At 71.7% G+C, this 111,409-nt stretch carries 107 protein-coding genes (1 of these 107 only partly in view); 49 read left to right on the plus strand and 58 right to left on the minus strand.

What is annotated here, in order from left to right; all coding sequences use genetic code 11:
- Nucleotides 1–245 precede the first annotated feature (245 nt).
- Complete coding sequence (locus tag ACIBK6_RS20980; protein ID WP_399052793.1) at nt 246–1,061, minus strand: hypothetical protein; 816 nt, start codon at nt 1,059–1,061, stop codon at nt 246–248.
- A 140-nt stretch (nt 1,062–1,201) separates the two neighbouring features.
- Here ACIBK6_RS20980 and ACIBK6_RS20985 point away from each other — a divergent pair, with 140 nt between their 5' ends.
- The 7 genes from ACIBK6_RS20985 (at nt 1,202) to ACIBK6_RS21015 (ending at nt 7,805) form a co-directional block, all read left to right on the plus strand.
- A complete protein-coding gene (locus ACIBK6_RS20985) occupies nt 1,202–1,828 on the plus strand; it encodes a phosphatase PAP2 family protein (RefSeq protein WP_399052794.1) in 627 nt (208 codons plus the stop codon).
- Between the two features lie 85 nt (nt 1,829–1,913).
- Nucleotides 1,914–2,813 (plus strand): A/G-specific adenine glycosylase, encoded by a 900-nt coding sequence (locus ACIBK6_RS20990; RefSeq protein WP_399053047.1) that lies wholly within the window; start codon nt 1,914–1,916, stop codon nt 2,811–2,813.
- A gap of 219 nt (nt 2,814–3,032) precedes the next feature.
- The gene (locus ACIBK6_RS20995; protein ID WP_329463728.1) at nt 3,033–3,590 is read left to right on the plus strand and encodes a SigE family RNA polymerase sigma factor; all 558 of its coding nucleotides are present in this window, start codon (nt 3,033–3,035) and stop codon (nt 3,588–3,590) included.
- A gap of 14 nt (nt 3,591–3,604) precedes the next feature.
- Nucleotides 3,605–4,234: a hypothetical protein gene (locus ACIBK6_RS21000; RefSeq protein WP_399052795.1), complete on the plus strand. Its 630-nt coding sequence runs from the start codon at nt 3,605–3,607 to the stop codon at nt 4,232–4,234.
- A 121-nt stretch (nt 4,235–4,355) separates the two neighbouring features.
- Nucleotides 4,356–5,060, plus strand: a complete 705-nt coding sequence (cseB, locus tag ACIBK6_RS21005; RefSeq protein ID WP_399052796.1) for a two-component system response regulator CseB — start codon at nt 4,356–4,358, stop codon at nt 5,058–5,060.
- Nucleotides 5,061–5,153: 93 nt separating this feature from the next.
- Nucleotides 5,154–6,479 carry a two-component system sensor histidine kinase CseC gene (cseC, locus tag ACIBK6_RS21010; protein WP_399052797.1) on the plus strand — a complete coding sequence of 442 codons (1,326 nt, stop codon included), beginning with the start codon at nt 5,154–5,156 and terminating at the stop codon, nt 6,477–6,479.
- A gap of 69 nt (nt 6,480–6,548) precedes the next feature.
- Nucleotides 6,549–7,805: a low temperature requirement protein A gene (locus ACIBK6_RS21015; protein ID WP_399052798.1), complete on the plus strand. Its 1,257-nt coding sequence runs from the start codon at nt 6,549–6,551 to the stop codon at nt 7,803–7,805.
- A gap of 353 nt (nt 7,806–8,158) precedes the next feature.
- Here ACIBK6_RS21015 and ACIBK6_RS21020 read toward each other — a convergent pair whose 3' ends face one another.
- The 3 genes from ACIBK6_RS21020 to ACIBK6_RS21030 form a co-directional block, all read right to left on the minus strand.
- Nucleotides 8,159–8,569, minus strand: a complete 411-nt coding sequence (locus ACIBK6_RS21020) for a VOC family protein (RefSeq protein ID WP_399052799.1) — start codon at nt 8,567–8,569, stop codon at nt 8,159–8,161.
- 10 nt (nt 8,570–8,579) lie between these two features.
- On the minus strand, nt 8,580–9,020 hold the full coding sequence (locus ACIBK6_RS21025; RefSeq protein WP_399052800.1) for a helix-turn-helix transcriptional regulator: 441 nt from the start codon (nt 9,018–9,020) through the stop codon (nt 8,580–8,582).
- Nucleotides 9,021–9,673: 653 nt separating this feature from the next.
- Nucleotides 9,674–11,281, minus strand: a complete 1,608-nt coding sequence (locus ACIBK6_RS21030) for an MDR family MFS transporter (protein ID WP_399052801.1) — start codon at nt 11,279–11,281, stop codon at nt 9,674–9,676.
- A gap of 179 nt (nt 11,282–11,460) precedes the next feature.
- On the opposite strand from ACIBK6_RS21030, the gene ACIBK6_RS21035 reads away from it, so the two are divergent.
- The gene (locus ACIBK6_RS21035; protein ID WP_399052802.1) at nt 11,461–12,024 is read left to right on the plus strand and encodes a TetR/AcrR family transcriptional regulator; all 564 of its coding nucleotides are present in this window, start codon (nt 11,461–11,463) and stop codon (nt 12,022–12,024) included.
- Between the two features lie 16 nt (nt 12,025–12,040).
- On the opposite strand, the gene ACIBK6_RS21040 is transcribed toward ACIBK6_RS21035, so the two are convergent.
- Complete coding sequence (locus tag ACIBK6_RS21040) at nt 12,041–12,706, minus strand: M23 family metallopeptidase (protein WP_399052803.1); 666 nt, start codon at nt 12,704–12,706, stop codon at nt 12,041–12,043.
- 343 nt (nt 12,707–13,049) lie between these two features.
- Here ACIBK6_RS21040 and ACIBK6_RS21045 point away from each other — a divergent pair, with 343 nt between their 5' ends.
- From ACIBK6_RS21045 to ACIBK6_RS21055, 3 genes are all read left to right on the plus strand, one after another.
- Entirely contained in the window at nt 13,050–16,337 is a 3,288-nt protein-coding gene (locus tag ACIBK6_RS21045; RefSeq protein WP_399052804.1) for an NACHT domain-containing protein, read from the plus strand.
- Nucleotides 16,338–16,406: 69 nt separating this feature from the next.
- Nucleotides 16,407–16,748 carry a trypco2 family protein gene (locus ACIBK6_RS21050; protein ID WP_399052805.1) on the plus strand — a complete coding sequence of 114 codons (342 nt, stop codon included), beginning with the start codon at nt 16,407–16,409 and terminating at the stop codon, nt 16,746–16,748.
- A complete protein-coding gene (locus tag ACIBK6_RS21055) occupies nt 16,745–19,978 on the plus strand; it encodes an NACHT domain-containing protein (protein ID WP_399052806.1) in 3,234 nt (1,077 codons plus the stop codon). Before ACIBK6_RS21050 ends, ACIBK6_RS21055 begins: the two co-directional genes overlap by 4 nt.
- A gap of 97 nt (nt 19,979–20,075) precedes the next feature.
- Here the strand turns inward: ACIBK6_RS21055 and ACIBK6_RS21060 are convergent, their stop codons facing one another.
- A complete protein-coding gene (locus ACIBK6_RS21060; protein WP_399052807.1) occupies nt 20,076–22,604 on the minus strand; it encodes an ATP-dependent Clp protease ATP-binding subunit in 2,529 nt (842 codons plus the stop codon).
- Between the two features lie 430 nt (nt 22,605–23,034).
- On the opposite strand from ACIBK6_RS21060, the gene ACIBK6_RS21065 reads away from it, so the two are divergent.
- A complete protein-coding gene (locus ACIBK6_RS21065; protein WP_399052808.1) occupies nt 23,035–23,715 on the plus strand; it encodes an SCO3374 family protein in 681 nt (226 codons plus the stop codon).
- Here the strand turns inward: ACIBK6_RS21065 and ACIBK6_RS21070 are convergent.
- The 10 genes from ACIBK6_RS21070 to ACIBK6_RS21115 all read right to left on the minus strand — a co-directional run bounded on the left by ACIBK6_RS21070 (nt 23,694) and on the right by ACIBK6_RS21115 (nt 31,783).
- A complete protein-coding gene (locus tag ACIBK6_RS21070; RefSeq protein ID WP_399052809.1) occupies nt 23,694–24,035 on the minus strand; it encodes an Lsr2 family protein in 342 nt (113 codons plus the stop codon). The genes ACIBK6_RS21065 and ACIBK6_RS21070 overlap by 22 nt on opposite strands.
- 153 nt (nt 24,036–24,188) lie before the next feature.
- Nucleotides 24,189–24,719 (minus strand): amino-acid N-acetyltransferase, encoded by a 531-nt coding sequence (locus ACIBK6_RS21075; protein ID WP_399052810.1) that lies wholly within the window; start codon nt 24,717–24,719, stop codon nt 24,189–24,191.
- Nucleotides 24,720–24,728: 9 nt separating this feature from the next.
- Nucleotides 24,729–25,187 (minus strand): BlaI/MecI/CopY family transcriptional regulator, encoded by a 459-nt coding sequence (locus ACIBK6_RS21080; protein ID WP_399052811.1) that lies wholly within the window; start codon nt 25,185–25,187, stop codon nt 24,729–24,731.
- 131 nt (nt 25,188–25,318) lie between these two features.
- Nucleotides 25,319–25,489: a hypothetical protein gene (locus tag ACIBK6_RS21085; protein WP_399052812.1), complete on the minus strand. Its 171-nt coding sequence runs from the start codon at nt 25,487–25,489 to the stop codon at nt 25,319–25,321.
- 13 nt (nt 25,490–25,502) lie between these two features.
- Entirely contained in the window at nt 25,503–26,096 is a 594-nt protein-coding gene (locus ACIBK6_RS21090) for a hypothetical protein (protein ID WP_399053048.1), read from the minus strand.
- A 207-nt stretch (nt 26,097–26,303) separates the two neighbouring features.
- Nucleotides 26,304–27,110, minus strand: coding sequence for a type III pantothenate kinase (locus ACIBK6_RS21095; protein ID WP_399052813.1), 807 nt, complete (start codon nt 27,108–27,110; stop codon nt 26,304–26,306).
- Complete coding sequence (gene nadC, locus ACIBK6_RS21100) at nt 27,110–28,135, minus strand: carboxylating nicotinate-nucleotide diphosphorylase (RefSeq protein WP_399052814.1); 1,026 nt, start codon at nt 28,133–28,135, stop codon at nt 27,110–27,112. Before nadC ends, ACIBK6_RS21095 begins: the two co-directional genes overlap by 1 nt.
- A 2-nt stretch (nt 28,136–28,137) precedes the next feature.
- The gene (locus ACIBK6_RS21105) at nt 28,138–29,862 is read right to left on the minus strand and encodes an L-aspartate oxidase (protein ID WP_399052815.1); all 1,725 of its coding nucleotides are present in this window, start codon (nt 29,860–29,862) and stop codon (nt 28,138–28,140) included.
- Nucleotides 29,859–30,863: a pantoate--beta-alanine ligase gene (gene panC, locus ACIBK6_RS21110; RefSeq protein ID WP_399052817.1), complete on the minus strand. Its 1,005-nt coding sequence runs from the start codon at nt 30,861–30,863 to the stop codon at nt 29,859–29,861. The genes ACIBK6_RS21105 and panC overlap by 4 nt, the downstream gene beginning before the upstream one ends.
- A complete protein-coding gene (locus ACIBK6_RS21115; protein WP_399052818.1) occupies nt 30,860–31,783 on the minus strand; it encodes a Rossmann-like and DUF2520 domain-containing protein in 924 nt (307 codons plus the stop codon). The genes panC and ACIBK6_RS21115 overlap by 4 nt, the downstream gene beginning before the upstream one ends.
- Before the next feature lie 131 nt (nt 31,784–31,914).
- On the opposite strand from ACIBK6_RS21115, the gene ACIBK6_RS21120 reads away from it, so the two are divergent.
- Entirely contained in the window at nt 31,915–33,117 is a 1,203-nt protein-coding gene (locus tag ACIBK6_RS21120) for a threonine aldolase family protein (protein ID WP_399052819.1), read from the plus strand.
- Between the two features lie 25 nt (nt 33,118–33,142).
- On the opposite strand, the gene ACIBK6_RS21125 is transcribed toward ACIBK6_RS21120, so the two are convergent.
- Entirely contained in the window at nt 33,143–33,373 is a 231-nt protein-coding gene (locus tag ACIBK6_RS21125; RefSeq protein WP_399052820.1) for a hypothetical protein, read from the minus strand.
- Nucleotides 33,374–33,548: 175 nt separating this feature from the next.
- Here ACIBK6_RS21125 and ACIBK6_RS21130 point away from each other — a divergent pair, with 175 nt between their 5' ends.
- The gene (locus ACIBK6_RS21130) at nt 33,549–34,661 is read left to right on the plus strand and encodes a DUF5937 family protein (RefSeq protein WP_399053049.1); all 1,113 of its coding nucleotides are present in this window, start codon (nt 33,549–33,551) and stop codon (nt 34,659–34,661) included.
- 107 nt (nt 34,662–34,768) lie between these two features.
- Here the strand turns inward: ACIBK6_RS21130 and ACIBK6_RS21135 are convergent, their stop codons facing one another.
- From ACIBK6_RS21135 to ACIBK6_RS21145, 3 genes are all read right to left on the minus strand, one after another.
- On the minus strand, nt 34,769–35,746 hold the full coding sequence (locus ACIBK6_RS21135; protein WP_399052821.1) for a zinc-binding alcohol dehydrogenase family protein: 978 nt from the start codon (nt 35,744–35,746) through the stop codon (nt 34,769–34,771).
- A 338-nt stretch (nt 35,747–36,084) separates the two neighbouring features.
- A complete protein-coding gene (locus ACIBK6_RS21140) occupies nt 36,085–36,759 on the minus strand; it encodes a response regulator (RefSeq protein WP_399052822.1) in 675 nt (224 codons plus the stop codon).
- Nucleotides 36,760–36,815: 56 nt separating this feature from the next.
- The gene (locus tag ACIBK6_RS21145) at nt 36,816–38,021 is read right to left on the minus strand and encodes a sensor histidine kinase (protein WP_399052823.1); all 1,206 of its coding nucleotides are present in this window, start codon (nt 38,019–38,021) and stop codon (nt 36,816–36,818) included.
- Nucleotides 38,022–38,117: 96 nt separating this feature from the next.
- Between ACIBK6_RS21145 and ACIBK6_RS21150 the strand changes: the two genes are divergently transcribed.
- Nucleotides 38,118–39,116 carry an SAM-dependent methyltransferase gene (locus tag ACIBK6_RS21150; RefSeq protein WP_399052824.1) on the plus strand — a complete coding sequence of 333 codons (999 nt, stop codon included), beginning with the start codon at nt 38,118–38,120 and terminating at the stop codon, nt 39,114–39,116.
- A gap of 198 nt (nt 39,117–39,314) precedes the next feature.
- Nucleotides 39,315–40,457, plus strand: a complete 1,143-nt coding sequence (locus ACIBK6_RS21155; RefSeq protein WP_399052825.1) for an NADH-quinone oxidoreductase subunit D — start codon at nt 39,315–39,317, stop codon at nt 40,455–40,457.
- 50 nt (nt 40,458–40,507) lie between these two features.
- Here the strand turns inward: ACIBK6_RS21155 and ACIBK6_RS21160 are convergent, their stop codons facing one another.
- The 5 genes from ACIBK6_RS21160 to ACIBK6_RS21180 all read right to left on the minus strand — a co-directional run bounded on the left by ACIBK6_RS21160 (nt 40,508) and on the right by ACIBK6_RS21180 (nt 45,361).
- Nucleotides 40,508–41,527, minus strand: a complete 1,020-nt coding sequence (locus ACIBK6_RS21160; protein WP_399052826.1) for a PhlD — start codon at nt 41,525–41,527, stop codon at nt 40,508–40,510.
- 268 nt (nt 41,528–41,795) lie between these two features.
- Nucleotides 41,796–42,851, minus strand: a complete 1,056-nt coding sequence (locus ACIBK6_RS21165; RefSeq protein WP_399052827.1) for a hypothetical protein — start codon at nt 42,849–42,851, stop codon at nt 41,796–41,798.
- Between the two features lie 86 nt (nt 42,852–42,937).
- Nucleotides 42,938–43,924: an ABC transporter substrate-binding protein gene (locus ACIBK6_RS21170; RefSeq protein WP_399052828.1), complete on the minus strand. Its 987-nt coding sequence runs from the start codon at nt 43,922–43,924 to the stop codon at nt 42,938–42,940.
- An 84-nt stretch (nt 43,925–44,008) separates the two neighbouring features.
- A complete protein-coding gene (locus ACIBK6_RS21175; protein WP_399052829.1) occupies nt 44,009–44,677 on the minus strand; it encodes an ABC transporter permease in 669 nt (222 codons plus the stop codon).
- A gap of 3 nt (nt 44,678–44,680) precedes the next feature.
- A complete protein-coding gene (locus tag ACIBK6_RS21180) occupies nt 44,681–45,361 on the minus strand; it encodes an ABC transporter permease (protein WP_399052830.1) in 681 nt (226 codons plus the stop codon).
- A gap of 139 nt (nt 45,362–45,500) precedes the next feature.
- Here ACIBK6_RS21180 and ACIBK6_RS21185 point away from each other — a divergent pair, with 139 nt between their 5' ends.
- A complete protein-coding gene (locus ACIBK6_RS21185; protein WP_399052831.1) occupies nt 45,501–46,646 on the plus strand; it encodes an ABC transporter ATP-binding protein in 1,146 nt (381 codons plus the stop codon).
- Here ACIBK6_RS21185 and ACIBK6_RS21190 read toward each other — a convergent pair.
- Entirely contained in the window at nt 46,633–47,745 is a 1,113-nt protein-coding gene (locus tag ACIBK6_RS21190) for an alpha/beta hydrolase (protein ID WP_399052832.1), read from the minus strand. The two genes, ACIBK6_RS21185 and ACIBK6_RS21190, sit on opposite strands and share 14 nt — an antisense overlap.
- 150 nt (nt 47,746–47,895) lie before the next feature.
- Here ACIBK6_RS21190 and ACIBK6_RS21195 point away from each other — a divergent pair, with 150 nt between their 5' ends.
- Nucleotides 47,896–49,740, plus strand: coding sequence for a phosphatidylglycerol lysyltransferase domain-containing protein (locus ACIBK6_RS21195; RefSeq protein ID WP_399052833.1), 1,845 nt, complete (start codon nt 47,896–47,898; stop codon nt 49,738–49,740).
- Between the two features lie 186 nt (nt 49,741–49,926).
- Here the strand turns inward: ACIBK6_RS21195 and ACIBK6_RS21200 are convergent, their stop codons facing one another.
- Nucleotides 49,927–51,402 (minus strand): MFS transporter, encoded by a 1,476-nt coding sequence (locus tag ACIBK6_RS21200; protein ID WP_399052834.1) that lies wholly within the window; start codon nt 51,400–51,402, stop codon nt 49,927–49,929.
- A 130-nt stretch (nt 51,403–51,532) separates the two neighbouring features.
- On the opposite strand from ACIBK6_RS21200, the gene ACIBK6_RS21205 reads away from it, so the two are divergent.
- From ACIBK6_RS21205 to ACIBK6_RS21230, 6 genes are all read left to right on the plus strand, one after another.
- The gene (locus ACIBK6_RS21205) at nt 51,533–51,991 is read left to right on the plus strand and encodes a MarR family winged helix-turn-helix transcriptional regulator (RefSeq protein WP_399052835.1); all 459 of its coding nucleotides are present in this window, start codon (nt 51,533–51,535) and stop codon (nt 51,989–51,991) included.
- A 16-nt stretch (nt 51,992–52,007) separates the two neighbouring features.
- Entirely contained in the window at nt 52,008–52,868 is an 861-nt protein-coding gene (gene folP / locus ACIBK6_RS21210) for a dihydropteroate synthase (RefSeq protein ID WP_399052836.1), read from the plus strand.
- Nucleotides 52,865–53,326: a nuclear transport factor 2 family protein gene (locus tag ACIBK6_RS21215; RefSeq protein ID WP_399052837.1), complete on the plus strand. Its 462-nt coding sequence runs from the start codon at nt 52,865–52,867 to the stop codon at nt 53,324–53,326. The genes folP and ACIBK6_RS21215 overlap by 4 nt, the downstream gene beginning before the upstream one ends.
- Nucleotides 53,327–53,523: 197 nt before the next feature.
- Nucleotides 53,524–53,883: a dihydroneopterin aldolase gene (folB, locus tag ACIBK6_RS21220; RefSeq protein ID WP_399052839.1), complete on the plus strand. Its 360-nt coding sequence runs from the start codon at nt 53,524–53,526 to the stop codon at nt 53,881–53,883.
- Nucleotides 53,880–54,488, plus strand: a complete 609-nt coding sequence (gene folK, locus ACIBK6_RS21225) for a 2-amino-4-hydroxy-6-hydroxymethyldihydropteridine diphosphokinase (RefSeq protein WP_399052840.1) — start codon at nt 53,880–53,882, stop codon at nt 54,486–54,488. Before folB ends, folK begins: the two co-directional genes overlap by 4 nt.
- A gap of 81 nt (nt 54,489–54,569) precedes the next feature.
- Nucleotides 54,570–55,049, plus strand: coding sequence for a DUF3180 domain-containing protein (locus ACIBK6_RS21230; RefSeq protein WP_399052841.1), 480 nt, complete (start codon nt 54,570–54,572; stop codon nt 55,047–55,049).
- Nucleotides 55,050–55,198: 149 nt separating this feature from the next.
- Here ACIBK6_RS21230 and folE read toward each other — a convergent pair whose 3' ends face one another.
- From folE to dacB, 6 genes are all read right to left on the minus strand, one after another.
- Nucleotides 55,199–55,804 (minus strand): GTP cyclohydrolase I FolE, encoded by a 606-nt coding sequence (gene folE, locus ACIBK6_RS21235; RefSeq protein ID WP_399052842.1) that lies wholly within the window; start codon nt 55,802–55,804, stop codon nt 55,199–55,201.
- Between the two features lie 115 nt (nt 55,805–55,919).
- The gene (gene ftsH / locus ACIBK6_RS21240; protein WP_399052843.1) at nt 55,920–57,944 is read right to left on the minus strand and encodes an ATP-dependent zinc metalloprotease FtsH; all 2,025 of its coding nucleotides are present in this window, start codon (nt 57,942–57,944) and stop codon (nt 55,920–55,922) included.
- Nucleotides 57,945–58,151: 207 nt separating this feature from the next.
- Complete coding sequence (gene hpt / locus ACIBK6_RS21245) at nt 58,152–58,691, minus strand: hypoxanthine phosphoribosyltransferase (protein ID WP_399053050.1); 540 nt, start codon at nt 58,689–58,691, stop codon at nt 58,152–58,154.
- Between the two features lie 75 nt (nt 58,692–58,766).
- Nucleotides 58,767–59,843 (minus strand): tRNA lysidine(34) synthetase TilS, encoded by a 1,077-nt coding sequence (gene tilS / locus ACIBK6_RS21250; RefSeq protein ID WP_399052844.1) that lies wholly within the window; start codon nt 59,841–59,843, stop codon nt 58,767–58,769.
- A 219-nt stretch (nt 59,844–60,062) separates the two neighbouring features.
- The gene (locus ACIBK6_RS21255) at nt 60,063–61,202 is read right to left on the minus strand and encodes a zinc-dependent metalloprotease (protein WP_399052845.1); all 1,140 of its coding nucleotides are present in this window, start codon (nt 61,200–61,202) and stop codon (nt 60,063–60,065) included.
- Nucleotides 61,203–61,251: 49 nt separating this feature from the next.
- Nucleotides 61,252–62,661 (minus strand): D-alanyl-D-alanine carboxypeptidase/D-alanyl-D-alanine-endopeptidase, encoded by a 1,410-nt coding sequence (gene dacB, locus ACIBK6_RS21260; RefSeq protein ID WP_399052846.1) that lies wholly within the window; start codon nt 62,659–62,661, stop codon nt 61,252–61,254.
- A 134-nt stretch (nt 62,662–62,795) separates the two neighbouring features.
- Between dacB and ACIBK6_RS21265 the strand changes: the two genes are divergently transcribed.
- The gene (locus ACIBK6_RS21265) at nt 62,796–63,290 is read left to right on the plus strand and encodes an inorganic diphosphatase (protein WP_399052847.1); all 495 of its coding nucleotides are present in this window, start codon (nt 62,796–62,798) and stop codon (nt 63,288–63,290) included.
- A gap of 129 nt (nt 63,291–63,419) precedes the next feature.
- Nucleotides 63,420–65,069, plus strand: coding sequence for a threonine/serine exporter ThrE family protein (locus ACIBK6_RS21270; RefSeq protein ID WP_399052848.1), 1,650 nt, complete (start codon nt 63,420–63,422; stop codon nt 65,067–65,069).
- A 67-nt stretch (nt 65,070–65,136) separates the two neighbouring features.
- Here the strand turns inward: ACIBK6_RS21270 and ACIBK6_RS21275 are convergent, their stop codons facing one another.
- Entirely contained in the window at nt 65,137–65,826 is a 690-nt protein-coding gene (locus ACIBK6_RS21275; protein ID WP_399052849.1) for a DedA family protein, read from the minus strand.
- Nucleotides 65,827–65,964: 138 nt separating this feature from the next.
- Between ACIBK6_RS21275 and ACIBK6_RS21280 the strand changes: the two genes are divergently transcribed.
- Together ACIBK6_RS21280 and ACIBK6_RS21285 are read left to right on the plus strand one after the other, a co-directional pair.
- Entirely contained in the window at nt 65,965–66,330 is a 366-nt protein-coding gene (locus tag ACIBK6_RS21280) for a YbjQ family protein (protein ID WP_399052850.1), read from the plus strand.
- 92 nt (nt 66,331–66,422) lie between these two features.
- Complete coding sequence (locus ACIBK6_RS21285) at nt 66,423–67,853, plus strand: glutamate decarboxylase (RefSeq protein ID WP_399052851.1); 1,431 nt, start codon at nt 66,423–66,425, stop codon at nt 67,851–67,853.
- Here ACIBK6_RS21285 and ACIBK6_RS21290 read toward each other — a convergent pair.
- The 4 genes from ACIBK6_RS21290 to ACIBK6_RS21305 all read right to left on the minus strand — a co-directional run bounded on the left by ACIBK6_RS21290 (nt 67,850) and on the right by ACIBK6_RS21305 (nt 71,530).
- Entirely contained in the window at nt 67,850–68,461 is a 612-nt protein-coding gene (locus ACIBK6_RS21290) for a PadR family transcriptional regulator (protein ID WP_399052852.1), read from the minus strand. The genes ACIBK6_RS21285 and ACIBK6_RS21290 overlap by 4 nt on opposite strands.
- 17 nt (nt 68,462–68,478) lie before the next feature.
- Nucleotides 68,479–69,015, minus strand: a complete 537-nt coding sequence (locus ACIBK6_RS21295) for a DinB family protein (RefSeq protein ID WP_399052853.1) — start codon at nt 69,013–69,015, stop codon at nt 68,479–68,481.
- A 111-nt stretch (nt 69,016–69,126) separates the two neighbouring features.
- A complete protein-coding gene (locus ACIBK6_RS21300; RefSeq protein WP_399052854.1) occupies nt 69,127–70,584 on the minus strand; it encodes an aldehyde dehydrogenase family protein in 1,458 nt (485 codons plus the stop codon).
- Nucleotides 70,585–70,630: 46 nt separating this feature from the next.
- Nucleotides 70,631–71,530 carry a helix-turn-helix domain-containing protein gene (locus ACIBK6_RS21305; protein ID WP_399052855.1) on the minus strand — a complete coding sequence of 300 codons (900 nt, stop codon included), beginning with the start codon at nt 71,528–71,530 and terminating at the stop codon, nt 70,631–70,633.
- Nucleotides 71,531–71,828: 298 nt separating this feature from the next.
- Here ACIBK6_RS21305 and ACIBK6_RS21310 point away from each other — a divergent pair, with 298 nt between their 5' ends.
- Nucleotides 71,829–72,329 (plus strand): ATP-binding protein, encoded by a 501-nt coding sequence (locus ACIBK6_RS21310; protein ID WP_399052856.1) that lies wholly within the window; start codon nt 71,829–71,831, stop codon nt 72,327–72,329.
- 67 nt (nt 72,330–72,396) lie between these two features.
- Here the strand turns inward: ACIBK6_RS21310 and ACIBK6_RS21315 are convergent, their stop codons facing one another.
- From ACIBK6_RS21315 to rpmG, 5 genes are all read right to left on the minus strand, one after another.
- Complete coding sequence (locus ACIBK6_RS21315; protein WP_399052857.1) at nt 72,397–72,636, minus strand: DUF397 domain-containing protein; 240 nt, start codon at nt 72,634–72,636, stop codon at nt 72,397–72,399.
- A 288-nt stretch (nt 72,637–72,924) separates the two neighbouring features.
- Nucleotides 72,925–73,164: a 30S ribosomal protein S18 gene (gene rpsR, locus ACIBK6_RS21320; RefSeq protein WP_399052858.1), complete on the minus strand. Its 240-nt coding sequence runs from the start codon at nt 73,162–73,164 to the stop codon at nt 72,925–72,927.
- A gap of 3 nt (nt 73,165–73,167) precedes the next feature.
- Nucleotides 73,168–74,310: a CobW family GTP-binding protein gene (locus ACIBK6_RS21325; RefSeq protein WP_399052859.1), complete on the minus strand. Its 1,143-nt coding sequence runs from the start codon at nt 74,308–74,310 to the stop codon at nt 73,168–73,170.
- Nucleotides 74,307–74,558, minus strand: coding sequence for a type B 50S ribosomal protein L31 (locus ACIBK6_RS21330; RefSeq protein WP_399052860.1), 252 nt, complete (start codon nt 74,556–74,558; stop codon nt 74,307–74,309). The genes ACIBK6_RS21325 and ACIBK6_RS21330 overlap by 4 nt, the downstream gene beginning before the upstream one ends.
- Nucleotides 74,559–74,564: 6 nt before the next feature.
- On the minus strand, nt 74,565–74,729 hold the full coding sequence (rpmG, locus tag ACIBK6_RS21335; RefSeq protein ID WP_399052861.1) for a 50S ribosomal protein L33: 165 nt from the start codon (nt 74,727–74,729) through the stop codon (nt 74,565–74,567).
- A gap of 85 nt (nt 74,730–74,814) precedes the next feature.
- Between rpmG and rpmB the strand changes: the two genes are divergently transcribed.
- From rpmB to ACIBK6_RS21350, 3 genes are all read left to right on the plus strand, one after another.
- Nucleotides 74,815–75,051, plus strand: coding sequence for a 50S ribosomal protein L28 (gene rpmB / locus ACIBK6_RS21340; protein WP_399052862.1), 237 nt, complete (start codon nt 74,815–74,817; stop codon nt 75,049–75,051).
- Complete coding sequence (rpsN, locus tag ACIBK6_RS21345; protein ID WP_399052863.1) at nt 75,051–75,356, plus strand: 30S ribosomal protein S14; 306 nt, start codon at nt 75,051–75,053, stop codon at nt 75,354–75,356. The genes rpmB and rpsN overlap by 1 nt, the downstream gene beginning before the upstream one ends.
- A 65-nt stretch (nt 75,357–75,421) precedes the next feature.
- Entirely contained in the window at nt 75,422–75,910 is a 489-nt protein-coding gene (locus ACIBK6_RS21350; RefSeq protein WP_399052864.1) for a hypothetical protein, read from the plus strand.
- Nucleotides 75,911–75,921: 11 nt separating this feature from the next.
- Here the strand turns inward: ACIBK6_RS21350 and ACIBK6_RS21355 are convergent, their stop codons facing one another.
- Nucleotides 75,922–77,976, minus strand: coding sequence for an FUSC family protein (locus ACIBK6_RS21355; protein WP_399052865.1), 2,055 nt, complete (start codon nt 77,974–77,976; stop codon nt 75,922–75,924).
- A gap of 169 nt (nt 77,977–78,145) precedes the next feature.
- The gene (locus ACIBK6_RS21360) at nt 78,146–79,285 is read right to left on the minus strand and encodes a DUF2786 domain-containing protein (protein WP_399052866.1); all 1,140 of its coding nucleotides are present in this window, start codon (nt 79,283–79,285) and stop codon (nt 78,146–78,148) included.
- 430 nt (nt 79,286–79,715) lie between these two features.
- On the opposite strand from ACIBK6_RS21360, the gene ACIBK6_RS21365 reads away from it, so the two are divergent.
- Nucleotides 79,716–80,375: a DUF4232 domain-containing protein gene (locus ACIBK6_RS21365; RefSeq protein WP_399052867.1), complete on the plus strand. Its 660-nt coding sequence runs from the start codon at nt 79,716–79,718 to the stop codon at nt 80,373–80,375.
- 25 nt (nt 80,376–80,400) lie between these two features.
- Here ACIBK6_RS21365 and ACIBK6_RS21370 read toward each other — a convergent pair whose 3' ends face one another.
- A complete protein-coding gene (locus ACIBK6_RS21370) occupies nt 80,401–80,913 on the minus strand; it encodes a carboxymuconolactone decarboxylase family protein (protein WP_399052868.1) in 513 nt (170 codons plus the stop codon).
- A gap of 99 nt (nt 80,914–81,012) precedes the next feature.
- On the opposite strand from ACIBK6_RS21370, the gene ACIBK6_RS21375 reads away from it, so the two are divergent.
- The 3 genes from ACIBK6_RS21375 to ACIBK6_RS21385 all read left to right on the plus strand — a co-directional run bounded on the left by ACIBK6_RS21375 (nt 81,013) and on the right by ACIBK6_RS21385 (nt 83,760).
- Complete coding sequence (locus ACIBK6_RS21375) at nt 81,013–81,603, plus strand: MarR family winged helix-turn-helix transcriptional regulator (protein WP_399052869.1); 591 nt, start codon at nt 81,013–81,015, stop codon at nt 81,601–81,603.
- Between the two features lie 69 nt (nt 81,604–81,672).
- Nucleotides 81,673–82,680: an aldo/keto reductase gene (locus tag ACIBK6_RS21380; RefSeq protein WP_399052870.1), complete on the plus strand. Its 1,008-nt coding sequence runs from the start codon at nt 81,673–81,675 to the stop codon at nt 82,678–82,680.
- 87 nt (nt 82,681–82,767) lie between these two features.
- Nucleotides 82,768–83,760 (plus strand): aldo/keto reductase, encoded by a 993-nt coding sequence (locus ACIBK6_RS21385; RefSeq protein WP_399052871.1) that lies wholly within the window; start codon nt 82,768–82,770, stop codon nt 83,758–83,760.
- A 174-nt stretch (nt 83,761–83,934) separates the two neighbouring features.
- On the opposite strand, the gene thpR is transcribed toward ACIBK6_RS21385, so the two are convergent.
- The 3 genes from thpR to ACIBK6_RS21400 form a co-directional block, all read right to left on the minus strand.
- Nucleotides 83,935–84,504, minus strand: a complete 570-nt coding sequence (gene thpR, locus ACIBK6_RS21390; RefSeq protein WP_399052872.1) for an RNA 2',3'-cyclic phosphodiesterase — start codon at nt 84,502–84,504, stop codon at nt 83,935–83,937.
- A 120-nt stretch (nt 84,505–84,624) separates the two neighbouring features.
- The gene (locus ACIBK6_RS21395) at nt 84,625–85,962 is read right to left on the minus strand and encodes an MFS transporter (RefSeq protein WP_399052873.1); all 1,338 of its coding nucleotides are present in this window, start codon (nt 85,960–85,962) and stop codon (nt 84,625–84,627) included.
- 27 nt (nt 85,963–85,989) lie between these two features.
- Nucleotides 85,990–86,433, minus strand: coding sequence for a MarR family winged helix-turn-helix transcriptional regulator (locus ACIBK6_RS21400; RefSeq protein ID WP_399052874.1), 444 nt, complete (start codon nt 86,431–86,433; stop codon nt 85,990–85,992).
- Between the two features lie 157 nt (nt 86,434–86,590).
- On the opposite strand from ACIBK6_RS21400, the gene ACIBK6_RS21405 reads away from it, so the two are divergent.
- Entirely contained in the window at nt 86,591–86,848 is a 258-nt protein-coding gene (locus tag ACIBK6_RS21405) for a ribbon-helix-helix protein, CopG family (protein WP_399052875.1), read from the plus strand.
- Here the strand turns inward: ACIBK6_RS21405 and ACIBK6_RS21410 are convergent.
- Nucleotides 86,818–88,209 (minus strand): NCS2 family permease, encoded by a 1,392-nt coding sequence (locus tag ACIBK6_RS21410; RefSeq protein WP_399052876.1) that lies wholly within the window; start codon nt 88,207–88,209, stop codon nt 86,818–86,820. The genes ACIBK6_RS21405 and ACIBK6_RS21410 overlap by 31 nt on opposite strands.
- A gap of 205 nt (nt 88,210–88,414) precedes the next feature.
- Between ACIBK6_RS21410 and ACIBK6_RS21415 the strand changes: the two genes are divergently transcribed.
- Together ACIBK6_RS21415 and ACIBK6_RS21420 are read left to right on the plus strand one after the other, a co-directional pair.
- Entirely contained in the window at nt 88,415–88,690 is a 276-nt protein-coding gene (locus tag ACIBK6_RS21415; RefSeq protein WP_399052877.1) for a DUF2530 domain-containing protein, read from the plus strand.
- A gap of 129 nt (nt 88,691–88,819) precedes the next feature.
- Nucleotides 88,820–91,234 (plus strand): cation-translocating P-type ATPase, encoded by a 2,415-nt coding sequence (locus ACIBK6_RS21420; RefSeq protein WP_399052878.1) that lies wholly within the window; start codon nt 88,820–88,822, stop codon nt 91,232–91,234.
- Between the two features lie 141 nt (nt 91,235–91,375).
- Here ACIBK6_RS21420 and ACIBK6_RS21425 read toward each other — a convergent pair whose 3' ends face one another.
- On the minus strand, nt 91,376–94,474 hold the full coding sequence (locus ACIBK6_RS21425; protein WP_399053051.1) for a sacsin N-terminal ATP-binding-like domain-containing protein: 3,099 nt from the start codon (nt 94,472–94,474) through the stop codon (nt 91,376–91,378).
- Between the two features lie 540 nt (nt 94,475–95,014).
- Nucleotides 95,015–95,923, minus strand: coding sequence for a DUF3027 domain-containing protein (locus tag ACIBK6_RS21430; protein WP_399052879.1), 909 nt, complete (start codon nt 95,921–95,923; stop codon nt 95,015–95,017).
- Nucleotides 95,924–96,241: 318 nt separating this feature from the next.
- Between ACIBK6_RS21430 and ACIBK6_RS21435 the strand changes: the two genes are divergently transcribed.
- The 4 genes from ACIBK6_RS21435 to ACIBK6_RS21450 all read left to right on the plus strand — a co-directional run bounded on the left by ACIBK6_RS21435 (nt 96,242) and on the right by ACIBK6_RS21450 (nt 100,074).
- A complete protein-coding gene (locus tag ACIBK6_RS21435; RefSeq protein ID WP_399052880.1) occupies nt 96,242–97,615 on the plus strand; it encodes an MFS transporter in 1,374 nt (457 codons plus the stop codon).
- A gap of 104 nt (nt 97,616–97,719) precedes the next feature.
- Nucleotides 97,720–98,214, plus strand: a complete 495-nt coding sequence (locus tag ACIBK6_RS21440) for a DUF2771 domain-containing protein (RefSeq protein WP_399052881.1) — start codon at nt 97,720–97,722, stop codon at nt 98,212–98,214.
- Between the two features lie 17 nt (nt 98,215–98,231).
- Complete coding sequence (locus ACIBK6_RS21445) at nt 98,232–99,164, plus strand: futalosine hydrolase (protein WP_399052882.1); 933 nt, start codon at nt 98,232–98,234, stop codon at nt 99,162–99,164.
- Entirely contained in the window at nt 99,157–100,074 is a 918-nt protein-coding gene (locus tag ACIBK6_RS21450) for a 1,4-dihydroxy-6-naphthoate synthase (protein ID WP_399052883.1), read from the plus strand. The genes ACIBK6_RS21445 and ACIBK6_RS21450 overlap by 8 nt, the downstream gene beginning before the upstream one ends.
- Nucleotides 100,075–100,131: 57 nt before the next feature.
- Here ACIBK6_RS21450 and ACIBK6_RS21455 read toward each other — a convergent pair whose 3' ends face one another.
- Complete coding sequence (locus ACIBK6_RS21455) at nt 100,132–100,515, minus strand: cold-shock protein (RefSeq protein WP_189965218.1); 384 nt, start codon at nt 100,513–100,515, stop codon at nt 100,132–100,134.
- A 169-nt stretch (nt 100,516–100,684) separates the two neighbouring features.
- On the opposite strand from ACIBK6_RS21455, the gene ACIBK6_RS21460 reads away from it, so the two are divergent.
- Nucleotides 100,685–100,939 (plus strand): hypothetical protein, encoded by a 255-nt coding sequence (locus ACIBK6_RS21460; protein ID WP_399052884.1) that lies wholly within the window; start codon nt 100,685–100,687, stop codon nt 100,937–100,939.
- A 46-nt stretch (nt 100,940–100,985) separates the two neighbouring features.
- On the opposite strand, the gene ACIBK6_RS21465 is transcribed toward ACIBK6_RS21460, so the two are convergent.
- Complete coding sequence (locus ACIBK6_RS21465) at nt 100,986–101,618, minus strand: HAD family hydrolase (RefSeq protein ID WP_399052885.1); 633 nt, start codon at nt 101,616–101,618, stop codon at nt 100,986–100,988.
- 133 nt (nt 101,619–101,751) lie between these two features.
- Between ACIBK6_RS21465 and ACIBK6_RS21470 the strand changes: the two genes are divergently transcribed.
- Genes ACIBK6_RS21470 through ACIBK6_RS21485 form a run of 4 tightly spaced genes read left to right on the plus strand, consistent with a single transcriptional unit; the run spans nt 101,752 to nt 105,683 of the window.
- Nucleotides 101,752–102,762 carry a FecCD family ABC transporter permease gene (locus ACIBK6_RS21470; RefSeq protein WP_399052886.1) on the plus strand — a complete coding sequence of 337 codons (1,011 nt, stop codon included), beginning with the start codon at nt 101,752–101,754 and terminating at the stop codon, nt 102,760–102,762.
- Nucleotides 102,763–102,796: 34 nt separating this feature from the next.
- Entirely contained in the window at nt 102,797–103,870 is a 1,074-nt protein-coding gene (locus ACIBK6_RS21475; RefSeq protein WP_399052887.1) for a FecCD family ABC transporter permease, read from the plus strand.
- Complete coding sequence (locus ACIBK6_RS21480; protein ID WP_399052888.1) at nt 103,867–104,679, plus strand: ABC transporter ATP-binding protein; 813 nt, start codon at nt 103,867–103,869, stop codon at nt 104,677–104,679. The genes ACIBK6_RS21475 and ACIBK6_RS21480 overlap by 4 nt, the downstream gene beginning before the upstream one ends.
- Nucleotides 104,676–105,683, plus strand: coding sequence for an ABC transporter substrate-binding protein (locus ACIBK6_RS21485; RefSeq protein ID WP_399052889.1), 1,008 nt, complete (start codon nt 104,676–104,678; stop codon nt 105,681–105,683). The genes ACIBK6_RS21480 and ACIBK6_RS21485 overlap by 4 nt, the downstream gene beginning before the upstream one ends.
- A 194-nt stretch (nt 105,684–105,877) precedes the next feature.
- Here the strand turns inward: ACIBK6_RS21485 and ACIBK6_RS21490 are convergent, their stop codons facing one another.
- Nucleotides 105,878–106,873 (minus strand): hypothetical protein, encoded by a 996-nt coding sequence (locus ACIBK6_RS21490; protein WP_399052890.1) that lies wholly within the window; start codon nt 106,871–106,873, stop codon nt 105,878–105,880.
- A 187-nt stretch (nt 106,874–107,060) separates the two neighbouring features.
- Here ACIBK6_RS21490 and ACIBK6_RS21495 point away from each other — a divergent pair, with 187 nt between their 5' ends.
- On the plus strand, nt 107,061–109,562 hold the full coding sequence (locus ACIBK6_RS21495) for a helicase-associated domain-containing protein (protein ID WP_399052891.1): 2,502 nt from the start codon (nt 107,061–107,063) through the stop codon (nt 109,560–109,562).
- A 220-nt stretch (nt 109,563–109,782) separates the two neighbouring features.
- Here the strand turns inward: ACIBK6_RS21495 and ACIBK6_RS21500 are convergent, their stop codons facing one another.
- The 3 genes from ACIBK6_RS21500 to ACIBK6_RS21510 all read right to left on the minus strand — a co-directional run.
- A complete protein-coding gene (locus ACIBK6_RS21500) occupies nt 109,783–110,970 on the minus strand; it encodes a flotillin family protein (RefSeq protein WP_399052892.1) in 1,188 nt (395 codons plus the stop codon).
- An 11-nt stretch (nt 110,971–110,981) separates the two neighbouring features.
- The gene (locus ACIBK6_RS21505) at nt 110,982–111,233 is read right to left on the minus strand and encodes a hypothetical protein (protein WP_399052893.1); all 252 of its coding nucleotides are present in this window, start codon (nt 111,231–111,233) and stop codon (nt 110,982–110,984) included.
- Nucleotides 111,234–111,365: 132 nt separating this feature from the next.
- Nucleotides 111,366–111,409, minus strand: partial view of a hypothetical protein gene (locus ACIBK6_RS21510; RefSeq protein WP_399052894.1) — the 3' portion only. Its footprint extends 352 nt past the window's final position; only the last 44 of its 396 coding nucleotides appear in the window; the start codon falls outside the window, past its right edge — the gene reads right to left on this strand; the stop codon is at nt 111,366–111,368.

Below are 111,409 nucleotides of genomic sequence, written 5' to 3' on the forward strand. Positions count from 1 at the left end.
GGGGGCTTACCCCACCCCCGGGGCGCGCGCCGCCCCCCCCCCCGGGGCCCCCCCCCCCCCCCCCCCCCCCCCCCCCGGGGCGGGGGGGTGTTGGGGGGGGGGGGGGGGCCCCCCCCCCCCACCGGGGTTCGAGGGGCGCAGCCCCTCAGCGCGTCTGGGGCGCAGCCCCAGGAACCTCTTTCCTCACCCCCGGAGGCCATGCGGCGGAGCCGCAGAGTGTCACAGCGGGAAGGGGTGGGGTGGGGCTAATCCTTCGTCAGGCCGAACGACGCTCTCGCCACCGGCAGGCCCGGGAGCTTCGCTTCCACCAGGTACGTGCCGGGGCCCACCGAGCCTGTCGGCGGTGTCGCGCACTGCGGCGCGCTCTTGCCGCGGTTCCACTCCACCGTGTGGGTGATCGTGTCCTCCCCCGGCACCTGGAAGAACACGCTGCCGTCCCCGACCGCGCAGTCGTCCGTCGACCACACCCGGTCGTTGCCGGTGGAGGTGACCGTCACAATCGCCCCCTTGGGCCCGAGGTCCGCCTTGCAGGTGGACGCCGAGTTGTTCTTGAGGACGACTTCGAGCCGGGGCTTCTCGCCCAGCGCGTACGAGGTCTTGGTGGTGCGGAGCGTCAAGGTCAGCGAGCCCGGCGCACAGACGGGCAGGCTGGACCCGGCCGGCACCTGACGGCCGGTGTCGCCGCCGGTGCCCGAACTCCCGCCCCCGGAACCGGAGTCGGAGCCGGACGAGGCGCCCGAGCCCGCACTCGTACCGCCGTCACCGGAGTTTCCGCCACCCGAACCGCCCGATCCTCCGGAGCCGCCCGAGCCGCTGGACTCGTCGCGGCCGCCCGGCGCGGTGCTGACGGCAGGTCCGGAGCCGGACGGCCCCGGGGTGATCGAGTGCGTGGGAAACGGGCCCTTGTCGTTGCCGCTGCTCTTGGCGCCGCTGCCACCACCGGACGTGACGACCCATAGGGCGAGGATCGCGAGCAGCGCGATCAAGGACAGCGCGACCGCCCTCCGTCGCCAGTAGATGGAGGAGGGAAGCGGCCCGACCGGATTGCGCAGAGATCCCACGTACCGAACCTTACGAGAGATCGGGGCCAACTCCTGCCCCACCCGCCGCCTCTCGTACCAAGTTTTCCGGATCATCATCCCGGAGCAGGAGGTCGCCGCTCGTGGTCGGCCCCCGGGGATGATCCATACTGTCCGTCACCATGGATAGTGAGCTCTACCGCAACATCACCGACTTCGCCCACGACATGCCGTCCTGGGTGCAGCACATCGTCGAGGCCTGGACGCAGTTCGGCCTGCTCCTGTTCGGGGTGCTGTTCGTCTTCGCCTGGTGGCGGGCCCGCCGCCGCGACACGGCATCGCTGGCGCTCGCCGTGCTGGCGCCGCTGGCGACGGCGGTCGCCTACCTCTGCAGCGAGGTGATCAAGTCGCTGATCGACGAGGAACGGCCCTGCCGGGCAGTGGCGGGCGCGGCGACCTCGCTGATCGCCTGCCCCGTCAATGGCGACTGGTCGTTCCCGTCCAACCACGCCACCATCGCGGGCGCCGCCGCCCTCGCGCTGGCCCTCGCCTGGTCCCGGATCTGGCTGCTCACCGTGCCGATGGCGCTGGCGATGGCCTTCTCGCGGGTCTTCGTCGGGGTGCACTACCCGCACGACGTGGCGGTCGGCCTGGCACTCGGCGTGGTCGTCGCGCTGCTCGTCGTCAAGGCGGGCACCCGGCCCGTGCGGGCGCTGGCCGAAGCGATGCGTACCAGCGACGTCTCGGCGGTCGCCTGGTTCGCGGGAACCGGCGCACCGCTGCACGCCCGGCAGCACGCGCGCCGCTGAGCGCCCTCGCGCGCCCCCTTCGCGGGCCGATCGTGCCAGGATCGGTTCTGCGATGAACACTCTGCCGACGACGCCCACCGTGCCCATGAACGAGACGAACGAGACGAACGAGCCCGCCGTCCTCCACGAATCCGTCATCGGATGGTTCGGCGAGCACGCCCGCGACCTGCCCTGGCGGCGCCCGGAGGCGGGCGCCTGGGGTGTGATGGTCAGCGAGTTCATGCTTCAGCAGACCCCGGTCAGCCGGGTGCTCCCGGTATACGAGCAGTGGCTGGCCCGCTGGCCGCGCCCGGCCGACCTGGCCGCCGAGGCCCCCGGCGAGGCGGTACGCGCCTGGGGCCGGCTCGGCTACCCGCGCCGCGCGCTGCGGCTGCACGGCGCGGCCCTCGCCATAACGGAGCGGCACGGCGGTGACGTACCGGCCGACCACGGGCAGTTGCTCGCGCTGCCCGGCATCGGCGAGTACACGGCGGCCGCGGTCGCCTCGTTCGCGTACGGGCAGCGGCACGCGGTACTGGACACCAATGTGCGCCGGGTCTTCGCCCGGGCGGTGACCGGTGTGCGGTACCCGCCGACCGCCACCACCGCGGCCGAGCGGCGCCTGGCTCGCGCGCTGCTGCCCCAGGACGAGGCCACCGCGGCCCGCTGGGCGGCGGCCTCCATGGAGCTCGGCGCGCTGGTCTGCACGGCGAAGAACGAGACGTGCGTACGCTGCCCGATCGCCGCCCAGTGCGCCTGGCGGCTCGCCGGGAAGCCCGAGCACGAGGGCCCGGCGCGGCGCGGGCAGACCTATGCGGGCACCGACCGCCAGGTGCGCGGCAGGCTGCTCGCGGTGCTGCGCGAGGCCACCGATCCCGTACCGCAGTCGGCGCTCGACGCGGTGTGGCACGAGCCGGTGCAGCGGGCCAGGGCGCTCGACACGCTGGTCGCGGACGGTCTCGTGGAGCCCCTCGCCGACGGTTTCTACCGGCTGCCGCACGCCTGACCCCCGGGCGTGTCCGAGTGTGTCCGTAACGCCCGAAACGGCGGCCTTACCCCTGGAAAACGGCGGTAAACCTCGGCTGTTACACAACCGATGGCTCTCCGTGCGTCTGCCGACGGCTCCTCCGCACAGGCCCGTGACAAGTCCTCCGTAGGTTCATCCGGGTAAGCGACCAGCAGGGCGAGCGGGACCAGCTCACGGGGATGACGGAGGCGGTTGGGTATGGCGCAGGGCGAGGTGCTTGAGTTCGAAGAGTACGTACGCACCCGGCAGGATGCTCTTCTGCGCAGTGCCCGGCGGCTCGTTCCGGACCCGGTGGACGCACAGGACCTGCTGCAGACCGCGCTGGCCCGCACCTACGGCCGCTGGGACGGCATCGCCGACAAGACGCTCGCCGACGCCTATCTGCGCCGGGTCATGATCAACACCCGGACCGAGTGGTGGCGGGCGCGCAAGCTCGAAGAGGTTCCGACCGAGCAGCTGCCCGACGCCCGCGTCGAGGACGGCTCCGAGCAGCGCGCCGACCGCGCCCTGCTGATGGACGTCCTGAAGGTGCTCGCCCCCAAGCAGCGCAGCGTCGTCGTGCTCCGCCACTGGGAGCAGATGAGCACCGAGGAGACCGCCGCGGCGCTCGGCATGTCGGCCGGCACCGTCAAGAGCACGCTGCACCGCGCGCTGGCCCGGCTCCGCCAGGAGCTGGAGAGCCGCGAGCTGGACTTCCGTGCCCTGGAGCACGGCACGGTGCGCGAGGTAAAGGGGCGGGAGCGGTGCGCGGCCTAGCCAGAGGCGGCGGCTTGAACGCTCTGACGGCGGGGACCACGGCACTGGCCGGGCTCTCCGCCCTCGGGCTGCTGATGGCCGGCTGCTCCACCGGCGGCACCGGCACCCGGGACGAGGGCGAGGCTCCCCGCGCCGACAAGGCCGCCCACGCCACGCCGTCGCCGAGCGCGTCGAGCGCGGCCCCGTTCAACAAGGTCGACCCGGTGCAGCTGCTCAAGGCCGACCCGAAGGTCAGCGCCCGGGTCAAGGCCGACCTCAAGCCCTGCACCAAGAACGAGTTCCCGGTCGACGTGACGTACGGGCACCTGACCGGCACGACCGGCCAGGACGTCATCGTGAACGTCATGAACTGCAGCGACGCCGTCGGACTCGGCTCGTACGTGTACCGCGCCTCGGGCTCTTCGTACGACAACGTCTTCACCTCCGAGGAGGCGCCGGTGTACGCCGAGATCGACCGGGGTGAGCTGGTGGTGACCCGGCAGATGTACGCGCCGGGCGACAAGCCGGCCTTCGCGTCCAGCGAGATCGTGACCACCTACCACTGGTCGGGCGGTAAATTCGCCCAGCAGGACGAGGTGGAGAACGACTACAGCAAGGCGGTCGGCGGCAACGAGACCATGCCGCCCGTGCCCGCGTCCCCCTGACCCGGCCGCCGGGTCGGCGACCGGGGGCACGGCCATGCCGCAGACTGGGTACTGCGCCCGGACCCACCGCACGACCACCGGGCGACGGAAACGACCGCCGGAGAACTGAGAGAGCAGCGCGATGGCCGAAACCCATGTTCTGTTCGTCGAGGACGACGACGTCATCCGTGAAGCCACCCAACTCGCCCTGGAGCGCGACGGCTTCACCGTGACCGCCATGCCTGACGGGCTCTCCGGCCTTGAGGCGTTCCGCGCCGACCGGCCGGACATCGCCCTGCTCGACGTGATGCTGCCGGGCCTGGACGGCGTCAGCCTGTGCCGCCGGATCCGCGACGAGTCGACCGTTCCGGTGATCATGCTTTCGGCGCGCGCCGACTCCATCGATGTCGTCCTCGGCCTGGAGGCCGGCGCGGACGACTACGTCACCAAGCCCTTCGACGGCGCCGTCCTGGTCGCCCGGATCCGCGCCGTGCTGCGCCGATTCGGCCATGCCTCGGGCGGGCCCGGCGCCACCGAGGTGCCCGAGGCGGCGCCCGAGCGCGGGGTGCTCGCCTTCGGCGACATCGAGATCGACACCGAGGGCATGGAGGTCCGCAAGGGCGGCGAGACCGTCGCGCTGACCCCGACCGAGATGCGGCTGCTGCTCGAATTCTCCTCGGCTCCCGGCACCGTGCTCTCCCGCGACAAGCTCCTTGAGCGCGTATGGGACTACGGCTGGGGCGGTGACACCCGGGTGGTGGACGTGCATGTGCAGCGGCTGCGCACCAAGATCGGGCAGGACCGGATCGAGACCGTCCGTGGCTTCGGCTACAAGCTGAAGGCATGAGGGACCGATGAGACGCCCCGCCCCGCGGACCGGCGTCCGGCGGCTCCACCCCCTGGGCCCCGGCCCGGCCCGCGCCGAACAGGAGCACGTCGCATGAGGCGCTTCGCCCTGCGGACCGGCATCCGGTGGAAGATCAGCATCGCGATCACGGCGGTCGGCGCCCTGACCGTGATGGCGCTGAGCCTCGTCGTGCACAACGCGGCGCGCGTCTCGATGCTCGACAACGCCCGCGAAGTACAGGTCGAGCGGCTCAACTTCGCGCAGAACTACTACGAGACCAGCAACAAGCGGGTCCGCTTCGGCACCAAGCTCAACGATCCCGCGCTGCCTGCCGCACTGAAGGCCAAGGCCCTCCAGGGGCGCAAGGTCTCCTCCGTACAGGACCACGGCAGCGGCTCGCCCGACATCTGGGCCGCGGTGCCCGTCGGCAACGGCGACGTCCTGTCCCTGCACTCCAGTTTCACCGACCGCAGCTCCAGCGTCATAGCGGACCTCGACCGCGCCCTGGTCATCGGCTCGGTCGCGGTCGTCTTCGGCGGCTGCGCGCTCGGCATCCTCATCGGCGGCCAGATCTCGCGCCGGCTCCGCAAGGCGGCCGACGCGGCGGGCAAGGTCGCCGAGGGCAGCACGGAGGTACGGGTACGGGACGCCATCGGCGGCTTCGTACGCGACGAGACCGACGAGCTCGCCCGCGCCGTCGACGCGCTCACCGACGCGCTCCAGGAGCGCATCGAAGCCGAACGCCGGGTCACCGCGGACATCGCGCACGAGCTGCGCACCCCGGTCACCGGACTGCTCACGGCCGCCGAACTGCTGCCGCCCGGCCGCCCCACCGAGCTCGTGCGCAACCGGGCGCAGGCCATGCGCACGCTGGTCGAGGACGTGCTGGAGGTGGCCCGGCTCGACAGCGCGTCCGAGCGGGCCGAGCTGCAGGAGATCGCGCTCGGCGAGTTCGTCAGCCGCCGGGTCGCCGTGTTCGACCCCGAGGTGAAGGTGCGGGTCGTCCACGAGTCCTCGGTCAGCACCGACCCGCGGCGCCTGGAACGCATTCTGGGCAACCTGCTCGGCAATGCCGCCAAGCACGGCAAGGGGCCGGTCGAGGTCACCGTCGAGGGCCGGGTCGTACGGATCCGCGACCACGGGCCCGGCTTCCCCGAGGCGCTGCTGCGCGACGGGCCGAGCCGGTTCCGCACCGGGTCGAGCGACCGGGCGGGCAACGGGCACGGCCTGGGCCTGACGATCGCCGCGGGCCAGGCCAGGGTGCTCGGAGCCCGGCTCACCTTCCGCAACGCGGCGCCCGAGGGCACACCGAACGCGGAGGGCACCGGCGGCGCGATCGCGGTGCTCTGGCTCCCCGAACACGCCCCGACGAACACGGGCAGCTTCCCGACCCTGCCGCCGGGCGGGCAGCCGCGCTAGCAGCACATCGTCCTGCGCTTATCGGGATCGGGAAGGCCCCAACCGTGGTCAGCGGCAAGACTGTTGACCATGCATGCGGGCGAGAACATGGGCGAGCACACGGGCGAGCGCACTTCCCCTCCTCTTCGCGGACCGGCTCCGGGCCGCCGGAATGACGTGGAACTCCCGGACACGGACGGGGAGTTGGATGGTCCGGAAGCCGAACGGCGGGCCACCTGGTTCGAGTTGTTCTGCGACCTGGTGTTCGTCGCGGCCGTCGGCCAGATCACCCGGCGCATCAGCTCCGAGCCCACCCTCGGCTCGGTCGCCGCGGCGGCCGCCCTGTTCGTACCGCTGTGGTGGACCTGGGTGCTGTACGCGGTCCGGGCCAACCGCGCGGACCGGGACGTCACGTCGCACCGCCTTGTCACCATGGCCGGGCTCGCGGCGGTGTGCGGGCTCGGGGTGTTCGCGGGCAGCGTGGGAACCTCCGACAGCGCGGACACCGGCTTCGCGCTGTCGTACCTGGGCGCACGGCTCGGCGTCGCGGCGCTGTACGCGCTGGAGGCCCGCAGGGAGCGCCGACTGGTCCCGCTGCTCGCTTCCTTCAGTACGGGATCGGCCGTCTCGGCACTGTTCTGGGCGGGCGGGGCGCTGCTCGCGCCGGCCGGGCCGGTGCGGTACGGGATGTGGGCGGGCGGGATGGCGGTCGACCTGGTCACCCCGCTGCTCTCGGGCCGCCGGATCGCGCGGGCCCCGCACCACACCGAGCATCTGCGGGAACGCTTCGGCCTGTTCACCATCATCGTGCTCGGCGAGTCGGTGCTCGGCTTCACCAACGGGCTGGTCGAGGCCCGTAGCGCAGGATCCGCGACGGTGACCGGTGCGGCGGCGTTCGCGCTGTGCGCCTGCCTGTGGTGGTCGTACTTCAGCGCCAGCGGGACCCGGCCGGGCGCGCACGCCGAACTGGCCGGAAATCCGAGGCTGTTGCACACCTACGTCTTCGGCCACCTGCCCGTGCAGCTCGGGCTCGCCGTGGCGGGGGGTGCGGTGGGCACGGCGGTGGTGGGCTCGGCCAGCCGGCTCACCACCGCCCTCGCGCTGTGCATCCTGGGCGGGGTGGCGCTGTTCCTGCTGTCCACGGCGGCGGTACGGTCCGCCTTCACGGGCGTACGGGATCCGGTGGTGCTGCTCCGCGTGGGTACGGCGCTGCTGATCGCGGCGCTGGTCCCTGCGGCGGGGTCGGCCCCGGTGGCCGTGATGCTGGCGGTGCCGGCGGGGCTGCTGGGGGTTTCGGTGGCGGCGGAGGGGCCGAGCCACCGGCGCCGCGTGGCCGAGGCGACCTAGCCCCTGGGATCGCCTCGCCCCCAGCCCCCTGTCGGGGCTCCGCCCCGAACCCCGGGGGTTCGCCCACCCACCCGCCCGTGACGCGGAACCGAAAGCTCACCTCCCGGGGCTCCGCCCCGGACCCCGAGGGGGCTGCCCACCCGCCCACCCGTAGCCCGGAGTTGAAAGGTCACCCCCTCGGGGCTCCGCCCCGAACCCCACGGGGCCTGCGGCCCCTCGACCCCGCCGGGTGCAGCCGACGGACGGGATGCAGGTCAGCGGGGTGCGGCCGACGGCCGGGGGGCCTGCCGGTCAGCGGGGTGCAGCTGACCGGCAGATCCGCGTCAGGCCGGGTGTGGCCGACGGCTAGGGTGTTATGCCTTCGGCGACTGCTGGATACGTACCAGGTTTCCGGACGGGTCGCGGAAGGCGCAGTCGCGCGGGCCCCAGGGCTGGTCGATGGGCTCCTGCAGTACCTCGGCGCCCGATGCCCGTACCTTCTCGAAGGTCGCGTCGAGATCGTCGGTCCTGAAGACCCACATCGGCAGAACGCCCTTGGTGAGCAGTTCCTGCAGCGCGTCTCCGTCGCCCTGGGAGCGGCCGGCGTGCGGTTCCGAGAGCACCATTTCGAGGCCCGGCTGAGTCGTGCTGCCGAGGGTGACCCAGCGGAATCCGCCGGAAGCGACGTCATTGCGCACTTCGAGGCCGAGCGCGTCGCGGTAGAACGCGAGCGACTCGTCGAGGTCGTTGACGGTGATGTGGCAGTACTGGAGTGCGATGGTCATGACGCCAACGCTAGGCGGCGGCGTCGCCGTCCGCTTCTCGAATCCTGCTCGGCGGATTCCTCGTCGGGCGGGTGCGCACCTTCGCCACGCACGCGGGCATCGCGGCCACGGCGGAGTGCTCCCGGATCCGGTACGCGCTCGGCGTCTGGCCCACGACCTCGGTGAACCGCGAGCTGAACGAACCGAGCGAGGTACAGCCGACCGCCATGCACGCGTCGGTCACGCTCATCCCCCCGCGCAGCAGCGCCATCGCACGCTCGATGCGGCGGGTCATGAGATAGCTGTACGGCGTCTCGCCGTAGGCCGCCCGGAACCGTCGCGAGAAGTGCGCCGGCGACATGAGCGCGTGCTGGGCCATGGTCGGCACATCGAGCGGCCGCGCGTACTCCCGGTCGATCAGATCCCGCGCTCGACGCAGGTGCGCGAGGTTGGCGAGGTCTTCGGGAGTCATGAAACGACGCTACCACCGCGTGCGGGAGGTGGGGGGTGGAGCGTCGGGCGCCTCCCTGAGGCACCGCCCCCGACACCGAGCCACCCCACCCGCTCAACGCACTGAAGCCCCCTGCCCCCTGAAGCGCCCACCCATCTGCCGCACAGGGGAGCTCTGTTGGGGGCGCAACCCAGCAACACCTTCCCACCCGGCCGCGCGGGGTGGGCAGGCGGAGAAACCCCCGGGGTCCGGGGCGAAGCCCCCCGAAGGGGGTCTGGGCCGCAGCCCCAAGAACACCTTCCCACCCCACCGCACGGGCGGCCCCGGCGGGCGAGCCCCCCGGGCGCAGGGGGCGAAGCACCCACAGGGGTCTCTGGGGCCGCAGCCCCAAGAACACCTTCCCGCCCCGCCGCACGGGCGGCCCGGCAGGCAAGAAACCCCCTGGGGGTGCAGGGGGCAAAGCCCCCGCAGGGGTCTGGGGCCGCAGCCCCAGGGGGCCCGGCCTTCTCACCCGCTCAACGGGCGGGTGGGTGGGCCGCCCGGGAGGCGAAGCCCCCGAAGGGGTCTGGGCCGCAGCCCCAGGAACACCTTGCCACCCCGCCGCACGGGCGGGCAGGCGGGAGACCCCCCAGGGGCGCAGGGGGCGAAGCCCCCCCGTGCGCGGGGGCACTCGCTCAGGCGATCTGCTCCGAGCGCACCGCATCCGCCTCCACCGAATCCGCCATCGCCTTCGGCGCCTCCGGACCGGAACCCCGCAGCGGCACCTCCTTCACGAACAGCGCCGCCACGAACATCGCCACCGAGATCACCGAGCCGACCAGGAACGTCCCGTGCGTACCGGAGGAGACGGCGTACTGGTACGCCTCACGGACCGGCGCCGGCAGCTTCGCCAGGTGCGTCGCGTCCAGCTGCGCCGAGGCCAGCTTGCCCGCGCCGGCGGAGGCCGCCGAGCCGAGTCGCCGGGTCATCTCGTCGCCCACCCGGTTCGTGAAGATCGCGCCCATGATCGAGACGCCGAAGGAGGAGCCGAGCGTACGGAACAGGGTCGTGGAGGACGAGGCGACGCCCATGTCCTTCATCTCGACGCTGTTCTGCGCGACCAGCATCGTGATCTGCATCAGGAAGCCCATGCCCGCGCCGAGCACCGCCATGTAGACGCCGGACATCAGCCGGGTCGTGGTGGTGTCCATCGTGGACAGCAGGAACAGGCCGACCACGACCAGCGCGCCGCCCAGGATCGGGAAGATCTTGTACTTGCCGCTGTTGGTGGTGACCCGGCCCGCGATCAGCGAGACGACCATCATCGAGAGCAGCATCGGCAGCAGCAGGAGGCCGGAGTTGGTGGCGGAGGCGCCCTGCACACTCTGCTGGTACAGCGGCAGGAACAGCATCGCGCCGAACATCACGAAGCCGGTGAGGAAGCCGATCCCCGACATGAGTGAGAAGTTGCGGTTGCGGAAGATGTGCAGCGGCACGATCGGCTCGGCCGCCTTGGTCTCGACGAACAGGAAGCCGACGATCGCGGCGACGCCGAGGGCGATGAGTTCCATGATGATCGCGGAGCTCCAGGCGTACTGCGAGCCGCCCCAGGTGGTGACCAGCACGATGGAGGTGATGCCGACGGTCAGCAGGACCGTACCGAGGTAGTCGATCCGGCCGCGGGCGCGCTTCTTGGGCAGGTGCAGTACGGCGGTGACCATGGTGAGCGCGACCGCGCCCAGCGGGATGTTGATGTAGAAGGTCCAGCGCCAGCCGAGGTGGTCGGTGATGGCGCCGCCGACCAGCGGGCCGCCGATCATCGCGAGCGCCATGACACCAGCCATCATGCCCTGGTACTTGCCGCGGTCGCGGGGCGGAATCAGGTCGCCGATGATCGCCATGACGCCGACCATGAGGCCGCCCGCGCCGAGGCCCTGCACCGCGCGGAAGCCGATGAGCTGGGTCATGTCCTGCGCCATGCCGCTGAGCGCGGAGCCGAGCAGGAAGATCGCGATAGAGGTGAGGAAGGCGCCCTTGCGCCCGTACATGTCGCCGAGCTTGCCCCAGATCGGCGTGGACGCGGCGGTGGCCAGGGTGTAGGCGGTCACCACCCAGGACAAGTGCTCAAGGCCCCCGAGTTCGCCCACGATCGTCGGCATCGCCGTGTTGACGATCATGTTGTCCAGCATGGCGAGCAGCATCGCGATCATGAGCGCGAGCAGGACGACCCGCACACTGCGCGGCTGCGGCGCTTCGGACACCCCCGCCTCTGTCGCCTTCTCGCCCGATATCCCCGTAGCCATCGTCCCCAACTCCCTGAAACTTCTCGCCTGCCGTCCACCGCGCGGGGCACTTACTTGCCGCCCGGTTAGTTACCACTACACTGGGGAAGGTAGACCCCAACTTGCCGGGCGTCAAGCAAGTTACTGACAAACGGCACGGCCGCCGGGGGACGGCGGCCGTACGCATTCGGGAGAGCGGCATGGCCAGAGGAAACACCCGCCAGCGGATCCAGGACGTTGCCCTGGAGCTCTTCGGTGAGCAGGGGTACGAGAAGACCTCGCTGCGCGAGATCGCCGAGCGGCTCGATGTGACGAAGGCCGCGCTCTACTACCACTTCAAAACCAAGGAAGACATCATCATCAGCCTCTTCCAGGACCTCACCAGGCCCATGGACGAGGTGATCGAGTGGGGGCGGGAGCAGCCGCAGACCCTGGAGACCAAGCTGGAGATCCTGCGCCGCTACAGCGAGGCCCTCGCGGGGGCGGAACCGCTGTTCCGGTTCATGCAGGAGAACCAGGCGGCCATGCGCGAGCTGAGCATCGGCGAGATGTTCAAGGAGCGGATGCACGCGCTGGTCGACCTGCTGAAGGAGCCGGACGCCTCCCTGGCCGACCAGATCCGCTGCTTCACGGCGCTGTTCTCCATGCACGCCGGAATGTTCGTCCTCAAGGAACTGGAGGGCGACCCCGAGGAGAAGCGCAAGAGCATCCTCGAAGTCGCGGGCGACCTGGTCACCCAGGCCCACCACGGCAAGGACGCTTAACGTCGCTTATGCGCGCTCAGACGGCCACGCCCACCGTCCGCAGGAAGGCGACCGGGTTGACGGCCGAGCCGTAGTTCGGCGTCGTACGGATCTCGAAGTGCAGGTGCGGGCCACTGGAGTTGCCGGTGTTGCCGGACAGCGCGATCCGCTGGCCGGTGGTCACGCTCTGGCCGACGCGTACGTCGATCCGCGAGAGGTGGGCGTACTGCGAGTACGTGTTGTCGGCGTGCTTGACGACGATCGCGTTGCCGTACGCCGGGCCGTCACCGGCGCCGCCCGGGCCCGCCTTGACGACGGTGCCGCCGTGCGCGGCCGCGACGCTTGTGCCGCTCGGCACCGCGAAGTCCTGCCCGGAGTGCTTCTGCGACCACATCGAACCGCCCAGGCCGAAGCTCGCGCTCAGCGTGTAGTGATCGACCGGGTGCGCCCACGACGCGGCGTTGGCGGCCGCCGCCCGCTGCACCGCGACGGCCGCCTTGGCCTGTGCCTTGGCCTGGTCGGCGACGGCGGCCGTGACGGCGGCGGTCGCGCCGGGACCGGCGGCGGTCACCTGGTCGGCGGCCGCGGCACCCGTACCGAGGGCCGTCACGGCCCCCATTGCGGCGGCGACGGCGACGACGCCCGCGGCGCGGCGGCGGGACACGGACGGGCGGGCGGGCTGGGCGGTGGCGCGCTGGGGCATGCGGGGGCTCTTCCGTACGGCGACAGGGACCGCCACCGGTCGGGGCCCGGCGGCATGCGCCGACCCGGCACGCACAGGGCGCACCGGGTCGGCCCCACCTTGGTAACCCGCACCCCCATCTCCGCCCAAAACGCCCATCTACTAGCGAAAGGCGTCGAGAGGGGCGTCGAGAGACGTAACGATCAGCGAGGGAATACCCGCAGGACACCCGCATCCCCCGGCCAGCGGCCCCTATCGTGCGTAGTAGGCCCCGAAACCCCTGTGCGCCTTGTCACCGCGACCAGGTCCTAAGTCCTTCCCTTTCAGGACCAACGGCCCTCAACCCTCGCTACGCTGACGCGTCGTGGACCCCGCGCAGATAGGCCTCAAGCTCGCGACGAGCGTCGTCGGCCCCCTCGTGAAGAAGCTCTTCGTGACCGAGGGGCCGGGCGCCGGTCTGGTGGACCGCCCGGTCCGCCTCTCCTCGTACGTCTCCTTCCGCGGCGAGAAACGCACCCTGGCCGAACCCGATCTGCGCAGGCTCGCGGCCGCCCTGGTCAAGGAGGGCCTGCGCACCGGCGAGCGGCCCGTCCCGGCCGACGAGGAGCAGGCCGTCACCGATGCGCTCGCCACGACGCTGTACGCCCTCGGCGAGCTCCGCCTCAGCGATGTCGAGGCGGTCGCGCTCGGCCACGAGGCGCTGGCCCGCGAACTGCGCCGGTCCTGCGACCGCCCCGAGCGCCACCTCTCCGCCGACGCGGCCCACTTCTACGAGCGACTGCTGCTCGCCACCTGTCTGCACATCCTGCACTTCTTCACCCAGCGCACGACGTTCGTCCCCGCCACGGTCGTCCAGCAGAGCCGACGGCAGGGCGAACTCACCGCGAAGGTCGACGAGTTGATCGCCAGGACACCGCGCGCCGACGGCCGGGACGCCGACTTCGAGCGCCACTACCTCGCCCATGTCGCCCGCAAACACGGCAAGTTGACGATCTACGGGCTCGACCTCACCAACTCGCCCGGCACCTGGCCCCTGGACGCCGCCTATCTGAGCCTGGAGGCGACCGCCGCCGGCCCGCGCGCCGAGCTCGCCGACCAGCTGCGCGCCTCCGCCACCCGCTACGAACGGCACCCGGGGCTGCTCGCCTCCCGCTTCCACTCCGACCACCTCCCGCGCCGGCCGGGCCCGGCCGAAGAACCGGTCCCCTTTCTGCCGATGCCCGCCGACCAGGCCCTCGCCGACCGCGAGCGCGTCCTGCTCCGCGGCGAGGCGGGCTCCGGCAAGACCACCCTGGTCCAGTGGCTCGCCGTCTCCGCGGCCCGGCAGGACACGGCGACCCCGGACGGCCGGATGGCGTACCTCCGCGACCGCATCCCCTTCGTGCTGCCCCTGCGCACCCTGACCCGGCACGGCGAACGGCTGCCCGCGCCCAAGGACTTCCTCGCCGCTGTCGGCTCCCCGCTGGCCGGGGAGCAGCCCGCCGGCTGGGAGTCCCGGGTGCTCAGCGCAGGCCGGGGCCTGGTCCTGGTCGACGGCATCGACGAGATCCCGGACGCCGAACGCGCCCGTACCCGAAGCTGGCTCGGCGACCTCATCGGCGCCTTCCCCGGCAACCGCTGGCTGGTCACATCCCGCCCCTCCGCCGTGCGCGAGGACTGGCTCGGCGACGAGGACTTCGCGGAGCTGACCATGTCCGCGATGAGCCCGTCGGGTGTGGCCGCCTTCATCGGCCGCTGGCACACGGCCGCCCGGACCGGGGACGGGGAGCAGGACGCGGTCCTCGCGGCGTACGAGTCCCAGCTCCTCGACTCCGTACGCACCAAGTCCGACCTCGGGCGCCTCGCCACCAACCCGCTGATGTGCGGCCTGATCTGCGCGCTGCACCGCGACCGCCGCGGGTTCCTGCCGTACGGCCGAAAGGACCTGTACGACGCGGCCCTCACCATGCTCCTGACCCGCCGCGACCGCGAGCGCAGCATGGATCTGCCCGAGCTGCGCGAGGAACCCCAGGTCCAGCTCCTGCAGCGCATCGCGTACTGGCTGATCCGCAACGGCCGTACCGAGATGGACCGTTCGCGCGCCGAGCAGATCATCGGCGAGCTGCTCCCGGCGGTCCCCGAGATCGCCCGCATCGGCGACGCGCCCGCCGTCTACACCCATTTCCTGCACCGCAGCGGCCTGCTGCGCGAACCGGGCCCCGGCACCGTCGAGTTCGTCCACCGCACCTTCCAGGACTTCCTGGGCGCGCGGGCCGCGGTGGACGAGGGCGCGTGGGGCGAACTGGTCCGGCACGCCGGGGACGACCAGTGGGAGGACGTCGTACGGATGGCCGTCGCCCACGCCCGCCCGCGTGAACGCCGGGAACTCTTCGGTGAGTTGCTCACCTTCGGGGACGAGCACGAGTCCTCGGCCGTCCGGATGCGGGTGCACATGCTGGCCGCGACCTGCCTGGAGCACGCGGCGGAGCTGGACCCGCGCGTACGGGCCGAGGTCGAGCGGCGCACCGCCGGGCTGATCCCGCCGGTCAGCTCCCGCGCCGCGCGGGCCCTCGCCCAGGCGGGCCCACTGATCCTGGACCTGCTGCCGGGGCCGGAAGGCCTGGACGCGGAGACCGCCGAGCATGTCGTCACGGCCGCATCCCACACCGGCTCCGAGCGCGCGATCCCCTTCATGGCACGGTTCGCCCGCCACCCGGCGGTAGGCGTACGCTCCCAACTCGCCTGGTCCTGGGGCAAGTTCGACACCCAGCAGTACGCCGACGAGATCATCGCCCACCTCGATCCGACCGGCCTGTACTTCTGCGCGATGTCCGAGGAGCAGTTGGCCGCCCTGCGGGCGCTGGGGACTCGCCCGCTCCTGGACGCCCGCAACGACCTGTCGCCCGAGGCGCTGGGCACGTACGCGGCACAGGCCCGGCTGGCCGGACTGAGTCTCCGCGACAACGAAGCGATCCGGAACCTGTCGTTCCTGGAGGGGCAGGACTCGCTGACCGAGCTGGCGATCAACGCGTGCCCACGGCTCACCGACCTCACGCACCTGGCGGGCCTCCCCCTGCGCACTCTGATCCTGGGCGCGGCACTCGGGCTCGACCCGCGTCCGCTCTCCGCCCTGGAGGGCTTGGCCAGCTTCACCCTCAAGGGAGGCGACTGGGCGTGGCGGCTGACCGACCTGCCCGCCGGGCCGGCGCTGACGACGTTGGACCTGTCTTCGGCAAGGAGCCCGGCCGAGGGGCTCGGCGGCGGCATCGACCGCTTCGAGACCCTGGACACCCTCTATCTCGGCCCGAGGAACAGCCCCGTGAACAGCGCCGACTGGGCCGCCGTCGCCCGGCTGCCCCGGCTCCGTCTGCTGGGCGTCTTCGGCCGGTCGGTGGACCTGGCTCCGCCCGCCGCCCACCTCGCCGTCACGGGGGTGCTCCTCGACGGGCACACGCCTCCGTCCGCGCTGGAGCGGATTCCCGCGCTCTTTCCCTGCGTCGAGATGCTGGTCTTCCGCCACACCCAGGCGGAAGTCGACGTCACCCCGCTGGCCTCGGCGCCCCGCCTGAAGAATCTGTACTTGGAGTCCCGGGTCACGACCCTGCACGGCGCGGACACCCTCCCGCCGAACGTCCTCACTGTGGAAGGCCGCCCCTACCCGAGCTCTAGGTGAACCACATCCCACCCCTGTCCCAACTACCGTACACAGAGCCAGAATTGGGGTGAGGCGAGGGGGCGCACCATGACCGACGACACCCATGCGTTCGACGGCATCGAACTGGCCGATGCCATCGAGTCCGTACGCGATCAGCTCACCGAGGCCGCAGCCCGGGCCACCGGGCAGCCGCTGGTCTTCGAACTCGGCGACATCCACATGGAGTTCACGCTCGAACTCCGCAAGGAACTCAAGGGCGGCGCCAGGGTCAGGGCCTGGGTGGTGGACGCGGGCGGCGATGCCGGGCGCAGCACGGGGCGTACGCACAAGGTGTCCTTCACCCTGAAGCCGCGCGCCGCCGACGGCGGAACCGCCTGGAAGGTCGGCAACGACGGCCCGGGCGGGCGCTTCGGGGCCGGGCCGCGGTGAGTACGGGGGCGCCGACGACCGCCGAGCGGGTGGTGGCGGTGCTGTCCGACGGGCGGCAGGGCAGCGGCGTCATCGTCTCGCCCTGGCTGGTGCTGACCTGTGCGCACAACCTGGTGGGCGCCTCCCCCGTCCGGCTCGCCCACCCCGCCATCGGCGAGGTGACCGCTCAAGCCCTGTGGCGGGACGCCGAGTTGGACGCCGCACTGATCTACAGCGACGAGGAGCTGCTGCCCGGCCTGCTGCGGATGGGCACCGTCGACACGGCGCAGTCGCTGCCCGGCTGCGAGATCATCGGCTTCCCCGACATCCAGCGCTACGGCCCCGACCACCACCTCGACTACGACCAGTTCGTCGGTACGGTCCTGCCGGTCGCGGGCAGCCTGCGCGACGACCTGGTCTGCGAACTGCACCGGCCCCCGGCCGCCGAGCGCGCCGACGGCAGCTCGCCGCTCGCGGGCCTCTCGGGCGGGCCGCTCTTCGCGGCCGCGACCCTGCTCGGCCTGGTCAAGGAGATCCCGCGCGGCCGCGGCCACCGCAGGGTGGTGTGCGTGCCACTGCGTACCGTCTTCGAATCGGACGCCTTCCGCGCCGCGTTCGCCACCCTGGCCGCCGTGCCCGGCCTCGAACTGGTCACCGGCGTACCCCCGGAGGACCAGCGCTACGAGCGCGAGTACGCGGAGGCGATCGGCGCCTCGTACCGCAAGACGAAGATCTTCGGCCTGGACGAGCTGAACAAGCGGGACTCCGAGTGGGATTTGGACACCGCCTACCTCAGCCTGGAGGCGAGACCGAAGGCGACGGAGCCGCCGCAGGCGGGCCGGCCGCTGATGGACAGCGCGCCGCGGCGCATCGACGCGCTGCTCGCCTCCCGCCCCCGGGTCCTCATCCGCGGCGAGGCGGGCGCGGGCAAGACCACCCTGGTGTGGTGGCTCGCGGCGCACGCGGCGGCCGGCCGGCTCGGCCCCGGCCTCGCCGACCTCAACGCGCTCGTCCCGTTCGTGGTGCCGCTGCGCACCCTGCGCGCCCAGGGCGCCACCTTCCCGCTGCCCGCCCAACTCCCCACCGCCGCACGGCTCGTGGTGGACGCGGCACCCGAGGGCTGGGCCGGGCGGGTCCTGAAGACCGGGCAGGCGCTGCTCCTGGTGGACGGCCTGGACGAGGTCCCGCAGGAGGACCGCGAGGAGGCGCACCGCTGGCTCGCCGCCCTGCTCGACCGCTATCCGCGGACCCGCTGCGTGGTCACCGTACGGCCGATGGCGGTCGAGCCGGACTGGCTGAAGTACGCGGGCTTCGAGGAGCTCAGGCTGCTCCCGATGAACGACGAGGACATCTCCGCGTTCATCGCCGCCTGGCACCGCGCGGCCCGGCTCGACAGCGGCCCGCACGAGGACCTGGACGAGCTGGAGCGCGACCTGTCCGAGCAGTTCAAGCAGAACAGCGCCCTGCGCGGGCTCGCTCGTACCCCGCTGCTGTGCGCCGTCATCTGCGCCCTGCACCGGCTGCGCCAGGGCTTCCTGCCGGACACCCGCTGGAAGCTGTACGAGGCCGCGCTCCGGATGCTGCTCGGCAACCGGGACCAGCAGCGCAAGGTCGAGGCGCCCGAGGGCATCGAGATCAGCGCCGAGGAGTGCACCGAGCTGCTCCAGCGGATCGCGGTGTGGCTGGTGCGCGAGGGCCAGTCGGAGTTCTCCCGCGACCAGGCGCTGCGCCAGCTGAAGCGGGCCCTGTCCGGCATGGAGAACGTACGCGGCCAGGGCACCCCCGAGGATGTGCTGCGGCATCTGCTCAACCGCAGCGGGCTGCTCCAGGAACGCGCCGACGGCGTCTTCCAGTTCACCCACCGCACCTTCCAGGACTTCCTCGCCGCCAAGGAGTTCGTGGAGGACGGCCACCTGGGCGAGCTGTTGCGGCATGCCTCGGAGGAGCAGCAGTGGCAGGACGTGATACTGCTCGCCGCCGGGCACTGCGGCCGCCGCGACCGGCCCGTCCTGGTCAACGGCCTCATCGACGCGGGCTCCCGGCAGGACAGCCACCAGGACAAGGCGAAGATCCACGTCCTCGCGGCCCGCTGCGCCCAGCACGCCGCCTACCTGGACGAGACGACCGCCCGCCGGGTCCGCGAGCGCGTCGCGGCGCTGCTCCCGCCGCGCGACCTGGAGACCGTCACCCTGCTGGCCCGCCTCGGCCCGTCCGTCCTCGGCCACCTTCCGGACCCCGGGGACACACCCCCCGAGGCGCTGGCGAACGTCGTCGGGCTCATCAACCGGGTCGGCGGCGCGGAGGCCGTCGACCACGCCCGCGCCTGGGCCGCCGCCCATCCGGGCGCGGTCGACCTGTTCGCCACCGAGTGGTCGCGCTACCCGGCCGAGCGGTACGCACGTGAAGTGCTCGCCCGCCTCGATCTGCGCGAGGCGCGGCTGCACATGGAGACCCGCTGGCAGCTCGCGCAGCTCCCGCACGTCCCCGACGCCCGCCGGCTGTGGGTCACCGTCCCGCCGGACCTCGGCGCGGACGAACTCCACGCGGCGCTGCGCGGACGCGAGGTGGCCGCGCTGCGCCTGAACGGCACCGACCATCTCAGCGGCCTCGGCTTCCTGCGGGACAGCGCGCACCACCTCGAAGACCTGGAGGTGCTGCGGGGCTCGGGCCTGCGCGACCTGTCCCAGCTCGCCCGGCTGCCGCGCCTCGCCTCGCTCGGACTGCTTGACGTGTCCGCGCAGGAGGTCGACCTGGCCCCGCTCGGCGCGGTCCCGGCCCTGCGCACTCTGCTGTTCGGCAGCAGCACCGACCTCCACCTCGCCCAGCTGCCGGTCCTGGAGCGCGTCAGCACCCTGCACCTGGAGGCGGACCAGGTCGTCGGCTTCGACGCACTGAACCGCTGGCCCGCGCTCAGCTACCTGGAGCTCGCCCCCTCCGCCTCGGCCACCACCAGAAGACTGCTCGGGTACGTGCGCGGCCGGCCCGGCATCACCCGGCTCGGCGTGGCGCTCAGCTCGGTGGCCGCGCTCGCCGGGGTGGCGCCGCTGCCCACCGTCCGCCACCTCGACCTGTGGCTGGCCAACTCCGACGGCGACCTCGGCGCGGTCCTCGCGGTGTTCCCCGCGCTGACGACGGTGGACCTCGCGGTGGGCACCGTCCAGGCCGGCTCGTGGAATCCGGCCGCCCTGCTGCGCCGCCCCGGCCTGACCGTCACCGTCAACGGCGGCCCGCCACCGCCCGAACTCACCTGAGAAACGTGGGGAGTTGGGAGACACGGAAAAGGGGCTGCCCCGCTCGTACGGTGCGTACGAGCGGGGCAGCCCCTTCAGGCAAGGCCTCCGAAGAGGACTACGCCTCCTTGCTCAGGTTCGGACCCGCGCCGCCGGCGGCCGCGTCCTCGATCGGCGGGACGTCGGGCAGGGCCGACTTCTCCTCGCCGCGGAAGGTGAACTTCTTCTCCTCACCCTCGCCCTCGGTGCCGATGACCACGATGTGACCGGGGCGCAGCTCACCGAAGAGGATCTTCTCGGAGAGGATGTCCTCGATCTCCCGCTGGATCGTCCGGCGCAGCGGCCGGGCGCCCATGACCGGGTCGTAGCCCTTCTTGGCGAGCAGCGACTTGGCCTCGGCATTGAGCTCGATGCCCATGTCGCGGTCCTTGAGGCGCTCGTCCACCTTGGCGATCATGAGGTCGACGATCTGGATGATGTCTTCCTCGGTGAGCTGGTGGAAGACCACCGTGTCGTCCACACGGTTCAGGAACTCGGGGCGGAAGTGCTGCTTCAGCTCCTCGTTGACCTTGGCCTTCATGCGGTCGTACCCGGTCTTGACGTCGCCCTGGGCGGCGAAGCCCAGGTTGAAGCCCTTGGAGATGTCCCGGGTCCCGAGGTTGGTCGTCATGATGATGACCGTGTTCTTGAAGTCCACGACCCGGCCCTGGGAGTCGGTCAGGCGACCGTCTTCCAGAATCTGGAGCAGGGAATTGAAGATATCGGGGTGGGCCTTCTCGACCTCGTCGAACAGGACGACGGAGAACGGCTTGCGGCGCACCTTCTCGGTGAGCTGGCCGCCCTCTTCGTAACCCACGTAACCGGGGGGCGAACCGAAGAGGCGGGAAACCGTGTGCTTCTCGCTGAACTCCGACATGTCGAGGGAGATCAGCGCGTCCTCGTCGCCGAAGAGGAATTCCGCGAGGGTCTTCGACAGCTCGGTCTTACCGACACCGGACGGGCCCGCGAAGATGAACGAACCGCCGGGGCGCTTCGGGTCCTTCAGGCCTGCACGGGTACGGCGGATGGCCTGCGAGAGCGCCTTGATGGCGTCCTTCTGGCCGATGACGCGCTTGTGCAGCTCGTCCTCCATGCGGAGCAGTCGCGAGGACTCCTCCTCGGTGAGCTTGAAGACCGGGATGCCCGTGGCCGTGGCCAGCACCTCGGCGATCAGCTCGCCGTCCACCTCGGCGACGACGTCCATGTCGCCGGCCTTCCACTCCTTCTCGCGCTTGGCCTTCGCCGCCAGCAGCTGCTTCTCCTTGTCGCGGAGGGAAGCCGCCTTCTCGAAGTCCTGGGAGTCGATCGCCGACTCCTTGTCGCGACGCACGCCCGCGATCTTCTCGTCGAACTCGCGGAGGTCCGGCGGCGCGGTCATCCGGCGGATGCGCATCCGGGAACCGGCCTCGTCGATCAGGTCGATCGCCTTGTCCGGCAGGAAGCGGTCCGAGATGTACCGGTCGGCCAGCGTCGCGGCCTGGACCAGCGCCTCGTCGGTGATGGAGACGCGGTGGTGGGCCTCGTAGCGGTCGCGCAGACCCTTGAGGATCTCGATGGTGTGCGGGAGCGACGGCTCAGCGACCTGGATGGGCTGGAAGCGGCGCTCAAGAGCGGCGTCCTTCTCCAGGTGCTTGCGGTACTCGTCCAGCGTGGTGGCGCCGATGGTCTGGAGCTCACCACGGGCCAGCATCGGCTTGAGGATGCTCGCCGCGTCGATCGCGCCCTCGGCGGCACCCGCACCCACCAGGGTGTGGAGCTCGTCGATGAACAGGATGATGTCGCCGCGGGTGCGGATCTCCTTGAGGACCTTCTTCAGGCGCTCCTCGAAGTCACCGCGGTAGCGGGAACCGGCGACCAGGGCGCCGAGGTCCAGCGTGTAGAGGTGCTTGTCCTTGAGCGTCTCGGGCACCTCGCCCTTGACGATCGCCTGGGCCAGGCCCTCGACGACGGCGGTCTTGCCGACGCCGGGCTCGCCGATGAGCACCGGGTTGTTCTTGGTGCGGCGGGACAGCACCTGCATGACCCGCTCGATCTCCTTCTCGCGCCCGATGACCGGGTCGAGCTTGGATTCGCGGGCGGCCTGCGTCAGGTTGCGCCCGAACTGGTCGAGCACCAGGGACGTGGAGGGGGTGCCCTCCGCAGGGCCGCCGGCCGTGGCGGCTTCCTTGCCCTGGTAGCCGGAGAGCAGCTGGATGACCTGCTGCCGCACCCGGTTGAGATCGGCGCCCAGCTTCACGAGGACCTGGGCGGCGACGCCCTCGCCCTCGCGGATCAGGCCGAGCAGGATGTGCTCGGTGCCGATGTAGTTGTGGCCGAGCTGGAGGGCCTCGCGGAGCGACAGCTCCAGGACCTTCTTGGCACGGGGCGTGAAGGGGATGTGCCCGGACGGGGCCTGCTGGCCCTGGCCGATGATCTCCTCCACCTGCTGGCGGACCGCCTCGAGCGAAATCCCGAGGCTCTCCAGGGCCTTAGCGGCGACACCCTCACCCTCGTGGATCAGGCCCAGGAGGATGTGCTCGGTGCCGATGTAGTTGTGGTTGAGCATCCGGGCTTCTTCCTGAGCCAGGACGACAACCCGCCGCGCGCGGTCGGTGAACCTCTCGAACATCGTTAATCGCTCCTCAGAGCGGTCGGGCAGTAAGGGGGCGGTCCCCTCCCTGTCCTTCCGCATGCTAGTCCCGCAGGGCGGGACAGCTCATTCCAACTGCCGACACCCGTTCATTGCCTCCCGGCCCGAACAGCCGACAACTGCTCCAACCCGATGGTGCGAGACGATGTTCCCGCAGGCCAGGCAGATACCCCTGTCTCCACTACGCCGATGGCGAACGTGAGACCGCCTGACGAGCGTGTCGCCCCTCCCCACTAGGAATGTCTTACCCGTAAACGCGGACACTCCATGCGGCGCACCCCGGTTCCGTAAGCTACGGGCGAACACTCTCGCGCCCGCTCACACCCCCACACGCCCCAGAAACCGCAACGCAGCGCATTCGTCCGGGAACTCTGCGTAACTCCGTGCCGTTTCTTCAGTTGCTCCGGACATGGCTCTCACCGTCCCGGCACCCCGCGCCCCCCTGGATGGCCCGCTCGCGCAGTGGTACGAGCGCGAGCTCGGCTGGGCCGTCTCGGCGGGTCCCCCCGTCCAGCTGCTCACCGGTCTGCGCTTCGACGTCCTGGAACTCCCGGCGACCGCCGGCTTCGCCCTGCTGAAGCGGTACGAGCACACCGGCCCGGTCGCCCTCATGGGGCGCCGGATGCGGCTGCTCGTCGCCGCCGGAAGCGCGGACGAGCTGCCGGGGCTGCTCGACTGGCTGGAGTGGGGCGGGGTCGGCCTCGACCTGACGGCCATCGGCGCGGGCGGCCGGATCACCGCCCCGCTGCCCCCGGGCCGGTCCGGCTCCCAGGGGGCCGCCGTGTGGCTGCGGCCCCCCGAGCCCGGGTGCGAGGTGGAGGCGTGCCTCCCGGCGTTCACCGGATTCACGGAATCCAGCGGATTCACAGGAATCACAAAGGGCGGTGGCGCCGGTGCGGACGGAGTTTCCGGGGGCCCCGGGAACAGGTCCGCCGGCTCCCCCGGATCCCGCAGTGGCCGCGCCGCGGGCCTCAGCCTGGTGCGGCTGGTGGCCGCGGCGGCGACGGAATGCCACCGGGCCCGGCTGTTTCACGCGAAATCCCCAGGTGGTGCGGGGAGTGCGGGAACTCAGCCGTTCTGCTTCTCGTAGGCCTCACGGATATCGGCCGGGACGCGTCCGCGGTCGTTCACGTTGTAACCCTGCTCCTTGGCCCACTTGCGGATCTCGGCCGTGTTCTGGTGGCCGCCGCCGAGCACCGCACCGCGGGCCTTGGCGCGACCGCCCGCCGCGCGGCCACCGGTACGCCGGCCGCTCTTGAGGTACGGCTCAAGCGCGCTGCGGAGCTTGTCCGCGTTGGCGGTGGTGAGGTCGATCTCGAAGCTCTTCCCGTCAAGAGCGAACGTCACGGTCTCGTCAGCCTCGCCACCGTCGAGGTCATCGACAAGAAGGACCTGAACCTTCTGTGCCACCGGATTTCCTTTCATCGAAAATGCAGTACGCGGAAAGGAAACCGCTTTTGACTGGAAAACACAAACCCCCCGGAGAGGTTCAGGATCCTTCCCCGGCGGGAAACGTACGCGATTCGGACATAGGGTTCCGACAGCTTCCTGCCGCTTCACCGATCACAGGTGCAGAAGCATCCGGGTGTTGCCCAAGGTGTTCGGCTTCACTCGTTCGAGACCGAGGAACTCGGCGACGCCCTCGTCATAGGAGCGCAGCAGCTCGCTGTAGACATCTGTGTCCACGGTATCGACCGGAGTCTCCCCGATCTCGGTGAAGCCGTGCTTCGCGAAGAACGCGACTTCGAAGGTGAGGCAGAAAACCCGGCGCACTCCGAGCCTGCGCGCCGTCCGCAGCAGCTCGCCGAGCACAAGATGTCCTACGCCGGAGCCCTTGGACTCGGGATCCACGGCGAGAGTGCGCACTTCGGCGAGGTCTTCCCACATCACGTGCAGCGCCCCGCAGCCGACCACCCGGCCGTCCGAGCGGCGTTCCGCCACCCAGAACTCCTGGATGGACTCGTAAAGCGTGACGGTTGCTTTGTCGAGCAGGATCCCGGCCCCGACGTACGCGTCGAGAAGGCTTCGCACGGCCCGTACATCGCTCGTCCTGGCCCGGCGGACGGTGACGGCATTAGCGGCGGGATAAGACATGCCTGGACGCTATCGCCCCGCCCCGCCCCCGGACGCATCGCCCTCTTCGGATCCGTGTTCGGCTTCGGGATCCGGTTCGGGTTCGGGATCGGGATCGGGATCGGGTTCCGGCTGCTGCACCATGCGTACGGCATCGCGGAGGGCCTCGCGCTCCTCGGCCGACATCATGCCGAAGAAGGCGACGAGAGCGGCCGCCGGGTTGTCGCTCTGGGACCAGGCTTCGTTCATCAGCGCGGCGGCGTACGCGGCGCGCGTGGAGACCGCCGTATATCGATAGGCCCGGCCGTCGACTTCCCTGCGGACCCAGCCCTTCTGATGGAGATTGTCCATTACGGTCATGACCGTGGTGTAGGCGATGGACCGTTCCTGCTGAAGGTCTTCGAGGACTTCCCGGACGGTCACCGGACGGTTCCACTGCCAGACGCGGGTCATGACGGCGTCTTCCAGCTCTCCCAATTGACGGGGCACATCTGCACCATAGTGGGAGATGTCGCGAATGGCTGGTTATTTGCTGCTAGTACGCAGCGAAAAGGGCGCACGTCGGGAAATACCCCGTGCGCCCCTGCTGGGTGTGCCTGTGTGCCGTCCGGACCGACGGGTCAGGAGGCGGGCTTCTGCTGTGCGGCCTCGGCGCGGGCGAGCGCGACGTCCACGGCCGCGTCCTCCTTGCCCTTGTTGGGACCACCCTGGCTCTTCACGATCGTCACGACGAGCGCGATGAAGAAGATGGCCATCACCACGGGGGGCAGAAGCGCGGAAACGTAGTCCATACCGACAGGGTAGCTACCCGGCCGCGCGCTGAGCGGGCGGGGGCACCGGGCGGCGGCGTGGCGGGAAGACCTCGGACGGCTTGGGTACGGGCCGCTCGGGCCCGGGCACCGGGCGGGCCGGGGCCACCGGACGCGGCTCGGCGGCCTTGTCCTTGCCCTTGCCCTTGTCCTTTTCCGCGGCACGTCCGCCGACCAGCGTGAGCAGCCGGGTGCGCGGACCCGGCGCGGCGGCGGCGCGGCCCGCCAGGCGGGCCCGCAGGGAGCGTTCGGCGAGGAGCTGACAGCGGGCGAGCAGGGCCGCGCAGACCGGGTTGGAGCGCAGCGCGCGCAGGGCGGCCAGGTCGTCGGGCCCGGGGTCGTAGCCGGCCGCCAGGGCGTCCTGGAGCAGCTCCGTGTAGCCGGGCAGCGAGCCGGGCAGCGCCTCGCGGTAGCGGGCGAGGTCGGCAAGCAGGAAGGCGCGCAGCCGGTCCGCCTCGCGGACGACCTCGTCCACGGAGTCGGCGAGGCGCAGGCAGTCCTGGACGTCCCCGTCCTGCACGGCGCTGGGATGGAGGGCGATGGCGAGGGCGCGCCGGAGCACACGCAGCTCGGCTGCGCCGAACGCCATGCCGCCGCGGGATCCGTATGGCGTGGGCATGCGGTGACGATACGTCCTAAATGGACAAAATCCGCTTAATGCTCCGATATTGGGCGCGTTGGCGACCCGGCGTGGAGCGGCCCCGGCGGGTGGGGCGGCCCGGCGCGCGGAGGTGCCCCGGCGCGTGGAGCGGCGGCACATCCAGCGCCGCCGCCCCACCCGCCCCGCGGATCCGCCTCAGGAGCGCGACACGTTGCGCTCGTACACCAGCCGCAGGCCGATCAGAGTCAGCCACGGCTCGTGCTCGTCGATCTCCTCGGCCTCGCCGAGGACCATCGGAGCCAGGCCCCCGGTCGCGATGACCGTGACGTCGTCCGGGTCGCCGCCGGGGCCGACCAGCTCGCGCTTCATGCGCCGCACCACGCCGTCGACCTGTCCGGCGAACCCGTACACGATGCCGGACTGCATGGCCTCGACGGTGTTCTTGCCGATCACCGAGCGGGGGCGGGCCACCTCGATCTTGCGGAGCTGGGCACCCCGGATGCCCAGCGCGTCGACGGAGATCTCGATGCCGGGGGCGATGACGCCGCCGGTGTACTCGCCGCGCGCGCTGACCGCGTCGAACGTCGTGCCCGTACCGAAGTCGACGACGATCGCCGGACCGCCGTAGAGCTCGACGGCGGCGACCGAGTTGACGATGCGGTCGGCGCCGACCTCCTTCGGGTTGTCGGTCAGGACCGGCACGCCCGTCTTGATGCCGGGCTCCACGAGCACCGCGGGGACGTCGCCGTAGTAGCGGCGGGTCACCTCGCGCAGTTCGTGCAGTACGGACGGGACGGTCGCGCAGATCGCGATGCCCTCGATGCCGTCGCCCAGCTCCGCGCCGAGCAGCGGGTGGGTGCCCATCAGACCGTTGAGCAGGACGGCCAGCTCGTCGGCGGTGCGGCGGGCGTCGGTGGAGATCCGCCAGTGCTCGACGACCTCCTCGCCGTCGAACAGGCCGAGGACGGTGTGGGTGTTGCCGACGTCGATCGTGAGCAGCATCAGGCCCGGCCCTCTCGGGTGGCCTCGCGCAGGTCCAGGCCGATGTCGAGGATCGGCGAGGAGTGCGTGAGGGCGCCCACCGCGAGGTAGTCGACGCCCGTCGCGGCGTACGCGGCGGCGTTCGCCAGGGTGAGGCGGCCCGAGGATTCGAGCATCGCGCGGCCGGCGACCAGCGCGACCGCCTCGGCCGTCTGCTCCGGGGTGAAGTTGTCCAGCAGGATCAGGTCGGCCCCGGCGTCCAGGACTTCGGTGACCTGGGCGAGGGTGTCGACCTCGACCTCGATCGCCAGGTCCGGGAAGCGGTCGCGGACGGCCTTGAAGGCCTCGGCGACGCCGCCCGCGGCCACCACGTGGTTGTCCTTGACCAGGGCCGCGTCCGAGAGCGACATCCGGTGGTTGACGCCGCCGCCGCAGCGGACCGCGTACTTCTCCAGGGCGCGCAGCCCCGGCGTGGTCTTGCGGGTGTCGCGGACCTTCGCGCCGGTGCCTTCGAGGGCGTCGGCCCAGGCGCGGGTGGCGGTCGCGATGCCGGACAGGCGGCACAGCAGGTTCAGCGCGCTGCGCTCGCCGGTCAGCAGGTCGCGGGTGCGGGTGGTGACGCTGAGCAGCTTCTGCCCGGCCGCCACCCGGTCGCCGTCGGCGACGTGCCGCTCGACCTCGAACTCCTCCGTACAGACGATGGACAGGATCGCCTCGGCGACCCGCAGGCCCGCGACCGTACCGGGCTCGCGGGCCGTGAAGTCGCCGGTGGCGACGGCGTCCTGGGGGACGGTCGCGGCCGACGTGACGTCCAGGCCGCCGTCCAGGTCCTCCTCGATGGCGAGGTGGGCGATGTCCTCGACCTGTACGGGGTCGAGGCCGGACTCGGCGAGCAGCGCGGCGAGCGCGGGGTCGAGCCCGCACTCGTACACCTCCTCGCCGCCGCAGCCGCAGTCGTCACCGCAGCCGCCGCCCTGGGCGGGCGCACCGATCTGGATCAGGGGGACGTCCACCGGCTGGGGACGGAGTTCCTCGGGCGTGCTCACGGTTACGGCTCCAGGGGGGTGGCGTCGAGGGTCGGGGGGAAGGTGGCGCTGTCGGTGGGGCGGATGTCCAGGGACCGCCCGGGGGTGATGCTCACGACGAGGTGGCGCCGCCAGGCCGCGTCGTCGCGGTCGGGCCGGTCCTCGCGCCAGTGGCAGCCGCGGGTCTCCTCGCGGGCGGCGGCCGCGGCGACCAGGACGCGGGCGACGAGCAGCAGGTTGGTGGTCTCCCACGCCTCGACGCCCGGCACGGCGGCCTTGTGCTCGTCGGCGCGGATCGCCTCCAGGCGGTCGGCCGCCTCGGCGAGGCTCTCGGCGGACCGCAGCACTCCGGCGCCCGTGGTCATGATCCGCTGGATCCGGATGCGGGCGGCCGGGTCGAGCAGCGGCACCGGGCCGCCGTGCGGATCGGCCTCAACCGCCTTGTCCGGTACGGGAGTCGGGGCATCTCCGGCGAGGTCCGCGGCACCGGCCCGCGCACCGCTCGCCGCGATGTCCGCCGCGATGTTCTCCGCGAAGACCAGGCCCTCCAGGAGGGAGTTGGAGGCGAGCCGGTTGGCGCCGTGGACGCCGGTGCAGGCCGCCTCGCCGCAGGCGTAGAGGCCGGGCACGGTGGTGCGGCCGCGCAGATCGGTGCGGATGCCGCCGGACGCGTAGTGCGCGGCGGGGGCGACCGGGATCGGCTCGGTCACCGGGTCGATGCCGTGCGAACGGCAGGCGGCCAGGATGGTCGGGAAGCGCCGCGCCCACATCTCGGCGCCGAAGTGCCGGGCGTCCAGGTACATGTGCGCGGCGCCCTGCGCCTGCATCCGGCGGGTGATGGCCTTGGCCACGATGTCGCGCGGGGCCAGCTCGGCGAGCTCGTGCTGGCCCAGCATGAAGCGGGTCCCGGCCGCGTCGACCAGGTGCGCGCCCTCGCCGCGTACAGCCTCCGAGACCAGCGGCTGCTGGCCCTCCGACTCCGCGCCGAGGAACAGCACCGTCGGGTGGAACTGGACGAATTCGAGGTCGGAGATCTCGGCGCCCGCGCGCAGCGCGAGGGCCACCCCGTCGCCCGTGGACACCGACGGGTTGGTCGTCGCCGAGAACACCTGGCCCATGCCACCGGTCGCCAGGACCACCGCGGGCGCGCGGACCGCGCCCACGCCGTCGTGCTGGCCCTCCCCCATGACGTGCAGGGTGATGCCGGCGGTGCGGCCGTCCGCGTCCTTGAGGAGGTCGAGGACCAGGGCGTTCTCGATGGTCCGCACGGCCGTCGTACGGACCGCCTCGACCAGCGCGCGGGAGATCTCGGCGCCGGTCGCGTCGCCGCCCGCGTGCGCGATGCGGTGGCGGTGGTGGCCGCCCTCGCGGGTCAGCGAGATCGTGCCGGAGTCGTCGGTGTCGAAGTGGGCGCCGGTCGCGATCAGCCGCCGTACGGCGTCCGGGCCCTCGGTCACCAGCAGGCGTACCGCGTCCTCGTCGCACAGGCCGACGCCCGCGACCAGGGTGTCGTCCAGGTGCTGCCCGGGGGTGTCGCCCTCGCCGAGCGCGGCCGCTATGCCGCCCTGCGCCCAGCGCGTCGAGCCGTCGTCCAGGCGGGCCTTGGTAACGACGACCGTGGCGAGGCCCGCCGCCGTGCAGCGCAGGGCGGCGGTCAGGCCGGCGACGCCGGAGCCGACGACCACGACGTCCGCGTCGATGGCCCAGCCGGCCGCGGGGGCGTCAAGGCGTATGCCGGTGCTTGTCATTCCGGTGCTCCGAACGTGAGCGGGATGTTGTCGATGAGGCGCGTGGTGCCGACGCGGGCGGCGACCGCGAGGATCGCCTCACCGCGGAAACCTTCGGGGGCCTCCGTGAACGTCGCAGGGTCCACGAGCGCCAAGTAGTCGGCCACGACCGGGGGTTCGGCCTTCGCCGCGGTGTCGAGCACGCCCTGGGCGACGGCCTTGATGGCCGCGGGGGACGGCGCCGCCGCGGCGACCGCGTACGCGTCGGCGGCCGCGCGGGCCTCGCCGATCGCGGTGAGCGCGTCGGCCCGGCCGGTGACCGCGCCCGACGCGGTCGCGCGGGCGTGCAGCGCGTGCTCGGCGGCGAGCCGGTCGCGGGCCGCGAACAGCGCGCGGGAGAGGGCGAGGGCCGCGGTCCGCTCGGGCGGGGCGAGGTAGCGGTTGCGGCTGGAGAGGGCGAGGCCGTCGTCCTCGCGCACCGTCGGTACGCCGACGATCTCCACCGGGAAGTTCAGATCGCGCACCATGCGCCGGATCAGCGCCAGCTGCTGGGCGTCCTTCTGCCCGTACAGCGCGAGGTCGGGCGCGGTCAGATGGAGCAGTTTGGCGACGACGGTCAGCATGCCGTCGAAGTGGCCGGGTCTGGAGGCGCCTTCGAGACGCTCGCCCATGGGGCCCGCGGTGACGCGCACTTGGGGCTCGCCGCCGGGATAGACCTCATCGGCCGAGGGCGCGAACACGGCGTCGGCGCCCGCCCGTTCGGCGATGGCGCGGTCCGCGTCCAGCGTGCGCGGATAGCGCTCCAGATCCTCGCCCGCGCCGAACTGGAGCGGGTTGACGAACACGGTGACCACCAACTGGCCCTCGGCGCCGACCAGTTGGCGCGCGGTACGGATCAGGGTGGCATGGCCCTCGTGGAGCGCGCCCATGGTCATGACGACAGCGCGCCGGCCGGTTCTGGTCAGCGCCGCGAGCTCCGCCGCCGTACGCACGAGGGCGGGCTGGGCCGGCTGGGCTGTCATCGGCCCTCTCCTTCGGCGAGCACGCCGAGCAGGTCCTCGGCGAGCTCGGGCTTCAGCAGTCCGTGGGCGAGCGCCCGGTCGGCGGTGGTACGGGCCATCGCGAGGTAGCCGGCGACCGTGCCCGGCGCGTGCTTGCGCAGCTCGGCGACGTGCGCGGCGACCGTGCCGGCGTCGCCGCGCGCGACCGGTCCGGTCAGCGCCGCGTCGCCGGAGCGCAGCGCGTTGTCGAGGGCGGCGCCGAGCAGCGGGCCGAGCATGCGGTCGGGGGCCTCGACACCGGCCTGGCGCAGCAGCTCCATGGACTGGGCGACCAGCGTGACCAGGTGGTTCGCGCCGAGGGCGAGGGCCGCGTGGTAGAGCGGGCGGGCCGCCTCCTCGATCCACTCCGGTTCGCCGCCCATCTCGATGACCAGCGCCTCGGCGGCGAGCCGCAGCTCCTCGGGGGCGGTCACGCCGAAGGAGCAGCCCGCGAGCCGCTGGACGTCCACGCTCGTCCCGGTGAACGTCATCGCCGGGTGCAGGGCCAGCGGCAGCGCGCCGGCCCGCCGGGCCGGGTCCAGGACGGCCGTCCCGTACCGCCCGGAGGTGTGCACGACGAGCTGCCCCGGCCGGATCGCGCCGGTCTCGGCGAGGCCCTCGACCAGGCCGGGCAGCGCGTCGTCGGGGACGGTGAGCAGCACGAGGTCGGCGCGCTCCATGACCTGGGCGGGCGGGACCACGGGCACGTCGGGCAGCAGCGCCGCGGCCCGGCGCACGGAGGCGTCGGAGACACCGGAGACCGCGACCGGGCGGTGACCGGCGAGCTGCAGGGCCGCGGCGAGGGCGGGTCCTACCCGGCCCGCCCCGACGACGCCCACGGCGAGGCGGGCGGGGCGGTCCGCCGGGCTGTGGTCGAAGCGGTGCTCTGGTGGTGCGTTCACGCGTGCGGGCCTTCCGTTCCAGTCCGCGAGGGGTACCGGACGCCAAACCAAAATCAAACGGCCCCGTCATGCTACGCCCAGGGCCCGAAAACCCTTTGGGTTGTCCACAGGCTGTGGGCCATCATCGCGCCATGGCAGATTCCGAGCTCCATCCCCTTCCCGGATCCACCGCCGACACCCCTGGCGGGACGCCGGAGAAGACCCCGGAACAGGCCCGGCAGCACCGCCTGGCCGTCTACCGGGGCGCCAAGCGGAGACTGGCGGACCAGACGGTCGACCACACCCTCAAGAGGCGCCTGACGGCCCTCCTGGCGGACGGCGCCGAGGTCTACGACCTGGACGAGGCCGGCGACATCTACGGCAACGGCGCCGTCGCCGAGCTGGAGCGGCGCACCGCCGAGGCGCTCGGCTTCCCCGCCGCCGCCTTCTTCCCGACCGGCACCATGGCCCAGCAGGTCGCCCTGCGCTGCTGGGCCTCGCGCACCGGCGACCCGACGGTCGCCCTGCACCCGATGTCCCACCCCGAGGTCCACGAGCGCAACGCGTTCAGCGAGGTCAGCGGCCTGCGCACGGTCCACCCGACGGACGGGCCGAGGCTGCCGACCGCCGACGAGGTGCGGGGCTTCGAGGAGCCCTTCGGCACCCTGATGCTGGAACTGCCGCTGCGTGAGGCGGGGTACGTCCTGCCGACCTGGGACGAACTGGTCGCCGTGGTCGAGGCGGCCCGGGAGCGCGACGCCGTGGTGCACTTCGACGGCGCCCGGATCTGGGAGACCACCGCCCACTTCGGCCGTTCCCTGCCCGAGATCGCGGGCCTCGCGGACAGCGTGTACGTGTCCTTCTACAAGACGCTGGGCGGCCTGTCGGGCGCGGTCCTGGTGGGCTCCGAGTCGCTGATCGAGCAGGCCCGCACCTGGCGGCACCGCTACGGCGGCCAACTCTTCCAGCAGTTCCCGGCCGCCCTGACGGGTCTGCTCGGCCTGCGCGAGACGCTGCCCGAGCTCCCTGCGTACGTCGCCCACGCCAAGGTCGTGGCGAAGGCGATCGGGGAGGGCCTCACCGAGGCGGGCGTGCCGTGGTTCCGGGTGAACCCCGAGCCGCCGCACACGCACGAGTTCCAGGTGTGGCTGCCGTACGACGCCGAGGTGCTCAGCGCCGCCGCGCTGCGGCAGGCCGAGGAGACCGGCGTCTGCCTGTTCCGCCGCTGGTTCCCCAACCCCTGGGGACCGGCCGGCCTCGCCGTCACCGAGGTGACGGTGAACGCGCCAGGCCTGGCGTGGACCGCCGACGACGTACGGGCCGCGGTGGCCGACTTCGTACGACTGCTGCCGTAGCCGGGGCGCCCCGGCGGGCGCCCGCTCAGCGGCAGGCGGGCGGGTGCCGGCGGGGGTGGTGCGGGGCGAACAGGTGGGCCAGCGCGGCCCGCAGCCGGCCGGTGGCGAGCCGGCCCGCCAGGACCGCCTCGAAGCGGCGGTAGTCCCGCAGCTCCCGCAGGGTGGCCACGTCGTGGGTGCCGGGGAGCGGCGGCGCGGGCTCGGCGTGCTGTGCCGCGCGGTATCTGTCGATCATGTGCTGCTGCATCGCGTCCATGCCTCCACGGTGATCCTGTTCCGGCCCCGCGTCGCGCCGATTGACGAGCCGCGTCAAATGGCGCTGCGCCGTGGCGCCCCCGCGCCCGTGCTCGTGGTGCGGCGCCGTCGATTGACCGGGACCGTCAATCGGCGGCGGCGTTGTCAGTGGCCCGGTGCACCATGGGGCCATGAGCGTGACCATCGACATCACGGGCCTGCCGCCCGAGCGCATCGGCTTCGCGATCTCGCCGCTGGCCGAGCTGGGCCTGGCCCTGCACGCGCTCTCCGAGCCCGGCCACCACCCAGGCCTGCACGGCTGGGCGACGGCGACCTCGGCCGCGCTGAAGCCGGACCTCGCCGACCGGCTGCACGAGGCCGACTTCCTGTGGCGCAACACCTTCTCCGACGTGTTCATGCCCTTCGCGGGCATACCCGGCTGGGACGGCAGCACCGGCGCCACGCTCGCCGAGGACCTGGACCTGCTCGACCGGCTCTCCGACGAGCGGTTCGCCTCCGCCGCCCTGGAGTTCACCTGCTCCAGCCTGTACGGAGTCAAGACGCCGTCCCCGCTGCACGATCCGGCGCTGCGGGTGCGCGCCCTGGAGATGGCGGCGACCCGCGGCCCGCGCCAAGTGGAGTTCACCCAGCGGCTGTTGAGCGATCCGGCGTCCGTGCGGGCCTGGATACGGCGGCTCCTGGAGGACTGCGAGGAGGCCTTCTTCGCGGACACCTGGCAGCGGGTCCGGGTGCAACTGGCCGCCGACGCCCGGCACAAGGCGGAGCTGCTGCGCCGCAAGGGGCTCGATGAGGCGGTCCGCGCGGTGTCGGCAGCCCTGAGCCTGGCCGGGGGCGGGACGTTGATCAGCGCGGACAAGCTGACCGAGGGGCGGACGACCGCCACCGACCCGGAGCCCGGCGCCGGGCTCACCTTCGTGCCGACCTCGTTCGGCTGGCCGCACCTGATGGTGCTGCACGCCCCGGGCTGGCGGCCGGTGATCCACTACCCGGTGCACGGGCCGGAACTGCCCTCGCCCGCCTCGGTCGAGATCCTCAAGCTGCGGATGGAGGCCCTCGCACACCCGATGCGGATGCGCCTGTGCCGCAATCTGGCCCGCTCCCCGTACACGACGAGCGAACTGGCCGACGCGCACGGCATCACGGCGCCCGAGGTCTCCCGGCACCTGGCCGTCCTGAAGAAGGCCGGGCTCATCACGACCCGGCGGCGCGGCCGTTACGTACTGCACCAGCTGGACCTGACGGTGGTGGCCCGCCTGGGCAGCGACTTCCTTGAGGGGGTGCTGCGGTAGCGCTCCGCGGGGAGTGCGGGTGAGCTCTGCGCGGAGGGCGCGGTTGATTCGACTGCGGGCCGTCGGGGGCTGGTCGCGCAGTTCCCCGCGCCCCTTCAGGGCACCCCCTAGGACACCCTCAGCAGGAGCTTGCCCGTCGAGGAGCGGCCCTCCATCAACTCATGGGCGGCGGCGGCCTCTTCGAGGGTGAACTCGGCGGTGATCGGCAGCTCGACCTGGCCGGTGGTGGCCAGGTGGAGCGCCCGGTCCGCGATCTCGCGCAGCGCGTGGCGGTCACCAGCGGCGGCGAGGCCCAGGATCGAGAAGCCGGAGACCGTGCGGCCGCGCCCGTACAGCTCGGACTGCCCGACCTGCCAGGCCTCCTCGCCGCTCGCGTTGCCGTACGAGACGAGCCGGCCGAACAGGGCGAGCGATTCCAGACCGCGGCGCAGGGTCTCGCCACCGACCGGGTCGAGCACCAGGTCCACGCCCCGGCCGCCGGTGGCGCGCAGCACGTCCGCGTCGAAGGTGCCGGTCAGGAAGGCGTCGTCGTACCCGTGCTTGCGGGCGTAGTCGGCCTTGGCCTCGCTGGACACCACGCCGTACACCGCGCCCGCGCCGGCCAGCTTGGCGAGCTGCCCGGCGACCGTGCCGACACCGCCCGCGGCGCCCTGGACCAGCACGCTCTCGCCGGGCTGGAGCCGGCCCACCTCGTGGATGAGGGCGTGCGCGGTCGGCAGCACGGTGGGCAGGGCGGCCGCGGTGCGCAGGCTCACGCCCTCGGGTACGGGGAAGACGGTGACGGCGGAGGCGAGGGCCACCTCCGCGTAGGCGCCGCCCTCGGTCATCGCGGCGACCTCCTGGCCGACCGCGAGCCCCTCGACCCCGGCGCCGATCGCGCGGACGCGGCCGGAGAGTTCGAGACCGGGCACGAAGGGCAGCGAGCCGACCCGGTATCCCACCGAACGCGCCTTCAGATCGGCGAAGTTGACGCCGGTGTACGCGACGTCGATGCTCACCTCACCGGGCCCCGGCTGCGGAATCTCCGCCTCCACCAGCTGGAGAACCTCCGGACCGCCGAACTCGTCGAATCGAATCGCGCGCATGACGCCAACTCCCCCGTACCTGAACCGCATTGAGTACTGAGCACTGACATGCAGAGTGCTGAGCACTGACTGAGTACCGAACAGGCTCGATAGTACGATGCCCGTCGTACTAAGGCAATGGGGACCGACCCGAAAGCCCGGTCCGGAAGCCCGGCCCGGGTGCTCAGTCGAAGCGGATGTGGCTCAGGCCGATCCGGGTGCGCCGCAGCCGGTGCGCCAGTTCGTACGCGGTCTGCGTCTTGCCGCCGCCGTAGGGGCCGTTGATCCAGATCAACACCCCCCGAGCGCCGCCCGTGGCGCCCAGGGTCAGACGGTGGCCCCACTCGGGGCGCCCAGGGTCAGGCGGCTCCGCCGCCCGCTCGCACCAGGCCCGTCTCGTATGCCAGGACCACGACCTGCACGCGGTCGCGCAGGCCCAGCTTGGTCAGGATGCGGCCGACATGCGTCTTCACGGTGGCCTCCGAGAGGACCAGGCGGGCGGCGATCTCGCCGTTCGACAGGCCCTGGGCGACCAGCATCATGACCTCGCGCTCGCGCTCGGTCAGCTTCTCCAGCTGCTTGTGCTCCGGCTCCTTGCCGCTGGCCGGCAGCATCGGGGCGAACCGGTCGAGCAGGCGCCGGGTCGTGGACGGGGCGACCACCGCGTCCCCGCTGTGCACCGAGCGGATCGCGCCGAGCAGTTCGGCCGGCGGCACGTCCTTCAGCATGAAGCCGCTCGCGCCCGCCTTCAGCCCCGAGAAGGCGTACTCGTCCAGGTCGAAGGTGGTCAGGATCAGCACCTTGGGGGGATTCGGCGCCTCGCAGATGCGCCGCGTCGCCTCCACACCGTCCAGCCTCGGCATGCGCACATCCATCAGGACCACGTCCACATCGGTCGCGCGGAGCACCTCGATGGCCTCCGCCCCGTCGCCCGCCTCCGCGACGACGTCCATGTCCGGCTGCGCGGCGAGCACCATCCGGAACCCGGTGCGCAGCAGCACCTGGTCGTCGACGAGCATCACGCGGATCGTCATCGTTCCCTCTCCATCACGCCGTACAGAACGGTACGCACACCAGCGCGTACCGGAAATCAGTGGGTCGGCTTCAGGGGCAGCAGGGCGCTGATCCGGAAGCCGCCGCCGGGGCGGGGCCCCGCGTCCAGCGTGCCCCCGACCATGCCGATCCGCTCGCGCATGCCGATCAGGCCGTGGCCCTGGCCGTCGGCGCCGCCGTCCTCGTACATCTCGTGGGCGGCGCCGCGGCCGTCGTCCTCGACCAGCAGACCGAGCCCGTCGTCGAAGTACACGAGCCGCACGCTCGCCCCCGCGTCCGGACCGCCGTGTTTGCGGGTGTTGGTGAGCGCTTCCTGCACGATGCGGTACGCCGTGAGCTCGACGCCGCTGGGCAGCGGGCGCGGGGTGCCCTCGATCTTGAAGTCGACGGTGAGGCCGGCCCCGCGGACCGTCTCGACCAGGTCCTCGATCTGCTGGACGTCGGGCTGCGGCACGTACTCCCCCGCCTCCTGGTGCTCGCCGGTGCGCAGCACGCCGAGCAGCCGGCGCATCTCGGCGAGCGCCTGGCGCCCGGTCATCGAGATCGTCTCCAGGGCGGTCTTCGCCTGGTCCGGCGAGGTGTCCATCACGTACGCCGCGCCGTCGGCCTGCACGACCATCACCGACACGTTGTGCGCCACCACGTCGTGCAGCTCGCGGGCGATGCGCGCCCGCTCGGCCGCGACCGCGACCTTGGCCTGCGCCTCGCGCTCCCGCTCCAGGCGGGCGGCCCGCTCCTCCAGCTGCGCGAGGTACGCCTTGCGGGTCCGCATCGAGTCGCCGAGCACCCAGGCGAGCACGAAGGGGACCGTCATCATGACGATGAAGAAGACCTTCTCCGTCGCGGAGTTGGGGCCCGTGTCCAGCCAGCGCACATGGGCCAGCGGCGCCGCGCACAGCCCCGCGACGAGCGCGGTCCGCGAGGCCCAGCGCTTGCCCGCGGAGGCCACCGTGTAGACGATGACCAGCATCGCGAAGTCCTGGATCTGCGGCTGGACGTTCAGCGGGAGCTGGGCGAGGCCCGTGCCGATCACGAGCAGCAGCATCTTCTCGGGGGCGCGGCGGCGCAGCGCCACGGCGACGCTCATCCCGAGCACGACCAGGAGCTGGATGCCCCAGCCCGCCTGGCGCGGATCGTGGTGCGCCGCCGCGACCTGCACGCCGGAGAACCCGAACAGGATGACGGCCCAGAAGGTGTCGACCCCGGTCGGGTGTCTGCGAAGGAAGTCGTAGAGGCGCTGCACGTAACCCAGCGTAGGGAAAGCAGATAGGTGCAGGGGTCAACCGGCGGGGCGATCCTGATCCCGGCGGCGTACTCCGCAAGGTGGAGACTTGAGCCCGTGACGGATGAGACGTGTCAGCAGTTCCCGGGTGCGCGGGACGGAGTACCGGGGTCGAAAGCCGCCCCCGTCGGCTGGCGCGCGGCCACCGAGCGGGCGCTCTACGGGGCGGGCGGTTTCTATCTGCGGCCCGAGGGACCGGCCGGGCATTTCCGTACGTCGGTCCACGCCTCGCCGCTCTTCGCGGGGGCTGTCGCCCGCCTCCTTACGGAGGTCGCGTCCGGGCTCGGCCCGGGACCGGTCGACCTGGTGGACGTGGGCGCGGGGCGCGGGGAGCTGCTCACCGGGGTGCTGGCCGCGCTGCCCGCCGGCTTCCCGGTCCGGGCGTACGCCGTGGAGCGCGCGGGCCGTCCGGCCGGGCTCGACGAGCGGATCGCCTGGCGTTCGGAGGTGCCCTCTGGCATCCGCGGGCTGCTCTTCGCCAACGAATGGCTGGACAACGTGCCGGTGGAGGTCGCGGAGGTCGATCCGGACGGGGTGGCCCGGCTGGTGCTCGTACGGCCGGACGGGACCGAGACCCTCGGCGAGCCGGTGTCGGGCGCGGACGCCGCCTGGCTGGACCGCTGGTGGCCGCCAGGTGGGCCGGGCACCCGGGCGGAGATCGGGCGGCCGCGCGACGAGGCGTGGGCCGCGGCGGCCGCGGCGCTGGACACGGGGCTCGCGGTGGCCGTCGATTACGCCCATACGAAGGACGCGCGGCCGCTGTTCGGGACGCTGAGCGGGTTCCGGGGCGGCCGGGAGGTGGCGCCGGTGCCGGACGGGTCCTGCGACATCACCGCGCATGTCGCGCTGGACGCGTGCGCGCTGCCCGGGGCGGAGCTGGTCTCCCAGCGCGAGGCCCTGGCCCGCCTCGGCGTCGTCGGCACGCGGCCCCCGCTGGCCCTGGCGTCCTCGAACCCGGCGGCGTACGTCCGCGCGCTCGCCGCGGCAGGCGAGGCGGCGGAGCTGACGGCACGGGGCGGTCTTGGCGACTTCGGGTGGCTGATGCAGCGGGTGTGACTTTTCCCCACCCCGCCCCTTCCCGCTGCGACACTCTGCGGCTCCGCCGCGTGGCCTCCGGAGGTGGGGTGGGTTGCGGCCGGTGGCGCTGGGGCTCCGCCCCAGACCCCGCTCCTCAAACGCCGGAGAGGCTGGCATGTACCTGGCGGCGGCGGGGGCTGGGCCCGCTCCCCGGTGCGGCGGGGGATACTGGCCCCCATGACGGAGACGACGGTCGGCATCGGCGGCGGGGCGGAGAGCACCGACATGGTGCTCAACATCGGCCCCCAGCACCCCTCCACGCACGGAGTGCTGCGGCTGAAGCTCGTCCTTGACGGCGAGCGCATCCAGCAGGCCGAGCCGGTCATCGGCTACATGCACCGCGGCGCCGAGAAGCTCTTCGAGGCCCGCGACTACCGCCAGATCGTGATGCTGGCCAACCGCCACGACTGGCTCTCCGCGTTCTCCAACGAGCTCGGCGTGGTCATGGCCGTCGAGCGGATGCTCGGCATGGAGGTCCCCGAGCGCGCGGTGTGGACCCGCACGCTGCTGGCCGAGCTGAACCGGGTCCTCAACCACTTGATGTTCCTCGGCTCGTACCCGCTGGAGCTCGGCGGCATCACCCCCGTCTTCCATGCCTTCCGCGAGCGCGAGGAGCTCCAGACGGTGATGGAGGAGGTCTCCGGCGGCCGCATGCACTACATGTTCAACCGGGTCGGCGGCCTGAAGGAGGACCTGCCGCTGGGCTGGCTCGGCCGGGTGCGGCACGCCGTGGCATCGGTGCGTTCGCGGATGGACGTGTACGACCGGCTCGTCCTCGGCAACGAGATCTTCCGGGCGCGGACGCGCGGCGTGGGCGCCCTGTCCGCCGAGGCGGTGCACGCGTACGGGGTGAGCGGGCCCATCGCGCGGGCCTCCGGCGTCGACTTCGATCTGCGCCGCGACGAGCCGTACCTCGCGTACGGGGAGCTCCAGGACACCCTGAAGGTCGTCACCCGGACCCAGGGCGACTGCCTGGCGCGCTTCGAGTGCCTCCTTGAGCAGACCCACGTCGCGCTCGACCTCGCCGACGCCTGCCTGGACCGGATGGCCGAGCTGCCGCCCGGCCCCATCAACCAGCGGCTGCCCAAGGTCCTCAAGGCGCCCGAGGGCCACACGTACGCCTGGACCGAGAACCCGCTCGGCATCAACGGCTACTACCTCGTCAGCAAGGGCGAGAAGACCCCGTACCGGCTGAAGCTGCGGTCGGCCTCGTACAACAACATCCAGGCGCTCGCCGTGCTGCTGCCGGGGACGCTGGTCGCCGACATGGTGGCGATCCTGGGGTCGCTGTTCTTCGTCGTGGGCGACATCGACAAGTAGGCGGCGCGACCCGGGCGCCCGCGAGTGGTTCAACTCGCGGGCGGGCCACGTCAGTTGGACCAGTGACCCCGCACGGCCGCGAGGACGAAACCCGGGCCGAAGCCGATGATCAGTCCCGACTCCGCGTCGGCGGGCGGCTCGGTGAACGTACGGGACAGTACGTCGAGGACCGCCGAGCCGCCCAGGTTGCCGTTCTCGGCGAGGCTGGCCCAGGCGTGCCGCAGCGCGCCGTGTTCGCGGTCGCCGTCGAGCTGGAGGCCCGCGGCCGCGTCCTCCAGGATGCGCGGGCCGCCGGGGTGCACCACCGCGGAGCCGAGCGGCCGGCCGGCCGCGGCGAGCCATTTGCGGACGGCGGGCAGGCAGTCGTTGAAGGCGGCGGTGGCGGCGCGGGTGGAGTCGAAGTGCAGCCCGGCGCCGGTCAGCCGGCCCTGGTAGCGGTCGACGCTGTCGGGCAGCGCGTACTCGAAGGTGTCCTCGACCACGAAGCTCGGCCCGTCCCAGGCGGGGCGCGCGGAGACGACCGCGGCGGCGGCGCCGTCCCCGAACAGGATCTTGTAGACCATGGATTCCCGGCTGGTGTCCTCGTGGTTGTACGTCGCCGCCGACAGGCATTCCGAGGTGACGACCAGGACGTTGGCGCCAGGGTGGGCGGCGATGTGGTCGTGGGCGCGGACCAGGCCCTGGGCGCCGCCCGCGCAGCCGACCGAGCCCATGGGGTGGCGCCGGACGTCGGGCCGCAGGCCGAGTCCACCGATGAGGTGGAGGTCGAGGGACGGCACGGTCCAGGAGGTGGTGTGGCTGGTGACGACGCAGTCGATGTCCTCGGGCCGCAGCCGCGCGTTCTCCAGCGCCCGCCGGCCCGCCTCGACCGCCAGCGCCGACGCGTCCTCGAAGGCGGCGCGATTGCGCTCTTCGACAAGAGCGTTTCCGGCCACGGTTCGCGCGTCCAGGGGACGGCTGAAATGCCGGGTCTCGACGGTCGTCGCCCGGGCGATCCGCAGGAAGGCCTCCAGGCGCGGCAGGTCCGGGTGGGCCCGGCGAATGTCGGCGCAGATCTCGTCGGTCGTCACGACGTTCCCCGGGAGGGCGACACAGGGAGGGGCTATGTGAGCGGGCACGGACGAACTCCCTCGAAAATCGAAAAGGGCAGATCCTAAACGTACGTCAGGCGGCCTGAATCAATCCTCGAAACGGAAAAACTTGGTCAACTGGTCGCGCGGAAGGACGGGGTGCGGCTCGCGGGCGAGGCGCCCGGGGCAGCAGCCAGCATGCCCCTGGGGCTCGGAAAAGTGACCGGCCCGGCGGCGCATGTGAGCAACTCGGTCCACCGGCGGCCGACTACGAGATCGCGGTGCGCAGTTCGGCGACGTCGAGCTGCTCGGTCTCGTCGTGCGCGGTCAGGTCGATGACCTCGCCGACGACCTTCTCGGGGCCCTGCTGCGAACGGCTCGCCAGGACCTCCTCGCCCACCACGTCCGCGAGGTCCTCGTCCTGTACGGCCTCGATCGCGGCGGCCACCTTCTGCTCGGCGGCGCCCTGGCCCGCCCCGGTCCCGAAGAAGTCGAAGCTGCCCTCGGGGCGCACCGCCCGACGCGCCGCGTACGGCACCACGGCGGCGGCGACCGGAGCGGGCGCCGCAGGCAGTTCGGCCCGCCGGGGCGCGACCGGAGCGGGCGCCGCGGGCAGTTCGGCCTGCCGGGGCTTGGCGGTGAGGGCGGACGACGGGCGGGCGTGCTGCCCGCTGCCGACGGCCGCCGAGGGCTTCCCCTGCGGCTCCTCCGCCTCCCCGGACTCCGCGCGGGGGCGGGCCGACAGCGCCTCGGCCCGCGCCTTGGCCTGGCGCTCGGCGCTGAGCTGGAGGCGCTCCAGGGCGCGGGCGGCCGCGAGGTAGGCGGCCGGCGTCGGCGTGCTGCTCGACGGCATCAGCGCCTTGGGGGCCGCGCTCTCCAGGGCGAGCTGACGCCGGCCCTCCAGGGCGCTGGCCCGCTCGGTCTCGGCGTTGGCGTAGCGCCGCAGCAGCGCCGCGTGCTCGCCGCGCAGCCCGGCCAGCTCCATGCGCTTGGCGCGCAGCTTGGCGTCGAGGCGGCCGCGCAGCTCGCGCGACTCCTCCAACTCGGTCTCCAGCTCGGCGATCCGCTCCTCGGTGCGCCACTGGTCGGCGGCGCGCGAGCGGGTCAGCTCGGCGACCCGGCGGCCCGCGGCCCGGTCCCAGCCGCGCATCAGCACCGAGCCGGTGACACAGGCCGCCGCGGCGGCGGCCGCCAGCGCCCTGAGCACCGTGGGCTGATCGAAGAGCCAGGCACCACCGGCGCAGATGACGGAGACGCCGGCGACGGCCGACGGCTGAAGGAGCCGGTGCAGCGGAGGGGAATGACGGTGGCGTCCACGTGGCATGGCCTGAAATTTACCGTGCGTAGGCGTCACATGGACCCCCGCCCGCCAATCTGTTCCGCTGCAGTTACTCCGATCGCCAAATTCGGCTACTTCTTGATCAGCCCCTTCGACTGCAGATACTGCTTGGCGACATCGGCCGGCTTGGCCCGCTCGGCGTCGACCTTGCGGTTGAGATCGACCAGATCAGCGGTCGTCAGGGCCTTGGTCAGCTTGCCGAGCGCATCGGCTATCTCCTGGCCGCCCGCGTCCTTCGCATTGACGACGGGCAGCACGTTGTCCGCGTTCTGCAGCTTCTTGTCATCCTGGAGCAGCACGAGTCCGTAGGTGTCCAGGGTCGCGTCGGTCGTGGTGGTCAGCACCAGTTGGTCGACGCCGTCCTTGACCGCCTGCTTGGCCTGCGGGGTGCCGACGCCCTTGGGGTCGATGCCGGTGACGTCGATGCCGTACTTGGACGTCAGGCCCGGCGCGCAGAATGGCCGGATCTTGCACTCGTCACCGGCGGCGATCTTCACCTTGGCCTTCGATGTGCCCAGGTCGGAAAGGGACTTGAGGTTGTTCTTGGCGGCGAATTCCTTGGTCACCGCGAACGCGTTCTGGTCCACCGCCGCACCGGCGGGGAGAACCTTCAGACCGCGGGGCCCGGCCAGCTTGGCCAGTTCGGCCACGGTGGCCGTGACATCGCTGGAGGCGAGCGGCTTGTCCTTCGCCTTGTCGCCGTTCACCTTGGCATTGAGGAATTCGGTGAGCGTGGCCGCGTATTCCGGTACGACGTCGATCTCGCCCTTCTCCAGGGCCGGTTCGTACAGTTCGCGGTTCTTCACCGTGGTGACCGAGGTCGAGTACCCGGCATCCGCGAGCACCTGGGAGTACAGCTCGGCGAGGACGGCGGACTCGGTGAAGCCGGCCGCGCCGATGACCAGCGAGCCCTTCTTCCCGCCGCCGGTACTGCTCGACCCGCTCGATGCGCTCTTGTCCTTGCTCTTCTCCAGGCTGTCGCCGCCGCAGGCGGCGAGCGAGCCCGCGAGCGCCACCGTGCCGAGCACCGCACCGGCCGTGCGCAGGATCTTGCTCATGAAGGTTCACCATCCAGGGAGTTACGGGGGTCACGGATTCCCGGACCACGGGGTCAGGGGGTCACGGGTCGACGGATCACGGCGTCACGAGCGCTTGCGCAGCGGGCTGAACAGGCGGTCCACCGCCACAAGCACGCCCTCCACGAGCAGGGCGAGCGCCGCAACGAGCATCGCCCCCGCCACCACCTGCGGGGTGTCGTACACCGCGAAGCCCTCGGTGACGATCCGGCCGAGTCCGCCGAGCCCGGCCATCGCGGCGATCGTCGCGGTGGCGATGATCTGCACCGCCGCCGAGCGCAGACCGGTCATGATCAGCGGGTAGGCCAGCGGCAGTTCGACCTGGAGGAAGAGCTGGCGCCCCGACATCCCCATGCCGCGGGCCGCCTCCACCGCCGCCCGGTCCACCTCGCGCATGCCGACGTAGGCGTTGGTCAGCAGCGGCGGCACCGCGAAGAGCACCAGCGCGATCACCGTCGGCAGATAGCCCGCGTTGCGCAGCGGGGTCACCATGAACAGGGCGAGCACCGCGAAGACGGGTATCGCCCGGCCGATGTTGGAGAGGTTGACCGCGAGCGCGCCGCCCTTGCCGATGTGCCCGAGCCACAGCGCGAGCGGCAGGGCGACCAGGCAGGACACGAGGAGGGCGAGCGCGCTGACGTACACGTGCTCACCGAGCCGGTGCCAGGCGCCGTCCTCCCCCGACCAGTTGGCGCCCGTCGTCAGCCACGTCCAGGCCTGCGCGAAGACTCCCATGGCTCAGCCCGCCTTCGCCGTACGGATGCGGGTCCAGGGGGTGAGCAGCCGCTGGAGCCCGAGCAGCAGCAGATCGGCGGCGACCGCGAGCACCACGCACAGCACCGAGGCGGTCAGGATCTGCGCCTTGAAGAAGGTGGGCAGGCCCTGCTCGATGAGGTTGCCCAGGCCCCCGTGGTCGACGAGCGAGCCGATCGTGGTCAGCGCGACGGTGGCGACCGTGGCGATCCGGAGCCCGGCCATCAGCGCGGGCAGCGCCAGCGGCAGTTCGACCTCGAACAGCAGCCGTATCCGCCCGTACCCCATGCCGCGCGCCGCCTCCAGCGCGTCGGCGGGCACCGATTCGAGCCCGGCCAGGATGTTCCGTACCAGGATCGTCAGGGAGTACAGCACGAGGCCCGTGATGACCAGCCCGGCCGAGAGGCCGAAGACCGGGAGCAGCAGGGCGAACATCGCAAGGGAAGGGATCGTGTACAGCACCGTCGTGAAGCCGAGGACGGTCGCCGCGACGCCCTTGCGGCCGCGCGCGAGCAGCGCGAGGGGGAAGGCGACGAGCAGCCCGATCAGCACCGACACCGCGGTGATCCAGATGTGCTGGACCGTGGCGTCGGTCAGCTCCTGGCTGCGGGAGCTCACGTACTCCCAGCAGATCCAGTCGTTCGCCGCCAGGCAGTTCCCGGCCACTCCCCCCACCTCCCCCGGCCCGTACCGTACGTATGTCTGACGACCCTAACCCTGACCACTGACAATCGCCTCGGGCCTTCGCAGTACAGCAACATGGGCTTCACACAAGCGCGGTCGCCGCCCGGCACAATGGGGAATCATGATCCGGTTCGAGCACGTCACCAAGCGGTACGCCGACGGCACCACCGCCGTGGACGACCTTTCCTTCGAGGTGGCCGAGGGTGAACTGGTCACCCTCGTCGGCCCGTCCGGCTGCGGCAAGACCACCACGATGAAAATGGTCAACCGGCTCATCGAGCCGACCAGCGGGCGGATATTCCTGGACGGCGAGGACATATCGACCGTCGATCCGGTCCAACTGCGGCGCCGTATCGGCTATGTGATCCAGCAGGTCGGGCTCTTTCCGCACAAGACGGTCCTGGAGAACACCGCGACCGTCCCGCAGCTGCTCGGCGTCAAGAAGGCCAAGGCCCGCGAGCGCGCGGCCGAGCTGCTCGATCTGGTGGGGCTCGACCCGAAGACGTACGGCTCGCGCTACCCGGAGCAGCTCTCCGGCGGTCAGCGCCAACGGGTGGGCGTGGCAAGGGCGTTGGCGGCGGACCCGCCGGTGCTCCTGATGGACGAGCCGTTCGGCGCGGTCGACCCGGTGGTGCGCGAGCGGCTGCAGAACGAGTTCCTCAGGCTCCAGTCGCAGGTGCGCAAGACGGTCCTGTTCGTCACCCACGACATCGAGGAGGCGGTCCGGCTCGGCGACCGCATCGCCGTCTACGGGCAGGGCGCCATCGAGCAGTTCGACGCCCCCGCCGCCGTGCTCGGCGCTCCCGCCAACCCGTACGTCGCGGACTTCGTGGGCGCCGACCGGGGCCTCAAGCGGCTCTCCGTCACCCCCATCGAGGAAGACGACCTGGAGCAGCCGCCGGTGGTCCACCTCGACGACCCGCTGCCGGCCGACGTCCCGCGCTGGGCGGTCGTCCTGGACGGCGAGGACAATCTGCACGGCTGGATCTCCGCCGAGCAGGCCCGGCTCGGCACCGGCACGGTCCGCGAGCACGCCCGGCGGATGGAGGCCTGGCTGCCGGTGGGCGCCTCGCTGAAGCAGGCCTTCGCCACCATGCTCCAGCACGACGCCGGGTGGATCGCGGTGATCGACCGCGCGGAGACCGGCCGCTTCCTCGGCGTCCTCACGCCGGCCCGGCTCCACGAGGCGCTGCGCCGCTCCATCGACGCGGACGCCCAGGACGTGCCCCGGACCGAGGTGACGGTCGAGTCGGTCAGCTCGCGCTGAGCCGGCCGCTGATCCAGTCCATGGTCGGCGGGATCTCGCGCCGCCAGGTGTTGAAGTTGTGGCCGCCGCTGTCGAGTGTGATGGACGACACGCGGCCGGGCGTCTTCACCTTGTTGATGAAGGACTGGGTCGGCTTGAAGTTGTCCTCGCCCGACAGCGAGCTGGTGACCAGGAAGGACGACTTGCCCGGCGCCAGGTGGTCCAGGCTCCACAGCAGGTTGGCGCGGTTCTCCTCCTTCTTGTTGCCGTGGAAGAGGTCACCGGTCGTCGGGTCGTCCGCCGCCTTGTAGTACGCGGAGAGGCCCGCGCTCGCCGCGAACTGCTCGGGGTGGTGCATGCCGATCTTCAGGGCGCAGTAGCCGCCGGTCGAATTGCCGATGAAGCCCCAGTTCTGCGGCTTGGTGCCGACCCGGTAATTCGCGGAGATCGCGCCCGGAACGTCCTTCGCGAAGAACGTCTCGGTCTGCGGGCCGCCCGGTATGTCGACGCACTCGGTGTCCCGCTGGCCCGCCACCGTCGGGCGCATCATGATCAGGATCATCGGCTGCATCTTCTTCTGCTTGGCCTGCGTCCACGCCGTCTTCGGGTACGCGAGGCCCTTGAGCAGGTTCTCGGCGGTGCCCGGGTAGCCGGTCAGCACGATCGAGGCCGGGAACGTCTTCTTCTCGTACGCCTTCTGGAAGTACTCGGGGGGCAGGTACACGTAGGCGGGGCTGGTTATCTTCGACTTCTCCCCGGCCAGCACGATCTTCTGGATCTCGCCGCCCAGCTGCGGCTTGCCCGCGCCCGGGGTCTCCGGCTTCTGCTTGCCGACGACCCGGATGTTCGTGCCGCCCGCCGAGTGGTCGACGACCTTGCCCATGTCCTGCTCCTGGCCGAACAGGTCCGCCCAGGACCCGTAGAACAGGAACGAATTGTTGGCCGCGAGACCGACCGAGGCGAAGATCGCCAACTGGGTCGCGAGCAGCAGCCCGACCCGGCCCACGAGGGCCTTCCAGCTGCGCCGTGCCAGTCGCGGCCACAACCAGATGGTGACCGCGAACAGCACCACCGCCAGGAGCACGGCGAGTGCCAGAACCTTGTTGCTCGTGAGACCCATGAGTCGATGAAACTTTCTGACTGAGATTTTCCTGAGACCAAGGGAACCCTCCCCCTGGATGTGCCGTCCTAGAGGGCGCAAATTGTCCGGCTGGACGGTGTGGACGCCGTCCCCCGGCCAACTGAATCTCTCGCGGAGTCACGGGAAGCGATGTCTGTCAGGATAGATGGGGACAAAAACGGTTCGGTTCCGACTCGTGTACGAAAGGTCCTCCGCGGGCCGCGCCCCGAGTCGGTTCCCAAGGTCGTCGGTACGGCCTGCACGGTCGTGGGTCTGGTGGACGTCTCGGCCGGAGTCTTCGATCGCGTCCGGCACAGTCGGTTCCACACGGTCAGCGAGGTGCTGCCGGGCACCTTCGGCCCCTTCGCGGCGGCCGTGGCGCTCTGCGTCGGCATCCTCCTGCTGCTCCTCGCGCACGGCCTGAAGCGCCGCAAGCGGCGGGCCTGGCGGGCCGCGGTGGTGCTGCTGCCCATCGGGGCGGTGGCCGAGTTCTGGTACCGGCACTCGATCGTCGGCGTGCTGATCTCATTGGCACTCCTCACGCTGCTCGTCGGCCATCGGAGCGAGTTCAACGCGCTGCCCGACCCGCGCAGCCGCTGGAAGGCCGTCGCGAACTTCTTCCTGATGGGCGCCGGCTCCCTGGGCCTCGGCCTGGTCATCGTGAGCGTCCACCCCAACCGCACGGTCGGCAACCCGAGCATCGTGGACCGCATCCAGCACGTGATGTTCGGCCTCTTCGGCTTCGAGGGACCCGTCGAGTACCAGGGCAAGACCAGCTGGACCGTCGGCTACTCGCTCGGCGCGCTCGGCCTGCTGACCGCCGTCACCACGATCTACCTGGCGTTCCGGCCCGAGCACCCGGCCGCCCGGCTCACCGAGGACGACGAGCACAAGCTGCGCGAACTGCTCGCCAAGCACGGTGCCCGCGACTCGCTCGGCCACTTCGCGCTCCGCCGCGACAAGGCCGTCGTCTTCTCGCCCAGCGGCAAGGCGGCCGTCACCTACCGGGTGGTCTCCGGTGTGATGCTCGCCTCGGGCGACCCGATCGGCGACGTCGAGGCCTGGCCCGGCGCCATCGAGCGCTTCATGGACGAGGCCAAGGCGCACTCCTGGACCCCGGCGGTCGTCGGCTGCTCGGAGACCGGCGGCGAGGTCTGGACCCGCGAGACCGGACTCGACGCCCTGGAGCTCGGCGACGAGGCGGTGGTGGACGTCGCGGATTTCTCGCTGGCCGGACGCGCCATGCGGAACGTACGCCAGATGGTCAAGCGCATCGAGCGCAATGGCTACGAAACCCGCGTACGGCGCGTTCGTGACCTCTCCGACGGTGAGCTGGAGCGGGTCCGCCGGGCCGCCGAGGACTGGCGCGGCACCGACACCGAGCGCGGCTTCTCGATGGCGCTCGGCCGCATCGGCGACCCCAACGACGGCGACTGCGTGATCGCCACCGCCCACAAGGCCGACGACGAGGAGTCCGGCGCGCCGGGCCCGTACGGCGACCTGAAGGCCATCCTGCACTTCGTGCCCTGGGGCAAGGACGGAATGTCGCTGGAGATGATGCGCCGCGACCGCGCCGCCGACCCCGGCATGAACGAACTCCTGATCGTGGCCTCGCTCCAGGCCTGCGAGAAGATCGGCGTGAACCAGGTATCGCTCAACTTCGCGATGTTCCGCTCGGCGCTGGCCCGCGGCGAGAAGATCGGCGCGGGCCCGGTGCTCCGGATGTGGCGGGGGCTCCTGGTCTTCCTCTCCCGCTGGTTCCAGATCGAGTCGCTGTACAAGTTCAACGCGAAGTTCCAGCCGCGGTGGGAGCCGCGCTTCATGGTGTACCGGGCCCACGCCGACCTCCCCCGCATCGGCTTCGCCGTGATGCAGGCCGAGGGCTTCGTGAACCTGGGCCTCCCGGGCCCGCTGGCCCGCCTGACCCGCGCCGCCCGCCGCGAACGCGCCTGCGCGCACGTGACGACCCCGGACCACGAGGTCAGTGCGGCGTAGCCGCAACCCTGCCGCACCCCGGTGCCGGGTTCCCTTGCGGGGGCCCGGGGCCGGGGTGCGGTGTTTTTTGGGGTGCGGCCCGGTGGCCCTGGGCTCCGCCCCGGACCCCGCTCCTCAAAGACGCCGGAGGGGCTGGACATGCCACTAGCGGCATGTCCAGCCCCTCCGGCGTTGCTGTGCGGCAGATCAGGCCCGCTCCAGCTCCGCCTCCGGCGCATCCTCCGAGGACGCCTCGACCCGCCGCGCCCTCGCCTTGTCGGACGTCAGGCCCACCAGCGCCACGCCCACCACCAGCACGAACGCGATCCCCGCCAGCGCGAAGCTCAGCGTGAACTGGCTCTCGGCCGGCAGCGCGGGCACCCCCTTCGGCAGCCCCTCGATCACCTTCGAGGCGAGCAGCGAGGTGATCACCGCGCTGGCGATCGCCGACCCCACGGAGCGCGAGATCGAGTTGATGCCGTTCGCGATGCCCGTCTGGTGATGCGGGACACTCGCCACGATGAGCGCCGGCATCGCCGCGTAACCGAAGCTGATCGCGACACCGATCAGCATGCCCGCGAGGATCACGGACGGCGTCGAGTCGTGCGCACCGGTCAGCCAGGCGAAGCCGAGGACGCCGAAGGCCGCACCGGCCGCCAGCGTGAAGCGCGCCCCGATCCGCCCGACGAGCAGCCCGCCGAACTGCGCGGCGACCAGCGACACGAGCGTGGTGGGCAGCAGGTACTCGACGGAGGCGCGCAGCACGGACGCCGAGAAGCCGTAGCCGGTCAGCTTGTCCGGCATCTGCACCAGGTAGGAGACGCCGATGAACTGCGAGAACATCGCGAAGCCGAGCAGCAGTCCGGCCAGGTTGGTGAAGAGCACCGGCCGGTGCGCGAACATCCGCATGTCCACCATGGGCGCCTTCACCCTGCGCTCGACCAGGACCCAGAGCCCGGCCATCACCACGGCGCCGACGAAGAACCCGATCGTACGGCCGGAGCCCCAGCCCCACTCGTGACCCTGCGAGATCGGCAGCAGGAGCAGCACGAGGAAGGCGGCGAGGGTGGCCGCGCCGAACCAGTCGGTGCGCCCGCCCGTCTTGGTGCGGGAGGCGGGCACGACCGCGATGACCGCGATCAGGGCGAGGACCGCGAGGATCACAGCGAGCCAGAACACCCGGTGGTAGTCGGGGTGCGAGCCCTGCGTGAGCAGGCCCGCGCCGACAAGGGCGAGGCCGCTGCCGAACGCGAGCGTGCCGCTGACCAGCGCCATCGCGCCGTGCAGCTTCTGCGGCGGGATCTCCTCGCGCAGTACGGAAAGCGCCAGCGGGAAGATCGCGGTGGCCGCGCCCTGGAGCACCCGGCCGACGATCAGCAGGGTGAGCGAGCTGGTGGTGGCGGCGAGCACGGAGCCCGCGACCATGACCACGAGGACGCCGATCAGGGTCGGCTTCTTGCCGTGCATGTCGCCGAAGCGGCCGAGCAGCGGGGTGAAGACGGCCGCGGAGAGCAGGGTCGCGGTGGTGACCCAGCTGACGCCCGACGTGGAGGTGCCGAGGTCGTTCTGGATGATCCCGAGGATCGGCACGACCAGCGTCTGCATCATCGAGACGACCATGGCGGCAAGGCCGAGGACGAGGACGAGCCCGGTGCCGCCGCGGGGGCGTTGGTTAGTGGTCACTTTTTCTTCCGTACGGCAGGAGGAGGTACTTGAGTCGATGAAGCTTGATTACCTCAAGCAACTTAATGAAGGTAAACATCAAAGGTTGAGATAGTCAAGTTTCGCTCGAATCGCGGGTACAGTGGACGGCATGCCTGGAACCAACCGCCCGACCGCCGTCAGCAACGTCGCGCTCATGGACGCCATCTGGGACTCCCTGGCCGGCTTCTACGGCGACTTCTCCTCGGCGGCCGCCGAGGAGGGCCTCACCTCCAGCCAGGCCAAGACCCTGACCGTGCTGCGCCGGGGCCCCGCCTCCATGCGCTCGCTCGCCACCACGCTGCACTGCGACGCCTCCAACGTCACCGGGATCGTCGACCGCCTGGAGGCCCGCGCCCTGGTGCGCCGCGAGCCGAGCCCCACCGACCGCCGGGTCAAGAACGTCGTCCTGACCGACGACGGCATGCGGACCGTGGAGACCGTGCGGACCGGCATGCTCGCCACCCACGCCGCCCTCGACGCCCTGCCCGACGCCGACCGCGTCGCCCTGCAGGATCTGCTCCAGCGCCTTTTCGCCACCCCCGAGCGTGGTCCGGGAACCTCCGGCTGACGCCTACGCTTGACGTATGAGTACGTTGAACGGGCGGGGGTCCGTCGAAGGCCTGCCCGACTGGAACCGCTGCGCGGTCATGGGCGTGGTCAATGTGACGCCCGACTCCTTCTCCGACGGTGGCCGGTGGTTCGACACCTCCATCGCCGTCAAGCACGGCCTCGACCTCGTCAGCGAAGGCGCCGACCTGGTCGACGTCGGCGGCGAGTCCACCCGCCCCGGCGCCTCCCGCGTGGACGAGGACGAGGAGCTGCGCCGCGTCATCCCGGTCGTCCGGGGCCTGGCCGCCGAGGGCGTCACCGTCTCCGTCGACACCATGCGCGCCCGCGTCGCCGAGCAGGCGATCGCCGCCGGCGCGGTCCTGGTCAACGATGTCAGCGGTGGCCTCGCGGACCCCGCGATGATCCCCACCGTCGCCGCCACCGGCGCCCCCTTCGTCGTGATGCACTGGCGCGGCTTCAGCCAGGACATGAACAGCCGCGCGGTGTACGCGGACGTGGTGGCCGAAGTCGTCGCCGAACTGCGCCTCCGTACGGAGGCCGTCATCGAGGGCGGCATCGCCCCCGAGCGCCTCGTCATCGACCCCGGCCTCGGCTTCGCCAAGCAGGCCGGGCACGACCTCGCGCTCGTCGCCCACCTCGCCGAGCTGCGCGCACTCGGCCGTCCCGTCCTGGTCGCCGCCTCCCGCAAGCGCTTCCTCGGCCGGGTACTGGCCGGCGACGAGGGCGCGCCGCCACCCGCCCGGGAGCGCGACGCGGCCACCGCCGCCGTCTCCGCCATCGCCGCGCACGAGGGCGCCTGGGCGGTCCGCGTCCACGAGGTGCGGGCCACCGCCGACGCCGTACGCGTGGCGCGCGCCGTCGAAGGAGCCAGGTGAGCCCCCGTACCGAGACCGAGGCGGTCGAGCGCGCCAACACGGCGTTCTACGAGACGCTGGAGCGGGGCGACTTCGACGAGCTGTCCGAGCTCTGGCTGAGCGCCACCGAGGCCGGCGACACCGGGATCTCCTGCGTCCACCCGGGCTGGCCGGTGCTCTCCGGGCGCGGCGAGGTGCTCCGCTCGTACGCGCTGATCATGGCGAACACCGAGTACATCCAGTTCTTCCTGACCGATGTGAAGGTCGTCATCCTGGGCGACACCGCCCTGGTCACCTGCACCGAGAACATCCTCAGCGGCGGCCCCGCCGAGGAGAGCGGCGAACTGGGACCGCTCGTCGGGCAGCTCGTGGTCGCCACCAATGTGTTCCGCCGCACATCCAACGGCTGGCGGCTCTGGTCCCACCACGGCTCGCCGGTACTCGCCGAATCGGGCGACGAAGAGCCGGAAGAGGACTGAATCCGGGCACGATTGGGGGCCTTGGAGGATTGAATTCCCCGCCATCGGGTAGGGGCGGCTACCAGCCCTTTGAGGATCTGTCCATAGCCCCCGTGGGCGAGCACTGTCAGTGCCCGCAGGTAGATTCGATTGTGGGCACCGTGCCGCCCGCACGCGGCCGCATGTCCGTCTGACCAACGACAGCAGGAGTGATTCGCGTGGATCGTGTCGCGCTGCGCGGCCTCAAGGCCCGTGGGCACCATGGCGTCTTCCCCCGGGAGCGCGAGGAGGGCCAGACCTTCATCGTGGACCTGGTCCTCGGCCTCGACACCCGCCTCGCGGCGGCCGACGACGACCTGGCGAAGACCGTGCACTACGGCGTGGTGGCCGAGGAAGTCGTTGACGTCGTCCGGGGCGAGCCCGTCGACCTGATCGAGACGCTCGCCGAGCGGATCGCCCAGCAGTGCCTCAAGCACGAAGGAGTCCAGGAGGTGGAGGTGGTCGTCCACAAGCCGGACGCGCCGATCACCGTCCCGTTCGACGACGTGACCATCACCATCACCCGGAGCCGAGTATGAGCGTGTTCTCGCAGGGCCAGAGCGACCCGACCGTACAGCCGGTGCCCGCTTCCGTGGTCGAGCAGGTGGACGCGGCCGATGTGACGCTCTCCAACCCGCGCCGCGCGGTCATCGCCCTCGGCTCCAACCTGGGCAACCGCCTGGAGACCCTGCAGGGCGCCATCGACGCCCTGGAGGACACCCCGGGTCTGCGCGTCAAAGCCGTCTCGCCGGTGTACGAGACCGAGCCCTGGGGCGTCGACCCGGGCTCCCAGCCCTCGTACTTCAACGCGGTGGTCGTCGTGAAGACGACGCTGCCGCCGGCCTCGCTCCTGGAGCGCGGCCACGCCATCGAGGAAGCCTTCGACCGGGTGCGCGACGAGCGCTGGGGCCCGCGCACCATCGACGTGGACATCGTCGCGTACGCGGACATCGTCTCCGACGACCCGGTCCTGACCCTCCCCCACCCGCGCGCCCACCAGCGGGCGTTCGTGCTCGCCCCGTGGCACGACGTGGAGCCCGAGGCCCAGCTGCCCGGCCATGGCCCGGTCGCCGACCTGCTGACCGGTGTCGGCCGCGACGGCGTACTGCCCCGCGCCGATCTGGAACTCCGCCTGCCCGAGTAGTCGTTACGCTTCTGAGGTCGACCACCCGACAGTCGTTACGCTTCTGAGGTCGACCACCCGAGACGCGAAGGGCACTACTCCGTGAAGCAATTGCGGCTGGGCGTACTGGCCGGACTGTTCGTCATTGCCGGGGTGCTCTCCTGGGCGGGCGCCCGGCTGTGGGACTCGGTCGGCACCCTGCCCGGCGTACCGATCGCGGCGCCGATCGTCCTCGGGGTGATCGCCGCCATCCTGCTGGCGACCGCGCTGTCCATCCGCTCCCGGCTGCGCGCCCAGCGCGAGCGCCGCCCGGGAGCCAAGGGCGTGGAGCCGCTGATGGCCGCCCGCGCGGTGGTCTTCGGCCAGGCCAGCGCCCTGGTGGCGGCCCTGGTGTGCGGGATGTACGGCGGCACCGGCGTCTATCTGCTGAGCTACCTCGACATCCCGGCCCGCCGCGACCAGGCGATCTACGCCGGGTTCTCGGTGGTGGCCGGCATCGGCGTCATCGCGGCCGCCCTGTTCCTGGAGCGCATCTGCAAGCTCCCGGACGACGAGGACGACAACAAGGCGCCCGCCGCCTGAGCCCCACCGCGCGGAACCCGACGGCCCCGGCCCCCTGCTGATGCAGGCGACCGGGGCCGTTCGCGCAGACCCCGCGACGAGCGGGCGACCTGGGGCCGTTCGTACAGAACCCCAACCGGCAGGCCCCGTACGGAAGTTGGGCGAGAAGGCTAGCGAGCCATGATCAGGCTCATCGCCTCGTTGCGGGTCGCCGGGTCGCGCAGCTGGCCGCGCACCGCCGAGGTGATCGTCTTGGCACCGGGCTTGCGGACACCCCGCATGGTCATGCACATGTGCTCGCACTCGATGACCACGATCACGCCCCGCGGCTCCAGGATCGCCATCAGGGAGTCCGCGATCTGCGTGGTGAGACGCTCCTGCACCTGCGGCCTGCGGGCATAGACGTCCACCAGACGGGCCAGCTTGGACAGACCGGTGATCTTCCCGTCCGTCGACGGGATGTAGCCGACGTGGGCGACGCCGACGAACGGGACGAGGTGGTGCTCGCAGGAACTCATGACCTCGATGTCCTTCACCAGGACCATCTCGTCGTGGCCCAGGTCGAACGTCGTCGTCAGCACGTCCTCCGGCTTCTGCCACAGGCCGGCGAATATCTCCCGGTAGGCGCGCGCCACCCGCCCCGGCGTCTCCTGGAGTCCTTCGCGGTCCGGGTCCTCGCCGACCGCGATGAGGAGCTCGCGCACGGCGTTCTCGGCCCGCTTCTCGTCGAACTCGCCGATGTTGGCCTCGCCGTACAGCGTCACCGGGTCGGTCATCTGTGCCTCGTTCCTCGACTGTCTTCCATGGCGCGTGGCCGAAAAGCACCCGCGCCCCCACAGGCTAAAACCTGGGGGGCGCGGCATGCATTCCGGGGCCTGTGAGGCCCCGGGCTCAGCTCTCCGGACGGTCCTCGGGGGCCGGGACGGCGTCCGTCGTCTTGTCCAGCGGCACCGAGCCGTTGGAGCTCGCGGCGCCGTTGGTCAGCGCCAGCTCCTTCGGCGACAGCACCGGCGGCCGGGTCGACGGCGTACGCCGCGAGGAGCCGGTCCAGGCCGGACGGGCCGGGCGCTTGACGATCCCGGAGAAGACCTCGGCGATCTGCTCCTTGCTGAGGGTCTCCTTCTCCAGGAGCTCCAGGACCAGCTTGTCGAGGATGTCGCGGTTCTCGACCAGGATCTCCCAGGCCTCGTTGTGCGCCGTCTCGATGAGCTTCTTGACCTCTTCGTCGACGAGCGCCGCGACCTCTTCCGAGTAGTCGCGCTGGTGCGCCATCTCACGGCCGAGGAACGGCTCGGTGTTGTCGCCACCGAACTTGATCGCGCCCAGCCGCTCGGTCATGCCGTACTGCGTGACCATCGCGCGGGCGGTGGCCGTGGCCTTCTCGATGTCGTTGGCCGCACCCGTCGTCGGGTCGTGGAAGACGAGCTCCTCGGCCGCGCGCCCGCCCAGCATGTACGCCAGCTGGTCGAGCATTTCGTTGCGCGTGGTCGAGTACTTGTCCTCGTCCGGCAGGACCATGGTGTAACCCAGGGCCCGGCCGCGCGACAGGATCGTGATCTTGTGGACCGGGTCCGAGTTGGGCGAAGCCGCGGCGACCAGGGCGTGACCGCCCTCGTGGTACGCGGTGATCTTCTTTTCCTTCTCGGACATGATCCGGGTCCGCTTCTGCGGGCCCGCCACGACGCGGTCGATCGCCTCGTCCAGCGCGTTGTTGTCGACCAGCTTCCGGTCGCTGCGCGCCGTCAGGAGCGCCGCTTCGTTCAGCACGTTCGCCAGGTCGGCGCCGGTGAAGCCCGGCGTACGCCGGGCCACCGCGGCCAGGTCCACGTCCGGAGCGACCGGCTTGCCCTTCTGGTGGACCTTGAGGATCTCCAGACGGCCCTGCATGTCCGGGCGGTCGACCGCGATCTGGCGGTCGAAGCGGCCGGGGCGCAGCAGTGCCGGGTCCAGGATGTCGGGCCGGTTCGTGGCGGCGATCAGGATGACGCCGCCCTTCACGTCGAAGCCGTCCATCTCGACGAGCAGCTGGTTGAGCGTCTGCTCGCGCTCGTCGTGGCCGCCGCCGAGGCCCGCGCCGCGGTGGCGTCCCACGGCGTCGATCTCGTCGACGAAGACGATCGCCGGGGCGTTCGCCTTGGCCTGCTCGAACAGGTCGCGCACCCGGGAGGCGCCGACACCGACGAACATCTCCACGAAGTCGGAGCCGGAGATCGAGTAGAACGGAACGCCGGCCTCACCCGCGACGGCGCGGGCGAGCAGCGTCTTGCCCGTGCCGGGCGGGCCGTACAGCAGCACACCCTTCGGGATCTTGGCGCCGACGGCCTGGAACTTCGCCGGCTCCTGGAGGAACTCCTTGATCTCGTGGAGTTCCTCGACGGCCTCGTCGGCCCCCGCCACATCGGCGAAGGTCGTCTTCGGGGTGTCCTTGGTGATGAGCTTGGCCTTGGACTTCCCGAAGTTCATGACTCGGGAGCCGCCGCCCTGCATCTGGTTCATCAGGAACAGGAAGACCACGACGATGAGGACGAAGGGGAGCAGGGAGAGCAGGATCCCGAGGAACGGGTTCTGCTTGTCGGGCGAGACGGTGTACCCCTTGGGGATGTCACCGGCCTTGACGCTCGTCTGCAGCTGATCGGCCAGCGAGCTCGCCTGGATGTCCCCGATGTAGTTCGCCTGGACCTTGCTGCTGCCCTTGACCTTCTGGCCGTCCTTCAGGTCGATCTTGATGACCTGACTGTCACCTGTGGTGATCTTGGCCTGTTCGACCTGCTTGTTACTGATCGCCTGAACGACATCGGATGTGTCGACCGCCTTGTAGCCGCCACCCGAGCCGACGACCTGCATCAGCACGACCACGGCGAGGACGGCCAGCACGATCCACATGACCGGCCCACGGAAGTATCGCTTCACGTCCATCCATACGGAGCGCGAGAACGCCCCGTCCCTCCTGCCCGTAGGTAAATGCTGCTGTGAGTATGACTAAGACTGTGTGTAAAGACTGTTCTTCGGACGGTACCCCAGCATTGTCACCCGTGGCCGCACGGTACGGCTGACAAAAGGCCCCTTCCCCTGCTCCAACGGCGGGAGGGGCGCTGTGGTTCCCCGAAACGGGCCCGGGCTGTGTCAGCCGCCGTACACGTGCGGGGCGAGTGTCCCGACAAACGGGAGATTGCGGTACTTCTCGGCATAGTCGAGGCCGTAACCGACCACGAATTCATTGGGAATGTCGAAACCGATCCACTTCACGTCGATCGCGACCTTTGCGGCATCCGGCTTACGGAGCAGCGTGCACACTTCGAGCGACGCGGGCTCGCGCGATCCGAGGTTCGAAAGCAGCCAGGACAGGGTCAGACCCGAGTCGATGATGTCCTCGACGATCAGGACGTGCTTGCCCTTGATGTCGGTGTCCAGGTCCTTGAGGATCCGTACGACGCCGGAGGACTGGGTGCCCGCACCGTATGAGGAGACGGCCATCCAGTCCATGGTGACCGGGGTGGACAGCGCGCGGGCCAGGTCCGCCATGACCATCACTGCGCCCTTGAGGACACCGACGATGAGCAGGTCCTTGCCCGCGTACTCCGCGTCGATCTTCCCGGCCAGCTCCGCCAGCTTCGAGTCGATCTCTTCCTTGGTGATGAGCACCGACTGAAGGTCGGTGCCCATGTCCTTCTCGTTCACCCGGGCCGCTTTCTTGGGGGATTTCATGGTCCGTGCGCGAGCCGAGTTACGTACGTGAGCTCAGCCCTGCCGAATGACCAGTCTGCCACCCTGCCGACGCGCCACGACGCGGCCCGGGAGATTGATGGCCCGCTGGCCGCGCCAGCCGGTGATCAGCTTGTCGACCTCCTCCACATGGCGGGCGAAGAGCGAACCGGCGGGCGAGCCCGCCTCGATGACCGCCCGGCGCACGATGCGGCGGCGCACGGCGGGCGGCAGCGCGAAGAGCTTGGCGCACTCCAGGAGCCCGGCGTCGTCACGTACGGTCACGTCCGCCTGGACGGCCCAGGCGTCCAGGGCGTCGGCGTCGTCGCGGGAGAGCTGGGCGGTGCGGGCCAGCGCCTCGACGACGCCCTTGCCGAGCGCCTTCTCCAGCGCGGGCAGGCCCTCCTGGCGCAGTCGCGAGCGGGTGTAGGCGGGGTCGGCGTTGTGCGGGTCGTCCCAGACGGGCAGCGACTGGACCATGCAGGCCTTGCGGGCGGTCTGCCGGTCGATCTCCAGGAAGGGGCGCCGATAGCGGCCGGACGCCCCGGAGACGGCGGCCATGCCGGACAGCGAACGGGTGCCGGAGCCGCGGGCGAGGCCGAGCAGCACGGTCTCGGCCTGGTCGTCGCGGGTGTGGCCGAGCAGGACGGCGGCGGCGCCGTGGCGCTCCGCGGCGGCGTCCAGGGCGGCGTAGCGGGCGTCCCGGGCGGCGGCCTCGGGTCCGCCTTCGCGGCCCACGTGGACGGCGACGGCCTCGGCGGGCGCGAGCCCCAGGCCGGTCATGCGGGAGACGACTTCGGCGGCCCGCAGGTCGGAGCCGTGCTGGAGGCCGTGGTCGATGGTGATGCCGCCGGCGCGCAGCGAGAGCTTGCGGGACTCGAAGGCGAGGGCGGAGGCGAGCGCCATGGAGTCGGCGCCGCCGGAGCAGGCCACGAGCACGAGGGGCTCGGCGGCGGCGCGGGCGCCGGTCCCGGCGGCCCGGGCGCTATCGGTGTCGCAGGAGTGGTCGCGGGATTGGTCGCGGGAGTCGTCGCGGGATTGATCGTTCAGTACGTCGTGGAGTACGCGGCGAACCGCCAGGCGTATCGCTGCGACCGCAGGATGGGGACCCATGTCCGGTGCCCTTCGGTGAAGTTGGGGGGTGCCTCTGGCGCGGAGAGGAAGCGGGGGGAACAGAGGAAGCAGGAGGAGCAGGAGAGACGTTCAGTCACACAGAGTGCGTAGATGGTGACAGAACAGAGCCGTTACCCGAGCATTGCACGCCTACCCATGCCCCACGGTCCCTCGGATGGGTGATTCCCGCGTTGACACCTTCCACCGGCGGCTTTCGCGTCAGGAGTCCGCCTTGCGGTGCACCCGCGCCACCCAGTCCGCCGGCTTGGCGATCTCGGCCTTGGTCGGAAGCGTGTTCGGGGAAGTCCACACCCGGTTGAAGCCGTCCATGCCCACCTCCTCCACCACGGCCCGCACGAAGCGCTCGCCGTCGCGGTACTGGCGCAGCTTGGCGTCCAGGCCGAGCAGCTTGCGCAGCGCCATGTCGAGCCGGGACGCGCCCTTGGCCCGGCGCTCCCTGAACTTCTCGCGGATTTCCGCCACCGACGGCACGACCTGCGGGCCGACCCCGTCCATCACGTAGTCCGCGTGCCCTTCGAGCAGCGACATCACGGCCGTGAGCCGGCTCAGGATCTCGCGCTGGGCCGGGGTCTGCACCAGCTCGACCAGGGAGGGACCGCCTTCGCCCTCCTCGCCCTCGGGCCGGCCGCCGCTGAGCGACTGGGCGGCCTCGCGCAGCCGCTCCAGAACGGTCATCGGGTCGACCTCGGTCTCGCCGAGGAATGACTGGATCTCGCCCTCCAGGTGGTCGCGCAGCCAGGGCACGGCCGTGAACTGGGTGCGGTGGGTCTCCTCGTGGAGGCAGACCCAGAGCCTGAAGTCGTGCGGGTCCACGTCGAGTTCGCGCTCGACGTGCACGATGTTCGGCGCCACGAGCAGCAGCCGGCCCCCGCCGCCCGGCGCCGCCGGGAACTCCCGGCTCGCGGGCGCGAAGGTCTCGTACTGGCCGAGGACCCGGGAGGACAGAAAGCTGAGCAGCATGCCGAGCTCGACGCCGGTGACCTTGCCGCCGACCGCGCCGAGCACGGCCCCGCCGGGGGTGTTCCCGCGCCTTTCCTGCATCTTGTCGAGCAGCGGCCGCAGCACCTCGCGGAAGCCCGCGACGTTCGCCCGCACCCAGCCGGCCCGGTCCACGACCAGGACCGGGGTCTCCTCCGGTTCGACGCCCTCCGGGATCATCCGGGTGAACGTCCGCACGTGTTCCTCGGCGGCCTTGGCGTGCCGCCGCAGTTCGGCGACGACGGCGCGCGCCTCGTCGCGGGTCACTTCGGGACCCGGCCGCACCAGCCGGGTCGCGGTCGCGACCGCGAGGTTCCAGTCGACCATCCCAGAGGTACCTGCACCGCCGATGCCAGTCATGCGTCAACCGTACGTTGTCGACCCCGCGAGGGGACCCGGTTGGCGACGCTCAGTGCGCGATCAGCCGGGTGGCCAGCTTGTCGAGGGCCTTCTGGGTGGGGAGCGGGTCGGCTCCGGGGGTGCCGGCCGACAGGAAGGCGAACGCGAGGAGGTGCCCGCTCGCGTCCACGACCGTCCCCGCCAGGGTGTTGACCCCCGCGCCGCCCAGGGTGCCGGTCTTCGCGCGGACCAGGCCGGTCGCGGCCGAGCCGGTGTCGTAGCGGCCGCTGAGGGTGCCGGTGAAGCCGGCGACGGGCAGGCCCGTGAGGATCGGCCGCAGTTCGGGGCGGGCCGGTTCGGCGGCCCTGGCGAGCAGCCGGGTGAGCAGCTGTGCGGTGACCTTGTCGGACCGGTCGAGCCCGCTGCCGTCGGCGAACTTGGCTCCGTCCAGCGGGAGTTGGAGCTTGGCGAGCTGGGCGGGCACGGCCTCGGCGCCGCCGTCGAAGCTCGCGGGCTTCCCGATGGCGAGCGCGGTCTGGCGGTTCAGGGCCTCCGCGATGTCGTTGTCGCTGTTGGTCAGCATCCGCTCGACGATCGCGGGCAGCGGCGCGGACAGGGTGCTCGCCACCGGCCTTGCGCCCGCCGGTGCGGTGCCCGGCGCCGGGGCGTCCGCCAGCACGCCGCGCCGGCGGAGGAGTTCGGCGAAGGCGCGGGCGGTGTCGCCCGCCGGGTCGGCGGTGCGCGCCGCGGGCCCGCTGGTGGATCCGGCGGAGCTGTCCAGGCGGCCCTCGTCCGTCATCAGGGCGACGACCGGCGCAAGGTTCTCGTTCGGCCCGATCGGATGCACCGAGGGTCCGCTGAACAGCGAGGTGTCGTAGGCCAGTTGTACGTGGTCGAGCGAGCGGGCGCGCAGCGCGCGGGCGGTGTCGTCGGCGAGGGCCGCCAGGCGGGCCTTGTCCAGGGTGGGGTCACCGCCGCCGACGAGGGTGAGCGCGGCGGCGTCGGCCGGCGCCACCACGGTGGTGGCGAGGCGGTGGTCGGGGGCGAACGCGGTGAGGACCGCGGCCGCCGTCGCGATCTTGACGGTGGAGGCCGGGGTCATGGCCGCGTCCGCGCGGGCCCCGTACAGCTCCTTGCCGGTCGCGGTGTCCACGACCGAGGCGGCCGGACGCGTGCCCAGCGCCGGGTCGCCGAGCAGCGGCGCGAGCGCGCCGGGCAGCCCGGCCGGGACGGCGGCGCCGACCGGAGTGCCCAGTGCGACGAGGACGCCGGGCGCGCTCGGAGCCGGAGCGGGACCGTCCGGATCCGCCGGGTGCTGGTGATGTCCGCCACCCCGGGCGTCCCGCGCTGCGGCCAGGTCACGCTCGGCCGTACGCTGGCCTGAGTCCCACGGTCCGGCCACGGCCACCGTCCCGGCCGCGACTGCCAGGCCGACCGCCGCCGCACCCGCCGTGAGCTGCCATGTCTTGGGTCCCGGCACCGAGGACCAGCCCCTTTCGCGATCACACACCTGCGTGAGGGACACTTAATCACCAGAACTGCGTCTTGCCGCGAACATGGCACCCGACGCAGCACCCGTCCGATGCATGTGCTGATCATGGAGGAGAGCCACCCGTGGAGTTCGACGTCACCATCGAGATCCCGAAGGGATCGCGGAACAAGTACGAGGTCGACCACGAGACCGGCCGGATCCGCCTGGACCGTCGCCTCTTCACCTCGACCAGCTACCCGGCCGACTACGGCTTCGTCGAGAACACCCTCGGCGAGGACGGCGACCCGCTGGACGCCCTGGTCCTGCTCGACGAGCCGACCTTCCCCGGCTGTGTCATCAAGTGCCGCGCGATCGGCATGTTCCGGATGACCGACGAGGCCGGCGGCGACGACAAGCTGCTGTGCGTCCCGGCGTCCGACCCGCGCGTCGAGCACCTGCGCGACATCCACCACGTCTCCGAGTTCGACCGCCTGGAGATCCAGCACTTCTTCGAGGTCTACAAGGACCTGGAGCCCGGCAAGTCCGTCGAGGGCGCCAACTGGGTCGGCCGCGTCGAGGCCGAGGCCGAGGTCGAGGCCTCCTACAAGCGCCTTGAGGCGGCGGGCGGCGCGCACTGACGCGCGTCCCTCCGCAGCGAGCGGGCGGTGCACCCCTCCGGGGGGTGCACCGCCCGTTGTCGTACCAGCCGATAATCGCCCACATACTGGGCACACGCACCGAAGCGGCCGAAGGGAGGCACGGGAAACGTGGTGGCTGAGCAGCCGGAGTCCGAGGACCGCAAGCCGCAGTCCGACGAGGCGCGCAGCGCGTTCGCACCCCCCGAGGGAGTGGAGCAGCCGCAGCCGCCCGAAGAGGATTCACCGACCTCCGAGTTCGCGCTGCCCGCCGGAGTCGCCACTGCGCCCGCCGAGCCGGTCGCCGACCAGCCCGCCTCCGCCTTCGCGACGCCCAGCACCTACACCGCGCGCGACGTGCCGTCCGCCCTGATCACCACCGCCGGCCTCCCGCTGGTGCGGCTGTCCAAGGACGCGCCCTGGCAGGACCGGATGCGCACCATGCTGCGGATGCCGGTCGGCGAGCGGCCGGTGCCCGAGCCGGTGCAGAAGCCCGACGAGACGGGCCCCGCGGTGCCCCGCGTGCTCGACCTGACGCTGCGTATCGGCGAGTTGCTGCTCGCGGGCGGCGAGGGCGCCGAGGACGTCGAGGCCGCGATGTTCGCGATCTGCCGCAGCTACGGGCTCGACCACTGCGAGCCGACGGTCACCTTCACCATGCTCGCCATCACCCACCAGCCGTCGCTTGTGGACGACCCGGTGACGGCCAACCGCACGGTGCGCCGCCGGGGCACCGACTACACCCGTCTCGCGGCCGTGCACCGGCTCGTCACGGACATGACCAGCGCCGACCACGACGTCTCCCTCGAAGAGGCCTACCGCCGCCTCGCCGAGATCCGCCGCAACCGCCACCCCTACCCCGGCTGGGTGCTGACCACCGCCTGCGGACTCCTTGCCGGTGCGGCGTCCGTACTGCTCGGCGGCGGCGTCGCGGTGTTCCTGGTGGCGGCGGTCGGCGCGGTGCTCGGCGACCGGCTCGCCTGGCTGTGCGCGGCCCGCGGGCTGCCGGAGTTCTACCAGTTCGTGGTGGCCGCGATGCCGCCCGCGGCGATGGGCGTCGCGCTCAGCCTGCTCTCCTGGAACCTCAGTCCGTCCGCCGTGATCACCGGTGGCCTGTTCGCGCTGATCCCCGGGCGGGCCCTGGTGGCGGCCGTCCAGGACGGACTGACCGGCTTCTACGTCACCGCCTCGGCGCGGCTGCTCGAAGTGGGGTACTTCTTCGTCGCGATCGTCGTGGGCGTCCTGACGGTCCTGTACGGCGGGCTCCAGATCCACGCCGAGCTCAACCCGGAAGGCACGTTCAAGCCCATCGACCGCCCGGTCGTCCAGATCCTGGCGTCGTTCGTGCTCTGCCTGACCTTTGCGGTCCTGCTCCAGCAGGACCGTTCCACCGTGCTGATCGTCGCCGCGAACGGCGGGGTCGCCTGGGTGGTGTACGCCGCGATCGCGGTCACCGCGAAGGGCTCGCCGATCATGGCGACGGCGGTCGCGGCCGGCCTGGTCGGCCTGTTCGGCCAGCTGCTCTCGCGGTACTGGAACACCACGGCCCTGCTGTACGTCACCGCCGCCATCGGCCCGCTGCTGCCCGGTAGCGCCATGTACTTCGGGGTCCTCTCGATCGCCCAGAACCACTTGAACGAGGGCATCGCCTCCCTCGCCAAGGCGGCGGCCCTGGCCCTGGCGATCGCGATCGGCGTGAACCTCGGCAACGAGGTCGCCCGGCTCTTCCTCAGAGCGCCGGGCGCGAGCCGCGCCGCGGCCAAGCGGACCCGCGGCTTCTAACGGCTACTCGCGAGGGCCCGGTCAGCTGCTCGTACGGCGGTGAAGGGACCGGCGGTGAAGGGACCCGTCAGCGCTTGGCGTGGCGGCCGCCGCGCTGCGAGGCCGCGCCGGGGCCGTCGCCCACCGGCGGGTTCTTCTTCGCCTTCGAGCGGGCCCGCAGGAATTCGATGGCGATCGGCACGACCGAGATCAGCACGATCGCGACCAGGATGAGCTCGATGTTCTTGTGCACGAACGCGACGTTGCCGAGCGCCGCGCCGAGCAGCGTCACGCCCGCGCCCCACAGGGTGCCGCCGATGAGGTTGAAGGTGACGAACGAGCGGTAGTTCATGCCGCTGACGCCAGCGACGATCGGCGTGAAGGTGCGCACGATCGGCACGAAGCGGGCCAGGACCAGCGACTTCGGGCCGTACTTCTCGAAGAATTCGTGGGCCTTCTCGACGTTCTCCTGCTTGAAGAGCTTCGAGTCGGGCCGGCTGAAGAGGGACGGGCCCACCTTCTTGCCGAAGAGATAGCCCACCTGGTCGCCGAGGACCGCGGCGAGCACCACGAGCACGCAGACCAGCCACAGCGGGGTGCCCAGCTTGCCGGTGGTGACCAGGAGGCCGGTGGTGAACAGCAGCGAGTCGCCCGGCAGGAAGAAGCCGATCAGCAGTCCGGACTCGGCGAACACGACGATCAGCAGTCCGGTCAGACCGAAGGTCTGGAGCAGATGGTCCGGGTCCAGCCAGCTCGGTCCGAGGGCGAGGTCAGTCACGGGTACCGGGCTCCTGGGTGTGGGTGTCGGGCGGGCTGTCCGCCGTCGGCAGCCAAAGTTATCAACGTAACGCGCGAAAGCATGGTTCCAGGGGCAGGCTGGGTAGGGCCGACAAGGGCGACCGGAAGGAAAGACCACATGGGCATCGAGGAGTACGGCGGCGGACAGGGTGCGCAGTCCGACGTACTGGTCGTGACGACGAACGACGTACCCGGGTACACGGTGCAGCAGGTCATCGGAGAGGTCTTCGGACTCACCGTACGCTCCCGCCACCTGGGCAGCCAGATCGGCGCCGGACTGAAGTCCATGATCGGCGGGGAGCTGAAGGGCCTGACCAAGACGCTGGTCGAGACGCGGAACCAGGCGATGGAGCGGCTCGTGGAGCAGGCGAAGGCGCGGGGTGCCAACGCGGTCCTGATGATGCGGTTCGACGTGACCGAGGCGGCGGACGTCGGTACGGAGGTGTGCGCGTACGGCACCGCGGTGGTCCTTTCCCGCAACTGAGCACGCAGCCGAGCATGTAACTGAGCGAGTAACTGGGCACGGTCGCCCGCCCCTCCGGCAACTCCCGTTCCACGGAAGGATGTTGACACCTCATGGCACTGCATCGCGGCGGCAGCGAGAAGGAGCAGGCCGACGAGAAGGAGGGCGGGCGGCTCGCCGTCAACCCGTTCTACGGGGAGGCCGACCCCGTCGGGTCGATGACCTCCGCGCCGCCCCGGCACCGGCTGCCCGACCGGCCGCTGGCGCCGGCCACCGCGTACCAGGTGGTCCATGACGAGCTGATGCTCGACGGCAACTCCCGGCTGAACCTGGCGACGTTCGTCACCACCTGGATGGAGCCGCAGGCCGGGGTGCTGATGGCGGAGTGCCGGGACAAGAACATGATCGACAAGGACGAGTACCCGCGGACGGCGGAGCTGGAGCGGCGGTGCGTGGCGATGCTCGCCGACCTCTGGCACGCGCCGGACCCGGCCACCGCGGTCGGCTGCTCCACCACCGGCTCCAGCGAGGCTTGCATGCTGGCGGGGATGGCGATGAAGCGGCGCTGGATGCGGCGCAACGCGGACCGTTACCCGTCCCGCGAGGCCCGCCCCAATCTCGTCATGGGCGTCAATGTGCAGGTCTGCTGGGAGAAGTTCTGCACCTTCTGGGAGGTCGAGGCGCGCCAGGTGCCCATGGAGGGCGACCGCTTCCACCTCGACCCCGCGGCCGCCGCCGCGCTCTGCGACGAGAACACGATCGGGGTCGTCGGGGTGCTCGGCTCCACCTTCGACGGGTCGTACGAGCCGATCGCCGGGCTGTGCGCGGCGCTGGACGATTTGCAGGAGCGTACGGGTCTGGACGTCCCGGTGCATGTCGACGGGGCGTCGGGGGCGATGGTCGCGCCGTTCGTGGACGAGGACCTGATGTGGGACTTCCGGCTGCCCCGGGTGTCCTCGATCAACACCTCCGGGCACAAGTACGGCCTGGTGTACCCGGGGGTGGGCTGGGCGCTGTGGCGCTCGGCCGAGGAGCTCCCCGAGGAACTGGTCTTCCGGGTGAACTACCTCGGCGGCGACATGCCGACGTTCGCGCTGAACTTCTCGCGGCCGGGGGCGCAGGTGGTCGCGCAGTACTACACGTTCCTGCGGCTCGGGCGGGAGGGGTACCGGGCGGTGCAGCAGACGACGCGGGACGTCGCGCGGGGCCTGGCGGAACGGGTGGAGGCCTTCGGCGACTTCCAACTCCTCACCCGGGGCGACGAGTTGCCCGTCTTCGCCTTCACGACCTCGCCGGACGTCACGCGCTACGACGTGTTCGACGTGTCACGGCGGCTGCGCGAGCGGGGCTGGCTGGTGCCCGCGTACACCTTCCCGGCGAACCGGGAGGACCTGTCGGTCCTGAGGGTGGTCTGCCGCAACGGCTTCTCCTCCGACCTGGCGGCCCTGCTCATCGAGGACCTGAGCCGCCTGCTCCCCGAACTGCGCCGCCAGTCCGCGCCGCTGGGCCGGGACGAATCGGTGTCAACCGCGTTCCACCACTAGGGGGTGTCCGGCGGGTCCGGGGCGGAGCCCCAGTCCGGGGTCCAGCCAGGTTCGCCCGCGAAGGCGTACGCGCCCGCCTCGATCCGGACGATCAGCCCCCGCGTCCACTCCGCCCCCGCATCCGACGAGTGCACCCACATGTTCATGATTTCGCCGATGTGGCCGAACTGGTCGGGCCCCTCCCCCACCATGTAGTACTCCACCACCTGGCGGCGCCAGCCCGCCAGCTTCTCCAGCCGGTCGCGCAGCAGGGCGATCACCTCCGCACGTGGCAGGTCCACCATGAAGCCGATCGCCGCCGACATCACGTCCGTCTTCTGGTCGTACGAGGACAGCGCCTCGCGCAGCAGCCGGAAGTACTCCGCGCGGCCCGCCTCCGTCAGCTCGTACTCCGTGCGGGGCGGACCACCGGCCGTGCTGGGCGCCACCTCGTGGGCGAGGAGGACGCCCTGTTTCGCCATCTGCTTGAGCGCGTGGTAGATCGAACCGGGCTTGGCGTTGGACCACTCGTGGGCGCCCCAGTACTCCAGGTCGCTCCGCACCTGGTAGCCGTGCGCCCGGCCGTGCTGACGTACCGCGCCGAGGACGAGGAGACGGATCGCTGACATGGCGCCAGCCTATGACCTCAGCTATTTGCGAGCGCCACCAGCTCGAACGCGGTCTTGCCGTCCAGGGATTCGCGGATGACGTCCGCGTGCCCCGCGTGCCGGGCGAACTCCTCGACCAGGTGCAGCATCAGCCAGCGCATCGAGACCCGGCCCTCCTTCGGGAACCACGGCTGGTCCGGCAGCGGGAAGGTGTCGTCGAGGGAGGCCACCTTGCCGATGAACTCCTCGGTCTCGCGGGCCACTTCGGCCCAGAAGGCCAGCGTCCCCTCGGTCGTCTCGTCGTCGGCCAGCCGGAAGCTCTCGTGCCAGTTCGACAGGTCGCGCTGCTTCTCGTTCGGCCGCTGCTGCGCCATCCGCAGCCAGTTCAGCTCGCACTCGGCGACGTGCTTGACGAGTCCGGACAGCGAGAGCTCGCTGGCGCTGGGGCGGCTCGCGGCCTGCTCCTCGGTGAGGCCGATGAGCGCGCGGCGCAGCCCGCCGCGCTGGGCCTCCACGAAGGCCAGGAGCGCCCCGCGCTCGTCGCCCTGGGCTTCTGCGGGAACGTGAGTAACCATGATCCGGACCGCCTTCGTTCGTGTTCTGCCGTGTTGACAAGGACCACGTTAGGCAGCAATGAGGTCAGATCCTGTCCTCAATGGCCGCGATCTCTGACGCTCTCCGGGCGATCAGAACGGGAACGGGCTGCGCTCGTGCTGGACCGAGATCCACTTCTGGGTGGTGAACGCCTCGACCGTCGAGTCGCCGTTCAGCCGCCCGAGCCCCGAGTACTTCTCGCCGCCGAAGGCCACCAGCGGCTCGTCCTGGATGGTCGAGTCGTTGACGTGCATCATCCCGGTGACGATCCGCTTGGCGAACCGCACCCCGCGCTCCACATTGGCGGTGTGCACCGCGCCGCTGAGTCCGTACGGGCTGTCGTTCGCCATGCGTACGGCCTCCTCCTCCCCGTCGAAGGGGATGAGCAGCGCCACCGGGCCGAAGATCTCCTGGCGCAGTACGGGAGAGTCGGCGGGCAGGCCCGCGAGCACGGTGGGCTCCACCAGGCTGCCTCGCGTGCGGCCCCGTACGAGCGCCGTGGCGCCCTCGGCGAGCGCCTGCTCGACCAGTGAACTCAGCGCCTCCGCCTGGAAGCTGTTGATGACCGGGCCGATGTCGGTGGCCGGGTCGGCCGGGTCGCCGGTCCGCAGCGAGGTCACCTTGGCGAGGAACTTGCCGGTGAACTCCTCCTCGATCGACCGGTCGACCAGGATCCGGTTGGCGGCCATGCAGACCTGGCCCTGGTACACGAAGCGGCTGAAAACCGCCGCGTCCACCGCGTAGTCGAGGTCCGCGTCGTCCAGGACGACCAGCGCGCTGTTGCCGCTCAGCTCCAGGATGACGCGCTTGAAGTGGCTGCCGGCGACCGAGGCGACATGGCGGCCGGTGCGGTCGGAGCCCGCGAACGAGATCACCCTGGGGACCGGGTGCTCTATCAGCGCGTCGCCTATCTCGGCGATGTCGGTGACCAGGACGTTCAGGAGCCCGGCGGGCAGCCCTGCGTCCTTGAAGATCTTCGCGATCAGCCCGCCGCCGACGACCGGCGCGTTCTGGTTCGGCTTGATGACGACCGCGTTGCCCAACGCCAGTGCGGGAGCGACCGACTTGAGGGTCACCAGGAACGGGAAGTTGAACGGGCTGATCACCCCGATCACGCCGACCGGGAGCCGGTAGACGCGGTTCTCCTTGCCGTCGACCGGCGAGGGCAGGATGCGGCCCTCCGGGCGCAGCGCCAGCTGTATCGCCTCGCGCAGGAACTCCTTGGCGAGGTGGACCTCGTACACCGCCTTGAGCCGGGTGCCGCCGAGCTCGCTGATCATCGCCGCGATGATCTCCGGCTCGCGCTCCTCGACGATGCGCAGGGCGCGCTCGAAGACGAGTCTGCGGGTGTACGGATTGGTCGCGGCCCACTCCCGCTGGGCGCGCTCGGCCACCCGGTAGGCCTCGTCGACCTCCTCGACGGTGGCCACGGTGATGGCGGCGAGCTTCTCCCCGTTGTACGGATCGAAGTCGATGATGTCCCACGACCCGCTGCCGGTGCGCCACTGGCCGTCTATGAACTGGTGGGCGAGGTCGGTGAAGAAGGACATGCCATCCCTAACTACTGGCCTGATGTGACGTCATCCTACTGATGAGTCAGCTGAGTTGGAGGAGTCCGCGCAGAAGATCGCGGCTTTCCTCCGGGCCCGGGCTGTCCTTCTGGAGGCGGGCCATCGCCCGTTCGTACTGCGCGACCTCCTCCGCCTTGTCCAAATACAGTGCGGAGGTGAGCTGTTCGAGATAGACGATGTCCGACAGGTCCGACTCGGGGAACCGCAGCATCGTGAAGGCGCCGCTCTCCCCCGCGTGCCCGCCGAAGCTGAACGGCATGATCTGGAGGTTGATGTTGGGCTGCTCTGACATCTCGATGAGATGCTTCAACTGGCCCCGCATCACGTCTCGTTCACCGTACGGACGGCGCAGCGCGGCCTCGTCCAGGACGGCGTGGAACTGTGGGGCGCGCTCCGAGACCAGGGCCTTCTGGCGCTCCAGGCGCAGCGCGACCCGGCGGTCGATCTCGGCGGCGGGCGCACCCTGCATTCCGCGCGAGACCACCGCGTGCGCATAGGCCTCGGTCTGCAACAGGCCGTGTACGAACTGGACTTCGTAGATGCGGATGAGCGAGGCGGCGCCCTCCAGACCGATGTACGTCTGGAACCATCCGGGCAGCACATCACCGAAGCTGTGCCACCAGCCCGCGATGTTGGCCTCCTTGGCGAGGCCGAGCAGTGACATGCGCTCGGACTCGTCGCCGACGCCGTAGAGCGTGAGCAGGTCCTCGACATCCCTGGCCTTGAAGCTCACCCGCCCCAACTCCATACGACTGATCTTGGACTCGGACGCCCGGATCGAATAGCCGGCTGCTTCCCGCGTGATCCCGCGCGACTCGCGCAGGCGCCTGAGCTGTGAGCCGAGCAGAATGCGCCGGACCACCGAACCTCCGCCGGCCTCGACTGCGCTCGGCCGGGGGGATCCCCATGCCTCCCCTGCGGTCACTTCGCCGTCCTCCCCATCCGAATGTGGTGCGCAGTCTGCCATCAAAACGCTTCAGCCCGTACCCGAGCGATTACGGAAATGGTCAAGGAGTGAAATCGGCCTGAGGAACTTCCGAGGAAGAAATGAGCAAGAAACGGCACGGGGTTGGACAGGTCGGTCGCGTGCACGTGCATCTGCCCTTGCATCGGGCCGAAGCATTCGGAACCATGGTCCCCGCGCACCTGCGTGCTCAACTGCGTCTGGTTGCTAGTTGCTTGCGTCCTGTACCGCCACGGCCGCGAACCCGGGAGTGCCTCGCATGGGGACGAATGGATCGACCATGCTGGAGCCTTGTGAGCCCTTGAGGCAGGCGCTTCCCTCCATCGACCCCTCGACGGTCTCGGGTTCGGCGTCCTGTGCGCTGCCCGCCCGCTACGAAGCGGTGCGCGGGGCCCGGAAGTTCACCAGATCGACGCTCACGCAGTGGGGCCTCGGCGACCGCTTCGACGATGTCGCCCTGGTCGTCTCGGAACTCGTCACCAACGCGCTGCGGCACGCGCTGCCCGCCGACACCCCGCGCGAGAGCGAGGTGCCGGTGCGGCTGCATCTGATGCGGTGGACCAGCCGTCTGGTGTGCGCGGTGCGCGACCCCAGCGAGGAGAGCCCGGTCGAGCGGGAGGGCGACGACTTCGGCGCCGAGTGCGGGCGCGGCCTGTTCCTGGTGGACTCGTTCGCCGACAGCTGGGGCTGGCACCCGCTGTCGGGCGCGCTCGGCGGCAAGGTCGTATGGGCACTGTTCCGGCTCCAGCCCGCCGACTAGCCGGACCGGCGGGGCGGGTTCAGTACCGTACGGGTCCAGTCCTTTACGAGGCCAGTCGCCCAGGGGATCAGTCCAGCACGAGGTGGTCGAACTCGCCGTCCTTGATGCCGAGCAGCATCGCCTCGATCTCGGCCCTGGTGTAGACCAGGGCGGGCCCGTCCGGGTGGCGTGAGTTGCGTACCGCCACCCCTCCACCCGGCAGTTTGGCGAATTCGACGCAGGATCCCTGCGAGTTGCTGTGCCGGCTCTTCTGCCACGCGACACCCTGAAGCTCCGCTGCCGCCATGCCGTTGTATGCGTGGTGCAAGGTCGCTCCCGGGATGTGCAGACGTGCATCTGTGTACTGGTCAACTGCCCCGGATCATAGCTGTGTTCATGTGCGCCTGCATGGGAAGATGCACGTGCACGCGGGGTGCCCAGGCGGTTACAGCCGCTGCGCGGGCCACCGGGATCGCATCCCCGTACATGAGGAGCAGACGCATTCCGGGCGCCCGCGGTTCAAACGGCCGCGTGATCACCCCTGCCCCGGCATACGAAACCGGCCTCCGTCGGCCCCCTTAGAGGGGGCTACGGAGGCCGGAGTGCGGCGGTCCGGTCAGGGCCGGGCGGTCGAGGCGTACGGGAGCAGGGCCATCTCGCGGGCGTTCTTGATCGCGCGGGCCAGCTCGCGCTGCTGCTGGGCCGAGACCCGGGTGACCCGGCGGCTGCGGATCTTGCCGCGGTCGGAGATGAACCTCCGCAGCAGGTCGGTGTCCTTGTAGTCGATGTACGTGATGCCGTCGCGGTCCAGCGGGTTGGGCCGGGACTTCGCGGGGGTGCGGGGCGGCTTGGGCACGGGTCAGACCTCCAGGAGGGAGTCGAAGGCGGGCGGCAGCCGCTTCCAGGCCTCGCGGCCCGCGGCGTACTCCGCGTCGGTGAGCAGGCAGGAGTCGAGCAGCGCGGTCAGGCCGTCGCGGTCCAGGCCCGGCGAGGTGAAGACGAGGTGCTGGCAGCAGTCGCCGTGCTCGGGGTGCCAGTCCAGGGCGGCCGCGGCCCGGCGCACCGGCGGGACCATCTCCCAGGCGGCGTCCGGCAGCGAGGCGAGCCAGGGGCCCGCGTTCTCCACGCAGAGCGCGCCGCCCGCCGAGTCCCAGGCGAGCAGGGTGTCGGGCCGGTCGGCGAGCCAGAACCGGCCCCGGCTGCGGGCGGCCGCACAGCACAGGTCCTCAAGCGCCGCGTACAGCCGCTCCGGGTGGAAGGGCCGGGTGCGGTGCCAGACGTACGTGCCGACGCCGGCGTCGTCCGCGTCCTGCGGCAGCAGCGCGCAGGCCGGATGCTGGCGGGCGGCGGCCGCCTCCACGTCGAAACCGGCGAAGGCGGCTTCCGCCAACTCGCCGGATTTATAGGGGATTTGGCGGGCCGTCGGATGGAGCTGGGCGAGCAGGGCGCGGTCCTCGTCGTCCGCCTGCTCGGAGTCCACGATGGCCAGGACCGGTGCGTACTCCAGCTGGCGGGCCCAGGTGTCGGCGACCGTGCGCTGGTCGGACGCGGCCGCGGCGAGTCCGGCCTCGGCGAGGTCGTCGCCGTTGCCCAGGCACGGGAGCAGGAGCGCCGGGTCGACGGCGGTGATGACCGAGGTGACCGTCAGGAACTCGCCGTGGGCCGCGACGACCTCGGCCATCGCCTTCGGCTCGACCGAGTCCCAGAGCTCCACGACCGCGAGCCGGGTGCGGCCGCCGCCCGCGAGGCGCTCCAGCTCGGGGACCAGGTCCTCGCGCAGGGCGCAGCAGGCGCAGTCGTTGACCAGCGGGACCTCGCCCTCGTCGCGTACGACCAGGGTGTCGCGGACCGTGCGGCGGACGGTGCCTTCGGCGGCCGCCGCCAGGTCGTGGTGGAGCGCGACGCTGCCGGGCACGATGCGCAGCAGCCGCTCCACCACGGCCCGGCGGGCGTCCGCGTGCAGCCCGCCGACGATCGCGACGGGCAGCTTCTGATCGGTCATGCCTTTCCGTACCGCCGCTCGAAGCGCTCGACGCGGCCCGCCGTGTCCAGCACGCGGGCGTTGCCCGTATAGAAGGGGTGGCTCAGGCTGGAGATCTCCACGTCGACGACGGGGTAGACGTTGCCGTCCTCCCACTCGATCCGCTTGGCCACGCTCGATACGAGCGTGGAGCGGGTCAGGAAGGCGTGGCCCGCGGCCTTGTCACGGAAGACGACGGGCCCGTACTCGGGGTGGATAGAGGGCTTCATCGCTGGTCAGCGCTCCTCTCGGAAGTCGACGTGGCGGCCGGCCACGGGGTCGTACTTGCGGATGGTCAGGCGGTCCGGGTCGTTGCGCCGGTTCTTGCGGGTGACGTACGTGTAGCCGGTTCCGGCCGTGGAGCGGAGCTTGATGACCGGGCGGAGTTCGTTGCGTGCCATGACCCCCAGTATATGGAAATGGTTTTCATTTGCAAGAGCCGCTAGGGTGGGCCCCGCCCCATCGACTTCTCCGAGAGGAACGGACATGTCCGCCCACTGCCAACTGACCGGCGCCGAGCCGGGATTCGGCAACCGCATCTCGCACTCCCACCGGCGCACCTCCCGCCGCTTCGACCCCAACATCCAGCGCAAGCGGTACTGGCTGCCGAGCGAGGGCCGCCATGTGCGCCTGGTGCTCAGCGCCAAGGCGATCAAGACGGTCGACGTCATCGGCATCGAGGCCGCTGTCGCCCGGATCCGTGCGCGGGGAGTGAAGGTCTGATGGCGAAGAAGAGCAAGATCGCGAAGAACGAGAAGCGCAGGGCCGTCGTCGCCCGCTACGCGGCTCGGCGGGCCGTGCTTACGGCGGTCATCCGCAGCACGTCCTCCGGCGAGTCCGAACGGGCGGCGGCGCAGCGCGAGTTGCAGCGCCAGCCGCGGGACGCGAGCGCCACGCGGGTACGCAACCGCGATGCCGTGGACGGCCGGCCGCGCGGACATTTCCGGAAGTTCGGCCTGTCCCGGGTACGGCTGCGGGAGGAGGCCCACGCCGGGTTCCTGCCGGGTGTGCGCAAGTCCTCCTGGTAGGGCTCCAAGGCTTGGCTGGTAGCTTGTCGCGGTCCCGAACACCGTTCACAGGGGGAAGACAAGCCGTGCACAGGCACATACGTACCGCCGGATTCGCCGCCGCCGGGCTCTCGGTCGCACTCGTACTGACCGGCTGCGGCAGCAGCGGCAAGAAGTCCGACCCGCCGGCCGCCAAGTCCCCGGCGGGGAGCAGCAGCGCGCCGTCCGCGCCGGACGGCGGCGGAACTCCGGCCAAGAGCAGTGATCTGCAAGGGAGTTGGACCGCGACCACCGGTGGCAAGACGGTCACGATGGCCGTCGCGGGCAAGACCGCGGCCCTGCTCTCGCCGCATGTGTGCTCCGGCACCGCGGCCGAGGCCGGGGGCATGATGATGATCACCCTGAAGTGCGCGGACCGGAACACCGAGCGCACCCAGGGCATGGCCACGGTCAAGGGCGACACCCTTGAGGTCAAGTGGGAGGGCTCCGGGACGGACACGTTCACCCGGGGCAAGGCGGGCACGCTCCCGAGCAATCTCCCCACGGCCGGACTGCCGACCCCGCCGTCCCCGTAACTCCCCTATTACTAAGGGGAGTTGGACGGCGTAAGGGCGTCGGTCAGGTCATCCAGGCAGTGCAGGACCAGACCGGCTCCCCGGCGCACCACCCGGTCGGGCACGCCCTCGCCGTCCCAGGCGGCGAGGGCCTGCTCGACCTCCGCCCAGCGCGGCACCCGCCGCTCGCGCACCGCCTTGGCGCCCTGCTCGGTGGCGCCCCGCAGCGCCTCGGCGAGCTTCGCGGCGGCCGGCACCGCAACCGCGTCCCGGTCCGGCAGATGCGCCTCCATCAACATGGCCGTACGCCCCAACTGACGCAGCGCGCGGGCCGCTTCGTCGGCCGCCGAACGCGACAGTCCCCGGTGCCGGACCGGCTCGTGCCTGGCCTTGTCGAGGGCTTCCTGCCAGGCGATGCGGGCCGCCCGGGTGCCGAGCAGCGCCCGGCGGATCTCGCCGGAGCCGCGGCCGGGGTCGGCGTACTGGTCGATGACGGCGGCGGCGTACCGGCCGTCCGCGACCAGCCAGTCGGCGAGCCGGGTGCGCAGCCTCGGCGTCTCCCAGGCCGGGTAGAGGGCGTACGAGACCATCGCGAGCGTCCCGCCGAGCAGGGTCAGGAACACCCGGTCGGGCACCGTCTGGGTCCACTGGAGGCCGCCCATGCCGAGCAGGAACACGACGTACGCCGAGACGCAGCCGCTCAGCACCGCGTACCCCGTACTCATCAGCAGGTACGCCAGGAACGCGCAGGTCACCGCGATGGCGGCGGAGGTGGCGGTGTCCGGGTGGGTGAGCTGCACGATGCCGGTCGCGAGCGCCACGCCGACGAGGGTGCCGCCGAACCGGGCGACCGCGCGGGCGTACGTGAGCGAGAAGTCCGGCCGCATCACCATCACGGAGGCCATCGGGGCCCAGTAGGCGTGGCCGAGCGGGAGGGCGTGGCCGAGGAGGTAGCCGGCCGTCGCCACCGCGCAGACCCGCACCGCGTGCCGGAAGACCGGTGAGTCGCGGCGGCCCAGCTCGGCGCGCATGGTGCGCAGCGCGACCGGCAGCAGGCGGAGCAGGGTGGGCCTCAGCAGCGGGGCCGCGCCTTCGTCGGTGCCGCTGCCGCCCGCCGTCTCGACCACATCGGCGAGCAGCGCGGTGAGCCGGGCGGCGGCGCGGCGGGCCGGCCCGGTGAGGATGGCACCGGTGTCGGGGGTGGCGAGCGCGGCCTTCGCCCCCGGCGGGATGCGGACCGGCTCGCCGTGCCGCACGGCCCGCGCGGCGGCGTCCATGACGGTCGCGGCGGCGGCGAGCAACTCCCTGACCCGGTCGCGTTCCACGCCCTCATCGGGGACGCCGAGCGCCGGGTCGGCGAGCGAGGCGAGGACCGGCCTGATCCGCTCGGCGACGCCCCGGGCGCCGTGCAGTTCGGCGGGGCGGCGGCGGGCCTCGCGCGGGGTGACGGCGGCCGCGAGCCGGGCTGTCATCAGGGGCTGCGGGTCGAAGGGGGCGACCGGGTCGTGCCGCAGCCGGCGCGCGTAGTCGGCCACCGCGGCCAGCGCGTCGGCGAGCGCGTCGCGCTGCGCGCCCCATCTGCGGATCGGGAAGACCACGACCAGAGCGGCCTGTACGACCCCGCCGAACGCGATCATCGCGGCGTGGCCGGCGGCGTCGGCGAGCGAACTGGGCAGGGTGACCGTGACCAGCATGATCGCCACGTTCGAGGAGGCGATCACACCGACGGTCGGACCGACCGCCCACGACAGGCCCGCCCCGAACGTCCACACGGCGAGCAGCAGCAGGAAGAACGGCGAATGGGTGCCGACGAGATAGCCGAGGAACGTCGAGATCGCGAGGGAGAGGCCGGAGGCGAGCGCCAGTACGGGCCGCGGGCGCCAGCTGCGCTGGTACGTGGCGATGGCGCCCTGGAACGCGCCGAACGCGGAGCTCGCGGCGACGGCGGGGGCGAAGAGGGTGAGGCTGATGCCGACGACGATGGCGAGGCCGGCCGCTCCGCGCAGGGCGACGAGGGGTTCGAGTCGGCGGCGCTCGACCGTGAGCCCCGAGCGCGTGGTCTCCTTCAGCGCGCGGAGCCAGCCCATGCTTTTGAGCGTAGTGGGCTGCTTACCACCCTGCCGCTTCCGGACCCTGGGGGCGCTGCCCCCAGACCCCCGCTCCTCAAACGCCGGAGGGGCTGGATTTTGCCCTGCCCAGCACGGAACGGCGCCCCCGCTGCGTCCTCAATCGCCGGACGGGCTTGATTGGTGCCGGTCAGGGTTGGATTCCTTTGGACCTGCCACCCCGGTGCGCCTGGTCCGCTGCCGCACGGCCGTGCGTCCAGCCCTCCTCGTCCGTCGCGCCGCGCACCCTCGTCGTCACCGTCTTGGGGAACATCTCCTCCGCGCGGCCCGCCACCGCCACCGCGCGGGTGGCCAGGACCGGGAGGAGGTCACCGCCGAACTCCTCCGCCACATGGCGGGCCGTCGCGGCGAGGAGGTCGCCGAGGCGGTTGGCGTAAGCCAGGAGGAAGGACTGGCGGAAGGTCTTGGTGCGCTTGCGGCCGCCCGCCCGCTGCGCGGCCTCCGCGCGGGTCATCGCGGCCGTGCCCTGCACGAGGAGGGAGGTGTAGAGGAGTTCCACCGCTTCCAGGTCGCCCTCGAAGCCGACGACCGTCGAGAAGCCGAGCTCCGAACTCCACACCGCCCGGCAGTGGTTGGCGCCGGCGACCGCGTCGAGCAGGATCGCCTTCGCCGTCTCGTACGGCGCGTCCACCCCGATCCGGCAGGCCCCCGGCACCTCGCCGCCCGGCCCGCGCCCCGCGAGCAGCGCCTCGTCCACGCTGTGCCGGGCCATCAGCTCCTGCGCCTTGGCGCTGAGCGCCTCCGCCTCCTCGGGGAACCCGGTCGCCTCGGCCTTCGCGAGCAGCGCCCGGATCCGGGCCAGCATCTTCGGCTCGCCGTGCACCGGCGGCCCGATCGGCGCGGCCCCCGGCACCGGGCCGACCGGCTCGATCGCGGGCAGCCGCAGCAGCAGCCGGTACAGCTCCAGAACGGCGGTGGCGTACGAGAAGCGGTCCGCGCGCCAGGCCTCACCGGGCAGCTCGTCGACCTGCTCCTGCCAGCGCGCGGGCAGCCGCTCGTAGCGGGCGAGCTCGGCGCGGACCAGGGTGCTCAGGATGCGCACCTGCGGCTCGTCCAGGTCGCGCCGTACGATCCGTACGACATCGGCGGGCTGCCAGCCCCGCTCCCAGGCCCGCCTGACGAACTCCCGCCCCCGCAGGGCGAGTTCACCGTCCGCGTCGGGCGCGGCGGCGAGCAGTGAGGCGCCGGTGTCCAGGCCCGCGTCGCCCTCGATGTAGAGGGCCGCCGCGAACGCCCGGTCCACGGCCTCCTTGGCCTCGACGGCTTCCACCACGTACCTCCCGCGTCCTCGCACGACAGGTGTTCCCGTGCCGCTTCGCCGACTCTATGACGGAGGTCGCGGGTGCGTGACGGCCGGATGTGAGTGCCGAGGGGTTCTCGTCGTCCACAGGCTGTGGACAACATTTCAGGGCGTGAACCCTCGCGCCCGGCGCGGTCGTACGCCATGGTGGCCCGGATGCCCTCGCGGCCGGGGGACCCCCGCCCGAGGAGGCGCCGCGGACCGCCCGCCAGGGCCGCTTCGGCGCGCCGACCGCCGGATGCGGACGCGCGGTGAAACCGTCTGGCGGTACGGGGCGTCCAACAGCCCGGAGCACCCGGTTCCGTACCCCGCCGACCGCCTCCGGCGCGCCGCACGTCCCAGCGCGCTTGAAATCCGGGTCCGCTGGGCACCCGAAGGGACAACGAAGGAGAGGATCGCCGTGTTTCGCCTGCGCACCGCACCCCTTGCCGCGATCGCCGTACTCACCGCCGCACTGACCCTGACCGCCTGCGGCGGCGGCAGCGGCTCCGGCAAGGTGGCCACCAGCGACACCCCGAGCGGCACCGGCACCGGCACCGCGTCCGGCTCGCCCGGCACCGGCGGCGGGAGCATGGCGCCCTCCGGCGGCAGCACTGGAGGCGGTACGAACGCGGGCACCGGCACCGGCGCCGACCACGGCGGCAACCACTGCGCGACGTCGCAGCTCACCTTCGGCGTCAGCCCCAGCAGCGGCGCCAAGTCGGACGGCTCGCAGGGCACGGTGACCGTCACGCTCACCAACAAGGGCACCAAGTCCTGTGCGATGAAGGGCTATCCGGGGGTCGATCTGGTGGGCGGCGCCACCAGGTGGCCGCTGACCCGGGGGACCGCCGAGACCCCGGCGACGGTCACGGTCCGGCCCGGCGCGACGACCACCTTCAACATCTTCTACCTGCCGTTCACCAAGGGCAGCGGCCAGGAGTTCACGCCGAAGAGCATCGTGATCACCCCGCCGAACGAGACCCACTCCCACACCCTGCCCTGGACCTACTCCTCGGTCCTGCTCCAGGACGGGGCGACACATCCGGGGACGTACATCAGCCCGGTAGGGTCCAAGTAGGCTCCCCTGCCGTTCAGTTGACGCCTCACAGGCCCGCGCCCGTGAGCCGGTTGGCGAAGGTGGACAGCGTGTAGGTGCCGATGCCGAGGACGACTTCGAGGGCGTTCTGCTCGGTGTACCCGTACGAGAGGAAGTCCTTGACGGTCTCGTCCTCGACCCCGCCCGCCTTCGCGAGCACCGCGAGCGTGAAGCGGCGTACGGCATCGAGCTTCGGGTCGGCGAGCGGGCGCTGCTCGTGCAGGGCGCCCACCAGGTCCTCGTCCGCGCCCAGCGTGCGCAGCTTGCCGGTGTGCATGGCCACGCACACGTGGCATTCGTTGCGGACGGCCACCGTCATGATGACGACCTCGCGCGCCAGCGGCTCCAGGGTGGACTGCTCGAAGATCCCGCTCACCGCGAGGAAGCCGTCCAGCATGTGCGGGGAGGTGGCCATCCTGGCGACCGGCGAGGCGAGGCCGCCGAGGTGGCGGATGGTGGCCTCCATCGACTTGCGCGAGGCGGCGGGGGCCGATTCGAGGGTGTGCTCGGTGAATGCCATGTGGGACCTCTTCCATACGGTCCGGAACCAGGGTCCGGACCTGAGAATCCAGGGGTCCGGACCCGAGGATCCAGCGGGCCCGGAACTAGAATGGACAACGTGGTTGACGAAGAAAAGGTAAACCAGGTTGTCGATTCGCGCAATGCACAGGGCGCCGGGCGGCCCGCCCGCACCGCCCCGAGCGCCGGACGGCGCACAGGCGCGCCCCGGAGCGGCCCCGCGCCGCAGCCCGACGCCCCCGGATACGAGCTCCCCCTGCTCCTCTTCGCCGGGTTCCGCTCGCTCATCGACCGGCTGCACGCCGAGCTGGCCCGCCAGGGCCACCCGGACATCCGGCCCGCGCACGGCTTCGCCCTCCAGGCCATCGGGCTGCCCGGATCGACCGCGAGCGAGATCGGGCGGCGGCTCGGCGTCTCCAAGCAGGCGGCGGGCAAGACCGTGGACCGCCTCATCGCCCTGGGCTACGCCGAGCGCGCCGACGACCCCGCCGACGCCCGCCGCAAACTGGTCCGCCTCACCCCGCACGGACTCGACGCGCTCGGCCGCTCGGCCGCCATCTTCGATGACCTGAGGGCGAGTTGGGCCGACACCCTGGGCGGCGACCGGCTGCGCGAGCTTGAGGCGTCGCTGCGTACGGCCGTCCCGCCGGAGGCCTTCCGCCTCGACGCGTCGAGCTGGCTGGGAAGTTGAGCGAAAGCCTGCGTAGAGGTTGCGCGAAACCCTTGCCTAGAGCTTGCTCCAACCGGCTTTGATGGGCCCATGAAGTACACACAGCTCGGACGCACCGGACTCCAGGTCAGCCGTCTCGTCCTCGGCACGATGAACTTCGGCGGCGAGACCGACGAGGCCACCAGCCACGCGATCATGGACGCCGCCCTCGACGCGGGCATGAACTTCTTCGACACCGCCGACATATACGGCGTGGACGAGGAGAAGGGGCGCACCGAGAAGATCCTCGGGTCCTGGTTCGCGAAGGGCGGCGACCGCCGCGACAAGGTGGTCCTCGCCACCAAGATGTACGGCGACATGACACAGGGCACCGCCTGGAACGGCACCCCCTGGCCCAACCACAACAAGCTCTCGGCGGTCAACATCCGCCGCGCCGTGGAGGCTTCGCTCCAGCGCCTCGGCACCGACCACATCGACGTCTACCAGTTCCACCACGTAGACCGCGCGACCCCCTTCGAGGAGATCTGGCAGGCGGTCGACGTCCTCGTGCAGCAGGGCAAGATCCTCTACGCGGCCTCCTCCAACTTCCCCGGCTACAAGATCGCCCAGGCCAACGAGACCGCCGCCCGCACCGGCCGGCTCGGCCTGGTCAGCGAGCAGTGCCTCTACAACCTCTTCGAGCGCCGCGCCGAAATGGAGGTCATCCCCGCCGCCCAGGAGTACGGCGTCGGAATCATCCCCTGGTCCCCGCTGCACCAGGGCCTGCTCGGCGGCGCGCTGCGCAAGGAGCGCGAGGGCGCCGGTTCGCGCACCACCAGCGGCCGCTCCGGCGCGGGCCTGGCCGATCCGGCCGTACGCGCGCAGATCCAGGCGTACGAGGACCTGCTCGCCAAGCACGACCTCGACCCCGGCGAGACCGCGCTCGCCTGGCTGCTCTCACGGCCCGGCGTCACCGGCCCCATTGTCGGCCCGCGCACCCCCGCCCACCTCGAATCGGCGCTGCGCGCCGTGGAGTTGGAGCTGAGCGGGGAGGTGCTGGCCGCGCTCGACGACATCTTCCCGGGCCCCGGGACGTCGCCGGAGGCCTTCGCCTGGTAGGACGTACGCACCACGACGGGCCGGGACCGCAAAGTCCCGGCCCGTCCTCTTGCCTGGAGCGCACTCAAGGACGTTGGCTGGATTCCCATGAGGTACACGCAGCTCGGACGCACGGGTCTTCAGGTGAGCAGGATCGTCCTGGGGACGATGAACTTCGGACCGCAGACCGACGAGGCCGCCAGCCACGCGATCATGGACGCCGCGCTCAGCGCGGGCATCAATTTCTTCGACACCGCCAACGTGTACGGCTGGGGCGAGAACAAGGGCCGTACCGAGGAGATCATCGGCAGCTGGTTCGCCCAGGGCGGCGGCCGGCGCGACAAGACCGTCCTCGCCACCAAGCTCAACGGCAACATGGCCGCGGGCGAACCCTGGCCCAACCACCACAAGCTGTCGGCGGTCAACATCCGCCGCTCCGTCGAGGCTTCGCTCCAGCGCCTCGGCACCGACCGGATCGACGTCTACCAGTTCCACCACGTCGACCGCCTGACCCCCTTCGAGGAGATCTGGCAGGCCATCGACGTCCTGATCACCCAGGGCAAGATCCTGTATGCCGGATCGTCCAACTTCCCCGGTTACAAGATCGCCCAGGCCAATGAGCTCGCCGCCCGCACCGGGCGCCTGGGCCTGGTCAGCGAGCAGTGCCTCTACAACCTCGCCGAGCGGCGCGCCGAGATGGAGGTCGTCCCGGCCGCCCGGGAGTACGGGCTCGGGGTCATCCCCTGGTCGCCGCTGCACGGCGGGATGCTCGGCGGGATCCTGCGCAAGGAGCGGGAGGGCGCGGGCTCGCGTTCCAAGGGCGGGATCGCGGCCCAGTCCCTCGCGGACCCGGCGGTGCGCAATCGGGTCCAGGCGTACGAGGACCTGCTCGCCAAGCACGATCTCGACCCCGGCGAGACCGCGCTCGCCTGGCTGCTCTCGCGGCCCGGCGTGACCGGTCCCATCGTCGGCCCGCGCACGGCGGAGCAGTTGGACGCGGCGGTGCGGGCGGTCGAGCTCGACCTGTCCGGGGAGGTGCTGACCGCGCTGGACGAGATCTTCCCCGGCCCCGGCCCCTCGCCGGAGGCCTTCGCCTGGTAGTCGTTACGGGCGGGCGGCCGTCCTCGGAGCCGGTGTCCAGACCCCGCCCGGGTCCGGACAGAGTCAGGACACAGGCTCTCAGCCGACGGCGGCCGCCACCGCCACGACGACGAACATCAGCACGAGCACACCGGCCATGATCCGGTTCCTGGTCTTCGGGTCCACCCCTTGAGCCTAACCGGCCCCGCCGAGCGGCCAGCGGGCGACCGTCTCGTACCGGGGCCGTTCGCCGGGTACGCCGCTGTGCGGGAGGGTGCTGCGGACCAGGGCCAGGTCCTCCACCTGCCACGAGGTGCCTTCGAACGCGGCGAGCTCCGCCACGTACGGGCGCAGGTCCACGGGCGTGCGGGACCGGGCCAGGGTGAGGTGCGGCACGTAGCGGCGGTGCTTGTCCATGGGGATGCCGGAGCGGCGTGCGGCCGCGTCGGCGCGTTCGGCGAGCAGCCGCAGCGGGTCGAGGGCGCCCGCGACCCCGGCCCACAGGGCGTGCCCGTCGAAGCGGCCGCCGCCGTGCAGCCGCAGCGCGAAGGGCTCGGTGCGGCGGGCCGCCCGGCCGAGCCGCGCGTACAGCTCGTCAAGGAGCGCCTCGTCGGTCTCGCCCAGGAACGCGAGGGTGAGGTGCCAGCCGTCCCACCCGGTCCAGCGCAGCGCGTCCGCACCGGGCAGCGCGCCCAACTTCCTTACGGCGAAGCCGAGTTCATGCAGGGCTGGGGCTGCGGGAAGTACGGCGGCGAAGAGTCGCATGGGGACAGTTAAGAGCAAGATCGGGCTTCGGTGCGGGCGACCCCCTCAGACGGCCTGGGCTCGCGTACGCGGAGAAACGGCCCGGCCCCCGATGACAGGGCCGGGCCGTTCCGTGTTCCGTCAGGCGGCCGCCACCAGCGACTGCTTGCGCGGTACGAACTCGACGTGCCGGTGTCCCGGGCGTACGTCGACCTTCAGGCGCAGGTTCGCCGCGCGGGCCAGCATCAGGCCGACGCCGATCGCCGCCGCGCCGCAGATCAGGCCGCCGAGCGCGAGGCTGACGCGGACGCCGTAGACATCGGTCAGCCAGCCGAAGAGCGGGCCGCCGAGCGGGGTGCCGCCGGTGAACACCATCATGAACAGGCTCATGACGCGGCCCCGCATCTCGGGGTCGGTGGCCATCTGCACCGAGGCGTTGGCGGTCACGTTCACCGTCAGGCCGAGGATCCCGACGGGGATGAGCAGCGCCATGAACACGCCGAGGCCGGGGGCGCCGGCGGCGACGAGTTCGAGGACCGCGAACAGCAGCGCCGCGAGCGCGAGGACCCGTAGCCGCGTGGTGCCGCGCCGGGCCGCGAGCAGCGCGCCGATCAGCGAGCCGATCGCCATGAGGCTGTTGAACACCCCGTACATGCCGGATCCGCCGTGGAAGACGTCGGAGGCGTACGCGCTCAGCCAGATCGGGAAGTTGAACCCGAAGGTGCCGACGAAGCCGACGAGCACGATCGGCCAGATCAGCTCGGGCCGCTCGGAGACGTACGCGAGTCCCTCCCGCAGCTGGCCCTTGCCGCGCGGGGCGAGCTTGGTCGGCTGGAGTTCCTTCGTGCGCATCAGCGTCAGGCAGAGCAGCGGGGCGGTGAAGGACAGGCCGTTGGCGAGGAACGCCCAGCCGGGGCCGACGGCCGCCATGACGGCGCCCGCGACGGCGGGGCCGACGAGCCGGGCGGACTGGAAGTTCGCCGAGTTGAGGCTGACCGCGTTGCGTACCCGGTCGGGGCCGACCATCTCGGAGACGAAGGACTGCCGGGTCGGGTTGTCGACGACGGTGACCAGGCCGGTGAAGAAGGCGGTCAGGTAGACGTGCCAGACCTGGACGTTGCCGGACAAGGTCATCACGGCGAGGAAGAGCCCGCCGAGTCCCATCGCGGCCTGCGTCACGAACAGGATGTTCCGCTTGGCGAACCGGTCGGCTATGACGCCGCCGTAGAGGCCGAACAGGAGCATCGGCAGGAACTGCATGGCGGTGGTGATGCCGACCGCCACCGAGGAGCCGGTGATGGTCAGGACCAGCCAGTCCTGGGTGATCCGGGCCATCCAGGTGCCGATGTTGGACACGATGGCGCCGGAGAAGAACAGCCGGTAGTTGCGGACCGCGAGCGAGGAGAACATCCCCCCGCCGCGCTTGTTGTAGGTGGGGGTCGGTGCGGGGGCGGATGGTGATCCGGTTCCCGTACTCAAAAAGGGTTCGCCTCCTAGCTATGCGCCTTACAGGTGTGCGAGCTTCTCCAGGACCGGGGCGGCCGCGCGCAGCTTCGCCCACTCGTCCTCGTCCAGGCCTTCCACGAGGGAGGCCAGCCAGGCGTTGCGCTTGCGGCGGCTCTCTTCGAGCATCGCCTCGGCCTCTTCGGTCTGGCTGACCACCTTCTGGCGGCGGTCATCGGGATGCGGCTCCAGCCTGACCAGGCCCTTCGCCTCAAGGAGCGCGACGATGCGGGTCATCGACGGCGGCTGGACGTGCTCCTTGCGGGCCAGCTCACCGGGGGTGGCCGAACCGCAGCGGGCGAGCGTGCCGAGCACCGACATCTCGGTCGGGCTGAGCGATTCGTCGACGCGCTGGTGCTTGAGGCGCCGGCTCAGCCGCATGACGGCCGAGCGCAGGGAGTTCACGGCGGCGGCATCCGCGCCGCTGCCGTGGGGCAGGTCAGACATGTTCGTTAGAGTAACTCATTACTCTGGCTAAATACCACCGCTCCGGATCCGGGTGTCCAGCGCCACACCGGTGCCACCGCGCCACACATCACTCGAACGAGTGAGACCTGCGCGGAAAGTGACGCGCCCGGGCGGGCCGGGCGGCGACCCTCGTCCCATGGGGACCAGCGTGCTCAGCCTGCGGATTGACGGTGAGCTGCTCGAACGGCTCAGGCACCATGCCGCGAAACGCCAGATGAGCGTCCAGGACTATGTGGTCCGGACGCTCATACGCGACGACTTCGACGAACGCTTCAACGCGGCGGTCGACGAGACGGAGAAGTTCTACGGGCCACGTGAGCTACGCGAGTTACGGGGCGGCGTGAGCTACGTGAGTCCCAGCGCCTACGTGAGCCCGAGCGCCGGCATCAGGTAGTAGAAGGTGAACACCGCCGAGACGATGTACATCGCGACCGGGATCTCGCGGGCCCGGCCGGCCGCCAGGCGCAGCACCGTGAAGGTGATGAAGCCCATGCCGATGCCGTTGGTGATCGAGTACGTGAACGGCATCATCAGCATCGTCACGAACGCCGGGACGGCGATCGTCCAGTCCGCCCAGTCGATCTCCCTGATCGACGCGGACATGATCAGGAAGCCGACCGCGAGCAGTGCCGGGGTGGCCGCCTGGGAGGGCACCATCGTGGCGAGCGGGGTGAGGAAGAGGGAGATGGTGAAGAGCCCGCCCGTCACCACGTTCGCGAGGCCGGTGCGCGCGCCCTCGCCGACACCCGCCGTGGACTCCACGAAGCAGGTGGTGGCCGACGAGGAGGAGGCGCCGCCCGCCGCCACGGCGATGCCGTCGACGAACAGGACGCGGCTCATGCCGGGCATGTTGCCCTGGGCGTCGGTCAGTCCCGCCTCGTCGCTGATGCCCATGATCGTGCCCATGGCGTCGAAGAACGTCGAGAGCAGCACCGTGAAGACGAAGAGGATGCCGGTCAGCAGGCCGACCTTGGAGAACCCGCCGAAGAGGCTGACGTGGCCGACGAGCCCGAAGTCCGGGGTGTCGACGGGGTTGCCCGGCCACTTCGGGGTGGTCAGACCCCAGGACGGCACGGTGGTCACCGCGTTGATGATCATCGCGAGGCCGGTCATCGCGACGATGGAGATCAGGATCGCGCCGGGCACCTTGCGGACCATCAGCGCGAGCGTGAGCAGCACGCCGAGGATGAAGACGAGCACCGGCCAGCCCAACAGGTGCCCGTTGCCGCCGAGTTGAAGCGGCACGGTGGTGTGCGCGACGTCCGGGATGCGCGAGACGAAGCCGGAGTCGACCAGGCCGATCAGCATGATGAACAGGCCGATGCCGATCGCGATGCCCTTGCGCAGTCCGAGCGGCACCGCGTTCATGACGCGCTCGCGCAGACCGGTGGCGACCAGGAGCATCACCACGAAGCCGGCCAGGACGACCATGCCCATGGCATCGGGCCAGCTCATCCGGGGGGCGAGCTGCAGGGCGACCACGGTGTTGACGCCGAGCCCCGCCGCGAGCGCGATCGGCACATTGCCGATGACGCCCATGAGCAGCGTGGTGAAGGCGGCGGTGAGCACGGTGGCGGTGACCAGCTGCCCGCTGTCGAGCTGGTGCCCGTACATGTCCTTGGCGCTGCCGAGGATGATCGGGTTCAGCACGATGATGTACGCCATCGCGAAGAAGGTCGCGAATCCGCCACGGATCTCGCGGGCGACGGTGGAACCCCGCTCGGAGATCTTGAAGTAGCGGTCCAGGCCGTTCATGCGGAACCTCAGTCGTGACGGGGGCGGGGAAACGGCACGTACCCGAGCTTCTTTGGACGTTTTAACGAACAGAATGAGTCAGCCGTAAGCCGTTTCAGTATGAATACATAAGTCGAAGATCACCATCTCCGCGCGTAGACCCAAGGGGATCCTGCGCGCAGCCGTCTGAACAGAGGGCGGAAAGGCCGCGCCCTACACTGATCGCATGCCTGCGTTTCCCAAGGGAGCACCCCAGCACGAGGCGCCGGAGCCCCTTGAGGGCCCGGTGGTCGCCACCGTCACCGGCGGCACGATCCTCTGGTTCGTCCTCTTCCTCGTCCAGCTCCCCTTCTACGGCTGGTTCGACGCGCACGGCCATCTGTGGTGGGTGTGGACCTGCCTGGCCGGCGGCGGGCTCGGCCTGATCGGCATCTGGTACGTGCGCGGCCGCGACGCGGCACTGAAGCGGCACGCCGCCCAGCAGGCAGCCGAGAAGGAATAGCCGCAAGAGCCGAAAGTCACCGGCCGCCGGGACCTGCGTACCGCCAGAGGACCATTCGTCTCCTCCCAGGGTCGGATGTTCGGCCGTCCCGGCAGGTGAAGCGCCCAAACCCCCCGTACCGTCGAAATCATGACGCAGCGCGCCAACATCGACGCCGGGGCGGAACTCGACCCCGTCCATCCCGTGCAGCCGCCACCGGCACGGCGGGCGGGCGGTCTGACCACCGCCGAGGTCGCCGAGCGGGTCGCGCGCGGCGAGGTGAACGACGTACCCCTCCGCAGCAGCCGCTCCACCGCCGAGATCGTCCGCGGCAACGTCTTCACCCGGTTCAACGCGATCATCGGTGTGCTCTGGGCGGTCATGCTCGTCGTCGCGCCGATCCAGGACAGCCTCTTCGGCTTCGTGATCATCGCCAACACCGGCATCGGCATCATCCAGGAGATGCGGGCCAAGAAGACCCTGGACGGGCTCGCCGTCATCGGCGAGGCCAAGCCGACCGTACGGCGCGACGGCAGGGCCGCCGAGATCTCCACCTCCGAGATCGTGCTCGGCGACGTCATCGAGCTCGGGCCGGGCGACAAGATCGTGGTCGACGGCCAGGCGGTCGAGGCGGACGGCCTGGAGGTCGACGAATCCCTGCTGACCGGCGAGGCCGATCCGGTCCTCAAGAAGCCCGGCGACAAAATGATGTCGGGATCCTTCGTGGTCGCGGGCGGCGGCGCGTTCACCGCCACCAAGGTCGGCCGCGAGGCGTACGCGGCTCAACTGGCCGAGGAGGCCAGCCGGTTCACCCTCGTCCACTCCGAGCTGCGCAGCGGCATCTCCACCATCCTCAAGTACGTCACGTGGATGATGATCCCGACCGCCATGGGCCTGGTCATCAGCCAGCTCGTGGTGAAGAACAACAACTTCAAGGATTCCATCGCCCGCACCGTGGGCGGCATCGTCCCGATGATCCCGGAAGGCCTCGTCCTGCTCACCTCGGTCGCCTTCGCGATCGGCGTCATCCGCCTCGGCCGCAAACAGTGCCTGGTCCAGGAACTCCCCGCGATCGAGGGCCTGGCCCGCGTCGACGTGGTGTGCCTCGACAAGACGGGCACGCTCACCGAGGGCGGCATGGACGTCACCGAGCTCCGCCCGCTGAACGGCTCGGACGAGATGTACGTACGCAAAGTGCTCGGCGCGCTCGGCGAGTCCGATCCCCGGCCGAACGCCTCCCTCCAGGCGATCATCGACGCCTATCCCGACAGCGAGGTGTGGCGCTGCACCGAGTCACTGCCGTTCTCCTCGGCCCGCAAGTACAGCGGCGCCGCGTTCAGCGAGGGCGACGGCGAGAACAGCACCTGGCTGCTCGGCGCGCCGGACGTGCTCCTGAAGCCGGGCGACCCGGTGCTGACCGAGATCGACACCCTCAACGAGAAGGGCCTGCGCGTCCTGCTCCTGGCCCGCGCGTCCCGCGAACTCGACGACCCCGACATCGCGTCCGACGCCAAGGCCGGCGCGCTGGTCGTCCTCGAACAGCGACTGCGGCCGGACGCCGCCGACACCCTGCGCTACTTCGGCGAGCAGAACGTCAAGACCAAGGTCATCTCCGGCGACAACGCGGTGTCGGTCGGCGCGGTGGCCGGAAAACTCGGCCTGCCCGGCGCGGCGGACACCGTGGACGCCCGCCAACTCCCCGCCGGCCAGGCCGAGATGGCCGAAGTCCTCGACGCCAACGCGGTCTTCGGCCGGGTCACCCCGCAGCAGAAGCGCGACATGGTCGCCGCCCTCCAGTCACGCGGCCACACGGTCGCGATGACCGGCGACGGCGTGAACGACGTACTGGCCCTGAAGGACGCCGACATCGGCGTATCGATGGGCTCGGGCTCGGAGGCGACCCGGGCGGTCGCCCAGATCGTCCTCCTCAACAACAGCTTCTCGACGCTGCCTTCGGTGGTGGCGGAGGGCCGCAGGGTGATCGGCAACATCACCCGGGTCGCCACGCTCTTCCTCACCAAGACGGTGTACTCGGTCCTGCTGGCCGTCCTGGTGGTCTGCTTCCAGGTCGAATACCCCTTCCTCCCCCGGCACTTGACCCTGCTCTCCACCTTCACCATCGGCATCCCGGCGTTCTTCCTGGCCCTCGCCCCCAACAAGGAGCGCGCCAAACCGCACTTCGTACGGAGGGTGATGCGGTACGCGATCCCCAGCGGGGTCATCGCGGCGGTGGCCACGTTCGTCACGTACATGATCGCGCGGGCGTACTACTCGGGGCCGGGCGAGCTGGACGCGCAGACCAGCGTCACCACGCTCACCCTGTTCCTGGTCTCGATGTGGGTCCTGGCGATCATCGCCCGCCCCTACACGTGGTGGCGGATCGCCCTGGTGCTCTCGATGGGCGTGGCGTTCCTGCTGGTCCTCGCGGTGCCGTGGCTCCAGCACTTCTTCGCGCTGAAGCTGGTGGGGGCGGTCATGCCGTGGACCGCCGTCGGCATCGCGGTGGTGGCGTCGGTGGTCCTGGAGCTGGCGTGGCGCTGGGTGGGCCGCCGCTGGCCGGACTAGGGAGGATTCCCCACCCCGCCCCTTCCCGAGACCCTCCGGGGGTGAGATTCGGGTGCGGGCCGGTGGTCCTGGGGCTCCGCCCCAGACCCCGCTCCTCAAACGCCGGAGAGGCTCAACCCGTTGAGCCTCTCCGGCGTTTGACTAGTCGAACCAGCGGTCCCGGGCCAGTTCCTCCGTCCGTGACGGGTCCTCAAGGAGTGCCGCCACCTCGAAGCGGCGCGGCCACTGGCCCGCCGCCCAGGCGAGACCGGCCGCCACCCCCTCAAGCGTCGCCGCATGCACCGTGCCGTCGACCGGACGGCGCCAGTCCAGCTCCACACCCCCCGCCATCAGCGACTCGTGCTCGACGTACGTCGCGGGCGTGGCAGGCCCGAGCAGCACCCGCACCCGCTCCGGCACCGCGTGCTCCACCCCCACCGTCGCCACCTCCGCATCCCCGGACTCACTCAGCCGCCCCACCTGAAGCAGCTCCGCGAGCTCCGCCGCCCGCGCCGGGGCGACCGGCAGCAGGGCCACGCCGCCCGCGAGGGGCAGCAGATCGGGCGCGTCCGCGACCACCGCGTCGGCCGCGTCGACCACCCGGACCTCCCCGTCCACCACGGCCCGCAGCTCATCGGGGAGCGTGACCTGCTCGGGGTCGAGGTACGCCAACGCCGTGTACAGGGCGTGCAGTTGAGTCCCCGACACCGGGCGGTCCTCGTCGGCCAGGCGGCCGAGGAGCTCCGCCGCGCCGCCGGGTTCGTCGAGCAGCGCGGCCACCGAGGTGCGTACCCCCAGGGCCCGCAGGACCTGCACGTCATCGAAGCCGGTCGCGTCCGCCGACTCGTACAGACCGGCGAGCAGCGGATCGGAGCCCGCCGCACGCAGACCGGCGGGCCGCCGGCCGCCGAGCACCGGGTGATCGCGCAGCCACCAGGCGGTGTAGGGGCGTACGGACTCGGTCGTGCCGTCGGGGAGCAGCACGCGCACCGGCTGGATCAGGGCGTCGCGCAGCGGCGGCTGGGCGAGCAGGGCCAGCGCCCGCGGCCAGGCGTCGTCGTCCACCAGGTCGAGATCGCGTACGGCGACGATCTCGGTGGCGACCGGCGGAACGGGAGAGTCCGGCAGGCGGTCGAGGACGTCCTCGCACCACACGTCCACCGCGTCGAGCAGGCCCGCGTCGTCCGGCTCCGCGAAGTCGCCCTCGCGGGGCTCCAGTTCGTCCGGGTCCAGGACGACATCGGTGGTGCGGACGAGGGCGAAGGTGGCGAGCACCCCGCAGGCGGTGAGCGGCTGCTCGCCCCAGCGGCTTGCCAACTCGCGGTCGACCTCGGCGAGTTCACCCTCGCGGATGACGGCGGCGAAGGGCGAACCGGGCAGGACGAGTTCACCGGCGGGGGCGAGTTCGCCGTCCTCGTCGGGCAGCGCGAGCGCCCCGAGCCAGGGTTCGTCGCCGGGCGCGAGATTCGCCTCGCGCACCAACGCCAGTACGGTGTCGGCGAGTTCGTCGGCGTCGAGGACGTCGGCCTCGCCGTCGTACCAGCTGTCGTTGTCCAGCGAGGCGGCGACGGCGGCCCGTACCTGAGGGGTCGTCAGGACGGCGCGGGGGGTGGCGGGCAGCGCGCCCAGTTTTTCGAGCAGTGGGTGCGCGGCGTCCGGGTGCGCGACCTTCAGGCCGAGGCGGGCGAGGTCGCGGGGGGTGTCGGCGAGCGGCAGCAGGATCTGCCGGGGGCCGATCGCGGTACGGCCGCCCGCGAGCGGTACCGGAAGCCCGGACAGCCGGTCGGGGTCCACCCCGGCGAGCGTGTCGTAGAGCCGGTACCACCACTCGGGGGCGCGTTCGGCACCGGCGATCCGCTCGATGGCGTCGCCGAGCGAGAGCCGCCCGACCTCCAACGCCCGCAGTTCCGGGCGGCGTTCGAGACCGGCGGGCAGCAGGGTGGGCAGGACCTCGGCGAGGACCCGTACCGTGTCGGCGCCCGCGCCCTCGACCACCTCGGCCTCGAACGGGCGCAGCGCGACGAGCTCCTCGGTCGGCGCGGCGGGCGCCAGGAAGGCGACCCGGGGCAGCCGGTCCAGGACCGCCGCGCGCAGGGCTCCGTCCAGCTCGCCCCGGCCCAGCGGGCCCGGCACCAGGTCGACGGTGGCCGTGGACACCGGACGCCAGGCGCCCAGGAGTTCGGCGTACGCGTCGGCCGCGCGCGCCACCAAGAAGTCGGTGAGCGGGCCGGGCGCGGGGTGGCGGCGCGCGGTGTCCAGCGGGAACGACGCGATGAGCAGCGCCGGTACGCCCAGCGGCTCGTCGGTGGGCGTGGGCGCGTGGACGACGGCGGCGGTACGGGGCCGCTCGGGCGCCCCCTCCTCGTCCACCGGCACCGCCCACGTCACCGTCCAGTGCGGGCGCAGCCGCTCCTCGACCGGGCGGTCGGCGAGCAGCTCCTTGCCGATCGGGCCGTGATGGCTGACGGTGCGCCAGCGGTGGGTGCGCTCGTCTCGGCTGTCCTCGATGTGCACGTACTCCTCGTGCACCGACCGCCTCAACACCCGCGTGGAGTCCGGGGTTTCGACGACGATCTCGCTCAGCCCGGGGAGGGTGAGCAGCAGCGCGTCGTCAATGCCGTCCAGGAGGCGGCGTACGAGATCCTCCGCGGTGCCGTCGCGCAACGGCAGCACCACGACGGTGTCGTACCCCTCGGGGGCGGCGCCCTCGGCGGGCAGCGGCAGCCTGAGCAGCGGTACGTGGCCGTCCCGGCGGCGCAGTTCGTCGCCCAGGCCGGGGCTGGCCTGGGCGGCCTCGGCGGCCAGCTCGCGGGCCTCGGCGAGCGACCACCGCACGCCGCCGGTGCGGCCCACCAGGGCGGGCTCGTCGCTGACGGCGAGCACCGCGGCGAACCCGACGCCGAACCGGCCAACGGCTGCCTCGGTGTCGGCGCGCTTGGCCGAGGCGCGCAGCGTGGACAGCGACTCGACGCCGGCGGCGTCCAGCGGGGCGCCGGTGTTCGCGGCGGCGAGCACGGCGGGGGTGTCCTGGTCGGCGGGGTGCAGGGTCAGCCGCAGCCGGCCGGTGGTGTGGACGCGGGCGGCGGCGTCGGCGGCGTTCTGGGCCAGCTCCACGACGAGGCGGTCGCGGTAGCCGCCCAGGGCGAGGTCCTCCTCGGCGTTGGCGTCCTCGCGGAACCTGGCCGGGCCCGCGCCCCAGGCGTTCAGCACCCCTCGGCGCAGCCGTGCCGTGCCGAAGGGGTCGGCCCCTCCGGCCGCCATCGCCTTGACGATCACGCCGTACTCCGCTCTGTCCGTCCCGGCACCGATGCCGGGAAGTGAATGCGGCCCGAAGGTACCGCGCGGGCCGGGGCCGACTTCAATTCCCCCACCCCGCCCCTCCCCGAAACCGCGGGTTCCACCCCCGGCCCCCGCTCCTCAATCGCCGGAGGGGCTGGGTTTGGATGCGGGCGGGGGCCGACACGCCGAGGGGGCGGAGCCCCCGAAGGGGGGGCAGGGGGTGCAGGGGCGAAGCCCCAGGGCTCGGGCTTCCCAACCCCCGGCACGGGCAGGTGGGCAACCCGCCAGGGGTGCAGGGGGCGCAGCCCCCGCCGGGTTCGAGGGGCGGAGCCCCTCAGGGGGTCTGGGGCGAAGCCCCAGGGGCCAGCCTCCCCAACCCCCTGCACGGGCGGGCGGGTGGGCAAACTCCCCGGGGGGGCCGGGGGCAGAGCCCCCGAGCGGGTCTGGGGCGCAGCCCCAGGAGGCCCGGGCGATCCAACCCCGAGCAACGGGCGGGAGGGCAAACCCCCTGGCCTGGGTGGGCTACGAGTGGCCCAGGTCGTCGGACACCGCGTCCGGCGCCTCCGGCACCGACCCCTCGTCCCGCACGGGATGCAGCGGGAAGGCATCCGGCGCCACCGTGTCCAGCACCGGCGGAGCCGGCCGCGGCGGCTTCGGCATGACCGCCGCCTCGGAGTGCCCGCCGCAGCCGTAGTCCAGGGCCACGACATGCCCGTCCGCCGGACCGAATTCGTTGGCGCAGATGCCGAAGGCCTGCGAGAGGGAGCCCGCGATCGGGACCAGGAACGCGCAGGACACGCAGGACGCCGGAGCCGCCTGGGCCATCGCGGTCTTGCCGCCGTGGGACTCCTCCCAGCGGTCGGCTGCCGCGTGCAGCCCGTACCGCGACAGGACCCGCGCCCGGCGCATGCCGAGTTCTTCCGCGACGGCCGCGATGGAGCCGCGGGTGGTGGCCGCCGGGGCCACCAGCTCGGCGTCCTCCGCCTCGACCCGCTCGGCCATCTGCTCGGAGACCACGGAGTTCGGCGGCGGGGCGTCCTCACCGGAGTACCCGGGCTCAAGGCGCAGATCGTCGGCCTCGGTGGGCAACAGGTCGCCCGGGCCCATGTCGCCGGGGCGCAGCCGCTCGCTCCACGGCACCCACTCGGGGGCCTGCAGGGCGTCAGGCCCGGGCAGCAGAACCGTCTCGTCGAGGGTGACCAGCTTGGCCCGGGAGGCCCGCGCGACGGTCACCGCCCAGCGCCAGCCCCGGTACCCCAGCTCCTTGCACTCGAAGAAGTGCGTGACGACCCGGTCGCCCTCCGAAGCCAGGGCCACATGCTCGCCGACCACACCCGGCGCGGCGGCTTCCTCCGCCGCCTCGCGGGCTAGGTCGACCGCCTCGGCGCACAGGCGGTCAGGGGTACGGCTTCGCGTCGTCGCAGCACTCACAGGTCTCGCTTCTCTCCTACGCCGTCTCACGGGTGCGCCGGGGAGCCGAATCCGTACGGGTGGCGGGCGGAGCGGACCAGGGGGCCGCGTCAACGTCCGCGCCCGAGCGATCAACTGCCCAGCAGCTGTCCAGTTCACTGGCCGGGGACCCCGGTAGCTCGTGACGAGCCTGGGGGGCGCACCTTCTGCAATCCATTCTGCGGGATCGCGGGAAGGCGCGCGGCCATGGGCAGCCGCGGGCGGCGCGCCTGTCACGCTACCCCCTTCGTGGCCCCCGGCCCACCTGCACGTCCGAATCCCGGTTCGGGTCGGACGGGCTTGGGGCACTATGACGGGGTGGCAACCGCAAGGTCGTCGGGGTCTTCGGACGGGTCCGGCCGCCTCCGCAGAGCGGGGCGGGCGCTCGGCCGCGCCCTGCATCTGCCCTTCACCGGCACGGCCCGCTCGATCAGAAAAGCCACCCACGCGCACGGCGCCGGTGAGTCGGGCCTCGGCAAACTGATCGAACTGCACGCGGTGAACGGCGCCGGTGACGTCATGATCACCGTCGCCCTCGCCTCGACCGTGTTCTTCTCCGTGCCGACCGACCAGGCGCGCGGCCGGGTCGCCCTCTACCTCGCCATCACCATGGCGCCGTTCACTCTCCTGGCGCCCGTGATCGGCCCGCTGCTCGACCGGATGCCGCACGGCCGCCGCGCCGCGATGGCCGGCGCGATGCTCGCCCGCGCCGTGCTCGCCCTCACCATGTCCGGCGCGGTCGCCACCGGCGGCCTGGAGCTCTACCCGGCGGCCCTCGGCGTGCTGGTCGCCTCGAAGGCGTACGGCGTCGTCAGGAGCGCCGTGGTGCCGCGGCTGCTGCCACCCCGCTTCTCGCTGGTGAAGGCGAACTCGCGGGTCACCCTCGCCGGGCTGCTCGCGACGGGCGCCGCCGCCCCGATCGGCGCCGGGCTCTCCCGCATCGGGCCCCAGTGGCCGCTGTACGGGGCGTGCTGTGTCTTCGCGGGCGGTACGTTCCTGGCCTTCACGCTGCCGCACAAGGTCGACTCGGCGAAGGGCGAGCACAAGGCGCGGCTCTCCGACCGGGGCGGTCAGAAGCCCAGCCTGCGCACGGTCGGCGTATCCGTACAGAACGGCCTGTACGCCAATGCCGCGCTCCGCTCGCTCTCCGGGTTCCTGATCTTCTTCCTGGCGTTCCTGCTGCGCGAGCACCCGCTCGCCGGGCAGAGCGCGGCGGTCTCGCTCGGCATCGTCGGCGTGTCCGCCGGGGTCGGCAACGCGCTGGGCACGGCGGTCGGCTCGCTGCTGCGGGCGCGCGGGCCCGAGGTTCTGATCGTGACGATGCTGACGACCGCGCTGGGTGCCGCGGTGCTGTCCGCCGCGTTCTTCAGCGGCCTGATGGTGGCCGTGCTCGGCGCGACCGCCGGGTTCACCCAGGCGCTGGCCAAGCTGGCCCTGGACGCGATGATCCAGCGGGACGTACCGGAGGAGGTCCGCACGTCCGCGTTCGCCCGCTCCGAGACGCTGCTCCAGATGGCCTGGGTCCTCGGCGGCGCCATCGGCATCGCGCTGCCGCTCAACGGCGTCCTCGGCATGTCGGTGGCCGCGGCTCTGCTCGGCCTGGGCGCGGCCGTCTCCGTACGCGCCCTGCTCGGCGCGGCCCGCCACGGCACCCCGCGCCGGCGGCTGGCCTGAACGGGGACCGGCGGCCTGATCAGCGGTCGGCCGGGCGGGCCGGCCGACACACCACTCCGCACCCCCGCGCGGCTTGGCTCGGGGCGACCGATAGCCTTCGGCCCATGACCGTTGCGTTCACTTCCGGTAGGACCCGCCGGGCCGGCGTCGCACTCGCCGCCGCCTCCGCCGGACTCCTCGTCCTCTCCGCCTGCGACAAGCCGACGCCTCTCGCGACCGTGACGGTCGGCACGAACTCCGTGAACACCGAGGCTTCCTGCAGCGGCGACGGCAAGCCGCTCGCCGAGGACAAGCTCACCAGTTGCCTGAGCGGCGTCAAGAACGCCAAGTCGATCGACTACGCGCCCGGCGCGACCCTGCGCCTCGGCGTCGACCCCAAGGTCGTCGAGAACGGCAGCAAGTGGATCGCGCTGCTCGACGGCAGCCCGATCACCGAGGCGTCCAGCCAGACGTACCGGAGCTTCCCCGGCGCCGACGTCTTCTCCACCGGCGGGCAGGGCGCCGCGCCGAAGGAGAAGAAGGTCAGCATCGTGCAGGTCGACAAGGACAACAAGCCCGAGTCGGTCTGGAGCTTCACGCTCAAGCGCACCAACTCCTGACGACCGGGCTCCGCCTGATGCGCGTACTGGTCGTGACCGCGGTGGCGGCGGAGGCGGACTCCGTCGCCGCCGGCCTCGCCCGCGCCGGATACGCCCCGCCGGGCCCGGAACCCGCCCCCGTACGCGTACCCGTCGGCCACGCAGCGCCGGACCCCGGGCCCGACTCCGTACGCGTACCCACCGAAGACGGCTCCCCGGACCCCGTACCCGGATCCGTACGCGTACCGGCCGGGCACCCATCGCCGGACCCCGCACCGGGCTCGGTGCGCGTACCCGCCGGACCCGCATCGCCGGACCCCGTACCCGGCTCCGTACCCGGATCCGTGCGCCCTGTCGGTCCGCCGCCGCCCACCCGGTTCCGCGGTGGCGGTGGTCACGAGGTGGACGTGCTGCCCGCCGGGGTGGGACCGGCGGCCGCCGCGGCCGGTACCGCCCTCGCGCTCGCCCGTACCCCGTACGACCTGGTCGTGTCGGCCGGGATCGGCGGCGGCTTCCCCGCCCGCGCCCCGCTCGGCTCGCTTGTCGTCGCCTCCGAGATCGTCGCGGCCGACCTGGGCGCCGGCTCCCCCGACGGATTCATCCCCGTCACCTCGCTCGGCTTCGGGCGCGACACACTGCACCCCCCGCTTTCCCTGAGCCGCGCGGTGGCGCGGGCGCTCGGCGCGCTGGAGGGCCCGGTCCTCACCGTCACCACCGCCACCGGCACCGCCGATCGCGCGGCCGGGCTGCTCGCCCGCCATCCGGCCGCCGCCGCCGAGGCGATGGAGGGCTTCGGCGTCGCCGAGGCCGCCGCCCAGCTCGGCGTGCCGGCCATCGAGATCCGCGCGATCTCCAATTCCGTTGGCCCGCGCGACCGTTCGGCCTGGCGGATCGGCGACGCGCTCGCCGCGCTCACCGATGCTTTCGGGAAGTTCCCGCCCGTACTGGAGAGTTGGACGTCACATGACTGAACCGGCCAGCACCGAACCGGCACCGACCGGACCGGCACTGAAGATCGCCTACTCTCCCTGCCCGAACGACACCTTCGTCTTCGACGCCTGGGCGCACGGCCGGGTGCCCGGCGCGCCCGCCCTGGATGTCACGTTCGCCGACATCGACATCACCAACGGCATGGCGGAGCGCGGCGAGTTCGACGTGCTCAAGGTGTCGTACGCGGTGCTGCCGTGGGTCCTCGACGAGTACGCGCTGCTGCCGTGCGGCGGGGCGCTCGGCCGGGGCTGCGGCCCGCTCGTCCTCACCAAGGAAGCGGGGAATGGGGGCACCTCCCTGCTCGAGCGAAGCCGAGAGCTTGGGGGACTCACCGGCAAGACCATCGCCGTGCCGAGTGAGAAGTCGACGGCGTACCTGCTGTTCCGCCTCTGGGCCGCGGACGCCGTGCCCGGCGGGGTCGGCGAGGTCGTCGTCATGCCGTTCCACGAGATCATGCCCGCGGTGCGCGACGGCAAGGTCGACGCCGGCCTGGTCATCCACGAGGCGCGGTTCACCTACCAGCAGTACGGGCTGCACTCGCTGGCCGACATGGGCGAGCACTGGGAGCAGACCACCGGGCTGCCCATCCCGCTCGGCGCGATCATCGCCAAGCGCTCCCTTGGCGCGGACACGCTGCGGCTGCTCGCCGAGTCGGCCCGCACCTCCGTGCGGCTCGCCTGGGACGACCCGGAGGCGTCCCGGCCGTACGTACTGGAGCACGCCCAGGAGATGGACCCGGCGGTGGCCGACCGGCACATCGGGCTCTACGTCAATGAGTTCACCGCCGACCTCGGCGAGGACGGCTACGCCGCGGTGCGCGGGCTCCTGACCCGCGCCGCGGCCGAGGGGCTCGTCCCGCCCCTCGGCCGCGATGCGCTCAGTTTCGTGTGACGGGTAACCCCGCCTTCATGTGACGGGGTTACCCGCCTTCGTCTTCGTGTGCCGGGGTTACACGTCCAACTGGTCGGCGACCGCCCGCAGCAGGCCGCCGATCTTCTTGCCCGCCGCCTTGTCGGGGTAGCGGCCCTTCTCCAGCATCGGCGTGATGTTCTCAAGGAGCGTCGTCAGGTCCTGCACGATGGAGGCCAGTTCATCGGGCTTGCGGCGCTGGGCTGCGGCCACCGAGGGGGCCGGGTCGAGGACCGTGACGGAGAGGGCCTGGTCACCGCGCTGGCCGGCGACGACGCCGAACTCGACGCGCTGGCCGGGCTTGAGTGCGTCGACTCCAGCGGGGAGCACGGAGGAGTGGACGAAGACGTCGCCGCCGTCGTCCCGGGAGAGAAAGCCGAAGCCCTTCTCACTGTTGAACCACTTGACCTTGCCGGTGGGCACGTCTGTCCTCGTCCTCGTACTCGTCGTTGTGTGCGGGGCGCCGAAAACGGCTCTGGATAGCACTACAGCGGGTCGCCTTCCGACCCGCCGACACCAAGGCTAATGGTCCAGGGGCTGCTGACAAGACGTCCCGGGCTGTCCTTACGTGCAGGGGAACTACCCTGGCGGGGTGAGTACCGAAACCCAAGCCAAGGCCGACCACGACGCCCCGGGCCCCGGTGATCGGCTGGTTCGTGTCGGCGCCGTCGTCTTCTTCGTCGGCGCGCTCGCCACGCTGGTCACGGTGGCGCCGCTGTTCCTGCACACCGCGCCGTTCCCGTCGTTCGCCTATCTCGTCTGCATGCTGATGGGCGTCGGCTTCCTGATCGCGGGCGCGGGCGTGCTGCGTTCCATCGCGGACCAGCGCCGCCGGGCCCGCACCTGAGGCACCCGGGGCGACCCGCTCTGTACGTAAGTGCGAGGCCCCGCTGTCAAGCCCGTTCGGCCACGTAATCCTTCAACCAGGCCGGAAATGACGTCAGATCGTCGAGGACGACGTCCGCGCCGGCCGCGCGCAGCTCGTCCGCGCCGATCGGCCCGGTCGGCACCGCGACCGACAGGGCGCCCGCGGTGCGCGCGCCGAGCACATCGCCGAGGTGGTCGCCGACGTACACCGCGGCGCCGTGCTCGCGCAGCGCGGTCGCCTTGCCCTCGGCCCAGAGCCCGCCGACGACCTCGTCCGGGGTGATCCCGAGGTGGTCGAGGTGCAGCCTGGCCTGCGGTGCGTTCTTGGCCGTGACGACGAGGGCCCGGCCGCCGAGCTCCTGCACCGCGCGCACCGCGTCGGCCGCGCCAGGCAGCGCGGGCGTCGGCAGGATCGCTCGTGTGGGGTAGATCTCACGGTACTTGAGGATCATCTCCTCGATGAGTTCCTCGGCGAACCAGTGCCGCAGCTCCCAGTCGAGCGGCGGCCCGAGCCGGCTGACGGCCTGGTCGGCGTCGATGTACGTCCCGGTCGTCGCGGAAAGCTCCTGGTAGACGGCGCGAATACCGGGCCGGGAGTCGATCAGGGTCATGTCGAGGTCGAAGCCGACCGTGGGTGCGTCTATGGGCATGGAGGCCATTGTGCCCAGGTGGGCGGGGCGGCCGGCCCGTGGAGCCGGGCGCCGCGGACCCGGGCGGGGTGGAGACACAGGCCCTTAGACTGGCGCCCGCAGTTAGCCAAGCCTTACCAAACGCCGACCTGTGATGGGCCCTATGCCAGCCGCCGCACCCCGCCGGACCAGACGCGTGCTCGCGACGGCGGCGGCCGTCGCGGCGCTGCTTGTCGCCGTCCTGCTCTCGCTCGCCGTCGGCGCCCGCCAGATCCCGCCGTCGCAGGTCCTGGACGCGCTGTTCGGCGGCGCGCACACCCCCAACGCCGAGGTCGTACGCGAACTGCGGGTGCCGCGCACCCTGATCGGGCTGATGGTCGGCGCCGCCCTCGCCGTCGCGGGCACCGTCCTCCAGGGCATCACCCGCAACCCCATCGCCGACCCCGGCGTCCTCGGCATCAGCCAGGGCGCCTCGGTCGGAGTGGTCCTGGCGATCGCGTTCCTCGGCGTGCACACGCTGACCGGGTACGTGTGGTTCGCCTTCGCGGGCGCGGCCCTCGCCTCCGTCGTCGTCTACGCGATCGCCTCCAGCGGGCGCGGCGGCGCGACCCCCGTCAAGCTCGCGCTCAGCGGCGCCGCGATCAACGCGCTCCTGGTGTCGGTGACGATGGGCGTCCTCACCACCAAGGCCGCAGCCCTCGATGAGTTCCGCTTCTGGCAGGTCGGCTCGCTGGCCGGGCGGGACGCCCAAGTCGCCCACCAGATCTGGCCGTTCCTGCTGGTCGGCGTGGTCCTGGTGGCATGGGTGGCGCGCGGCCTGGACGCGCTCGCGCTCGGCGAGGACGTCGCCAAGGGCCTCGGCCAGAACGTGGCGACGGTACGCGTCCTGGGCGGCATCGGCGCGACCGTGCTGACCGGCGTCGGGGTGGCGGCGGCCGGGCCGATCGCCTTCATCGGCCTCGCGATCCCACACATCGCCCGCGCGATCGTGGGCAGCGACCACCGCTGGGTGCTACCGATGGCGGCCCTGGTGGGCCCGGTGATGCTGCTGGTCGCCGACACGATCGGCCGGGTCGTCTTCCCGCCGAGCGAGATCCCGGCGGGCGTGATGACCGCCCTGATCGGCGTGCCCTTCCTGGTCACCCTGGTCCGCCGGAAGGCGGTCCCGGCATGAGGAACACACCGTTCACGAGGAAGGCGGTCCCGGCATGAGCACCCTCGATGGGACCCGGGGGGCCCGGCTCCGCCCCGCCGGATACACCGTCGTACAGGCCGGCCGCGCGGCCTTCCTGCTGCACCGCAGGGCGACGGCGGTCGCCGCGTCGCTCCTGGTGCTGCTCGCCGCGCTCTGCGTCGCCTACCTCTGCGTCGGCGAGAGTTTCGTCGCCCCCGCCGACGTCCTCAAGGTCCTCACCGGCCAGGACTCGTACGCCGAACTCGTCGTCGGCACGCTGCGACTTCCGCGCCTGGTGGTCGGCCTGATGGTCGGCGCCGCGTTCGGCATCGCGGGCGCGCTCATCCAGACCGTCGCGCGCAACCCGCTCGCCAGCCCCGACATCATCGGCGTCAGCCAGGGCGCCTCGGCGCTCACCGTCGGCGCGATGACGTTCGGCGTGACGTCGTACACCGTGCTGCCCTACCTGTCCGTCGCCGGCGGGGTCCTGGCAGCCGCCCTCGTGTACGTCTTCGCGTGGCGCGGCGGGCTGCACGCGACCCGCTTCGTCCTGATCGGCATCGGCTGCGCGATCGCGCTGCGGTCGGTGACCACGCTGTTCATGACCAGGGGCGACTACCTGGTCGCCCAGCAGGCGCAGATCTGGATGACGGGCTCGCTCAACGGGCGCGGCTGGGACGAGGCCGCGCCGCTCGGCCGGGTGCTGCTCGCGCTGGTGCCCGCCGTGCTGTGGGCGGCCCGCGCCCAGCGCACGGTCTCCCTGGACGACGACACCGCGACCGCCCTTGGCGTACGCCTGGGCCGGGTGCGGCTCGGCCTGGTCGGCACCGGCGTGGTCCTCGCCTCGGTCGCCACGGGCGCGGCCGGTCCGGTCGACTTCGTCGCGCTGCTCGCCCCGCAGATCGCCCGCCGGATGACCCGTACCGCCCAAATACCCTTGTTCTGTTCGGCGTTGATGGGTGCGGTCATCGTGGTCCTGGCCGATCTATTGGCCCGCAAGCTGTTCTCGCCGACCGAGCTTCCGGTGGGCGTGCTCACCGCGGTGATCGGCGCCCCGTATCTGATCTGGCTGATCGTGCGCAGCCGTACGACTGGAGGAAAGCGATGACCAGCCGGCTCACGGCCCGCGAGCTGACGCTCGCCTACGAGGACCGCACGGTCGTGCACGGCCTCGACCTCGCCGTGCCGGACGGGCGGGTGACGGTCATCGTCGGCCCCAACGCCTGCGGCAAGTCCACGACGCTGCGGGCACTGGGCCGGCTGCTCAAGCCCCGGGGCGGCGCGGTCCTGCTGGACGGTACGGAGCTGGCGCGCATCCCCACCAGGAAGATCGCCCAGTCGATAGGCCTGCTGCCGCAGTCGCCCGCGGCGCCCGAGGCGATCACCGTCGCCGACCTGGTCTCGCGCGGCCGCCAGCCGCACCAGCACTGGTGGCAGCAGTGGTCGCAGGCCGACGAGCTGGCGGTCACCGACGCGATGGAGCGCACGGACGTGGCGGCCCTCGCCGACCGCCCGGTGGACGAGCTGTCGGGCGGCCAGCGCCAGCGCGTGTGGATCGCGATGGCACTCGCCCAGGAGACGGACGTACTCCTCATGGACGAGCCGACGACGTACCTGGACATCGCCCACCAGGTCGAAGTCATGGATCTGGTACGGCAGTTGAACCACGAGCGGGGCCGTACGGTGGTCATGGTCCTACACGACCTGAACCAGGCCGCGCGGTACGCCGACCACCTCGTGGCGATGAAGGCCGGGCGGATCGTCGCCGAGGGCCGCCCCGAGGACGTGGTGACGGCGGATCTCGTACGCGACGTGTTCGGCCTGGACTCGGTGGTGGTCCCGGACCCGGTGACGGGCTCGCCGCTGGTGGTGCCCGGCGCCCCCTACTCACCCGCCCTGGAGAGGACATCCCGATGACGACGATCTCCCGCCGCACCCTGGTGACGGGCGCGCTCGCCCTGACGGGCGCGCTGGCACTGAGCGCATGCTCATCGGGCGCAGGCAAATCGGGTTCTCAGAGCGGCAGTTCGCACATCATGCACACCGCGATGGGGGACGTACGGGTCAAGGACCACCCGCAGCGGGTCGTCGTCCTCGACACCGCGGAACTCGACTCGGCGATCACGCTGGGCGTGCAGCCGGTGGGCTCGACGCACGCCGATGTCGCGTCCGGGTTCCTCGACTACCTGCCCAAGGACAGGCTCACCGGCATCAAGGACGTCGGCGAGATGATGAACCCGAGCCTGGAGTCCATCGCCGCGCTCAAGCCCGACCTGATCCTCACCAGCAAGGTGCGCCACGGCGACAAGTACGCGGAGCTGAAGAAGATCGCGCCGACGGTGATGACGGAGTCCACGGGCTACACCTGGAAGGAGAACTTCCTGGTCCACGCGGAGGCGCTGGGCAAGCAGGCGGAGGTGCCGCGGGTCACGGAGGCGTACGCGGCGCACGCCCGCCAGGTGACCGCGGGCCTCGGCGGACCCGCGAAGGCGGCGGCACTGAAGGTCAACGTCGTCCGCTTCGTGGAGGGCGCGGACATCCGCATCTACGGGCGGAAGAACTACATCGCGACGGTCCTCGCGGATGCGGGCCTCGGCCGCCCCCCGGTCGTCGACAAGGCGCAGGACGGCTTCTCGTACGAGGTGAGCCCCGAGCGGATCGACCTCGCGGACGCGGATGTCATCTTCCACGCGACGTACGGCGACCCGGCGAAGTCGAAGCAGACGCGGACGCTGGGGAGCGCGCTGTGGAGGGGGCTGCCGGCGGTGCGCGCGGGCCGGGTCCACACGGTGGACGACCAGCTCTGGATCCAGGGCATCGGCTACACGGCGGCGAACCGGATCCTGGACGAGCTGAGCGGAATGCTGAACCCTGGGCCGGTGAAATCAAGCCCCTCATGGGGGTCCCCCCTGGCCCTTTAGGCCTTGGGGGAGCTTGAGGAGCGGGGTCTGGGGCAAAGCCCCAGCAGCCATCGGGCCGCACCCGAACCCTCACCCCCCGGAGGGTTTCGGGAAGGGGTGGGGTGGGGCACCTCCGGGGTCTGGGGCGGAGCCCCAGGGGGGCCGCACCGTCCAACTCTGCGCTACGGGCGGGCGGGTGGGAAAACGGCCCTCCCTCAGCGCGCACCCCGCTGTGACCGCCACACCACGAACCCCGCCGACGCCACCGCCGCCACCCTGATCAGCCACGGCCACATTCCGTTCAGCGCCGCCCCCATCTCGCCCTGCGCGATCGGGTCGCCCCAGCGCCCGTCCTGGCGGCCCCAGAGCCAGACAAGGCCGCCCAGCAGGGTCAGGCCGGGCATGCCCAGTACCGCCCACTTCGCCTCCGTACGGCTGAGCCTGCGGGATGCGTACGCGATGAGCCAGCCCGCACCCAGCGCCGGCCACAGCCCGGACAGCGCGCCCGCCACGAGCAGCGCTGCCGCGAGCAGGAGCAGGGGGTTCGCCAGGCCGGCTCCCGCGCCGGGCGAGCGGCGCAGGCTCAGTCGCCTGCGCCGAGCCGGGACGGCCTCGGCCGCGGCCTCCTCGAATTCCTCCTCCCCGGCTTCATCGGCCTCCGCTTCCTCCTCCGGCGGCTTCATCATGTCCGGGATCTCGACCCCGCCCACGAACCCCGCCACGGAGTCCCCCGCACCCCCGAGCGGGCCGGGCGCGACGCGCCACCAGTCCGGTTCGACGCCCTGCGCGCCGAGTTCGTCCATGCCCGCCAGATGCGGCGGCGACGGCACCACCGGCGGCGCCGCCGCCTCCGTCTTGCGCGGGCGCGGGACCCGCTTGGCCCGGCCGGGGAACAGCCGGTCGCGCTGGGTCGGCACGGCCGCCTCCGGCCCGGGCGACGGCGGAACGTACGACCCACCAGACCCGCCAGGCCCCGCCCCCGACCCCGACGCCGCCGTCTCCACCACCTCCTCCGGCGTCCCGAACCGCCCGAGGATCCGCCGCACCGTCGCAGGCGTCTCATTCGCGTACTTCGCCCGCTGCCGGTCGATGTCGTCGCGCAGCGCCGACACCAGCCGCATCCGGTCCCCGGACGGCAGCTGCCGCTGCTGGGCCAGGTCTCCCACCCGGCTCAGGTAGTCGTAGACCAGCTGGTCGCTCTCGATGCCCACGCGCGTTTCCCCTCCCCGGGCCCCGCCCTCCCCCAAACTCTTGAAGAGCAGGGGGGACCCCCATCCAAGCTCTTGAGGAGCAGCGGGGACTCCCACCCTCCCTGAGAGCCGCGTCCGCCGGACCGGTCGCGTTTCGGACACCGGCTCTGGGTCCTGACGGTAGCGCGCAGCGGCTAACGTGGGGCGGATGGGGACCGGCCAGCGCAATCAGGAGGCGCACGTGCCCGACACAACGACCGGCACGGCCGGCGCGACGAGCAGGGCTGCCTCGGCACCCCGCACCCTCGCCGAGGCCCTGCGCGCCCGCCCCGACGACTCCCTGGCCGCGCTGCTGCGGATCCGCCCCGATCTGCTCAGCCCCGTCCCGGGCGACCTCACCCAGCTCGCCACCCGCGCCGGCACCAGGGCCTCCGTCGTACGCGCCCTGGAGCGGCTCGACACGTTCGCGCTCCAGACCGCCCAGGCGCTCGCCGTGGCGCCCGACCCCGCCCCGTACGACACCGTACGGAGCCTGCTCGCCGGGGACGACGGCGATCCGGCGGTCGAGGACGCGCTGCCCGGCGCCGTCGTGGCGCTGCGCGAGCAGGCGCTGCTGTGGGGCGGCGACGACCGGCTGCGGCTCGTGCGTACCGCCCGCGAACTGCTCGCCCCCTCCCCCACGCATCCCTCCGCCACCGGCCTCGGGCCGACCGTCGCCGAGGCGACCGCGGGGATGTCGCCGGGCCGCGTCCAGGAGATCCTCAAGGCGGCCGGGCTCCCGGCCACCCACGACCCGGTCTCCGCGGTCGCCGCGCTGACCTCCCTGTTCACCGACCGCGCGCGGATGGCCGCGCTGCTCGACTCGGCGCCATCCGAGGCGCTGACGGTCCTGGACCGCCTGGTGTGGGGGCCGCCGTACGGCGAGGTGTCCGCCGATCCGCCGCCGCCGGTGCGCTGGCTGCGCGACCACGGCCTGCTCCTCCCGGCCTCCCCGCGCACCCTGGTGCTGCCACGCGAGGTCGCCCTGCATCTGCGCGCCGGGCGCGCGCACCGGGCGCCCGGACCGGTGCCGCCCGCCGTAGTGCCGCTGCGCGAATACCGTCCACAGGTTGTGGACGCGGCCGGTGCGGGCCAGGCGTTCACCGCGCTGTCCACCGTCGAGGACCTGCTCGCCGAGTGGAACGAGGGCGGCCCCGCCGTGCTGCGCGCCGGCGGTCTGTCCGTGCGCGATCTCAAGCGCACCGCGACCGCCCTGGACGCCACCGAGCCGGTCGCCGCGTTCTGGCTCGAACTCGCTTACGCGGCAGGCCTGTTGGCGACAGACGGCGAGGCGGACGAGCGCTATGCGCCGACCCCCGAGTACGACGACTGGCTGGAGCTGCCGCCCGCCGAACGGTGGGGCCGGCTCGCCGTGGCCTGGCTCGCCGCGACCCGTACCTCCGGGCTCGTCGGCGACCAGGACACCAAGGGCCGTACGCTCTCCGCCCTCGGCCCCGAACTCGACCGCTCCCCCGCGCCCGAGGTCCGCCACCGCGTCCTCGCCCTGCTCGCCACCCTGCCCGAGGCCACCGCCCCGGACCCCGAATCGCTGCTCGCCCGGCTGCGCTGGGAGCGTCCGGCGCGCAGCGGACCGGACGACCTGCGCTCACGCCTCGCCCAATGGGCGCTGTCCGAGGCCGAGTTGCTGGGGGTGACCGGCCGGGGCGCGCTCACCACGCACGGCCGTACGCTCCTCGCCCCGGCCTCCGGCGCCCTCGAACTCGACGCCCTCGGCCACCTCGCGGCCCATGCCCTGGACCCGCACCTTCCCGAGCCCGTCGACCACGTACTGCTCCAGGCCGATCTGACGGCGGTCGCACCCGGCCCGCTGCGGCGGCCGCTCGCCGCGATGCTCGGGGTGCTCGCCGACATCGAGTCCAAGGGCGGCGCGACCGTCTACCGCTTCACCCCGGGCTCGGTGCGCCGCGCCCTCGACGCCGGCCAGACCGCCACCGACCTGCAGGCCTTCCTGACCGAGCACAGCCGTACGCCGGTGCCGCAGCCGCTCAGCTATCTGATCGACGATGTGGCCCGCCGACACGGCCACCTGCGGGTGGGTGTGGCCTCGGCCTATGTGCGCTGCGACGACGAATCGATGCTGGGTGAGATCCTCGCCGACAAGCGCAGCCAGCCGCTGCGGCTGCGCCGGCTCGCCCCGACGGTCCTGGCCACCACGGCCGAACCGGCCGTCCTGCTCGACGGGTTGCGTTCGATGGGGTACGCGCCGGCCGCCGAGTCCGCCGAGGGCGATGTCCTGATCACCCGCGCCGACGCCCGCCGCACCCCGCGCCGCACCCCGCCGGTGCCGGTCCCGGACGGCCCGCCGCTGCCCGACGAGACACTGCTCGGCGCGGCCGTGCGGGCGATCCGGGCGGGCGACACGGCGGCCACCGTCGTACGCAAGGAGCCGGAGGCGGCCCGCACCGACGGCTCACTGCCGCGCACCTCGCCCGCCGAGACCCTTGCCACCGTGCAGGCGGCGGCCATGACCGGCTCGGCGGTCTGGATCGGCTATGTGAACGCGGAGGGCACCGCCAGCCAGCGCGTCATCGCGCCGGTACGGGTGGAGGGCGGCTTCGTCACCGCGTACGACCACACGGCGGACGAAGTCCGCACCTACCCCCTGCACCGCATCACAGGCGTCGCAGAACTCGCCGACGACCCGGCGTAACGCGCCCCGAAGGGGCGCGGGGAACTGCGCGAGCAACCGGGCACGGCCCGCAGTCGACATCCGGCCCCCTCAAGGGGCGCGGGGAACTGCGCGACCAGCCTCCCCCAAGCTCTCAACTTCTCCCCCAAGTTCTCGGCTTCGCTCGAACAGGGGGGACCCCCATGCGCAGCGGGGACCCCCATCGGCCCGCAGCCGACGAACGCACCTCCCCGCGGAGCGCCTAGTCGACGTTGACCGGCCCGTCGCCCTTCCCCTCGTTGCCCTCCGGCTTGCCCGAGAGCAGTCCCGGGAGACTGAGCTGCCTGCCACTCTTCTCGGAACGGTGCTCGGGCGATCCGAGATTCTGCCGCACCGAGTCGAGGATCGTCAGCCCCTGCCCGACAAGCCCCGCCGCGATCTCGCCCAACCCATCCGCGCCGTTGAGCACATTGACGTTCGCCCCCGCGAGGCCCCCCGCGGCCTCCTTCACGATCTGCGGCAGCTGGTCGATCAGCATCCGGTCCAGCGCGACCCGGTCGTACGAGGCGGCGGCCTCGGCCTGGATCTTCATCCGCTCCGCCTCGGCGATCGCGAGCACCTTGATGCGCTCGGCCTCGGCCTGGGCGGGCTTGACGATCTCGGCGACCAGCTGCTGCTGGCGCAGTTCCGCGGCGCGCTGGGCGAGTTCGGTCTGCGCGGCGAGCACCTCCTGCTGGGCGTGCGCCTGCGCGAGCGGACCGGCCTGGGACGCTTGCGCCTGGGCCCGGTCGACCTCGGCGGAGTACTCGGCCTTCACGACCGCGGTCTGCCGCGCGTACTCGGCCTGGTTGCGCGCGGCGACCTGCTCCGCCTCCACCGAGGCCTGGGTGGCCTGCGCCTGGGCGATCTGCGCCTGGCGCTGGATGGCGGCCTTGTGCGGCGCCGACATCGCGTCGATGTAGCCGACATCGCCGTCGTCGATCGACTGGATCTGCAGCGAGTCCACGATCAGACCGATCTTCGCCATCTCGGTCTTCGAGGTCTCCAGGACCTCGGCGGCGAGCTTCTGCCGCTCGGTGACGATCTCCTCGACGGTCATCGAGCCGATGATGGACCGCAGGTGACCGGCGAAGATCCGGCCGGTCAGGACCGACATCTGGTCCTGGTCGGACAGGAAGCGCTGGCCCGCGTTGACGATGCTCTCGTTGTCGTTGCCGACCTTGAACGCGATCACGGCGCGCACGTGCAGCGCGATGCCCTGCCGGGTCACACAGGTCTCGGTGACCTCGGCTTCGCACATCGACAGGGTGAGGAAGCGGGTCTTGCGGAAAACCGGCAGGACGAACTTGCCGTGGCCGGTCACTACGCGGAACGGGGCGCCCCCGAGGCCGCGCCTGCCACCCGAGATCAGCATTGCCTCGTCGGGGGCGGGAACCCGGTAACCGAACATCCTTTGTCTCCTTAACCGGCGTCGGCGGCGCCGCCGCCCAACGCGTCCAACGGATCGGCCCACTCGATGACGTCCACCTGGCGGGTGCCACGCGATCCGATCACGAGCACGGTCGTCCCCTTCGGAAGGGGTTCCTCCGACCAGGCGAGGAAGGCCTCGGAGCCGCCCCTGACACTCACCAGGATCTCGCCGGGACCGGCGGCTCCGCGAGTGGCCACGAGCAGCACTCCGGGACAGCCGATGACCGCATAGTCCTCTTCCACGGCCTGGCGCCCCCCATCGTTCTGGTTCTGGATTTCAGACCTTAGACCCGTGCGGATCAGGGGCCTATGCTCGGGCCACCCTGTGTTGGACCGGAACCCACGATCCCGGCCCTGACCTGGGGTTCGGCTCACCTAGTCGTGCAGGTTCCAGCCGAACATCAGGGCCACGCAGAGGA

The sequence above is a fragment of the Streptomyces sp. NPDC050485 genome (genome assembly GCF_044458185.1).
In the GTDB taxonomy this organism is placed as follows: domain Bacteria; phylum Actinomycetota; class Actinomycetes; order Streptomycetales; family Streptomycetaceae; genus Streptomyces.

What these genes read in the sequence shown, in the direction of transcription:
- ACIBK6_RS20985 (WP_399052794.1), top strand. Translation starts at nt 1,202, where the DNA reads ATGGATAGTGAGCTCTACCGCAACATCACCGACTTCGCCCACGACATG.
- ACIBK6_RS20990 (WP_399053047.1), top strand. Translation starts at nt 1,914, where the DNA reads ATGAACGAGACGAACGAGACGAACGAGCCCGCCGTCCTCCACGAATCC.
- ACIBK6_RS20995 (WP_329463728.1), top strand. Translation starts at nt 3,033, where the DNA reads ATGGCGCAGGGCGAGGTGCTTGAGTTCGAAGAGTACGTACGCACCCGG.
- cseB (WP_399052796.1), top strand. Translation starts at nt 4,356, where the DNA reads ATGGCCGAAACCCATGTTCTGTTCGTCGAGGACGACGACGTCATCCGT.
- cseC (WP_399052797.1), top strand. Translation starts at nt 5,154, where the DNA reads ATGAGGCGCTTCGCCCTGCGGACCGGCATCCGGTGGAAGATCAGCATC.
- ACIBK6_RS21015 (WP_399052798.1), top strand. Translation starts at nt 6,549, where the DNA reads ATGCATGCGGGCGAGAACATGGGCGAGCACACGGGCGAGCGCACTTCC.
- ACIBK6_RS21020 (WP_399052799.1), bottom strand. Translation starts at nt 8,569, where the DNA reads ATGACCATCGCACTCCAGTACTGCCACATCACCGTCAACGACCTCGAC.
- ACIBK6_RS21025 (WP_399052800.1), bottom strand. Translation starts at nt 9,020, where the DNA reads ATGACTCCCGAAGACCTCGCCAACCTCGCGCACCTGCGTCGAGCGCGG.
- ACIBK6_RS21030 (WP_399052801.1), bottom strand. Translation starts at nt 11,281, where the DNA reads ATGGCTACGGGGATATCGGGCGAGAAGGCGACAGAGGCGGGGGTGTCC.
- ACIBK6_RS21035 (WP_399052802.1), top strand. Translation starts at nt 11,461, where the DNA reads ATGGCCAGAGGAAACACCCGCCAGCGGATCCAGGACGTTGCCCTGGAG.
- ACIBK6_RS21040 (WP_399052803.1), bottom strand. Translation starts at nt 12,706, where the DNA reads ATGCCCCAGCGCGCCACCGCCCAGCCCGCCCGCCCGTCCGTGTCCCGC.
- ACIBK6_RS21050 (WP_399052805.1), top strand. Translation starts at nt 16,407, where the DNA reads ATGACCGACGACACCCATGCGTTCGACGGCATCGAACTGGCCGATGCC.
- ACIBK6_RS21060 (WP_399052807.1), bottom strand. Translation starts at nt 22,604, where the DNA reads ATGTTCGAGAGGTTCACCGACCGCGCGCGGCGGGTTGTCGTCCTGGCT.
- ACIBK6_RS21065 (WP_399052808.1), top strand. Translation starts at nt 23,035, where the DNA reads ATGGCTCTCACCGTCCCGGCACCCCGCGCCCCCCTGGATGGCCCGCTC.
- ACIBK6_RS21075 (WP_399052810.1), bottom strand. Translation starts at nt 24,719, where the DNA reads ATGTCTTATCCCGCCGCTAATGCCGTCACCGTCCGCCGGGCCAGGACG.
- ACIBK6_RS21085 (WP_399052812.1), bottom strand. Translation starts at nt 25,489, where the DNA reads ATGGACTACGTTTCCGCGCTTCTGCCCCCCGTGGTGATGGCCATCTTC.
- ACIBK6_RS21090 (WP_399053048.1), bottom strand. Translation starts at nt 26,096, where the DNA reads ATGGCGTTCGGCGCAGCCGAGCTGCGTGTGCTCCGGCGCGCCCTCGCC.
- ACIBK6_RS21095 (WP_399052813.1), bottom strand. Translation starts at nt 27,110, where the DNA reads ATGCTGCTCACGATCGACGTCGGCAACACCCACACCGTCCTCGGCCTG.
- ACIBK6_RS21105 (WP_399052815.1), bottom strand. Translation starts at nt 29,862, where the DNA reads ATGACAAGCACCGGCATACGCCTTGACGCCCCCGCGGCCGGCTGGGCC.
- panC (WP_399052817.1), bottom strand. Translation starts at nt 30,863, where the DNA reads ATGACAGCCCAGCCGGCCCAGCCCGCCCTCGTGCGTACGGCGGCGGAG.
- ACIBK6_RS21120 (WP_399052819.1), top strand. Translation starts at nt 31,915, where the DNA reads ATGGCAGATTCCGAGCTCCATCCCCTTCCCGGATCCACCGCCGACACC.
- ACIBK6_RS21125 (WP_399052820.1), bottom strand. Translation starts at nt 33,373, where the DNA reads ATGGACGCGATGCAGCAGCACATGATCGACAGATACCGCGCGGCACAG.
- ACIBK6_RS21135 (WP_399052821.1), bottom strand. Translation starts at nt 35,746, where the DNA reads ATGCGCGCGATTCGATTCGACGAGTTCGGCGGTCCGGAGGTTCTCCAG.
- ACIBK6_RS21140 (WP_399052822.1), bottom strand. Translation starts at nt 36,759, where the DNA reads ATGACGATCCGCGTGATGCTCGTCGACGACCAGGTGCTGCTGCGCACC.
- ACIBK6_RS21155 (WP_399052825.1), top strand. Translation starts at nt 39,315, where the DNA reads ATGACGGAGACGACGGTCGGCATCGGCGGCGGGGCGGAGAGCACCGAC.
- ACIBK6_RS21165 (WP_399052827.1), bottom strand. Translation starts at nt 42,851, where the DNA reads ATGCCACGTGGACGCCACCGTCATTCCCCTCCGCTGCACCGGCTCCTT.
- ACIBK6_RS21170 (WP_399052828.1), bottom strand. Translation starts at nt 43,924, where the DNA reads ATGAGCAAGATCCTGCGCACGGCCGGTGCGGTGCTCGGCACGGTGGCG.
- ACIBK6_RS21175 (WP_399052829.1), bottom strand. Translation starts at nt 44,677, where the DNA reads ATGGGAGTCTTCGCGCAGGCCTGGACGTGGCTGACGACGGGCGCCAAC.
- ACIBK6_RS21185 (WP_399052831.1), top strand. Translation starts at nt 45,501, where the DNA reads ATGATCCGGTTCGAGCACGTCACCAAGCGGTACGCCGACGGCACCACC.
- ACIBK6_RS21190 (WP_399052832.1), bottom strand. Translation starts at nt 47,745, where the DNA reads ATGGGTCTCACGAGCAACAAGGTTCTGGCACTCGCCGTGCTCCTGGCG.
- ACIBK6_RS21195 (WP_399052833.1), top strand. Translation starts at nt 47,896, where the DNA reads ATGTCTGTCAGGATAGATGGGGACAAAAACGGTTCGGTTCCGACTCGT.
- ACIBK6_RS21205 (WP_399052835.1), top strand. Translation starts at nt 51,533, where the DNA reads ATGCCTGGAACCAACCGCCCGACCGCCGTCAGCAACGTCGCGCTCATG.
- folP (WP_399052836.1), top strand. Translation starts at nt 52,008, where the DNA reads ATGAGTACGTTGAACGGGCGGGGGTCCGTCGAAGGCCTGCCCGACTGG.
- folK (WP_399052840.1), top strand. Translation starts at nt 53,880, where the DNA reads ATGAGCGTGTTCTCGCAGGGCCAGAGCGACCCGACCGTACAGCCGGTG.
- folE (WP_399052842.1), bottom strand. Translation starts at nt 55,804, where the DNA reads ATGACCGACCCGGTGACGCTGTACGGCGAGGCCAACATCGGCGAGTTC.
- ftsH (WP_399052843.1), bottom strand. Translation starts at nt 57,944, where the DNA reads ATGGACGTGAAGCGATACTTCCGTGGGCCGGTCATGTGGATCGTGCTG.
- hpt (WP_399053050.1), bottom strand. Translation starts at nt 58,691, where the DNA reads ATGGGCACCGACCTTCAGTCGGTGCTCATCACCAAGGAAGAGATCGAC.
- tilS (WP_399052844.1), bottom strand. Translation starts at nt 59,843, where the DNA reads ATGGGTCCCCATCCTGCGGTCGCAGCGATACGCCTGGCGGTTCGCCGC.
- ACIBK6_RS21255 (WP_399052845.1), bottom strand. Translation starts at nt 61,202, where the DNA reads ATGACTGGCATCGGCGGTGCAGGTACCTCTGGGATGGTCGACTGGAAC.
- ACIBK6_RS21280 (WP_399052850.1), top strand. Translation starts at nt 65,965, where the DNA reads ATGGGCATCGAGGAGTACGGCGGCGGACAGGGTGCGCAGTCCGACGTA.
- ACIBK6_RS21285 (WP_399052851.1), top strand. Translation starts at nt 66,423, where the DNA reads ATGGCACTGCATCGCGGCGGCAGCGAGAAGGAGCAGGCCGACGAGAAG.
- ACIBK6_RS21290 (WP_399052852.1), bottom strand. Translation starts at nt 68,461, where the DNA reads ATGTCAGCGATCCGTCTCCTCGTCCTCGGCGCGGTACGTCAGCACGGC.
- ACIBK6_RS21295 (WP_399052853.1), bottom strand. Translation starts at nt 69,015, where the DNA reads ATGGTTACTCACGTTCCCGCAGAAGCCCAGGGCGACGAGCGCGGGGCG.
- ACIBK6_RS21300 (WP_399052854.1), bottom strand. Translation starts at nt 70,584, where the DNA reads ATGTCCTTCTTCACCGACCTCGCCCACCAGTTCATAGACGGCCAGTGG.
- ACIBK6_RS21310 (WP_399052856.1), top strand. Translation starts at nt 71,829, where the DNA reads ATGGGGACGAATGGATCGACCATGCTGGAGCCTTGTGAGCCCTTGAGG.
- ACIBK6_RS21325 (WP_399052859.1), bottom strand. Translation starts at nt 74,310, where the DNA reads ATGACCGATCAGAAGCTGCCCGTCGCGATCGTCGGCGGGCTGCACGCG.
- ACIBK6_RS21330 (WP_399052860.1), bottom strand. Translation starts at nt 74,558, where the DNA reads ATGAAGCCCTCTATCCACCCCGAGTACGGGCCCGTCGTCTTCCGTGAC.
- rpmG (WP_399052861.1), bottom strand. Translation starts at nt 74,729, where the DNA reads ATGGCACGCAACGAACTCCGCCCGGTCATCAAGCTCCGCTCCACGGCC.
- rpmB (WP_399052862.1), top strand. Translation starts at nt 74,815, where the DNA reads ATGTCCGCCCACTGCCAACTGACCGGCGCCGAGCCGGGATTCGGCAAC.
- rpsN (WP_399052863.1), top strand. Translation starts at nt 75,051, where the DNA reads ATGGCGAAGAAGAGCAAGATCGCGAAGAACGAGAAGCGCAGGGCCGTC.
- ACIBK6_RS21355 (WP_399052865.1), bottom strand. Translation starts at nt 77,976, where the DNA reads ATGGGCTGGCTCCGCGCGCTGAAGGAGACCACGCGCTCGGGGCTCACG.
- ACIBK6_RS21370 (WP_399052868.1), bottom strand. Translation starts at nt 80,913, where the DNA reads ATGGCATTCACCGAGCACACCCTCGAATCGGCCCCCGCCGCCTCGCGC.
- ACIBK6_RS21380 (WP_399052870.1), top strand. Translation starts at nt 81,673, where the DNA reads ATGAAGTACACACAGCTCGGACGCACCGGACTCCAGGTCAGCCGTCTC.
- ACIBK6_RS21385 (WP_399052871.1), top strand. Translation starts at nt 82,768, where the DNA reads ATGAGGTACACGCAGCTCGGACGCACGGGTCTTCAGGTGAGCAGGATC.
- thpR (WP_399052872.1), bottom strand. Translation starts at nt 84,504, where the DNA reads ATGCGACTCTTCGCCGCCGTACTTCCCGCAGCCCCAGCCCTGCATGAA.
- ACIBK6_RS21400 (WP_399052874.1), bottom strand. Translation starts at nt 86,433, where the DNA reads ATGTCTGACCTGCCCCACGGCAGCGGCGCGGATGCCGCCGCCGTGAAC.
- ACIBK6_RS21405 (WP_399052875.1), top strand. Translation starts at nt 86,591, where the DNA reads ATGGGGACCAGCGTGCTCAGCCTGCGGATTGACGGTGAGCTGCTCGAA.
- ACIBK6_RS21410 (WP_399052876.1), bottom strand. Translation starts at nt 88,209, where the DNA reads ATGAACGGCCTGGACCGCTACTTCAAGATCTCCGAGCGGGGTTCCACC.
- ACIBK6_RS21415 (WP_399052877.1), top strand. Translation starts at nt 88,415, where the DNA reads ATGCCTGCGTTTCCCAAGGGAGCACCCCAGCACGAGGCGCCGGAGCCC.
- ACIBK6_RS21420 (WP_399052878.1), top strand. Translation starts at nt 88,820, where the DNA reads ATGACGCAGCGCGCCAACATCGACGCCGGGGCGGAACTCGACCCCGTC.
- ACIBK6_RS21425 (WP_399053051.1), bottom strand. Translation starts at nt 94,474, where the DNA reads ATGGCGGCCGGAGGGGCCGACCCCTTCGGCACGGCACGGCTGCGCCGA.
- ACIBK6_RS21440 (WP_399052881.1), top strand. Translation starts at nt 97,720, where the DNA reads ATGACCGTTGCGTTCACTTCCGGTAGGACCCGCCGGGCCGGCGTCGCA.
- ACIBK6_RS21445 (WP_399052882.1), top strand. Translation starts at nt 98,232, where the DNA reads ATGCGCGTACTGGTCGTGACCGCGGTGGCGGCGGAGGCGGACTCCGTC.
- ACIBK6_RS21450 (WP_399052883.1), top strand. Translation starts at nt 99,157, where the DNA reads ATGACTGAACCGGCCAGCACCGAACCGGCACCGACCGGACCGGCACTG.
- ACIBK6_RS21465 (WP_399052885.1), bottom strand. Translation starts at nt 101,618, where the DNA reads ATGGCCTCCATGCCCATAGACGCACCCACGGTCGGCTTCGACCTCGAC.
- ACIBK6_RS21470 (WP_399052886.1), top strand. Translation starts at nt 101,752, where the DNA reads ATGCCAGCCGCCGCACCCCGCCGGACCAGACGCGTGCTCGCGACGGCG.
- ACIBK6_RS21475 (WP_399052887.1), top strand. Translation starts at nt 102,797, where the DNA reads ATGAGCACCCTCGATGGGACCCGGGGGGCCCGGCTCCGCCCCGCCGGA.
- ACIBK6_RS21480 (WP_399052888.1), top strand. Translation starts at nt 103,867, where the DNA reads ATGACCAGCCGGCTCACGGCCCGCGAGCTGACGCTCGCCTACGAGGAC.
- ACIBK6_RS21485 (WP_399052889.1), top strand. Translation starts at nt 104,676, where the DNA reads ATGACGACGATCTCCCGCCGCACCCTGGTGACGGGCGCGCTCGCCCTG.
- ACIBK6_RS21495 (WP_399052891.1), top strand. Translation starts at nt 107,061, where the DNA reads ATGGGGACCGGCCAGCGCAATCAGGAGGCGCACGTGCCCGACACAACG.
- ACIBK6_RS21500 (WP_399052892.1), bottom strand. Translation starts at nt 110,970, where the DNA reads ATGTTCGGTTACCGGGTTCCCGCCCCCGACGAGGCAATGCTGATCTCG.